This is a genomic window from Enterobacter cloacae complex sp. P40C2, assembly GCF_014930695.1.
Classification (GTDB): Bacteria; Pseudomonadota; Gammaproteobacteria; order Enterobacterales; family Enterobacteriaceae; genus Enterobacter; species Enterobacter pasteurii.
This window is the reverse complement of record NZ_JADBRP010000015.1, coordinates 1-106,847: the sequence shown is the minus strand read 5'-3', so window position 1 is coordinate 106,847 and position 106,847 is coordinate 1. Positions and strand designations below refer to the sequence as shown.

Annotated in this window: 98 protein-coding genes; 65 read left to right on the top strand and 33 right to left on the bottom strand. The window is 57.8% G+C overall.

From position 1 onward, the window contains the following. Positions 1 to 157: 157 nt before the first annotated feature. The 5 genes from ugpB to ugpQ all read left to right on the top strand — a co-directional run bounded on the left by ugpB (position 158) and on the right by ugpQ (position 5,142). Positions 158 to 1,474 (top strand): sn-glycerol-3-phosphate ABC transporter substrate-binding protein UgpB, encoded by a 1,317-nt coding sequence (gene ugpB / locus IM304_RS20475; RefSeq protein WP_176609289.1) that lies wholly within the window; start codon positions 158 to 160, stop codon positions 1,472 to 1,474. Between the two features lie 129 nt (positions 1,475 to 1,603). After that, entirely contained in the window at positions 1,604 to 2,491 is an 888-nt protein-coding gene (gene ugpA, locus IM304_RS20470; RefSeq protein WP_148420556.1) for a sn-glycerol-3-phosphate ABC transporter permease UgpA, read from the top strand. Beyond that, a complete protein-coding gene (gene ugpE / locus IM304_RS20465) occupies positions 2,488 to 3,333 on the top strand; it encodes a sn-glycerol-3-phosphate ABC transporter permease UgpE (protein ID WP_176609291.1) in 846 nt (281 codons plus the stop codon). The genes ugpA and ugpE overlap by 4 nt, the downstream gene beginning before the upstream one ends. A gap of 1 nt (position 3,334) precedes the next feature. Further along, positions 3,335 to 4,405, top strand: coding sequence for a sn-glycerol-3-phosphate import ATP-binding protein UgpC (locus IM304_RS20460; RefSeq protein WP_193356552.1), 1,071 nt, complete (start codon positions 3,335 to 3,337; stop codon positions 4,403 to 4,405). Continuing rightward, entirely contained in the window at positions 4,402 to 5,142 is a 741-nt protein-coding gene (gene ugpQ, locus IM304_RS20455) for a glycerophosphodiester phosphodiesterase (RefSeq protein WP_193356551.1), read from the top strand. The genes IM304_RS20460 and ugpQ overlap by 4 nt, the downstream gene beginning before the upstream one ends. On the opposite strand, the gene IM304_RS20450 is transcribed toward ugpQ, so the two are convergent. Further along, complete coding sequence (locus IM304_RS20450; RefSeq protein WP_193356550.1) at positions 5,132 to 5,503, bottom strand: DUF2756 family protein; 372 nt, start codon at positions 5,501 to 5,503, stop codon at positions 5,132 to 5,134. The genes ugpQ and IM304_RS20450 overlap by 11 nt on opposite strands. A 122-nt stretch (positions 5,504 to 5,625) precedes the next feature. Here IM304_RS20450 and ggt point away from each other — a divergent pair, with 122 nt between their 5' ends. After that, the gene (ggt, locus tag IM304_RS20445) at positions 5,626 to 7,371 is read left to right on the top strand and encodes a gamma-glutamyltransferase (RefSeq protein WP_193356549.1); all 1,746 of its coding nucleotides are present in this window, start codon (positions 5,626 to 5,628) and stop codon (positions 7,369 to 7,371) included. Positions 7,372 to 7,471: 100 nt separating this feature from the next. Here ggt and yhhY read toward each other — a convergent pair whose 3' ends face one another. Beyond that, positions 7,472 to 7,960 carry an N-acetyltransferase gene (gene yhhY / locus IM304_RS20440; RefSeq protein ID WP_176609296.1) on the bottom strand — a complete coding sequence of 163 codons (489 nt, stop codon included), beginning with the start codon at positions 7,958 to 7,960 and terminating at the stop codon, positions 7,472 to 7,474. A 220-nt stretch (positions 7,961 to 8,180) separates the two neighbouring features. After that, positions 8,181 to 8,825, bottom strand: a complete 645-nt coding sequence (locus tag IM304_RS20435) for a polymer-forming cytoskeletal protein (protein WP_193356548.1) — start codon at positions 8,823 to 8,825, stop codon at positions 8,181 to 8,183. 157 nt (positions 8,826 to 8,982) lie between these two features. On the opposite strand from IM304_RS20435, the gene IM304_RS20430 reads away from it, so the two are divergent. From IM304_RS20430 to gntU, 5 genes are all read left to right on the top strand, one after another. After that, positions 8,983 to 10,020 (top strand): oxidoreductase, encoded by a 1,038-nt coding sequence (locus IM304_RS20430; protein WP_193356547.1) that lies wholly within the window; start codon positions 8,983 to 8,985, stop codon positions 10,018 to 10,020. A 123-nt stretch (positions 10,021 to 10,143) separates the two neighbouring features. Next, positions 10,144 to 10,839, top strand: a complete 696-nt coding sequence (locus IM304_RS20425) for a pirin family protein (RefSeq protein WP_148420563.1) — start codon at positions 10,144 to 10,146, stop codon at positions 10,837 to 10,839. Positions 10,840 to 10,930: 91 nt separating this feature from the next. After that, positions 10,931 to 11,926, top strand: coding sequence for a gluconate operon transcriptional repressor GntR (gene gntR, locus IM304_RS20420; protein ID WP_148420564.1), 996 nt, complete (start codon positions 10,931 to 10,933; stop codon positions 11,924 to 11,926). Positions 11,927 to 12,052: 126 nt separating this feature from the next. After that, positions 12,053 to 12,580, top strand: coding sequence for a gluconokinase (gene gntK / locus IM304_RS20415; protein ID WP_148420565.1), 528 nt, complete (start codon positions 12,053 to 12,055; stop codon positions 12,578 to 12,580). 3 nt (positions 12,581 to 12,583) lie between these two features. Then, entirely contained in the window at positions 12,584 to 13,924 is a 1,341-nt protein-coding gene (gene gntU / locus IM304_RS20410; RefSeq protein ID WP_193356546.1) for a gluconate transporter, read from the top strand. 188 nt (positions 13,925 to 14,112) lie between these two features. Here the strand turns inward: gntU and IM304_RS20405 are convergent, their stop codons facing one another. After that, complete coding sequence (locus tag IM304_RS20405; protein ID WP_119937578.1) at positions 14,113 to 14,706, bottom strand: YhgN family NAAT transporter; 594 nt, start codon at positions 14,704 to 14,706, stop codon at positions 14,113 to 14,115. Positions 14,707 to 14,885: 179 nt separating this feature from the next. On the opposite strand from IM304_RS20405, the gene asd reads away from it, so the two are divergent. The 6 genes from asd (at position 14,886) to glgP (ending at position 25,598) form a co-directional block, all read left to right on the top strand. Then, on the top strand, positions 14,886 to 15,989 hold the full coding sequence (asd, locus tag IM304_RS20400; RefSeq protein WP_193356545.1) for an aspartate-semialdehyde dehydrogenase: 1,104 nt from the start codon (positions 14,886 to 14,888) through the stop codon (positions 15,987 to 15,989). Positions 15,990 to 16,229: 240 nt separating this feature from the next. Beyond that, a complete protein-coding gene (gene glgB / locus IM304_RS20395) occupies positions 16,230 to 18,416 on the top strand; it encodes a 1,4-alpha-glucan branching enzyme (RefSeq protein ID WP_148420568.1) in 2,187 nt (728 codons plus the stop codon). Continuing rightward, positions 18,413 to 20,386: a glycogen debranching protein GlgX gene (glgX, locus tag IM304_RS20390; protein WP_193356544.1), complete on the top strand. Its 1,974-nt coding sequence runs from the start codon at positions 18,413 to 18,415 to the stop codon at positions 20,384 to 20,386. The genes glgB and glgX overlap by 4 nt, the downstream gene beginning before the upstream one ends. Before the next feature lie 17 nt (positions 20,387 to 20,403). Further along, complete coding sequence (gene glgC, locus IM304_RS20385; protein ID WP_148420570.1) at positions 20,404 to 21,699, top strand: glucose-1-phosphate adenylyltransferase; 1,296 nt, start codon at positions 20,404 to 20,406, stop codon at positions 21,697 to 21,699. Then, entirely contained in the window at positions 21,699 to 23,132 is a 1,434-nt protein-coding gene (glgA, locus tag IM304_RS20380; RefSeq protein ID WP_148420608.1) for a glycogen synthase GlgA, read from the top strand. Before glgC ends, glgA begins: the two co-directional genes overlap by 1 nt. A gap of 18 nt (positions 23,133 to 23,150) precedes the next feature. After that, positions 23,151 to 25,598, top strand: coding sequence for a glycogen phosphorylase (gene glgP / locus IM304_RS20375; protein WP_193356543.1), 2,448 nt, complete (start codon positions 23,151 to 23,153; stop codon positions 25,596 to 25,598). A 129-nt stretch (positions 25,599 to 25,727) separates the two neighbouring features. On the opposite strand, the gene glpD is transcribed toward glgP, so the two are convergent. Further along, complete coding sequence (gene glpD, locus IM304_RS20370) at positions 25,728 to 27,236, bottom strand: glycerol-3-phosphate dehydrogenase (protein ID WP_193356542.1); 1,509 nt, start codon at positions 27,234 to 27,236, stop codon at positions 25,728 to 25,730. A 250-nt stretch (positions 27,237 to 27,486) separates the two neighbouring features. On the opposite strand from glpD, the gene glpE reads away from it, so the two are divergent. Genes glpE through IM304_RS20355 form a run of 3 tightly spaced genes read left to right on the top strand, consistent with a single transcriptional unit; the run spans position 27,487 to position 29,472 of the window. Then, positions 27,487 to 27,819, top strand: a complete 333-nt coding sequence (gene glpE, locus IM304_RS20365) for a thiosulfate sulfurtransferase GlpE (RefSeq protein ID WP_193356541.1) — start codon at positions 27,487 to 27,489, stop codon at positions 27,817 to 27,819. Positions 27,820 to 27,866: 47 nt separating this feature from the next. Next, entirely contained in the window at positions 27,867 to 28,697 is an 831-nt protein-coding gene (gene glpG, locus IM304_RS20360) for a rhomboid family intramembrane serine protease GlpG (RefSeq protein ID WP_148420573.1), read from the top strand. Positions 28,698 to 28,713: 16 nt separating this feature from the next. Beyond that, the gene (locus IM304_RS20355) at positions 28,714 to 29,472 is read left to right on the top strand and encodes a DeoR/GlpR family transcriptional regulator (RefSeq protein ID WP_193356540.1); all 759 of its coding nucleotides are present in this window, start codon (positions 28,714 to 28,716) and stop codon (positions 29,470 to 29,472) included. Between the two features lie 46 nt (positions 29,473 to 29,518). Here IM304_RS20355 and malT read toward each other — a convergent pair whose 3' ends face one another. Next, a complete protein-coding gene (gene malT, locus IM304_RS20350) occupies positions 29,519 to 32,224 on the bottom strand; it encodes an HTH-type transcriptional regulator MalT (protein WP_148420575.1) in 2,706 nt (901 codons plus the stop codon). A 573-nt stretch (positions 32,225 to 32,797) separates the two neighbouring features. Here malT and malP point away from each other — a divergent pair. Both malP and malQ read left to right on the top strand, forming a co-directional pair. After that, positions 32,798 to 35,191 carry a maltodextrin phosphorylase gene (gene malP / locus IM304_RS20345; protein WP_193356539.1) on the top strand — a complete coding sequence of 798 codons (2,394 nt, stop codon included), beginning with the start codon at positions 32,798 to 32,800 and terminating at the stop codon, positions 35,189 to 35,191. 9 nt (positions 35,192 to 35,200) lie between these two features. Next, a complete protein-coding gene (malQ, locus tag IM304_RS20340) occupies positions 35,201 to 37,282 on the top strand; it encodes a 4-alpha-glucanotransferase (RefSeq protein ID WP_148420577.1) in 2,082 nt (693 codons plus the stop codon). Positions 37,283 to 37,348: 66 nt separating this feature from the next. On the opposite strand, the gene gntT is transcribed toward malQ, so the two are convergent. The 3 genes from gntT to gntX all read right to left on the bottom strand — a co-directional run bounded on the left by gntT (position 37,349) and on the right by gntX (position 40,290). Continuing rightward, the gene (gene gntT, locus IM304_RS20335) at positions 37,349 to 38,665 is read right to left on the bottom strand and encodes a gluconate transporter (RefSeq protein ID WP_193356538.1); all 1,317 of its coding nucleotides are present in this window, start codon (positions 38,663 to 38,665) and stop codon (positions 37,349 to 37,351) included. Positions 38,666 to 38,972: 307 nt separating this feature from the next. Further along, entirely contained in the window at positions 38,973 to 39,548 is a 576-nt protein-coding gene (nfuA, locus tag IM304_RS20330; RefSeq protein ID WP_003861601.1) for a Fe-S biogenesis protein NfuA, read from the bottom strand. A 61-nt stretch (positions 39,549 to 39,609) separates the two neighbouring features. Next, positions 39,610 to 40,290, bottom strand: coding sequence for a DNA utilization protein GntX (gntX, locus tag IM304_RS20325; RefSeq protein ID WP_176609307.1), 681 nt, complete (start codon positions 40,288 to 40,290; stop codon positions 39,610 to 39,612). A 36-nt stretch (positions 40,291 to 40,326) separates the two neighbouring features. Here gntX and bioH point away from each other — a divergent pair, with 36 nt between their 5' ends. Next, the gene (gene bioH, locus IM304_RS20320; RefSeq protein ID WP_193356537.1) at positions 40,327 to 41,109 is read left to right on the top strand and encodes a pimeloyl-ACP methyl ester esterase BioH; all 783 of its coding nucleotides are present in this window, start codon (positions 40,327 to 40,329) and stop codon (positions 41,107 to 41,109) included. On the opposite strand, the gene feoC is transcribed toward bioH, so the two are convergent. From feoC to greB, 5 genes are all read right to left on the bottom strand, one after another. Further along, the gene (gene feoC / locus IM304_RS20315) at positions 41,081 to 41,320 is read right to left on the bottom strand and encodes a [Fe-S]-dependent transcriptional repressor FeoC (protein WP_148420581.1); all 240 of its coding nucleotides are present in this window, start codon (positions 41,318 to 41,320) and stop codon (positions 41,081 to 41,083) included. The two genes, bioH and feoC, sit on opposite strands and share 29 nt — an antisense overlap. A gap of 11 nt (positions 41,321 to 41,331) precedes the next feature. Beyond that, complete coding sequence (feoB, locus tag IM304_RS20310; protein ID WP_193356536.1) at positions 41,332 to 43,650, bottom strand: Fe(2+) transporter permease subunit FeoB; 2,319 nt, start codon at positions 43,648 to 43,650, stop codon at positions 41,332 to 41,334. A 30-nt stretch (positions 43,651 to 43,680) separates the two neighbouring features. Beyond that, positions 43,681 to 43,908: a ferrous iron transporter A gene (gene feoA / locus IM304_RS20305; RefSeq protein ID WP_003861611.1), complete on the bottom strand. Its 228-nt coding sequence runs from the start codon at positions 43,906 to 43,908 to the stop codon at positions 43,681 to 43,683. A gap of 331 nt (positions 43,909 to 44,239) precedes the next feature. After that, positions 44,240 to 46,570: a Tex family protein gene (locus IM304_RS20300; RefSeq protein WP_176611162.1), complete on the bottom strand. Its 2,331-nt coding sequence runs from the start codon at positions 46,568 to 46,570 to the stop codon at positions 44,240 to 44,242. Between the two features lie 87 nt (positions 46,571 to 46,657). After that, the gene (gene greB / locus IM304_RS20295; RefSeq protein WP_148420583.1) at positions 46,658 to 47,131 is read right to left on the bottom strand and encodes a transcription elongation factor GreB; all 474 of its coding nucleotides are present in this window, start codon (positions 47,129 to 47,131) and stop codon (positions 46,658 to 46,660) included. A 227-nt stretch (positions 47,132 to 47,358) separates the two neighbouring features. Between greB and ompR the strand changes: the two genes are divergently transcribed. Then, the gene (gene ompR / locus IM304_RS20290; protein ID WP_001157751.1) at positions 47,359 to 48,078 is read left to right on the top strand and encodes a two-component system response regulator OmpR; all 720 of its coding nucleotides are present in this window, start codon (positions 47,359 to 47,361) and stop codon (positions 48,076 to 48,078) included. Continuing rightward, positions 48,075 to 49,421: a two-component system sensor histidine kinase EnvZ gene (envZ, locus tag IM304_RS20285; RefSeq protein WP_148420584.1), complete on the top strand. Its 1,347-nt coding sequence runs from the start codon at positions 48,075 to 48,077 to the stop codon at positions 49,419 to 49,421. Before ompR ends, envZ begins: the two co-directional genes overlap by 4 nt. Positions 49,422 to 49,546: 125 nt before the next feature. On the opposite strand, the gene pckA is transcribed toward envZ, so the two are convergent. Further along, entirely contained in the window at positions 49,547 to 51,166 is a 1,620-nt protein-coding gene (gene pckA / locus IM304_RS20280; RefSeq protein WP_148420585.1) for a phosphoenolpyruvate carboxykinase (ATP), read from the bottom strand. A gap of 375 nt (positions 51,167 to 51,541) precedes the next feature. Between pckA and IM304_RS20275 the strand changes: the two genes are divergently transcribed. After that, positions 51,542 to 53,299 carry a DUF4153 domain-containing protein gene (locus tag IM304_RS20275; RefSeq protein ID WP_193356535.1) on the top strand — a complete coding sequence of 586 codons (1,758 nt, stop codon included), beginning with the start codon at positions 51,542 to 51,544 and terminating at the stop codon, positions 53,297 to 53,299. Positions 53,300 to 53,335: 36 nt separating this feature from the next. Here IM304_RS20275 and hslO read toward each other — a convergent pair whose 3' ends face one another. The 4 genes from hslO to IM304_RS20255 all read right to left on the bottom strand — a co-directional run bounded on the left by hslO (position 53,336) and on the right by IM304_RS20255 (position 57,523). Continuing rightward, positions 53,336 to 54,220, bottom strand: a complete 885-nt coding sequence (hslO, locus tag IM304_RS20270; RefSeq protein ID WP_193356534.1) for an Hsp33 family molecular chaperone HslO — start codon at positions 54,218 to 54,220, stop codon at positions 53,336 to 53,338. An 18-nt stretch (positions 54,221 to 54,238) separates the two neighbouring features. Next, positions 54,239 to 54,640, bottom strand: a complete 402-nt coding sequence (hslR, locus tag IM304_RS20265) for a ribosome-associated heat shock protein Hsp15 (protein WP_148420588.1) — start codon at positions 54,638 to 54,640, stop codon at positions 54,239 to 54,241. Next, on the bottom strand, positions 54,637 to 55,320 hold the full coding sequence (gene yrfG / locus IM304_RS20260; RefSeq protein WP_006812237.1) for a GMP/IMP nucleotidase: 684 nt from the start codon (positions 55,318 to 55,320) through the stop codon (positions 54,637 to 54,639). Before yrfG ends, hslR begins: the two co-directional genes overlap by 4 nt. Positions 55,321 to 55,399: 79 nt before the next feature. Continuing rightward, on the bottom strand, positions 55,400 to 57,523 hold the full coding sequence (locus IM304_RS20255; protein WP_193356533.1) for an intracellular growth attenuator family protein: 2,124 nt from the start codon (positions 57,521 to 57,523) through the stop codon (positions 55,400 to 55,402). A 326-nt stretch (positions 57,524 to 57,849) separates the two neighbouring features. On the opposite strand from IM304_RS20255, the gene nudE reads away from it, so the two are divergent. After that, positions 57,850 to 58,410 (top strand): ADP compounds hydrolase NudE, encoded by a 561-nt coding sequence (gene nudE / locus IM304_RS20250; RefSeq protein ID WP_148420589.1) that lies wholly within the window; start codon positions 57,850 to 57,852, stop codon positions 58,408 to 58,410. A gap of 71 nt (positions 58,411 to 58,481) precedes the next feature. On the opposite strand, the gene mrcA is transcribed toward nudE, so the two are convergent. Continuing rightward, positions 58,482 to 61,034: a peptidoglycan glycosyltransferase/peptidoglycan DD-transpeptidase MrcA gene (mrcA, locus tag IM304_RS20245; protein WP_148420590.1), complete on the bottom strand. Its 2,553-nt coding sequence runs from the start codon at positions 61,032 to 61,034 to the stop codon at positions 58,482 to 58,484. Between the two features lie 120 nt (positions 61,035 to 61,154). Between mrcA and pilM the strand changes: the two genes are divergently transcribed. From pilM to trpS, 12 genes are all read left to right on the top strand, one after another. Beyond that, positions 61,155 to 61,928, top strand: coding sequence for a pilus assembly protein PilM (gene pilM / locus IM304_RS20240; RefSeq protein ID WP_193356532.1), 774 nt, complete (start codon positions 61,155 to 61,157; stop codon positions 61,926 to 61,928). Next, the gene (locus IM304_RS20235; RefSeq protein ID WP_193356531.1) at positions 61,928 to 62,422 is read left to right on the top strand and encodes a PilN domain-containing protein; all 495 of its coding nucleotides are present in this window, start codon (positions 61,928 to 61,930) and stop codon (positions 62,420 to 62,422) included. Before pilM ends, IM304_RS20235 begins: the two co-directional genes overlap by 1 nt. Before the next feature lie 3 nt (positions 62,423 to 62,425). Beyond that, positions 62,426 to 62,887 carry a DNA utilization protein HofO gene (locus IM304_RS20230; protein ID WP_193356530.1) on the top strand — a complete coding sequence of 154 codons (462 nt, stop codon included), beginning with the start codon at positions 62,426 to 62,428 and terminating at the stop codon, positions 62,885 to 62,887. Next, positions 62,877 to 63,281: a HofP DNA utilization family protein gene (locus IM304_RS20225; RefSeq protein ID WP_193356529.1), complete on the top strand. Its 405-nt coding sequence runs from the start codon at positions 62,877 to 62,879 to the stop codon at positions 63,279 to 63,281. The genes IM304_RS20230 and IM304_RS20225 overlap by 11 nt, the downstream gene beginning before the upstream one ends. Then, on the top strand, positions 63,220 to 64,431 hold the full coding sequence (hofQ, locus tag IM304_RS20220; protein ID WP_255517790.1) for a DNA uptake porin HofQ: 1,212 nt from the start codon (positions 63,220 to 63,222) through the stop codon (positions 64,429 to 64,431). Before IM304_RS20225 ends, hofQ begins: the two co-directional genes overlap by 62 nt. A gap of 286 nt (positions 64,432 to 64,717) precedes the next feature. Continuing rightward, positions 64,718 to 65,239, top strand: a complete 522-nt coding sequence (gene aroK / locus IM304_RS20215; protein WP_003861630.1) for a shikimate kinase AroK — start codon at positions 64,718 to 64,720, stop codon at positions 65,237 to 65,239. Positions 65,240 to 65,297: 58 nt separating this feature from the next. After that, positions 65,298 to 66,386 (top strand): 3-dehydroquinate synthase, encoded by a 1,089-nt coding sequence (gene aroB / locus IM304_RS20210; protein WP_148420596.1) that lies wholly within the window; start codon positions 65,298 to 65,300, stop codon positions 66,384 to 66,386. 91 nt (positions 66,387 to 66,477) lie between these two features. Next, the gene (damX, locus tag IM304_RS20205) at positions 66,478 to 67,776 is read left to right on the top strand and encodes a cell division protein DamX (RefSeq protein ID WP_193356527.1); all 1,299 of its coding nucleotides are present in this window, start codon (positions 66,478 to 66,480) and stop codon (positions 67,774 to 67,776) included. 67 nt (positions 67,777 to 67,843) lie between these two features. Beyond that, a complete protein-coding gene (gene dam / locus IM304_RS20200; protein WP_148420598.1) occupies positions 67,844 to 68,656 on the top strand; it encodes an adenine-specific DNA-methyltransferase in 813 nt (270 codons plus the stop codon). A 39-nt stretch (positions 68,657 to 68,695) separates the two neighbouring features. Next, a complete protein-coding gene (rpe, locus tag IM304_RS20195) occupies positions 68,696 to 69,373 on the top strand; it encodes a ribulose-phosphate 3-epimerase (protein ID WP_148420599.1) in 678 nt (225 codons plus the stop codon). Continuing rightward, positions 69,366 to 70,127 (top strand): phosphoglycolate phosphatase, encoded by a 762-nt coding sequence (gene gph, locus IM304_RS20190; RefSeq protein ID WP_148420600.1) that lies wholly within the window; start codon positions 69,366 to 69,368, stop codon positions 70,125 to 70,127. Before rpe ends, gph begins: the two co-directional genes overlap by 8 nt. Next, complete coding sequence (gene trpS / locus IM304_RS20185; protein WP_176609323.1) at positions 70,120 to 71,124, top strand: tryptophan--tRNA ligase; 1,005 nt, start codon at positions 70,120 to 70,122, stop codon at positions 71,122 to 71,124. Before gph ends, trpS begins: the two co-directional genes overlap by 8 nt. Before the next feature lie 144 nt (positions 71,125 to 71,268). On the opposite strand, the gene IM304_RS20180 is transcribed toward trpS, so the two are convergent. The 5 genes from IM304_RS20180 to tsgA form a co-directional block, all read right to left on the bottom strand. Then, entirely contained in the window at positions 71,269 to 71,439 is a 171-nt protein-coding gene (locus IM304_RS20180; RefSeq protein ID WP_008503029.1) for a YhfL family protein, read from the bottom strand. Positions 71,440 to 71,583: 144 nt separating this feature from the next. Beyond that, the gene (gene cysG, locus IM304_RS20175) at positions 71,584 to 72,957 is read right to left on the bottom strand and encodes a siroheme synthase CysG (RefSeq protein ID WP_193356526.1); all 1,374 of its coding nucleotides are present in this window, start codon (positions 72,955 to 72,957) and stop codon (positions 71,584 to 71,586) included. 134 nt (positions 72,958 to 73,091) lie between these two features. Continuing rightward, positions 73,092 to 73,418 (bottom strand): nitrite reductase small subunit NirD, encoded by a 327-nt coding sequence (gene nirD / locus IM304_RS20170; RefSeq protein ID WP_193356525.1) that lies wholly within the window; start codon positions 73,416 to 73,418, stop codon positions 73,092 to 73,094. Continuing rightward, entirely contained in the window at positions 73,415 to 75,958 is a 2,544-nt protein-coding gene (gene nirB, locus IM304_RS20165) for a nitrite reductase large subunit NirB (RefSeq protein ID WP_148422586.1), read from the bottom strand. Before nirB ends, nirD begins: the two co-directional genes overlap by 4 nt. A gap of 259 nt (positions 75,959 to 76,217) precedes the next feature. Next, positions 76,218 to 77,402: an MFS transporter TsgA gene (gene tsgA / locus IM304_RS20160; RefSeq protein ID WP_193356524.1), complete on the bottom strand. Its 1,185-nt coding sequence runs from the start codon at positions 77,400 to 77,402 to the stop codon at positions 76,218 to 76,220. 278 nt (positions 77,403 to 77,680) lie between these two features. Here tsgA and ppiA point away from each other — a divergent pair, with 278 nt between their 5' ends. From ppiA to IM304_RS20140, 4 genes are all read left to right on the top strand, one after another. Then, positions 77,681 to 78,253 (top strand): peptidylprolyl isomerase A, encoded by a 573-nt coding sequence (ppiA, locus tag IM304_RS20155; RefSeq protein ID WP_000920483.1) that lies wholly within the window; start codon positions 77,681 to 77,683, stop codon positions 78,251 to 78,253. Between the two features lie 105 nt (positions 78,254 to 78,358). After that, complete coding sequence (locus tag IM304_RS20150) at positions 78,359 to 78,943, top strand: putative adenosine monophosphate-protein transferase Fic (RefSeq protein WP_193356523.1); 585 nt, start codon at positions 78,359 to 78,361, stop codon at positions 78,941 to 78,943. Positions 78,944 to 78,973: 30 nt separating this feature from the next. Then, positions 78,974 to 79,537, top strand: a complete 564-nt coding sequence (gene pabA, locus IM304_RS20145) for an aminodeoxychorismate synthase component 2 (protein ID WP_176609328.1) — start codon at positions 78,974 to 78,976, stop codon at positions 79,535 to 79,537. An 87-nt stretch (positions 79,538 to 79,624) separates the two neighbouring features. After that, on the top strand, positions 79,625 to 80,845 hold the full coding sequence (locus IM304_RS20140; protein WP_193356522.1) for an aspartate aminotransferase family protein: 1,221 nt from the start codon (positions 79,625 to 79,627) through the stop codon (positions 80,843 to 80,845). On the opposite strand, the gene IM304_RS20135 is transcribed toward IM304_RS20140, so the two are convergent. Continuing rightward, a complete protein-coding gene (locus tag IM304_RS20135) occupies positions 80,842 to 82,929 on the bottom strand; it encodes a YccS/YhfK family putative transporter (RefSeq protein ID WP_193356554.1) in 2,088 nt (695 codons plus the stop codon). The two genes, IM304_RS20140 and IM304_RS20135, sit on opposite strands and share 4 nt — an antisense overlap. A 57-nt stretch (positions 82,930 to 82,986) precedes the next feature. Continuing rightward, on the bottom strand, positions 82,987 to 83,619 hold the full coding sequence (gene crp / locus IM304_RS20130) for a cAMP-activated global transcriptional regulator CRP (RefSeq protein WP_000242758.1): 633 nt from the start codon (positions 83,617 to 83,619) through the stop codon (positions 82,987 to 82,989). 310 nt (positions 83,620 to 83,929) lie between these two features. Between crp and IM304_RS20125 the strand changes: the two genes are divergently transcribed. Next, positions 83,930 to 84,334 carry an OsmC family protein gene (locus IM304_RS20125; protein WP_032644551.1) on the top strand — a complete coding sequence of 135 codons (405 nt, stop codon included), beginning with the start codon at positions 83,930 to 83,932 and terminating at the stop codon, positions 84,332 to 84,334. A gap of 64 nt (positions 84,335 to 84,398) precedes the next feature. Here the strand turns inward: IM304_RS20125 and IM304_RS20120 are convergent, their stop codons facing one another. From IM304_RS20120 to IM304_RS20110, 3 genes are read right to left on the bottom strand one after another with little or no spacing between them, the layout of a single operon-like run. Continuing rightward, positions 84,399 to 85,268: a phosphoribulokinase gene (locus IM304_RS20120; RefSeq protein WP_063449489.1), complete on the bottom strand. Its 870-nt coding sequence runs from the start codon at positions 85,266 to 85,268 to the stop codon at positions 84,399 to 84,401. 30 nt (positions 85,269 to 85,298) lie between these two features. Further along, complete coding sequence (locus IM304_RS20115; protein WP_003861664.1) at positions 85,299 to 85,517, bottom strand: YheU family protein; 219 nt, start codon at positions 85,515 to 85,517, stop codon at positions 85,299 to 85,301. After that, on the bottom strand, positions 85,514 to 86,536 hold the full coding sequence (locus tag IM304_RS20110) for a hydrolase (protein WP_148422592.1): 1,023 nt from the start codon (positions 86,534 to 86,536) through the stop codon (positions 85,514 to 85,516). The genes IM304_RS20115 and IM304_RS20110 overlap by 4 nt, the downstream gene beginning before the upstream one ends. Positions 86,537 to 86,764: 228 nt before the next feature. On the opposite strand from IM304_RS20110, the gene mdcA reads away from it, so the two are divergent. The 8 genes from mdcA (at position 86,765) to mdcH (ending at position 93,811) form a co-directional block, all read left to right on the top strand. Then, complete coding sequence (gene mdcA / locus IM304_RS20105) at positions 86,765 to 88,420, top strand: malonate decarboxylase subunit alpha (RefSeq protein WP_023298766.1); 1,656 nt, start codon at positions 86,765 to 86,767, stop codon at positions 88,418 to 88,420. After that, positions 88,420 to 89,277 (top strand): triphosphoribosyl-dephospho-CoA synthase, encoded by an 858-nt coding sequence (locus IM304_RS20100; RefSeq protein WP_148422593.1) that lies wholly within the window; start codon positions 88,420 to 88,422, stop codon positions 89,275 to 89,277. The genes mdcA and IM304_RS20100 overlap by 1 nt, the downstream gene beginning before the upstream one ends. A 9-nt stretch (positions 89,278 to 89,286) precedes the next feature. Further along, the gene (gene mdcC, locus IM304_RS20095; RefSeq protein WP_042286285.1) at positions 89,287 to 89,586 is read left to right on the top strand and encodes a malonate decarboxylase acyl carrier protein; all 300 of its coding nucleotides are present in this window, start codon (positions 89,287 to 89,289) and stop codon (positions 89,584 to 89,586) included. Further along, positions 89,579 to 90,412 (top strand): biotin-independent malonate decarboxylase subunit beta, encoded by an 834-nt coding sequence (locus IM304_RS20090; protein WP_148422594.1) that lies wholly within the window; start codon positions 89,579 to 89,581, stop codon positions 90,410 to 90,412. The genes mdcC and IM304_RS20090 overlap by 8 nt, the downstream gene beginning before the upstream one ends. Then, positions 90,412 to 91,212, top strand: a complete 801-nt coding sequence (gene mdcE / locus IM304_RS20085; protein WP_193356553.1) for a biotin-independent malonate decarboxylase subunit gamma — start codon at positions 90,412 to 90,414, stop codon at positions 91,210 to 91,212. The genes IM304_RS20090 and mdcE overlap by 1 nt, the downstream gene beginning before the upstream one ends. 123 nt (positions 91,213 to 91,335) lie before the next feature. Next, positions 91,336 to 92,295 (top strand): AEC family transporter, encoded by a 960-nt coding sequence (locus IM304_RS20080; RefSeq protein ID WP_193356521.1) that lies wholly within the window; start codon positions 91,336 to 91,338, stop codon positions 92,293 to 92,295. Between the two features lie 2 nt (positions 92,296 to 92,297). Then, entirely contained in the window at positions 92,298 to 92,915 is a 618-nt protein-coding gene (locus IM304_RS20075; RefSeq protein ID WP_193356520.1) for a malonate decarboxylase holo-ACP synthase, read from the top strand. Next, entirely contained in the window at positions 92,915 to 93,811 is an 897-nt protein-coding gene (gene mdcH / locus IM304_RS20070; protein WP_193356519.1) for a malonate decarboxylase subunit epsilon, read from the top strand. The genes IM304_RS20075 and mdcH overlap by 1 nt, the downstream gene beginning before the upstream one ends. Positions 93,812 to 93,845: 34 nt before the next feature. On the opposite strand, the gene IM304_RS20065 is transcribed toward mdcH, so the two are convergent. Together IM304_RS20065 and IM304_RS20060 are read right to left on the bottom strand one after the other, a co-directional pair. Further along, positions 93,846 to 94,778 carry a LysR substrate-binding domain-containing protein gene (locus IM304_RS20065; protein WP_193356518.1) on the bottom strand — a complete coding sequence of 311 codons (933 nt, stop codon included), beginning with the start codon at positions 94,776 to 94,778 and terminating at the stop codon, positions 93,846 to 93,848. Positions 94,779 to 94,793: 15 nt separating this feature from the next. Continuing rightward, positions 94,794 to 96,698, bottom strand: coding sequence for an ABC transporter ATP-binding protein (locus IM304_RS20060; RefSeq protein WP_193356517.1), 1,905 nt, complete (start codon positions 96,696 to 96,698; stop codon positions 94,794 to 94,796). Positions 96,699 to 96,830: 132 nt separating this feature from the next. Here IM304_RS20060 and kefG point away from each other — a divergent pair, with 132 nt between their 5' ends. The 4 genes from kefG to slyD all read left to right on the top strand — a co-directional run bounded on the left by kefG (position 96,831) and on the right by slyD (position 100,080). Next, complete coding sequence (gene kefG, locus IM304_RS20055; RefSeq protein WP_176609337.1) at positions 96,831 to 97,382, top strand: glutathione-regulated potassium-efflux system ancillary protein KefG; 552 nt, start codon at positions 96,831 to 96,833, stop codon at positions 97,380 to 97,382. Beyond that, a complete protein-coding gene (kefB, locus tag IM304_RS20050) occupies positions 97,382 to 99,187 on the top strand; it encodes a glutathione-regulated potassium-efflux system protein KefB (RefSeq protein ID WP_193356516.1) in 1,806 nt (601 codons plus the stop codon). Before kefG ends, kefB begins: the two co-directional genes overlap by 1 nt. A gap of 13 nt (positions 99,188 to 99,200) precedes the next feature. Continuing rightward, entirely contained in the window at positions 99,201 to 99,401 is a 201-nt protein-coding gene (locus IM304_RS20045) for a YheV family putative zinc ribbon protein (RefSeq protein ID WP_003861689.1), read from the top strand. Between the two features lie 94 nt (positions 99,402 to 99,495). Continuing rightward, positions 99,496 to 100,080, top strand: a complete 585-nt coding sequence (slyD, locus tag IM304_RS20040; protein WP_148422602.1) for a peptidylprolyl isomerase — start codon at positions 99,496 to 99,498, stop codon at positions 100,078 to 100,080. 51 nt (positions 100,081 to 100,131) lie between these two features. On the opposite strand, the gene IM304_RS20035 is transcribed toward slyD, so the two are convergent. Next, positions 100,132 to 100,350, bottom strand: coding sequence for a protein SlyX (locus IM304_RS20035; protein ID WP_148422610.1), 219 nt, complete (start codon positions 100,348 to 100,350; stop codon positions 100,132 to 100,134). A gap of 240 nt (positions 100,351 to 100,590) precedes the next feature. Here IM304_RS20035 and fkpA point away from each other — a divergent pair, with 240 nt between their 5' ends. From fkpA to IM304_RS19990, 9 genes are all read left to right on the top strand, one after another. Further along, positions 100,591 to 101,409, top strand: a complete 819-nt coding sequence (fkpA, locus tag IM304_RS20030; protein ID WP_148422603.1) for an FKBP-type peptidyl-prolyl cis-trans isomerase — start codon at positions 100,591 to 100,593, stop codon at positions 101,407 to 101,409. 167 nt (positions 101,410 to 101,576) lie between these two features. Continuing rightward, the gene (locus IM304_RS20025) at positions 101,577 to 102,299 is read left to right on the top strand and encodes a transcriptional regulator (protein ID WP_148422604.1); all 723 of its coding nucleotides are present in this window, start codon (positions 101,577 to 101,579) and stop codon (positions 102,297 to 102,299) included. Then, the gene (gene tusD / locus IM304_RS20020) at positions 102,299 to 102,685 is read left to right on the top strand and encodes a sulfurtransferase complex subunit TusD (RefSeq protein WP_148422605.1); all 387 of its coding nucleotides are present in this window, start codon (positions 102,299 to 102,301) and stop codon (positions 102,683 to 102,685) included. Before IM304_RS20025 ends, tusD begins: the two co-directional genes overlap by 1 nt. Next, positions 102,685 to 103,044, top strand: coding sequence for a sulfurtransferase complex subunit TusC (gene tusC, locus IM304_RS20015; RefSeq protein ID WP_193356515.1), 360 nt, complete (start codon positions 102,685 to 102,687; stop codon positions 103,042 to 103,044). The genes tusD and tusC overlap by 1 nt, the downstream gene beginning before the upstream one ends. 7 nt (positions 103,045 to 103,051) lie before the next feature. Continuing rightward, positions 103,052 to 103,339: a sulfurtransferase complex subunit TusB gene (gene tusB, locus IM304_RS20010; protein ID WP_193356514.1), complete on the top strand. Its 288-nt coding sequence runs from the start codon at positions 103,052 to 103,054 to the stop codon at positions 103,337 to 103,339. Between the two features lie 124 nt (positions 103,340 to 103,463). After that, positions 103,464 to 103,838 carry a 30S ribosomal protein S12 gene (rpsL, locus tag IM304_RS20005; RefSeq protein WP_000246815.1) on the top strand — a complete coding sequence of 125 codons (375 nt, stop codon included), beginning with the start codon at positions 103,464 to 103,466 and terminating at the stop codon, positions 103,836 to 103,838. Positions 103,839 to 103,934: 96 nt separating this feature from the next. Continuing rightward, entirely contained in the window at positions 103,935 to 104,405 is a 471-nt protein-coding gene (rpsG, locus tag IM304_RS20000) for a 30S ribosomal protein S7 (protein WP_003861706.1), read from the top strand. Between the two features lie 96 nt (positions 104,406 to 104,501). Continuing rightward, positions 104,502 to 106,616, top strand: a complete 2,115-nt coding sequence (fusA, locus tag IM304_RS19995; protein ID WP_063942157.1) for an elongation factor G — start codon at positions 104,502 to 104,504, stop codon at positions 106,614 to 106,616. 69 nt (positions 106,617 to 106,685) lie between these two features. Further along, the coding region (locus tag IM304_RS19990; RefSeq protein WP_001445782.1) for a GTP-binding protein at positions 106,686 to 106,847 on the top strand (162 nt) is incomplete at its 3' end.

The following is a 106,847-nucleotide window of genomic DNA, read 5'->3' as shown; positions in this document are numbered from 1 at the left end:
CCCCCCAACCCCCTTCACACAACCATCATCCCCCTGACGCTTTGCCGTCATTTATCTGTAAGCAAACGGTTATTTTTCTGTCATTCGAGCATGTCATGTTACCTCGCGAGCACAAAACGCGTGATATCGCGCATCCGGCACAATAAGAGAGATGACAATGACATCGTTACGACACACGGCTTTGGGTCTGGCAATCGGTCTGGCTTTTGCGACGAACGCAATGGCTGTGACCACCATTCCGTTCTGGCATTCCATGGAAGGGGAGTTGGGTAAAGAGGTGGATTCTCTGGCGCAGCGTTTCAACGACACCCATCCGGATTACAAAATTGTGCCGGTCTACAAAGGCAACTACGAGCAGAGCCTGAGCGCGGGCATTGCCGCCTTCCGTACCGGTAACGCACCTGCGTTGTTACAGGTGTATGAAGTGGGTACCGCGACCATGATGGCCTCCAAAGCCATCAAGCCGGTGTACGAAGTGTTTAAAGAAGCGGGTATCAGCTTTGATGAATCCCGGTTCGTGCCGACCGTGGCGGGCTATTACACCGATTCTAAAACCGGTCACCTGCTGTCGCAGCCGTTTAACAGCTCCACCCCGGTGCTGTACTACAACAAAGACGCCTTTAAAAAAGCCGGTTTAGATCCGGAGCAGCCGCCAAAAACCTGGCAGGATCTGGCGGAGTACACCGCGAAGCTGAAAGCGGCGGGGATGAAGTGCGGCTACGCCAGCGGCTGGCAGGGCTGGATCCAGATTGAAAACTTCAGCGCCTGGCACGGCCTGCCGGTAGCCACCAAAAACAACGGTTTCGACGGTACCGACGCGGTACTGGAGTTCAACAAGCCGGAGCAGGTAAAGCACATCGCGCTGCTTGAAGCCCTGAACAAGAAGGGCGATTTCAGCTACTTCGGGCGGAAGGACGAATCCACCGAGAAGTTCTACAACGGCGACTGCGCGATTACTACCGCGTCTTCCGGCTCGCTGGCCGATATCCGTCACTACGCCAAATTCAACTACGGCGTGGGCATGATGCCGTACGACGCCGACGTAAAAGGCGCGCCGCAGAACGCCATCATCGGCGGGGCAAGCCTGTGGGTGATGCAGGGTAAAGACGCCGGCACCTACAAGGGCGTGGCGGAGTTCCTCGATTTCCTGGCGAAGCCGGAAAATGCCGCCGAATGGCACCAGAAAACCGGCTATCTGCCGATCACCAAAGCCGCCTATGACCTGACCCGCGAGCAGGGCTTCTACAGCAAGAACCCAGGGGCGGACATTGCGACGCGCCAGATGCTGAACAAGCCGCCGCTGCCGTTCACCAAGGGCCTGCGCCTGGGCAACATGCCGCAGATCCGCACCATCGTTGATGAAGAGCTGGAAAGCGTGTGGACCGGGAAGAAAACGCCACAGCAGGCGCTGGATTCCGCGGTAGAGCGCGGGAATCAGCTGCTGCGCCGCTTTGAGCAGTCGACGAAGTCTTAATTAAAACCTTACCCCTCACCCTAACCCTCTCCCCCTAGGGGAGAGGGGACTGCACGGAGCCGTCTTTTCTCCCTCGCCCCTATGGGGAGAGGGCCGGGGTGAGGGGCGAAAACCTACTTGAGCTAACCTATGTCATCATCCCGTCCGGTGTTCCGTTCCCGCTGGCTGCCGTACCTGCTGGTCGCGCCGCAGCTGGTCATCACCGTTATCTTCTTTATCTGGCCTGCGGGCGAAGCGCTGTGGTACTCGGTGCAAAGCGTCGATCCGTTCGGGCTTTCCAGCCAGTTTGTCGGGCTGGATAACTTCACCGCGCTTTTTCATGACAGCTACTATCTGGACTCCTTCTGGACGACGATCGAATTCAGCGCGCTGGTCACCGTGAGCGGCCTTGTCGTCTCGCTGTTTTTCGCCGCGCTGGTGGATTACGTGGTGCGCGGCAGCCGCCTGTACCAGACGCTGATGCTGCTGCCGTACGCCGTCGCTCCGGCCGTGGCGGCCGTGCTGTGGATCTTCCTGTTTAACCCCGGCCGCGGGTTGATCACCCACTTCCTGGCCGAGCTGGGCTACGACTGGAACCACGCCCAGCACAGCGGGCAGGCGATGTTCCTGGTGGTGTTCGCCTCGGTGTGGAAGCAGATTAGCTATAACTTCCTGTTCTTCTTTGCCGCGCTGCAGTCCATCCCGCGCTCGCTGGTGGAGGCCGCCGCCATTGACGGCGCAGGCCCGATCCGCCGCTTCTTCAGGCTGTCGCTGCCGCTGATTGCCCCGGTGAGTTTCTTCCTGCTGGTGGTCAACCTGGTGTACGCCTTCTTCGACACCTTCCCGGTGATCGACGCGGCGACCGCAGGCGGACCGGTGCAGGCGACGACGACGCTTATCTATAAGATCTACCGCGAAGGCTTTGCCGGTCTGGATCTTTCGGCCTCTGCCGCCCAGTCGGTGGTGCTGATGTTCCTCGTCATCATCCTGACGGTGGTGCAGTTCCGCTATGTTGAAAGTAAGGTGCGCTACCAATGATTGAGAACCGTCGCGGGCTGACGATTTTCAGCCATACCATGCTGATTCTGGGCATTCTCGTCATCCTGTTCCCGCTGTACGTGGCGTTTGTCGCCGCCACGCTGGACACCAGGGCGGTGTTCGACACGCCGATGACGCTGATCCCGGGCACGCACCTCTTCGAGAACATGAAGACCATCTGGACCCAGGGCGTGGGCGCCAACAGCGCGCCGTTCTGGCTGATGATGCTCAACAGCTTCATCATGGCGTTCGGCATTACGGTGGGCAAAATTACCGTGTCGATGCTCTCGGCCTTCGCCATCGTCTGGTTCCGCTTTCCGCTGCGTAACCTGTTCTTCTGGATGATTTTTATCACCCTGATGCTGCCGGTGGAGGTACGTATCTTTCCCACGGTAGAGGTAATCGCCAACCTGAAGATGCTCGACAGCTACGCGGGCTTAACCCTGCCGCTGATGGCCTCCGCGACCGCCACCTTCCTGTTCCGCCAGTTCTTTATGACCCTGCCGGACGAGCTGATTGAGGCCGCGCGCATTGACGGCGCCTCGCCGATGCGCTTCTTCCGCGACATCGTGCTGCCGCTGTCGAAAACCAACCTCGCGGCGCTGTTTGTGATCACCTTTATCTACGGCTGGAACCAGTACCTGTGGCCGCTGCTGATTATTCAGGACGTCAACCTCGGCACCGCCGTGGCGGGCATCAAGGGCATGATCGCCACCGGCGAAGGCACCACCCTCTGGAACCAGGTGATGGCGGCGATGCTGCTCACCCTTATCCCCCCGGTCGTTATCGTTTTAGCCATGCAGCGTGCGTTTGTGCGTGGTTTAGTGGACAGTGAGAAATAAGATGGCAGGTTTAAAACTTCAGGCAGTCACCAAAAGCTGGGATGGTAAAACCCAGGTCATTCAGCCGCTCACCCTCGACGTGGCGGACGGGGAATTTATCGTGATGGTCGGCCCGTCCGGCTGCGGCAAATCGACGCTGCTGCGCATGGTGGCGGGGCTTGAACGCGTTACCTCTGGCGATATCTGGATCGACCGCCAGCGCGTCACCGAGATGGAGCCAAAAGATCGCGGCATCGCGATGGTGTTCCAGAACTACGCTCTCTATCCGCACATGAGCGTGGAGGAGAACATGGCGTGGGGGCTGAAAATTCGCGGGATGGGCAAAGGCCATATTGAGGCTCGCGTGAAAGAGGCGGCGCGCATTCTGGAGCTGGACGGCCTGCTCAAGCGCCGCCCGCGCGAACTCTCCGGCGGCCAGCGCCAGCGCGTGGCGATGGGGCGCGCCATCGTGCGCGATCCGGCGGTGTTCCTGTTCGACGAACCGCTCTCGAACCTCGACGCCAAGCTGCGCGTGCAGATGCGCCTGGAGCTGCAGCAGCTGCACCGCCGTCTGAAAACCACCTCCCTGTACGTAACCCACGATCAGGTTGAAGCCATGACCCTCGCCCAGCGGGTGATGGTGATGAACAAAGGCGTTGCCGAACAGATTGGCACGCCGGTGGAGGTGTACGAAAAACCGGCCAGCCGCTTCGTGGCGAGCTTTATCGGCAGCCCGGCGATGAACCTGCTGGACGGGCGAATCAATAGTGCGGGAACCCACTTTGAACTGGAAAGCGGGATGGCATTGCCCATCAACTGGTACTATCGTGGCTACGCCGGGCGTAAGATGACGCTCGGTATCCGCCCGGAGCATATTGGTTTAACCTCTCAGGCGGAGGGCGGCGTGCCGCTGGTGATGGACACGCTGGAGATGCTGGGCGCGGACAACCTGGCGCACGGACGCTGGGGCGAGCAAAAGCTGGTGGTGCGTCTGCCGCATCAGGAGCGCCCGAAAGCAGGCAGCACGCTGTGGCTGCATATGCCGGAAAATCACCTGCACTTATTTGATGGTGAAACAGGACAACGAGTATGAGCAACTGGCCTTATCCCCGCATCGTCGCCCACCGTGGCGGCGGTAAGCTGGCGCCGGAAAACACCCTGGCGGCAATTGATGCTGGCGCACGCTTCGGCCACACGATGATCGAGTTTGACGCCAAGCTGTCGAAAGACGGCGAAATTTTTCTGCTGCATGACGACAACCTTGAACGTACCAGCAACGGCTGGGGCGTGGCGGGTGAACTGCCGTGGCGCGATCTGCTGAAGGTGGACGCCGGAAGCTGGTACAGCAGCGAATTTAAGGGCGAGCCGCTGCCGCTGCTGGCGGAAGTGGCGGACCGCTGTCGTCAGCACGGCATGATGGCCAATATCGAAATCAAACCGACCACCGGCACCGGGCCGCTGACGGGCAAAGTCATCGCGCTGACCGCGCGCGAGCTGTGGGAAGGGATGACCGCGCCGCTGCTGTCATCGTTTGACGTTGACGCGCTGGCAGCGGCGCAGGAAGCGGCACCGGAGCTGCCCCGCGGGCTGCTGCTGGACGAGTGGCGCGAAGACTGGCGCGAGCTGACGACCCGCTTAGGCTGCGTGTCGATCCACCTCAACCACACGCTGCTGGATGAGACGCGCGTGACGGCGCTGAAGGCGGCCGGTCTGCGCATTCTGGTGTATACCGTCAACAAACCCCAGCGCGCGGCCGAACTGCTGCGCTGGGGCGTGGACAGCATCTGCACCGATGCGATTGATCGGATCGGGCCGAACTTTACTTATTAAGCATGCTGCCGTTCTGCTGGGTCGGCAGCATATGCTGCTGACCGCCGCTTTGCGACATCCCGCCTCCTAACATCCCGCCGTTTGAATTGGGCAGCGGCTGCTCGCGCATCTGGCCCTGCTGGACGCGCTGGGTGTTGGCGTTCATCTGGCTTTGCAGGTGCTGCTGCTGCACCTGCGTCTGCGTTTTTAACTGCTGATTGAGCATCCCTTTCTGCTGCTGTTGCTGGCTCATCATCTCCGTCTGCATGCGCTGCTGGCTCGGGATCACGTAGCCCGGCTGGTTCGGGTTGTTCAGCGTGTTGAGCGGCTGTGCGAACGCGGCGAACGGGAGCAGCGCGATCAGGATCGGTAATCGTTTCATGGTTATCTCCTCCTTTGAGGCTTCTCTTAAGTGTACTCCGATTCCACCATAACGATGATTTTTTAGGAGTTGTGAACCAGGCTTAAGCGGGGAATATGGGCCCCTTCACCTGGAGAACAATAATGATGAAACCAACCTTTTTGCGCTGGGTCGCCATCGCTGCGCTGATGGCAGGGGGTACATTTACCGTGGCGGCCAATCCGCCCGCCGCGCCTCCGGTGTCGTACGGCGTGGAGGAGGACGTTTTCCACCCCGTGCGGGCAACGCACGGCATGGTGGCCTCGGTTGACGCGCTGGCGACGCAGGTGGGCGTTGATATGCTTAAGCAGGGGGGCAACGCGGTGGATGCGGCGGTCGCGGTAGGGTACGCGCTGGCCGTAACGCACCCGCAGGCGGGGAATCTGGGCGGCGGCGGGTTTATGCTGCTGCGCACCAAAGACGGCAAAACCACGGCCATCGACTTCCGCGAAATGGCGCCCGGCCAGGCCACGCGCGATATGTTCCTCGACGAACAGGGCAACCCTGACAGCAAAAAATCCCTGACCTCGCACCTTGCGTCCGGCACGCCGGGCACCGTTGCGGGCTTCTCGCTGGCGCTGGAAAAATACGGCACCATGCCGCTGAACAAGGTGGTCCAGCCTGCCATTAAGCTGGCGCGCGACGGCTTCGTGGTCAACGACGCGCTGGCGGACGATCTCAAAACCTACGGCAGCGAAGTCATTCCGAACCATGAAAACAGCAAAGCTATTTTCTGGAAAGACGGCGAGCCGCTGAAGAAGGGCGACAGGCTGGTGCAGAAGAACCTGGCAACCAGCCTGGAGCGCATTGCGGAGCACGGCCCGGACGCTTTCTATAAAGGGGCGATAGCCGACCAGATTGCCAGTGAAATGCAAAAGAACGGCGGGCTGATTACCAAAGCGGATCTGGCGGAATACAGGGCGGTGGAGCGCGAGCCGATTAGCGGCACCTATCGCGGGTATGAGGTGTTCTCCATGCCGCCGCCGTCGTCCGGCGGTATTCACATCGTGCAGATCCTCAACATTCTTGAAAACTTCGATATGCACAAGTTTGGCTTCGGCAGCGCGGACGCCATGCAGGTGATGGCCGAGGCGGAAAAACGCGCCTACGCGGACCGCTCGGAATACCTTGGTGACCCGGACTTTGTGAAGGTGCCCTGGCAGGCGCTAACCAACAAAGCCTATGCCAAATCGATTGCCGATGGGATCGACATCAACAAGGCGAAGCCGTCGAGCGAGATCCGCCCCGGCAAGCTGGCACCATATGAAAGCAACCAGACCACGCACTTCTCGGTGGTGGATAAAGACGGTAACGCGGTAGCGGTAACCTATACGCTCAACACCACGTTCGGGACCGGGATTGTGGCGGGCAACAGCGGTATTCTGCTGAATAACGAGATGGATGACTTCTCCGCCAAGCCGGGCGTGCCGAACGTGTACGGACTGGTGGGCGGAGACGCTAACGCCGTGGGGCCGAAGAAGCGTCCGCTGTCGTCCATGTCGCCCACCATCGTGGTGAAAGACGGGAAAACCTGGCTGGTGACGGGTAGCCCTGGCGGCAGCCGTATTATCACCACCGTGCTGCAAATGGTGGTAAACAGCATTGATTTTGGCATGAACGTGGCGGAAGCGACCAATGCGCCGCGCTTCCACCACCAGTGGCTGCCGGACGAGCTGCGCGTGGAGAAGGGCTTTAGCCCGGATACCCTGAAGCTGCTGGAGCAGCGCGGACAGAAGGTGGCGGTGAAGGAGGCGATGGGCAGCACCCAGAGCATTATGGTCGGGCCGGACGGGGCGCTGTTTGGCGCGTCGGACCCGCGTTCGGTGGATGATTTAACGGCGGGATATTGAGGGCTCCCCTCACCCTAACCCTCTCCCCATAGGGGAGAGGGGATTGCACGGTGTGGTCTTTTCTCCCTCGCCCCTTTGGGGAGAGGGTCGGGGTGAGGGGTTACTTCATCCGCGCCATATAGTACGCGTCCACATACTCACCGTTGCGCAGCGCAAAGCGCTTTCCGGTCCCCTCAATCTCAAAACCGTGCTTTTTGTACACCGCAATGGCCGGTTCGTTATCAACAAACACCGTCAGCTCAATGCGATCGACGCGCAGCCAGTTGTCGCACATATCGATCATGGTGCGCATCAGGGCGCTGGCGACGCCACGGTTTTGCCACTGCGCGCCCACGCTGATGCCAAAATCGGCAACGTGGCTGCGGCGCGGACGTGGTGCAACCGCAAGGCACAGGTGTCCGGCAACGGTGCCGTCGATACAGGCGACCAGCTGTTTAATGCCCGGCTGGTCGGCGAGCCGCTCCTGCCACATCTGCTCTGAGGGATGAGGAACCTGTAGCGTGTTGTGATACACCTCCGGCTGGGCGTGGATCTGACGAATGGCGTCATAATCTTTCGGTTCAGCGTGGCGTATCACTATCTCACTCATTCCTTCATCCTCGGTCAGTTAAAAGTCCCTTCCAACATCAATGACTTTAAATTTCGAGTCAATCGCTATTTTTTGCAAAAAGTGTTGGACAAGTGCGAATGAGAATGATTATTATTGCTCTGCGTTCAGGAAGACCCCTGCGGTAACCTGAAAGCACGACATTGCTCACATTGCTTCCAGTATTACTTTAGCCAGCTTCTAGCTGGCTTTTTTTTGCTTTTTATTTGGCAAGCTCGCACGCTTCAGGTGCGTTAGCAGGGATGTCCTTGATCAGGCCTACGACGTTGTTCTTTTCGATAGCGGCGGGCAGCATCTCGGCAATACCGGAAAAGATCCCCCCTTTTTTAACGGCCAGCGCGCGGTAGGAAAGCGTTCCCGTCAGCTCACCGTTTTCGCATATTTCTATGGCGTCACTGTGGCATTCACCGATGACGGTCCCGTCAATAATCAGCTCCCGGCAGGTGATGTTTCCCTCAACCCGCCCCCCGCGCATGATTTTGATCAGACTCTGTTCGGAAGCAATGTTGCCGATGAGCTCACCGTGCACGTAGACGTGACCAGTCGAAACGATATTGCCTTCAACGCGGACGTCAGTCGCAATCACCGTGGTACCGTGCTTCTCGGTGGCGGTAGGTTCTTTCTCCAGGACAGGTGGCGACGGCAGGGGATTTGGCACCTTGATATCATTCATTTTGTTCTTCTTAAACATAACGTTTCCCAGGTTGATAAGCAGGGGGAGAGTGAAGGCCAGTACAGATAATGCTGCGAAGAGCCATGCGAGTTGCCAGGCGGCATAGCACCAGGCGAGAAGCGCCAGCAGCCAGAAGAGAAGCGCACTGTTTAACGCGAGATATTTCCTTTCCATAGGAATGGGCGCGACTCCCTTCGCGAGCATAGATTTGACCTTCACCTTATCGTGTTTTTTAGCAGCACGGTCAAGGCAACTGCCGCCATTTTAGGATTCTTTAGGTCAAATTTATCGCTATAGTGAAAACAGAAACCTGATAACAAAGGACGGAACCATGACCCTGAACTGTGCATTTATTGGATTTGGTAAAAGCACTACCCGCTATCACCTTCCGTATGTTCTCAACCGTAAAGACAGCTGGCACGTTGCCCATATCTACCGCCGCAGCGCGAAGCCGGAAGAGCAGTCTCCGCAGTATTCCCATATTCATTTCACCAGCGATCTTGATGAGGTACTGGGCGACCCGCAGGTTAAACTGGTCATCGTCTGCACCCATGCCGACAGCCACTTCGACTATGCGAAACGTGCGCTCGAGGCGGGCAAAAACGTGCTGGTGGAAAAACCGTTCACCCCGACCATCGCCGAAGCGAAGGAACTGTTCGCGCTGGCGAAGAGCAAGGGGCTGACCGTCACGCCGTATCAGAACCGCCGCTTTGACGGCTGCTTCCTGACGGCGAAAAAGGCGATAGAGAGCGGCAAGCTCGGCGACATCGTGGAAATCGAAAGCCACTTCGATTACTACCGCCCGGTGGCGGAAACCAAACCCGGCCTGCCGCAGGACGGTTCCTTCTACGGTCTTGGTGTGCACACCATGGACCAGATCATTTCCCTGTTTGGCCGACCGGACCACGTGGCGTACGACATTCGCAGCCTGCGCAATAAAGCCAACCCGGATGACACCTTCGAGGCGCAGCTGTTCTACGGTGACCTGAAAGCCATCGTCAAAACCAGCCATCTGGTGAAAATCGACTACCCGAAATTTATCGTTCACGGCACCAGAGGCTCGTTTATCAGGTACGGCATCGACCAGCAGGAGACCAGCCTGAAGGCTAATATCATGCCCGGCGAACCGGGTTTTGCCGCGGACGATTCCGCAGGCGTGCTCGAGTATGTGAACGATGAGGGCGTAACGGTCAGAGAAGAGCTGAAGCCCGAAGCCGGTGACTATGGCCGCGTCTATGATGCGCTGTATGAAACCCTCACCAATGGCGCGCCGAATTACGTCAAGGAATCTGACGTTTTCACCAACCTGGAAATCCTTGAACGCGCCTTCGAACAGGCGTCTCCTGCCACGATAACCCTTGCCAGATAAGCAAAAACGGCTCCTCTGAACTTGTTCATAAATTTTGAACAGAGGAGTCAATTTTCACCCTCTATGATCCCAGACGGTTTGCGTCCACACTTACTCCATCGAAACGAACTGAGGGTGAAAACAATGATCTACTTACGCAAAGCAAACGAACGTGGTCACGCAAATCATGGCTGGCTGGACTCATGGCATTCATTCTCGTTTGCCGACTATTATGACCCGAACTTCATGGGCTTCTCCGCGCTGCGCGTCATTAACGATGACGTGATTGATGCAGGCCAGGGCTTCGGTACCCACCCGCACAAGGATATGGAAATTTTGACCTACGTACTGGAAGGGGCGGTTGAGCACCAGGACAGCATGGGCAATAAAGAGCAGGTTCCGGCGGGCGAGTTCCAGATTATGAGCGCTGGCACCGGGGTGCGTCACTCCGAGTACAACCCGAGCAAAACGGAAAAACTGCACCTGTATCAGATCTGGATCATTCCGGAAGAAACCGGCATCACGCCGCGCTACGAGCAGCGCCGCTTCGACGCGAAACAGGGCAAACAGCTGGTGCTCTCTCCGGATGCGCGTGAAGGTTCCCTGAAGGTGCATCAGGATATGGAGCTGTACCGCTGGGCGCTGGCGAAAGATGAACAGTCCGTACACCAGATTGCCGCCAACCGCCGCGTGTGGATCCAGGTGGTGAAGGGCGACGTGACCATTAACGGCACCAAAGCCACAACCGCAGATGGTCTGGCTATCTGGGACGAGCAGGCGCTCTCCGTGCATGCCGACAGCGAAAGCGAAATCCTGCTGTTTGACCTGCCGCCGGTCTAAATAATTTCTCAACCTTCCCTTTAAACGGGGAAGGTTGAGCTTTGTCCGTGATAAACTGAGCAAATCTCTCACTTCAAGATTTCTCAGGACGATGAAAAAGAAACGCCCCGTACTTCAGGATGTCGCCGATCGCGTCGGTGTGACCAAAATGACGGTCAGCCGCTTTTTACGTAACCCGGAACAGGTTTCCGTCGCGTTGCGTGGCAAGATTGCCGCAGCCCTTGATGAACTGGGTTATATCCCCAACCGCGCCCCCGATATTCTCTCCAATGCGACCAGCCGTGCGGTGGGCGTCCTGCTTCCTTCCTTAACTAACCAGGTTTTCGCCGAAGTGCTGCGCGGCATCGAAAGCGTCACCGATGCGTTTGGTTATCAGACCATGCTCGCGCACTATGGGTACAAGCCGGAACTGGAGGAAGAACGTCTTGAATCGATGCTCTCCTGGAACATCGATGGCCTGATTTTAACGGAGCGTACCCACACTGCCCGCACGCTGAAAATGATCGAAGTGGCGGGCATTCCGGTGGTGGAGCTGATGGACAGCCAGTCGCCGTGCCTCGACATTGCCGTTGGGTTCGATAACTTCGAAGCGGCGCGGCAGATGACCGCGGCCATTATCGCCCGCGGCCACCGGCACATCGCTTACCTGGGTGCACGTCTGGATGAACGTACTATCATCAAACAGAAAGGATACGAGCAGGCGATGCTCGACGCCGGTTTGATCCCGTACAGCGTGATGGTGGAGCAATCCTCATCCTACACCTCGGGTATTGAGCTGATGCGCCAGGCGCGACGCGAGTATCCGCAACTGGACGGTATTTTCTGTACCAACGATGACCTTGCGGTCGGCGCGGCGTTTGAGTGCCAGCGTCTGGGGCTGAAGATCCCTGACGATATGGCGATTGCCGGATTCCACGGCCACGACATTGGTCAGGTGATGGAGCCGCGCCTGGCGAGCGTCCTGACCCCGCGTGAACGCATGGGCCGCATCGGTGCAGAACGCCTGCTGGCGCGCATTCGTGGTGAGGCAGTTACCCCTAAAATGTTAGATTTAGGTTTCACCTTGTCACCGGGTGGATCTATTTAATCCGACAAATTTGAAGTAGCTCACACTTATTCACTTCGCGCACGTTTGGATATTGCTTCTCTTTTGCCCCGGCAGGACAATGTTACCGATAACTGTTACCCGTAACAATTGACTGAGGGACACCCTTTGAGCACGACTAATCACGATCACCACGTTTACGTCCTGATGGGCGTGTCCGGTAGCGGTAAATCTGCCGTGGCGAGCGAAGTGGCGCATCAACTCCAGGCTGCGTTTCTTGATGGCGACTTCCTCCATCCGCGCAGCAACATCACCAAAATGGCCGCCGGCGAGCCGCTGAACGACGACGACCGCAAACCGTGGCTGCAGGCGCTGAATGACGCCGCGTTCGCGATGCAGCGTACCAACAAAGTTTCCCTGATCGTCTGCTCCGCGCTGAAAAAAACCTATCGCGATCTGCTGCGCGACGGCAACCCGAACCTCTCCTTCATCTATCTGAAGGGTGATTTCGAGGTAATTGAAAGCCGTCTGAAGGCGCGTAAGGGCCACTTCTTCAAAACCCAGATGCTGGTGACGCAGTTCGAAGCGCTGCAGGAGCCGGGTGCTGACGAGCAGGATGTCCTGGTGGTTGATATCGATCAGCCGCTGGAAGGTGTTGTAGCCAGCACCATCGAGGTTATCAATAAAAGGCAATAAGTTTTGAGTACATTAACGCTTGTTTTGACAGCAGTGGGTTCCGTTTTACTGCTGCTGTTTTTAGTGATGAAGGCGCGTATGCACGCTTTCGTTGCTTTGATGGTGGTTTCTATTGGTGCAGGTCTCTTTTCCGGCATGCCGCTCGACAAGATCGCCGCGACGATGGAAAAAGGGATGGGCGGCACGCTGGGCTTCCTGGCCATTGTGGTCGCGCTGGGCGCGATGTTTGGCAAGATCCTGCACGAGACGGGCGCGGTCGACCAGATTGCCGTCAAGATGCTGAAATCCTTCGGCCACAGCCGCGCGCACTACGCGATTGGCCTCGCTGGCCTGATTTGCGCGCTGCCGCTGTTCTTTGAGGTGGCCGTGGTGCTGCTGATTAGCGTAGCGTTCTCCATGGCGCGCCATACCGGCACTAACCTTGTGAAGCTGGTCATTCCGCTGTTTGCGGGTGTGGCGGCAGCCGCGGCGTTTCTGCTGCCGGGGCCTGCGCCGATGCTGCTGGCTTCCCAGATGCACGCCGACTTTGGCTGGATGATCCTGATTGGCCTGTGCGCGGCAATCCCGGGGATGATTATCGCCGGTCCGCTGTGGGGCAACTTCATCAGCCGCTACGTCGAGCTGCACATTCCTGACGACATCACCGAGCCGCACCTGGGCGAGGGCAAAATGCCGTCCTTCGGCTTCAGCCTGTCGCTGATCCTGCTGCCGCTGGTGCTGGTGGGGCTGAAAACCATTGCCGCCCGCTTTGTGCCTGAAGGCTCTACCGCCTATGAATGGTTTGAGTTTATCGGTCATCCGTTTACCGCGATCCTGGTGGCGTGTCTGGTGGCAATTTACGGCCTGGCGATGCGTCAGGGCATGCCGAAAGACCGCGTGATGGAGATCTGCGGTGCTGCGCTGCAGCCTGCGGGCATCATTCTGCTGGTGATCGGTGCCGGTGGCGTGTTCAAGCAGGTGCTGGTTGATTCCGGCGTGGGTCCTGCTCTGGGTGAAGCGCTGACCGGAATGGGCCTGCCGATTGCGGTGACCTGCTTCGTGCTGGCCGCGGCGGTACGTATCATTCAGGGCTCCGCGACCGTTGCCTGTTTAACGGCCGTAGGCCTGGTGATGCCGGTGATTGAGCAGCTGAACTACTCCGGTGCGCAGATGGCGGCGCTGTCTATCTGCATCGCGGGCGGTTCGATTGTGGTATCGCACGTGAACGACGCAGGCTTCTGGCTGTTCGGTAAATTTACCGGCGCGACCGAAGCGCAAACCCTGAAAACCTGGACGCTGATGGAAACCATCCTCGGCACGACGGGTGCGGTTGTCGGGATGATTGCGTTTACGCTGCTGAGCTAACCCTGGTTTTCTCCTTCTCCCTGTGGGAGAGGGTTGGGGGTGAGGGCAACAGGCCGCAGAGATCTTATTTTGTCGGGTGGCGGCTTCGCCTTACCCGACCTACAAGTCACTCCGGTTTTCTCCCTCTCCCACGGGGAGAGGGAGCAACCACTAAAAACGGCAATCGAAGATTGCCGTTTTGCTTTTACCTAGCCCTTCATCCACGCCCGTATCCCGTCCAGGAACATCTGCGTCGCCATCATCACCAGAATCAGCCCCATCAGACGCTCCAGCGCGTTCACCCCTTTTTCGCCCAGCAGGCGCAGGAACAGCGACGACTGCAGCAGAATAATGAACGTTCCGCCCCAGGCGATCAGCAGGGCAATGACCAGGTGGCTCATCTGATTCGGGTACTGATGCGACAGCAGCATCAATGTGGCCAGAATCGTCGGCCCGGCAACCAGGGGAATCGCCAGCGGCACGATAAACGGCTCTTCACCCGCAGGCAGGCCGCTGCTGCTGCCTTCCGCGCTCGGGAAAATCATCTTAATGGCAATCAGGAACAGAATAATCCCGCCGGAAATCGAAACCGTTTCAGCGCGTAAGTTCAGGAACGCGAGGATTTTTTCACCGGCGAACAGGAAGATGAACATCACCACCAGGGCGATGAGCAGCTCGCGGATCATGATCGCCCGGCGGCGCTTCGGCTCGGTGTGTTTCAGCACCGACATGAAGATCGGCAGGTTTCCGAGTGGATCCATAATCAGGATCAATAAAACCGCGGCGGAAATGATTTCACTCATCTTTAAATTATCCCTGAGTCTTAGTAGTGTTATTCCGATGATTAGCACTTTTTCTGATAGCCGGGCAATCATCGATTAATTTCGCTTGCGACTTTGGCAGCATTTTGTAATGTGAAGCATATCCCAGTTCAATACTGGCTTGCACAATCAGCACACACCCCTTGCAGGAAAAAAATGCTATGAAAAACGTTGGTTTTATCGGCTGGCGCGGTATGGTCGGCTCTGTACTCATGCAACGCATGGTTGAAGAGCGCGATTTCGACGCCATCCGCCCGGTCTTCTTCTCTACTTCACAGCTCGGCCAGGCTGCACCGTCCTTTGGTGGTACCACAGGCACGTTGCAGGATGCTTACGATCTGGAAGCGCTGAAGGCACTCGACATTATTGTGACCTGCCAGGGCGGCGATTATACCAACGATATTTATCCGAAGCTGCGTGAAAGCGGCTGGCAGGGCTACTGGATTGACGCGGCCTCTTCGCTGCGTATGAAAGACGATGCCATCATCATTCTCGACCCGGTTAACCAGGACGTCATCACCGACGGCCTGAATAACGGCGTGAAAACCTTTGTCGGCGGCAACTGCACCGTCAGCCTGATGCTGATGTCCCTCGGCGGCCTGTTCGCCCAGGATCTGGTGGAGTGGGTTTCCGTGGCGACCTACCAGGCGGCATCCGGCGGCGGCGCGCGCCATATGCGCGAGCTGCTGACGCAGATGGGCCAGCTGCACCAGAGCGTTGCGACCGAGCTGGCCGACCCGGCTTCCGCGATTCTGGACATCGAGCGCAAAGTCACCCAGCTGACCCGCAGCGGCGAGCTGCCGGTCGATAACTTTGGCGTACCGCTGGCCGGCGGTCTGATCCCGTGGATCGACAAACAGCTGGATAACGGCCAGACCCGCGAAGAGTGGAAGGGCCAGGCTGAGACCAACAAAATCCTCGCTACCGCGAACACCATTCCGGTCGACGGCCTGTGCGTGCGTATCGGCGCGCTGCGCTGCCACAGCCAGGCCTTCACCATTAAACTGAAAAAAGATGTGTCTATTCCGACCGTGGAAGAGCTGCTCGCCGCACACAACCCGTGGGCGAAAGTGGTGCCAAACGATCGTGATATCACCATGCGCGAGCTGACTCCGGCAGCCGTCACCGGCACGCTGACCACGCCGGTTGGCCGTCTGCGTAAGCTGAACATGGGCCCGGAGTACCTCTCCGCGTTCACCGTTGGCGACCAGCTGCTGTGGGGTGCCGCCGAGCCGCTGCGCCGCATGCTGCGCCAGCTGGCGTAATACTTTGTTAAACACGGGGGGTGATTATCGCCCCCCTTTTTGTGCGTACTACATGGAGTAAAACGCAGATGTCTTATTTTTTATCAGGAGGAACCTCGTCGTTGGCTATGCTTTAAGGAAGATTTATTTCTCACCTGAGGGTAGGACGGAGCAGAGAGGATGAGCTGCACCGTTTAGGTCACATTAAAAGTCGTCCCGGAGCGAGTAAAAAGGGCGACATAAAAAAACAGGATGAATACCATGTCCGATCGTATTTCGAGAGACGTGATTAATGCGCTTATTGCGGGTCATTTTGCCGACCCCTTTTCTGTGCTAGGGATGCACCGTACAGAGGCCGGGCTGGAAGTTCGCGCGCTGTTACCGGATGCAACAGAAGTATGGGTTATCGAACCCAAAACCGGCCGCAAGGTGGGTAATCTGGAATGCCTCGACTCGCGTGGCTTCTTCTCGGGCGTCATGCCTCGTCGTAAAAACCCCTTTCGTTATCAGCTTGCCGTCATCTGGCACGGTCAGCAGAACCTGATTGACGACCCCTATAGCTTTGGTCCGCTCTTGAAAGAGATGGATGCCTGGCTGCTGTCCGAAGGCACCCATCTGCGGCCTTATGAAACGCTGGGTGCCCATGCGGATACCATGGATGGTATTACCGGCACGCGGTTTGCCGTATGGGCGCCAAACGCCCGGCGCGTCTCCGTCGTCGGGCAGTTCAACTACTGGGACGGCCGCCGCCACCCCATGCGCCTGCGCCGGGAAACCGGCATCTGGGAGCTGTTCATCCCCGGGGCGCATAACGGTCAGCTCTACAAGTTCGAGATGATCGATGCCAACGGCAAGCTGCGTATTAAATCTGACCCGTACGCCTTTGAAGCGGAGCTGCGCCCGAATACCGCCTCTCTTATTTGCGGCCTGCCGGAGAAGGTGGTCCAGACGGAGGAGCGCAAGCAGGCTAACCGCTTCGACGCGCCAATCTCCGTTTATGAGGTGCATCTCGGCTCCTGGCGCCGCCACACCGATGACAACTTCTGGCTGAGCTATCGCGAGCTGGCTGACCAGCTGGTACCGTACGCCAAATGGATGGGCTTTACCCATCTGGAGCTGCTGCCGATCAACGAACACCCCTTCGACGGAAGCTGGGGCTATCAGCCCACCGGAATGTACGCGCCTACCCGCCGCTTCGGCACGCGCGATGACTTCCGCTATTTCGTTGATGCCGCGCACGCCGCTGGTCTGAACGTCATTCTCGACTGGGTGCCGGGCCACTTCCCGTCGGATGATTTTGCGCTGGCCGAGTTCGACGGCACGAAGCTGTACGAGCACAGCGACCCGCGCGAAGGCTATCACCAGGACTGGAATACGCTGATCTACAACTACGGGCGGCGTGAGGTAGCGAACTACCTGGTCGGGAACGCGCTCTACTGGATCGAGCGCTTCGGCATTGATGCCCTGCGCGTGGATGCGGTGGCGTCGATGATCTATCGCGACTATAGCCGCAAAGAGGGCGAGTGGATCCCGAACGAGTATGGCGGTCGCGAGAACCTGGAAGCGATTGAGTTTCTTCGCAACACCAACCGCATTATCGGCGAGCAGGTCGACGGTGCCGTGACCATGGCGGAAGAGTCCACCGACTTCCCGGGCGTTTCGCGTCCGCCGTCAACGGGCGGCCTGGGCTTCTGGTACAAGTGGAACCTTGGCTGGATGCACGACACGCTCGACTACATGAAGCTCGATCCGGTTTATCGTCAGTATCATCACGACAAGCTCACCTTCGGGCTGCTCTACAACTACACCGAAAACTTCATGCTGCCGCTGTCGCACGATGAAGTGGTGCACGGCAAAAAATCCATTCTCGACCGCATGCCGGGCGACGCGTGGCAGAAGTTTGCCAACCTGCGCGCCTACTACGGCTGGATGTTTGCCTTCCCGGGCAAAAAGCTGCTGTTTATGGGCAACGAGTTTGCCCAGGGGCGCGAGTGGAACCACGACTCCAGCCTCGACTGGCATCTGCTGGAAGGCGCTGACAACTGGCACCACGGCGTGCAGCGTCTGGTCCGCGATCTGAACCTGACCTACCGCCATCACAAAGCGCTGCACGAGCTGGACTTCGATCCGTATGGCTTTGAGTGGCTGGTGGTGGACGACCACGCGCGCTCGGTGTTTGTCTTTGTGCGTCGTGACAAAGCGGGTAACGAGATCGTCGTTGCCAGCAACTTCACGCCGGTACCGCGTGAGCACTACCGCTTCGGCATTAACCAGCCGGGCAAATGGCGTGAAATTCTCAATACCGACTCCATGCACTACCACGGCAGCAACGCCGGTAACGGTGGCCTGGTGCAGAGCGACGCCATCGAAAGCCACGGTCGTCCGAACTCCCTCAGCCTGACGCTGCCGCCGCTTAGCACCATCTGGCTGGTGCGGGAGGGAGAATGACGCAGCTTACGGCAGGTAAACCCGAACCGCTCGGGGCGAGTTTTGACGGAAAGGGGGTGAACTTCACGCTCTTTTCTGCTCACGCGGAGCGGGTGGAACTCTGCGTGTTTGACGGGGAAGGTAACGAGCATCGTTACGATTTACCGGCGCGCACGGGAGATACCTGGCATGGCTACCTGGCCGGAGGACGGCCGGGGATGCACTACGGTTTTCGCGTTCACGGCCCCTGGGCACCTTCTCAGGGGCACTGGTTTAACCCGGCGAAGCTGCTGATTGACCCGTGTGCCCACCGCGTGGACGGCGAGTTTAAAGACGACCCGCTGTTCCACGTCGGCTACGGTGAACCCGACCACCGCGACAGCGCGTCCGTCGCGCCCAAAAGCGTGGTGGTGCACGATCTCTACGACTGGGAAGACGATGCCCCACCGCGCACGCCGTGGGGCAATACCGTCATTTATGAAGCTCACGTCAAAGGGCTGACGTATCTGCACCCGTCGATCCCGAAAGAGATGCGCGGCACCTATAAGGCGCTTGGGCATCCGACGATGGTCGCCTACCTGAAGCAGCTGGGCATTACCGCGCTGGAGCTGCTGCCGGTGGCGCATTTCGCCAGCGAGCCGCGCCTTCAGCGTCTTGGGTTAAGTAACTACTGGGGCTACAACCCGCTGGCGATGTTCGCCCTTGAACCGCGCTACGCGGTGCATCCGGAGAAGGCGCGGGATGAGTTTCGCGACGCGGTGAAAGCGCTTCACGCGGCGGGAATTGAGGTCATTCTCGACGTGGTGTTAAACCACAGCGCGGAAAGCGATCTGGACGGCCCGACGCTCTCACAGCGCGGAATCGATAACCGTAGCTATTATTGGATCAGGGAAGACGGCGACTACGAGAACTGGACCGGCTGTGGTAACACGCTCAACCTTAGCCATCCGGCAGTCACGCATTACGCGTACGAGTGCCTGAAGTACTGGGTTGAGACGTTCCACGTGGACGGCTTTCGTTTTGACCTGGCGCCGGTGATGGGGCGTACCCCGGCATTCAGCCAGCAGGCGCCGCTGTTTGAGGCGATAAAAAACTGCCCGGTACTTTCACAGGTGAAGCTCATCGCGGAGCCGTGGGATATCGGCGAGGGCGGTTATCAGGTGGGGAACTTCCCGCCGCTGTTTGCCGAGTGGAACGATCACTTCCGCGACGCCGTCCGCCGCTTCTGGCTGGCGCGCGATCTGTCGCTGGGAGAGTTCGCCAGCCGCTTTGCCGGCTCCAGCGATCTCTTTAAGCGTGACGGAAAACGTCCGTCGGCCACCGTCAATCTGGTAACGGCGCACGACGGTTTCACGCTGCGCGACTGCGTTTGTTTCAATCAGAAACACAATGAGGCAAACGGCGAGGAGAATCGCGATGGCACTAACAATAACCATAGCTTCAATCATGGTATAGAAGGGTTAGGCGGAAGTCTGGACGTGATCGAGCGGCGACGCGCCAGCGTTCATGCGCTGCTGACGACGCTTTTGCTGTCGCAGGGCACGCCGATGCTGCTGGCGGGCGATGAGCACGGCCATAGCCAGCACGGCAACAACAACGCCTATTGCCAGGACAATACCCTGACCTGGCTCGACTGGGGAGAAGCGAACAGCGGGTTGATCCATTTCACCGCGGCGCTGATCCATCTTCGCCAGCACATTCCCGCGCTTACCGCCGATCGCTGGTGGGAAGAAGGCGACGGCAACGTTCGCTGGCTGAATCAAGACGCGCAACCGTTAAGCGCGCAAGAGTGGCAACACGGCGTACCGCGCCTGCAGATCCTGCTTTCGGATCGCTGGCTGGTTACGCTCAACGCGACGGATGACGTCGCAGAGATTGTTTTACCTGACGGGGAATGGCGAGCCGTTCCTCCCTTTGCCGGAGCGGATAATCCGGTAGTTATGGCTGTCTGGCACGGGCCTGCGCACGGAGTGTGCGTATTCCAAAGATGATAAAAAAGGAGTTAGTCATGGTTAGATTAGAGAAGAACGATCCGTTAATGTTGGCACGCCAGCTACCATTAAAAACAGTTGCCCTGATACTCGCGGGCGGGCGCGGTACCCGTCTGAAAGATTTAACCATCAAGCGCGCCAAGCCAGCGGTTCACTTTGGTGGTAAGTTTCGTATTATCGATTTTGCACTCTCCAACTGCCTGAACTCAGGCATTCGCCGCATTGGCGTCATTACGCAGTACCAGTCGCACACGCTGGTGCAGCACATTCAGCGCGGCTGGTCATTCTTCAGCGAAGAGATGAACGAGTTTGTCGATCTGCTTCCCGCTCAGCAGCGCGTTCACGGGGAAAACTGGTACCGCGGTACGGCGGATGCCGTAACCCAAAACCTCGACATCATTCGCCGCTACAACGCGGAATACATCGTGATCCTCGCGGGTGACCACATCTACAAGCAGGATTACTCCCACATGCTGATCGACCATGTGGAAAAAGGGGCGCGATGCACCGTGGCGTGTTTGCCCGTGCCCGTTGCTGAAGCAACCGCCTTTGGCGTGATGCACGTGGATGCGGACGACAAGATTATCGACTTTGTCGAAAAGCCGTCGAACCCGCCAACCATGCCGGGGGACGACACCAAATCGCTCGCCAGCATGGGGATCTATGTCTTTGATGCAGATTATCTTTATGAGCTGCTGGAAGAAGACGACAAAGACGAAAACTCCAGCCACGATTTCGGCAAAGACATTATTCCGAAAATCACCAAAGCTGGCATGGCGTATGCACACCCCTTCCCGCTGTCCTGCGTGCAGTCCGATCCTAATGCGGAACCTTACTGGCGCGACGTGGGAACCCTGGAAGCGTACTGGAAAGCCAACCTCGATCTGGCATCCGTAACGCCCGAGCTGGACATGTACGACCAGAACTGGCCGATTCGCACCCATATGGAATCGCTGCCGCCCGCGAAGTTCGTGCAGGACCGTTCCGGCAGCCACGGCATGACGCTAAACTCGCTGGTTTCTGGCGGGTGCATTATCTCCGGTTCGGTGGTGGTGCAGTCCGTGCTGTTCCCGCGCGTGCGTATAAACTCATTCTGTAATATCGATTCGGCCGTTCTGCTGCCGGATGTCTGGGTAGGGCGCTCGTGTCGTCTGCGTCGTTGCGTAATCGACCGTGCCTGCGTCATTCCTGAGGGGATGGTGATTGGCGAAAACGCGGAAGAAGATGCGCGTCGTTTCTACCGTTCGGAAGAGGGGATCGTGTTAGTAACACGGGAAATGTTGCGGAAGCTGCAAATCAAACAGGAGCGATGATGCAGGTTTTACACGTATGTTCTGAGATGTTCCCGTTGTTAAAAACGGGCGGACTGGCGGATGTTCTTGGGGCACTACCGGCGGCGCAAATTGCCGGAGGGGTAGATACCCGCGTGTTGTTGCCCGCTTTTCCGGATATCCGACGCGGTATTCCTGATGCAAAGGTTGTTAGCCGCCGTGAAACCTTCGCGGGACGTATTACCCTGCTGTTTGGACACTACAATGGCGTAGGGATTTACCTGATTGACGCGCCGCATTTATACAACCGACCGGGCAGCCCGTATCACGATACCAACCTGTTCGCCTATACCGACAACGTGCTGCGCTTTGCGCTGCTCGGCTGGGTGGGCGCAGAGATGGCGGTCGGGCTGGATCCGTTCTGGCGTCCTGACGTGGTACACGCGCACGACTGGCATGCCGGGCTTGCGCCCGCGTATCTGGCGGCGAAAGGCCATCCGGCCAGGTCGGTGTTTACGGTGCACAACCTGGCGTATCAGGGCATGTATTACGCCCATCATATGAATGACATCGATCTGCCATGGTCGTTCTTTAACATGCACGGGCTGGAGTTTAACGGGCAGATTTCGTTCCTGAAGGCGGGGCTGTACTACGCCGACCACATTACGGCGGTTAGCCCCACCTATGCGCGAGAAATCACCCAGCCGGAGTTTGGCTACGGCATGGAAGGCCTGCTGCAGCAGCGCCATCGTGAAGGTCGCCTGTCGGGGATCCTGAACGGCGTGGATGAGCAGATCTGGAACCCGGAAACCGATCTTCTGCTGGCGGCGCGCTACGGGCGCGACTCGGTGGAAGATAAAGCGGAAAACAAGCGTCAGCTGCAGATTGCGATGGGGCTTAAGGTCAACGACAAGGTGCCGCTGTTTGCGGTGGTCAGCCGCCTGACCAGCCAGAAAGGGCTGGATCTGGTGCTGGAGGCGCTGCCGGGGCTACTGGAGCAGGGCGGCCAGCTGGCGCTGCTCGGCGCGGGCGACCCGGTGTTGCAGGAAGGCTTCCTGGCGGCCGCGGCGGAACATCCGGGGCAGGTGGGCGTACAGATTGGCTATCACGAAGCGTTTTCCCACCGCATCATGGGCGGTGCGGACGTGATTCTGGTACCGAGCCGATTCGAACCCTGCGGCCTGACGCAGCTCTATGGTCTGAAATACGGCACGCTGCCGCTGGTGCGGCGCACGGGCGGGCTGGCGGATACGGTGTCGGATAGTTCTCTGGAGAACCTGGCGGACGGTATCGCCAGCGGGTTCGTCTTTGAGGACAGTAATGCCTGGTCGCTGCTTCGCGCGATCCGGCGCGCTTTCGTCTTGTGGTCCCGTCCATCCCTCTGGCGTTACGTGCAGCGTCAGGCGATGTCCATGGACTTTGGCTGGCACGTTGCGGCGCAGTCCTACCGCGACCTTTATCAACGCTTGATGTAACGAGGCGAAGTTACTGATATGAATGCTCCATTTAGCTACTCTTCACCCACGCTCAGCGTTGAGGCGTTAAAGCACTCCATCGCCTATAAGCTGATGTTTACCATCGGGAAAGATCCCGTTATTGCCAACAAGCACGAATGGCTGAACGCCACGCTGTTTGCGGTGCGGGACCGTATGGTCGAACGCTGGCTGCGCTCCAACCGCGCCCAGATGTCGCAGGAGACGCGACAGGTGTACTACCTGTCGATGGAATTTCTGATTGGCCGCACCCTCTCCAACGCGCTGCTGTCGCTCGGTATTTACGACGACGTTAAAAACGCGCTGGAAGAGATGGGGCTGGACTTAGAAGAGCTGATTGACGAAGAGAACGACCCGGGGCTGGGTAACGGTGGTCTCGGGCGTCTTGCCGCCTGCTTCCTTGATTCGCTGGCGACGCTGGCGCTGCCGGGACGCGGGTACGGTATTCGCTACGACTACGGCATGTTCAAGCAGAACATCGTCGATGGACGTCAGAAAGAGTCGCCGGACTACTGGCTGGAATACGGTAACCCGTGGGAGTTCAAGCGCCACAATACGCGCTATAAGGTGCGCTTTGGCGGGCGCATTCAGCAGGAAGGGAAAAAATCCCGCTGGGTGGAAACCGAAGAGATCCTCGCCGTTGCCTATGACCAGATCATCCCCGGCTACGACACCGATGCGACCAATACGCTGCGTCTGTGGAACGCGCAGGCCAGTAGCGAGATCAACCTGGGTAAATTTAACCAGGGCGACTACTTCGCGGCGGTGGAAGATAAAAACCACTCCGAGAACGTCTCCCGCGTGCTCTACCCGGATGACTCGACCTACTCGGGCCGCGAGCTGCGCCTGCGTCAGGAGTATTTCCTCGTCTCGGCAACGATTCAGGATATCCTCAGCCGTCACTATCAGCTGCACAAAACCTACGCGAATCTGGCAGAGAAAACCGCTATTCACCTCAACGACACCCATCCGGTGCTGTCGATCCCCGAGCTGATGCGCCTGCTGATTGACGAGCATAAGTTCAGCTGGGATGACGCGTTTGAAGTGACCTGCCAGGTGTTCTCGTACACCAACCACACGCTGATGAGCGAAGCGCTGGAGACGTGGCCGGTGGACATGCTCGGCAAAATTCTGCCGCGCCACCTGCAGATCATCTTCGAGATCAACGACTACTTCCTCAAGACCCTGCAGGAGCAGTACCCGAACGATACCGGCCTGCTGAGCCGCGCCTCGATCATTGATGAATCCAACGGCCGTCGCGTACGCATGGCCTGGCTGGCGGTGGTGATCAGCCACAAGGTGAACGGGGTGTCAGAGCTGCACTCGAACCTGATGGTGCAGTCGCTGTTCGCGGACTTCGCGAAGATCTTCCCGACGCGTTTCTGCAACGTGACCAACGGCGTTACGCCGCGCCGCTGGCTGGCTCTGGCGAACCAGCCGCTCTCCGACGTGCTGGATGAGAACATTGGCCGCACCTGGCGCACCGATTTGAGCCAGCTGAGCGAGCTTGAGCAGCACATTGATTTCCCGACGGTAAACAAAGCCGTGCGGGAAGCCAAGCTGCTGAACAAAAAGCGTCTGGCAGTCTGGCTGGCGATGCACCTCAACGTGGTGGCAAACCCGAAAGCGCTGTTTGACGTGCAAATCAAGCGTATCCACGAGTACAAGCGTCAGCTGATGAACGTGCTGCACGTTATTACCCACTACAACCGCATTAAGGCCGATCCGAGGGCGGAGTGGGTGCCGCGCGTGAAAATCTTTGCCGGCAAGGCGGCGTCCGCCTACTACATGGCGAAGCACATCATTCACCTCATCAACGATGTGGCGAAGGTGGTCAACCAGGATCCGGACATTGGCGACAGGCTGAAGGTGGTGTTTATCCCGAACTACAGCGTGAGCCTGGCGCAGCTGATTATTCCGGCGGCGGATCTCTCCGAGCAGATTTCCACGGCGGGAACGGAAGCGTCCGGCACCAGCAACATGAAGTTTGCCCTGAACGGCGCGCTGACCATCGGCACGCTGGACGGCGCCAACGTCGAGATGCTGGACCACGTGGGGGCGGAGAATATCTTTATCTTCGGCAATACGGCGGAAGAGGTGGAGGCGCTTCGCAAGAAGGGCTACTCGCCGCGCGAGTATTACGAAGAGGATGAGGAGTTACGCCAGGTGCTGACGCAAATCGCTACCGGGGTATTTAATCCTGAGGAGCCCGGCCGCTACCGTGACCTGGTGGATTCGCTGATTAACTTTGGCGACCACTATCAGGTGCTGGCGGATTACCGCAGCTACGTGGATTGTCAGGATAAGGTGGACGAGCTGTACCGTCATCAGGAGAAGTGGACCAGCGCCGCGATGCATAACATCGCCAACATGGGTTACTTCTCGTCGGACAGAACCATCAAGGAGTATGCCGAGAATATCTGGCATATCGATCCGGTGCGGTTATAAAAGCAAAGCGGCAACCCTGGTTGCCGCTTTTAGCGTTAGTTACCTCTCCCTTCGGGGAGAGGATATTAAAGTCCCCTCTCACCTTCGGGGAGAGGGTTAGGGTGGGGGCACCAGCCCGCACCGATCGCATCAAGACGCCAACGACAGCTCACGCTTTCCCGCATGCTGCGCCAGCCACTGCGCCACGCGAGACTGCTGCTCGGCGTTGAGCCACATCCCTTCTTTCGTACGGCACCAGATGGCATCTTCCAGGCGACGAACCCACTCGTGTTCAACCAGGTAGCGCAGCTCCGCTTCGTACAGCTCGTGGCCGAAATGCTCGCCCAGATCGGCAAGCGCTTTCGCGTCTCCCAGGAACAGCTCGGTATTGCTGCCGTAGGTGCGGGCATAGTGGCGCGCCATACCTTCGGTGATGAACGGGTAGCGACGGCGCAGCTTCGCGGCGTAATCATCGCGGTTTCCGCCGATATCACCGCCAGGCAGCACCGCCTCTTTGGTCCACGCCGGGCCAATGCCTTTATAGTACGGCGCCAGTTTTTCCAGCGCGTGCTCGGCCAGCTTGCGGTAAGTGGTAAGCTTGCCGCCAAAGACTGACAGCAGCGGCGCCTGACCGCCTTCGTCGTGAATATCGAGCGTGTAGTCGCGGGTGATCGCCTGCGGTGAATCAGACTCGTCATCGCACAGCGGACGCACGCCGGAGTAAGTCCAGACCACGTCATCGCGCGCAAGCTGCTTTTTAAAGTGCGCGTTATACACCTTCAGCAGGTAGCTGACCTCGCTCTCGTCGATCTCCACGTTTTTCGGATCGCCCTTGTACTCCACGTCGGTGGTGCCGATGATGGAGAACTCGTCCATCCACGGGATCACAAACACGATGCGCTTGTCTTCGTTTTGCAGAATGTAGGCCTGCTTCTGGGTATGCACGCGCGGCACCACGATGTGGCTGCCCTTAATCAGGCGGATGCCGTACGGTGAAGGCAGGTGCATGCCGTCGTCGAAAAACTGTTTCACCCACGGGCCGGTGGCGTTCACCAGGCCGCGCGCTTTCCAGCTAAACTTCTCGCCGGTATCCACGTCTTCCGCTTCCACGATCCACAGGCCGTTTTCACGACGCGCGGCGGTGGCGCGGGTGCGGGTTTTCACCTCGCCGCCCTTCTTCTCAACCATCTGCGCATTCGCCAGAACCAGGCGCGCATCGTCCACCCAGCAGTCGGAATATTCGAAACCGCGCACGATTTCAGGCTTAAGGACCGATTCTGAGCCAAAACGCAAACCGTTCGAACCCGGCAGGCTGGTGCGTTTGCCGAGATGATCGTACATAAACAGGCCAATGCGGATCATCCACGCCGGACGCAGGTGCGGGCGGTGGGGCAGGCGGAAGCGCATCGGGATCGCCAGATGCGGCGCCATCTTCAGCAGCACTTCACGTTCGGCCAGCGCTTCGCTGACCAGGCGGAATTCGTAGTGTTCCAGGTAGCGCAGGCCACCGTGGATCAGCTTGGAGCTGGCGGACGACGTCGCGCAGGCGAGATCGTTAGCTTCCAGCATCAACACGGATAAACCGCGTCCTGCGGCGTCGACCGCAATACCGGCACCGTTGATGCCACCGCCTATCACAATCAGATCTTTGGTTTCCATAACACCCTCATGCACTTTCGTTAAAGCTCAAAAATGTTCGATATCGCTCATAATAGCAAAGGAACGCGCTTTTGGTAACATCAAAAAAACAATTTAGAGTGATATGGATAACATAATGGCGTTTACCCGCCGCCAGGACGTACACTACGGGGTAAAATAGTGCGACTAACTTTTCTCCCTCTCCCCGTGGGAGAGGGCTGGGGTGAGGGCATCAGAGCGCACCCAACCTGAACAACAGAAAGAGAACACCATGGATCAGTTTGAATGTATTAACGTAGAAGAAGCCCACCAGAAGATGCACCAGGGAACAGCGGTGCTGGTGGATATCCGCGATCCGCAGAGCTTTGCGATGGGCCACACCCCGGGCGCGTTCCATCTGACCAACGACACGCTGGGGACGTTTATGCGCGATAACGACTTCGAAACCCCGGTGATGGTCATGTGCTACCACGGCAACAGCAGCAAAGGCGCGGCCCAGTATCTGATCCAGCAGGGCTACGATGCGGTCTACAGCGTCGACGGCGGCTTCGACGCCTGGCATCGTCATTTCCCGGCAGAAGTTGAATACGCGTTCGAGCGCTGATCCCGCTATACTGTCCCCTTTTGTGTGGAAATAAGCGACCGCTGCCCATGTTGATGATCACCTCTTTTAGCAACCCGCGCGTCGCCCAGGCGTTTGTCGACTATATGGCGACGCAGGGCATTATCCTGACTATTCAGCAGCATACGCAAACGGACGTCTGGCTGGCGGATGAAAGCCAGGCCGATCGCGTTAACGCCGAGCTGGCGCGCTTCCTGGAAAATCCTGGTGACCCTCGCTATCTGGCGGCAAGCTGGCAGTCCGGCCATACCGGCAGCGGACTGCATTATCAGCGTTTTCCGTTCCTTGCCACGATCCGCGAGCGCGCAGGCCCGTTTACCCTGCTGCTGATGGCGGCCTGTATCCTCGTTTTCATTATTATGAACGTGGTGGGCGACCAGAGCGTGATGCTGGCCCTGGCGTGGCCGTACGATCCCTCCCTCGAGTTTGACGTCTGGCGCTACGTCTCCCATGCGCTGATGCACTTCTCGGTAATGCATATTCTCTTTAACCTGCTGTGGTGGTGGTATCTCGGCGGCGCGGTGGAGAAGCGGCTCGGCAGCGGCAAGCTGATTGTAATCACCATCATTAGCGCCCTGCTGAGCGGCTACGTGCAGCACAAATTCAGCGGCCCGTGGTTTGGCGGGTTATCCGGCGTGGTGTACGCCCTGATGGGTTACGCCTGGCTCAGAGGCGAGCGCGACCCGGATAGCGGCATCTATTTACAACGCGGCTTAATAACCTTTGCGTTAATATGGCTTATTGCCGGATGGTTCGATCTGTTTGGTATGTCTATCGCCAACGGTGCGCACGTTACCGGGCTGGCGGTCGGGCTGGCGATGGCGCTTGCCGACACGCTCCATGCGCGAAAACGAACATAATTCCCAGGGATATTTCATGAAACAAACACAACGTCATGACGCCATTATCGAACTGGTAAAAAAACAGGGATACGTCAGTACCGAAGAGCTGGTGGAGCAGTTTGCCGTCAGCCCGCAAACCATCCGTCGTGACCTGAACGACCTTGCCGATCAGAACCGTATCCTGCGACACCACGGCGGCGCCGCGCTGCCGTCCAGCTCGGTGAATACCTCGTGGCACGACCGTAAGGCCACGCAAACGGCAGAGAAAGAGCGTATCGCCCGCAAAGTGGCGAGCCAGATCCCGAACGGCGCAACGCTGTTTATTGATATTGGCACCACGCCGGAAGCGGTCGCCCACGCGCTGCTCAGTCACGAGAACCTGCGCGTGGTCACCAACAACCTGAACGTGGCCAACACCCTGATGCAGAAAGATGATTTCCGCATCATTCTCGCGGGGGGCGAACTGCGCAGCCGCGACGGTGGCATTATCGGCGAGGCGACCCTCGATTTTATTTCTCAGTTTCGTCTCGATTTTGGCATTCTGGGGATCAGCGGCATCGACACCGACGGCTCGCTGCTGGAGTTCGATTATCACGAGGTGCGCACCAAGCGCGCGATTATAGATAACTCGCGCCACGTGATGCTGGTGGTGGACCATTCCAAGTTTGGCCGTAACGCGATGGTGAACATGGGCAGCATCAGCATGGTCAACGCGGTTTACACCGACGTGATGCCGCCAGCGGGGGTACTGCAGGTGATTAAGGATAATAATGTGCAGTTAGAGTTATGTTGAGAAGCCATTCTCCCTCTCCCGAAGGGAGAGGGCCGGGGTGAGGGCATCAGACCCCGTACCCCATCATCTTCAGCAGCTGCTGCGCATGCTGCACGGCGTCCTGACGGTGCGCCACGCCCAGCTTCTGATACAGATTGCGAATGTGCGTTTTGATGGTGGTCGCCGCCACCGCCAGCTCGCCGGCAATCTGCTCGTTGCTGTAGCCGGAATAGATTAGCCCCAGCACCTGCCATTCACGCTGGGTGAGCGGGCTGGTGCGGATAAGCTCCGGCACTTCCGGATGGTTCAGCAGTCGTTCAACAAAGTTCTCATCGAAATGCGCAAACTTGTGGCGGTGGTGCTGGTTGATCTCGCGCAGAATGCGCTGGGCGCGATGCTGGTCGAGTTCCGGCAGCGTGTTGAGCTGAATCAGCTGGCGCAGCTGCTGCGCCATCACTTCACCCTCAATCACAAAGTGGCTGATAAACCCGGTGCGGTTCGCCAGCTGCAACGCTTCCAGCAGCACGCGCTGGGCGTCGCTTTTACGTCCCGCCTGCCAGTAAAGCTGGTTTAACAGCAGCAGGTTACGGTTCAAATCACTCATCAGGCGCAGGCTGCGGGCGTTTTCATTTAACTCTTCCAGCACGATCTCGGCAGGCTCGAAGTCGCCCAGCAGGATCTGCACGCGGGCGATATTGCGCCACTGGCTTTGCAGGAAGTGGTTATTGGCAAACGCCGGTTTTGGCGTCTGACGCAGCCAGTTGGCGGCGGATTTTTTATCGCCGGTCATCTGCCAGTAAATCACCCGGACCTTATCGGCGTTGGATACCCAGTCGCTATGGTACTGACCGTTGCCGAGCAGGTTTTCAAGGCGGTTAAGATGGTTACGGGCATTATCCAGATCGCCGCGCGCCAGCGAGCACTGCACCAGCAGGGCCAGGCACTGCAATTGCTGCTGCGGCTGGAAGCTGGAAAGCACGTTCACACCCTGACGGGCGCAGCTTTCTGCTTCATCCAGACGCGACCACGCCCACAGCAGCTGGGCGCGAATGCGCAGCAGGAACTCATGCATCGGCAGCTGCTCAAGATGCTGGTCGCGGATTAGCTGGAACGCTTTTTCCTGGTTTTCCCAGGCGGCCTGCAGGAACCCCTGAGCAAACAAAATCTCGCTCTGCTGGATCAGGCTCCACAGCGCGTAGTGCCAGACATCGTGGCGGCGCGCCATCTGTTCGGTTTGCTGCATCAGTGAAAGCGAACGCGTGAGGTCGCCTTTACAGTGCAGGACTTCGCCGTGCACCGAGGTGGCCACAATGCGGCTGTAGAAATTCGCCAGCGGCAGCTCATCCAGGGCGACCATGGCGAGCCGTTCAGCTTCGTCCGGATCGCCGTCATTAATCGCCACCTGCGCACGCAGGGCGTTAAATTCGCCGTGCAGGGTGGCATCCATCTCGCTTTCCATCTCCTGCTCGGCGCGCGCCAGCAGGGTGTTCACTTCGCTGTAGCGATGCTGGCTCTGCATCAGCCAGGCCTGGAGCAGCACCAGGCGCGGGTTCTCCAGCAGGCTCTCCCACGGCAGCGCTTTTAGCGACTCTTCCAGCAGCGTCAGCTCGCTGTGGTTGAACAGCCCCCACGCGTGGTTGAGCAGAATATCGCGCAGCATACCGGCATCACCGGCGGCCAGCGCGTGGTGGATAGCCTCGCTCGGAAAACCTTGCGCCATCCAGCTTTCGGCGGCGGCGCGGTGTATTTCAGGCAGCTCAGCGGCCAGCTCCCACTGGCAGCGCTGGCGCAGGAAGCTGCCAAACAGCGGGTGGTAGCTAAACCATTCGCCGGGATCGTCCATCCGCGTCAGGAACAGGCCCTGACGTTCAATCTCTTCAAGCTGAAGCTGACCGTTTTCAATGCCGGTGACGCGCACAATCAGCGCATCGTTCATGGAGCGCAGCAGGGAGCTTTTCAGGAGGAAGTGGCGGGTAGTGAGATCGACGCTGTCGAGTACCTCATCAACCAGATAATCCGACAGGTGGCTGGCGTTGATTCCCGCCAGGCGACGCGCGGACTGGTGCGTCGGGCTGTTGTTTTGCCGCGCGGACAGGGCAATCAGCTGAAGCGCCGTGGCCCAGCCAGCAACATCATCACACAGGCGGCTGCTTTCAGACGCTTCAATCGGAGAGGTCAGACGGCAGTCAAAGAACTGCTTCGCTTCCTGATGGGTAAAAGCCAGCTGCTGGCTGCCGATTTCGAGCAGCTGATCGCGCACGCGCAGGTTGGCAATGCCCAGCTGCGGCAGGTTACGCGACAGCACGACCAGCGTCAGATTTTCCGGCTGGTGGCGCAGGAAGAAACGCATCGACTCGTGAATAACCGGGTTAGTGATCAGATGGTAATCATCAATCACCACGTACAGCGGACGGTGCCATTCGGCCAGCTCGATAAACAGCTGTGAGAAAAGGGAGGACAGGCTGGCGTACTGGCGCTTTTGCACCATCACTTCGCTGGTGACGCAGTGTCCGTTGGTTGCCTGCTGAATAGCGGCAATTAAATAGCTGGCAAAACGCTCCTGCTGGTTATCCCCCTCGTCAAGGGAGTACCAGCCGAGATCGCTCTTGCCCGCCGCCCATTGTGAAATGAGCGTTGTCTTTCCATAACCTGCAGGACTCGTAACCAGCGCCAGTCGGAAATTATGCGCGCCGGAAAGTTTAGCCAGCAGGCGCTCGCGGACCACAGTATGGTCAAGACGAACCGGGCGACTTAATTTGGACGGAATCAACATAGTTTTCACTTCACTGTGGGGAACGAGAGAAATTATTTTTTTTGCGCTTCGTAATTAATGCCTATAAGTTCGGCCAATAAAGGAACTATTGCAAGTTATGTCTGGGTTTTGTACCCATGAATTTGCACTGTGTCACAAAACATTATCCGGAATGTTGGAACTTTCTCATTCAGGGCTGGATGCCGCGCCGCTGCTGGTTTGAATGCGTGGAGAAAGGCTTCGCTGAAACTGGTTTCAGAAAGAGATAATGACGGAAAAGTTAATAAAGTCAGGGTAACGTTTCAGGGACTTCATCGCGGTACTTAATTATCCTCCGCGTCCGAAAATATTATTCCAGGTAAGTAATCATTACAGGGAGGATTAATTTCCCCCGAAACCGCATTTCATTTTTTTGACACGCTTCCGGGATATCTTTTTTCCCGCAAAGCACACTCACAGAGTGGCCTCGATCACACTTTTTGCTCATCCCCGCTACTCCTCCCTGCCTAATCCCCGACAGGAGGAGGAAGAGGCGCAATGAGCCAGGCACACTAGCGCCAAATGTGTTTTCTCTCTACAGGATGCCGATTCCCTATGTCACAGCCTACTTTCAACAAAGCTCAATTTCAGGCTGCCCTGACGCGTCAGTGGCAGCGTTTTGGTCTTCAAGCTGCAAGCGAGATGACGCCGCACCAGTGGTGGCAGGCGGTGAGCGGGGCGCTCGCAGAGCAGCTGGATGCTCAGCCCGTGGCGAAGCCCGTTAAAGGCCAGCGCCACGTCAACTACATCTCGATGGAGTTCCTGATTGGTCGCCTGACGGGCAATAACCTGCTGAACCTTGGCTGGTATCAGGACGTCGGCGATGTGCTGAAAGAACACGATATTAATTTGACCGATCTGCTCGAAGAAGAGACTGATCCGGCGCTGGGCAACGGTGGTCTGGGACGTCTGGCAGCCTGTTTCCTGGACTCCATGGCTACGGTAGGCCAGTCCGCCATTGGCTATGGCCTGAACTATCAGTACGGCCTGTTCCGCCAGTCGTTTGCTGACGGTCACCAGATGGAAGCGCCGGACGACTGGCACCGCAATACCTATCCGTGGTTCCGCCACAACGCGCAGCTGGACGTGCAGGTAGGGATTGGCGGTAAAGTCACGAAGCAGGGCCTCTGGGAGCCGGCGTTCACCCTCACCGGCGAAGCCTGGGATCTGCCGGTGCTCGGCTACCGTAACGGCGTGGCGCAGCCGCTGCGCCTGTGGCAGGCGAAGCACGCGCATCCGTTCAACCTGACCAAATTCAACGACGGTGATTTCCTGCGCGCCGAGCAGCAGGGTATCGACGCCGAGAAGCTGACCAAAGTGCTCTACCCGAACGACAACCATCTGGCGGGCAAAAAGCTGCGTCTGATGCAGCAGTACTTCCAGTGCGCCTGCTCCGTGGCGGACATTCTGCGCCGCCACCACCTGGCGGGCCGCACGCTGGCGCAACTGCCTGACTTCGAGGTCATCCAGCTGAACGACACCCACCCAACCATCGCCATTCCGGAACTGCTGCGCGTGCTGATCGACGAGCATCAGCTGAGCTGGGACGACGCCTGGGCAATCACCAGCCGCACCTTCGCCTACACCAACCACACCCTGATGCCGGAAGCGCTGGAGTGCTGGGATGAGAAGCTGGTGAAAACGCTGCTGCCGCGCCATATGCAGATCATCAATAAGATTAACGATCGGTTCAAAACGCTGGTGGAGAAAACCTGGCCGGGCGATAAGGTCGTCTGGGCGAAGCTGGCCGTGGTGCACGACAAGCAGGTACGCATGGCGAACATGTGCGTGGTGAGCGGGTTTGCGGTGAACGGCGTGGCCGCTCTGCACTCGGATCTGGTGGTGAAGGATCTGTTCCCGGAATATCACCAGCTGTGGCCGACCAAATTCCACAACGTGACCAACGGCATTACGCCGCGTCGCTGGATCAAGCAGTGCAACCCGCTGCTGGCCGGCCTGCTGGATAAAACCCTCAAGAAAGAGTGGGCCAACGATCTGGACCAGCTGATTAACCTGGAAAAATACGCTGACGACGCAGCGTTCCGCGAGGAGTACCGCGCCATCAAGCGGGAGAACAAGGTTCGCCTCGCGGAGTTTGTGAAAATGCGTACCGGAATTGTCATCAACCCGAATGCGATTTTCGACATCCAGATCAAGCGCCTGCACGAGTACAAACGCCAGCACCTGAACCTGCTGCACATCCTCGCGCTGTACAAAGAGATCCGTGAGACCCCGCAGGCCGACCGCGTGCCGCGCGTGTTCCTGTTCGGTGCGAAAGCGGCGCCGGGCTATTACCTGGCGAAAAACATTATCCTCGCCATTAATAAAGTGGCGGCGGCGATCAACAACGACCCGAAGGTGGGCGACAAGCTGAAGGTGGTGTTCCTGCCGGACTACTGCGTCTCTGCGGCTGAGATGCTGATCCCGGCGGCGGATATCTCTGAGCAGATCTCTACCGCCGGTAAAGAAGCGTCCGGTACCGGCAACATGAAGCTGGCGCTGAACGGCGCCCTGACCGTCGGCACGCTGGACGGCGCGAACGTTGAAATCGCGGAGAAGGTCGGTGAAGAGAACATCTTTATCTTCGGCCATACTGTTGAAGAAGTGAAAGCCATCAAAGCCAAAGGTTACGACCCGGTGAAATGGCGTAAAAAAGACAAAGTGCTGGATGCGGTGCTGAAAGAGCTTGAAAGCGGTAAGTACAGCGACGGCGACAGGCACGCGTTTGACCAGATGCTGCACAGCATGGACAAACAGGGCGGCGACCCGTACCTGGTCATGGCTGACTTCACGGCTTACCTTGAAGCGCAGAAGCAGGTCGACGTGCTCTATCGCGACCAGGACGCGTGGACCCGCGCGTGCATCCTGAACACCGCGCGCTGCGGCATGTTCAGCTCTGACCGCTCAATCCGTGATTATCAGGCCCGTATCTGGCAGGCAAAACGCTAAGGAAGCGCGATGGAGAGTAAACGTCTGGACAGTGCCGCGCAGGCGGCGGGAATTAGCCTCAGTTACATCAACGCGCACGGCAAACCGCAGTCAATTGGTGCGGATACCAAACGACGTTTGCTGGATGCCATGCACAAAACCGACGCGAAAGCGTCGGCTGCGCCTGTGCCGAACGTGAAGGTCTTTACCGCAGGCAAAAAGATGCCGCTGGCGGTGGAAGGGCGCGGCGAGTTCAGCTGGCTGCTCACTACCGAAGAGGGGCATCAGCACAAAGGCCAGGCCACCGGCGGCAAAACGCTTAACCTTCCGGCGAAGCTGCCGGAGGGCTACCACACCTTAACGCTCACCCGGGACGACCAGCGTTTTCACTGCCGGGTGATCGTGGCGCCAAAGCGCTGCTATGAGCCGCAGGCGCTGCTCGAAGGCAAAAAGCTGTGGGGGGCCTGCGTGCAGCTCTACACCCTGCGCTCGGACAGCAACTGGGGCATCGGCGATTTCGGCGATCTGAAAAAGATGCTGGTGGACGTTGGCGAGCGCGGCGGGGCATTTATCGGCCTTAACCCGATCCACGCGCTCTATCCGGCCAACCCGGAAAGCGCCAGCCCGTACAGCCCCTCTTCCCGTCGCTGGCTGAACGTCATTTATATCGACGTTAACGCGTTAGAGGATTTTAAAAACAGCAAAGAGGCCCAGGCCTGGTGGAAGCTTGAGACCACGCAGCACATGCTGAAACAGGCTCGCGACGCGGACTGGGTTGATTACGCCACCGTTACCGCCCTGAAAATGGCGGCCCTGCGTCTGGCGTGGAAGGGCTTTGCGAAGCGTGACGACGAGCAGATGGCAGCCTTCCGCCAGTTTGTGATGCAGGAAGGCGAGAGCCTTTACTGGCAGGCGGCGTTTGATGCGCTGCACGCTTATCAGGTGCAGGAGGACGAGATGCGCTGGGGCTGGCCGGTATGGCCGAAAGCGTATCAGTCCGTTGATACCCCGGAAGTGAAGGCGTTCTGTGAAACGCACGCCGACGAGGTGGATTTCTATCTCTGGCTGCAGTGGCTGGCGTACAGCCAGTTTGCCGCCTGCTGGCAGGTGAGCCAGGGCTATAAGATGCCGATCGGGCTGTATCGCGATCTGGCCGTGGGCGTGGCGGAAGGCGGCGCGGAAACCTGGTGCGATCGTGAGCTTTACTGCCTGAAGGCCTCCGTCGGTGCGCCGCCGGATATCCTTGGCCCGCTCGGTCAGAACTGGGGCTTGCCGCCGATGGATCCGCACGTCATGGCGGCACGCGCCTACGAGCCGTTTATCGACCTGCTGCGCGCTAACATGCAGAACTGCGGCGCGCTGCGTATCGACCACGTGATGTCCGTGCTGCGTCTGTGGTGGATCCCGTACGGTGAAACGGCAGACCACGGGGCGTACGTGCAGTATCCGGTTGACGATCTCCTGTCGATCCTCGCGCTGGAGAGCAAACGTCACCAGTGCATGGTGATCGGTGAAGATCTCGGTACCGTGCCGGTGGAGATTGTCAGCAAGCTCCGCGACAGCGGCGTCTACTCCTACAAAGTGCTCTATTTTGAAAACGACCATGAGAAAACCTTCCGCGCGCCGAAAGCGTACCCTGAGCAGTCAATGGCAGTCGCGACGACGCATGACCTTCCTACGCTTCGTGGCTATTGGGAAAGCGGTGACCTGACCCTTGGCAAAACGCTGGGCCTTTATCCTGATGAGGAGGTCCTTCGCGGCCTGTATCAGGATCGCGAGCTGGCGAAGCAGGGGCTGCTGGACGCGCTGCACAAGCATGGCTGTCTGCCGAAGCGCGCCGGGCATAAGGCGTCGCTGATGTCGATGACCCCAACGCTTAACCGTGGCTTACAGCGCTACATTGCCGACAGCAACAGCGCCTTACTCGGCCTGCAGCCGGAAGACTGGATTGATATGGCGGAGCCGGTGAACATTCCGGGAACCAGCTATCAGTACAAGAACTGGCGCCGCAAGCTGTCCACAACGCTTGAGAAGATGTTTGCCGATGACGGGGTGAACAGGCTGATTAAGGATCTGGATAAGCGCAGAAGGGCGGTGGGCAAGAAGCGGTAATTTTCCCCTCACCCTAACCCTCTCCCCAACGGGGAGAGGGAACCGATCGAGTCTCTGTGAGGGAAGTCAGACCACCATATTCAGCAGCAGCACCCCGACCAGACCACACACCGAAATAATGGTTTCCAGCATTGACCAGGACTTGATGGTTTCACCGATAGTCAGGTTGAAGTACTCCTTGAACAGCCAGAAGCCCGGATCGTTCACATGGGAGAAAATCACGCTACCGGAACCTACCGCGATAACCATCAGCTCAGGGCTGACGCCCGTTGTAGCGATCAGCGGCGCAACGATACCGCCTGCGGTGATTGCCGCAACGGTTGCAGAGCCCAGCGCGATACGCAGAACCGCGGCGATAGACCAGGCCATCAGGAGCGGCGACACGTTGGTTTCATGCATCATTGCCGCGATATATTTATCCACGCCGCTGTCGACCAGCACCTGCTTGAACGCACCGCCACCGCCGATAATCAGCAGCATCATGGCAATGATTTTGATGGAAGAGGTCAGCGTGTCGTTGATCTGATCCATGGAGCGACCGCGGTTAAGCCCGAAGGTGAACATGGCGATCAGCACCGCAATCAGCGTTGCCATCACCGGGTCGCCCAGGAACTCGGCAACGGCCAGGAACGCGTGGCCTTTTGGCAGAACCATCTCCGCTACGGCACGCATCGCCATCAGGATCACCGGCACCAGCGAGGTCCAGACGCTGACGCCAAAGCCAGGCATCTCTTCTTCGGTGAAGGTTTTGGCGCTGTACAGCCCTTCCGGGATTGGCTTATCAATGCCTTTCAGGAAGCGGGCATAAACGGGGCCTGCCAGGATAACCGTTGGGATCGCCAGAATCGTACCGAACAGCAGGGTTTTACCCATATCGGCATGGAAAATGGTGGCGATAGCGGTTGGGCCCGGGTGCGGCGGCAGGAAGCCGTGGGTCACGGACAGCGCTGCTGCCATTGGTACACCCACGAACAGCAGCGGGATGTTGGCGGCGGCGGCGATGGTAAACACCAGCGGCAGCATCAGCACGAAGCCCACCTCATAGAACAGCGCGAAGCCGACGGTAAAGCCGGTTAACACCACCGCCCACTGAATGTGCTGCTTACCAAATTTCTCAATCAGCGTGGTGGCGATACGCTGCGCGCCCCCGCAGTCCGCCAGCATTTTACCGAGCATGGCGCCGAAGCCCATGATCAGCGCCAGGCTGCCGAGCGTACCGCCGACGCCGGCTTTGATGGAGCTGATAACCTTAACCAGCGGCATTCCCTGCATCAGACCGACTGCAAGTGCCACCAGAACCAGAGCGATAAATCCGTTCATTTTGAAGCGGATCATCAAGAGCAGTAATAACACAACACCGATAGCGACGATGACTAATGGCATGATTGACCTGGCCTTTGAATTGTTATGGGTAACGTCATTGTTTCAACGACAAATTCCGGTTGTCCCAACTGGGAACAGAGCGATAACGGCACTCATACTGATGCCTGCGAAACCGTTAAGTTTAGTCGGCTGTTATAAGGGTGTTGAGTGCCCATGGGAATGATACGGGTAACATGGAGCGGTTGAGAATCACCCAGGATGGCAAAATTTAAATTATGCGACGCAGGTCAACATATAGAGGCAGGAGGCAGGAGGAGGGTCGGCCCGGTAAGCGTAGCGCTACCGGGCAATACGGACGGGCACGGAATCAGTAGTAAGAGTGCTCGCCGCGCTGGTGTTCGGTCAGATCGCGTACGCCCTTCAGCTCAGGGAATTCGTTCAGCAGCTGCTTCTCGATCCCTTCTTTCAGGGTGACATCGACCATGGAGCAGCCGTTACAGCCGCCGCCGAACTGCAGGATAGCCAGACCGTCTTCGGTGATTTCCATCAGGGAAACGCGACCGCCGTGGCCCGCCAGCTGCGGGTTGATCTGGGACTGCAGCAGATACTCCACGCGCTCCATCAGCGGCGCATCGTCAGACACTTTACGCATTTTCGCGTTCGGTGCCTTCAGGGTCAGCTGAGAACCCAGCTGGTCGGTGACAAAGTCGATTTCCGCATCTTCAAGATACGGCGCGCTCAGTTCATCGACGTAAGCGGTGAGCTGCTCAAATTTAAGGGCAGTGTCGGTTGCTTCCACAGCGTCCGGAGGACAATACGAGACACCACATTCTGCATTCGGAGTGCCTGGATTGATCACAAACACGCGGATCTGCGTCCCTTCTTCCTGATTTGCCAGCAGTTTGGCAAAGTGCGCTTGTGCAGAATCGGAAATACGGATCATAGCTTTGGCCTAATAGTTGACTAAATTACCTGGGTATAATCATACGCCCATTGAAGAAGAGCTACAAGGTACGGCACAGACACCATACCTGAACTGACGCGGCGCCGCTTTGCAAAAGCAGTCGGGAAAGTTCAGCAACGGTACTGCCCGTCGTGACGACATCATCCACAATCGCGATATGGAGGCCGCTGACCGGCAATTCAAGGCGAAAGGCGTTTTTCAGGTTCCTTTTGCGCGACCGGGCGTTGAGCCGGTGCTGAAGGGCGGTGGCGTGGACGCGCGTCAGCGCAGAGGCTGGGTAGCGGCATCCCAGCCAGCGGGCGAGCGGACGGCACAGCAGGTCGCTCTGATTGTAGCCGCGCCGCCAGTGGCGACGCTGAAAGAGCGGCACGTTCACGATCGCGTCGACCTGCGGCAGTCCGCGCGTTCGCCGCGCCTGAAGTACCGCCAGTAACAGCAGGCGTGCCAGCGGCTGCGCCAGCGCGCTCTGGCTGGAAAACTTGAACTGATGAATCAGACGGCTCAGCGGTAAAACGTAATCATCCACTGCCACCAGCGCGCTCCACGGCGGCGCTTTTTTAAGGCATCGTCCACAGGGGAGCGTCTGGCTGACGGCAGGCAAGCCGCACTGCGGGCAGCCCTTCAGGCAGCCCACCGCTCGCGTGCAGACGGAACAGACGCCCCACGCGCTTAGCGCAAGCGGCATTCGGCATAGCCAGCACAAGCCGGGCACTGTTAGCATACGTAACCTCCATGTGAAAAAAGAGAACGTTAACTGATGAAGACGCTGTGGTGGCAGACCGTAGGGACGGGAAATTGTCATCTTGTGCTGCTGCACGGATGGGGACTGAACGCCGAAGTGTGGCGTTGCATAAGTGAGGAACTGGCCTCGCAGTATACGGTACATCTGGTCGATCTGCCGGGGTATGGCCGTAGCCACGGCTACGGCGCGATGACGCTCGACGAGATGGCGGAGCAGGTTCTGGATGCCGCGCCGCAAAAAGCCGTCTGGCTCGGCTGGAGCCTGGGCGGGCTGGTGGCAAGCCAGATTGCGCTGAACCATCCTGAGCGGGTTCAGGCGCTGGTGACGGTGGCGTCATCACCGTGCTTCAGCGCCCGCGAGGCGTGGCCGGGCATCAAGCCTGAGGTGCTGGCCGGATTCCAGCACCAGCTGAGCGAAGACTTCCAGCGGACGGTGGAGCGTTTTCTGGCGCTACAAACTATGGGGACGGAGACCGCCCGGCAGGACGCGCGGACGCTGAAACAGACGGTGCTTTCCCTGCCGATGCCGGAAGTTGACGTGCTGAACGGTGGGCTGGAGATCCTGAAGACGGCCGATCTGCGCGAGCCGCTGGCGTCGCTGGCGGTACCGCATTTGCGTATTTATGGCTATCTGGATGGGCTGGTGCCGCGCAAGGTGGTTCCGCTGCTGGACGCGCTGTGGCCGGAGAGCCAGTCGCTGGTGGTTGCCAAAGCGGCACACGCGCCGTTCATCTCTCATCCTGCTGAGTTTTGTTCGGCGCTGTCCGCCTTTACTGGCGAAGCGTCCACCACTCCCTGAGGCAGGCTTTACCTTCCGGACAACTTTTACAACTGCCGGACAGGCAACCGTCCGGCTCTTCCTGAATGCGCACGGCTTTTCCCATCGCCTCCAGCCTTTCCAGCATGGCATCGATCATCGGCTGCGGCGTATGCAGGCTGAGGCTGAGCTGCTTCGCCTCCATTCGTCCCTGTAACGCCAGCAGGTCACGTACCTGAATCAACGTTGCCATCCGTTTGCCCCTTAGTGACAGTCGCCCGCAGGGCTGCTGCAGCAGGTGGTTGGGGTTTTGCGCGTCGCCAGCAGGTTGACGTCAACGCGGCTGCGCGCCCGGCGCAGCAGGCCAATCACCATCACGTTAAACAGGATCACCGCCAGGATACAGACCAGGCTGTAGCGCGGATGCTGCCCGTAGTTAACGGCCTGGTAAAACACGGTCGCCAGCGAGTAGGCAATGTTCAGCCCCCACAGAATGGAGAAGCCCATCCAGCCGCGGCTGGACTCGCGGGCGATGGCCCCCATCACCGAGATGCACGGAATATAGAGCAGGACGAAGATCAGGTAGCTGTAGGCCGCCGACGCGCTGCCGAATTTCTGGCCCATCACGCCCATTGCTCCGGTCGCCATTTCGCCGTCGCCCTTGCTGGCTTCAATCGGGTTCGCCAGCACGCTCAGGCTGAAGGTGTCTTTCAGGCTCTGCCAGGTCTCTTCCGCCGCGCCGAGCAGTTCATCACCGAGGTGGAACGCTGCCGGATTAAACTCCTCGTCCTGAATATTCTCAGCGGTGTAGAGCGTGTTCAGGGTGCCGACCACCACTTCTTTTGCCATCGCGCCGGTGAACAGGCCCACGGTTGCCTGCCAGTTGTCCTCCTGAACGCCAATCGGTTTGAAGACTGGGGTGATAATCCGGCTGACGGAGGCAAGCGCAGAATCATTAATGTTATCTGCCGCCTGGCCGCTCAGGGTGAAGCTGTTAAGGGCGCTCAGGAAAATGCTGACCACCACAATCACCTTACCGGCGCGCAGCACAAAGCCTTTCAGGCGCTGCCATGTCTGAATTACCAGGCTCTTCAGATGCGGAACGTGGTAAACCGGCAGCTCCATCACGAACGGCGACGCTTCGCCGCGCATGATGGTGTGCTTCAGCATCAGGCCGGTGAGGATAGCCATCACGATACCCAGCACATACAGGGAGAAGACGGCCAGCGCCCCTTCCTGACCAAAGAACGCCGCAGCAAACACCGCAAAGATCGCCAGACGCGCGCCGCAGGACATGAACGGTGCCATCATGATGGTCATCAGGCGTTCACGCGGTGCATCCAGCGTACGGGCGCCCATTACCGACGGCACGTTACAGCCAAAGCCGACAATCAGCGGCACGAAGGATTTGCCCGGCAGCCCCAGCGCCTGCATCAGGCGATCCATTACGAAGGCCGCGCGCGCCATGTAGCCGGAATCCTCAAGGAAGGAGAGGAACAGGTACATCATGCCGATTTGCGGCACCAGCGGCAGGACGGTGTTGATACCGCCGCCGATCCCCTGGGCAAGGAAAATGGTCAGCCACTCCGGGAAGTGGAGGGTGTAGCCCAGCCACTGAATGCCGTGCACGAAAATAGCGACAGAGCCGCCATCAAAGATCGGCTGCAGTGCACCGCCGATGTTAATGGCGAGCAGGAACATCACGTACATCACCAGTAAAAAGACCGGCAAACCGAGGAACCGGTTGAGCACGATTTTATCCACTGCGGCGGTAAAGCGGCTGGGCTCCGCGGTTAACGCGTTGCTGACCACGTCGCAGATCGCGGCGATGGCCTGATAGCGGGCATCCGCAATATGCAGAGCGGGATCGTCCAGCTCGTCGCTCAGGCGAGCCAGCGCAACGTCCAGCTTGTCCGCCGCATCGCCTGCGTAGGCGCGGCTGTAGATATCCCCTTCCAGCATTTGCAGGCCAAGCCACAGGCGCTGTCTGGCAGGCATGGCGTTATCCATCGCCTGCGCCAGCTGGCCGGCTTCGCGCAGCAGCGGCTGCGCGTAGTGCACCAGCTCAACGTCGGCGTTGCCCGTGTGGCGGTCAATTGCCAGCTTCAGGGCGTCAATGCCGCGCGCGCGGGTAGAAACCAGCGGAACCACCGGGCAGCCCAGACGGGCGGAGAGGGCATCGACGTCGATGCGCAGCTTTTGCTTCTCTGCGATGTCGAGCATGTTAAGCGCCACGATGCAGGGAATGCCCAGCTCCAGCAGCTGTAGCGTGAGATAGAGATTTCGCTCGAGATTGGAGGCATCTACCACGTTGATTAGCAGATCCGCGTCGCCGCTCAGAATATAGTGGCAGGCGATCTGCTCATCGAGAGAGGTCTGGGAAGAAATGGTGGTGAGTGAATAGGTTCCCGGCAAATCAACCAGCGTGACCTGATTGTCTGTCGTCGTGAACTGGCCTTCTTTACGTTCAACCGTTACGCCTGCCCAGTTTCCCACTCGCTGGCGCGCGCCGGTTAATTGATTGAATAATGTTGTCTTGCCGGAATTAGGATTGCCAATTAAGCCAATAGTTAATTTTTTCATTGTATTAGACCCACCAAAACCGCTGGCTTGTTAACGGGATAGAGATTCAACTTCAATTAATGCGAGGTCTTTTTTACGCAGAACCAGATTTACGCGTCGGGTTTCGATATGAACAGGATCGCCCAACGGCGCTACGCGCACCACCTGGAACGATGACCCGGGCAGCATGCCCAGTGACAGCAGCTTCTGCCGGTAGGCCGGGCTTATCTCACGGGTAAAACCGATAATTTTCCACGCACTGTCTGGAGTGAATTGCATAGCGCCTGATTCCACGAGAGGTTAAATAATCTACACTGCGATGATAATGAGAATAGTTTTTATCAGCAATAATAAAAATGTGACGGGATGTTGTTAAACGTATTAATTTGCGGTCAGATTGACCTTGCTCAATATTTACGGAATTACGGGGAAGGAGATAATAAATTTATTTGTTAACGGAGTGATAACTAGTGGTTTAAATATGGATATGCAATCGGTTTCATATATTTCGAGATGATTTATTCCCCTCATCCTAACCCTCTCCCCAGAGGGGAGAGGGGACTTTAACACCCGCTCCCCTCTGGGGAGAGGGCCGGGGTGAGGGGAGAGGTCAGCGTTTCTTACCCATTGCCGCCGCCAGCGCATCCATCATGGCGCTGTTACCGGCCGGCTGAGCGTCACGTCCACGCGGCTTCGCGGCCTTCGCTGCCGGACGCTGCTGTTCGCGGCCACCGCCGTTACCGCCTCGGCGCGCGTTGGTTTCACCCGGCTGCTCGTCCAGACGCATGGTCAGGGCGATACGCTTGCGCTGGAGATCCACTTCCAGCACCTTCACCTTCACGATGTCGCCCGCTTTGACCACGGTGTGGGGATCTTCCACGAACCTGTCGGCGAGGGATGAGATATGCACCAGGCCATCCTGATGCACCCCGATATCCACAAACGCGCCAAAGTTGGTGACGTTCGTAACTGCGCCTTCCAGCACCATGCCCGGCAGCAGGTCGTTCATGGTTTCCACGCCGTCAGCAAAGGTCGCGGTTTTAAACTCGGGACGCGGATCGCGGCCCGGCTTTTCCAGCTCTTTGATGATGTCGGTGACCGTCGGCACGCCGAACTGTTCGTCGGTGAAATCCACGGCTTTCAGGTTACGCAGCGCGCTGCTGTCACCCATCAGATCTTTCAGCGCCTGCTGGGTGGCGGCCAGAATACGCTCTACAACCGGGTACGCTTCCGGGTGAACGGTAGAGGCATCCAGCGGGTTATCGCCGTGGTTAATGCGCAGGAAGCCCGCGCACTGCTCAAACGCTTTTGGCCCCAGGCGGCTAACCTTCAGTAACTGCTGGCGGTTCTGGAACTGACCGTTCTCATCACGCCAGGCGACGATGTTCTGCGCCATCATGCGGGTCAGGCCTGCCACGCGGGTCAGCAGGGGTACGGAGGCGGTGTTCAGGTCCACGCCGACGGCGTTTACGCAGTCTTCCACCACCGCGTCCAGCTTACGCGCAAGCTGCGTCTGGCTCACGTCGTGCTGATACTGGCCCACGCCGATGGATTTCGGGTCGATCTTCACCAGCTCCGCCAGCGGATCCTGCAAACGACGGGCGATAGAGACCGCACCGCGCAGGGAAACGTCCAGATCCGGGAACTCCTGTGCCGCCAGCTCGGAGGCGGAATAGACCGACGCTCCCGCTTCGCTGACGATCACTTTCTGCGCCGTTACCTTCGGGAACTGCTTCTGCACGTCGAGGTAGAAACGTTCGGTTTCGCGGGAGGCCGTACCGTTACCGATGGCGACCAGCTCAACGTTATATTTTTCACACAGCGCAGCCACGACCGTCGCCGCCTTCGCTGCCTGGCCGGTGTGCGGGTAAATGGTGTCGGTGGCAACCAGCTTGCCGGTACCGTCAACCACGGCCACCTTCACGCCGGTACGCAGACCCGGATCGAGACCCATGGTGGCGCGCAGGCCAGCGGGGGCGGCCATCAGCAGGTCGTGCAGGTTACGGGCGAAGACGTTGATTGCTTCGTCTTCGGCGCGCTCGCGCACGGTGCCCATCAGCTCGGTTTCGAGATGCATCAGCACCTTGATGCGCCAGGTCCAGCTCACCACGCCTTTGCGCCAGCTGTCCGCCGGAGCGTTGTTCAGGCGCAGGCCGAGGTGATCGATAATGATCTGCTCGCAGTGGCTCTCTTTTGGCGGCTCGTCAAACTGCGGATCGGCATTCAGGGAGAGTTGCAGTACGCCCTCGTTACGGCCGCGGAACATCGCCAGCGCGCGGTGAGACGGTACGGTTGAAATGGGTTCGTGGTGATCGAAGTAGTCGCGGAATTTCGCGCCTTCTTCCTCTTTGCCGGCCACCACGGTGGCGACGATATGCGCGTTCTTCCACAGATAGTCACGCACTTTGGCCAGCAGCGCGGCGTCTTCGGCGAAGCGCTCCATCAGGATGTAACGTGCACCGTCCAGCGCGGCTTTGGTGTCCGCCACGCCTTTGTCGGCATCGATAAATCTGGCGGCTTCGGTTTCCGGGTCGTGAGACGGATCGTTCCACAGCAGGTCGGCCAGCGGCTCAAGGCCTGCTTCAATCGCAATCTGCCCGCGCGTGCGGCGCTTCGGTTTGTACGGCAGATAGAGATCTTCGAGTTCGGTTTTGCTCAGGGTACCGTTAATGGCTTGTTCCAGTTCACTGGTCAGCTTGCCCTGCTCGCCGATAGATTTGAGGATCGCCTGACGCCGGTCTTCCAGTTCGCGGAGATAGCCCAGACGCGTCTCCAGGTTACGCAGCTGCGTGTCATCCAGACCGCCGGTGACTTCCTTACGATAACGTGCAATAAACGGCACGGTGTTCCCTTCATCAAGCAGGCGAACGGCAGCTTCTACCTGTTCGGCTCTGGCCTGAATATCACCCGCAATAATGCGGCAGAGCGACTCTTTCATCATGGTCAGTTCATCTTGTGGATCGAAAATCAGGGGGATAGTTATACGGGCTGACACCGAAAAATGCCAGCCGGGGAGGGCGCTCTCGGACTATTTAACATACTCGATTTCGTTGACGTACCAGCTTGCTTCACCCGCGGGCGTCTGGACGATGGCTAAATCACCCACCTCTTTTTTCAGCAGGGCGCGGGCCATCGGCGAATCGATAGAAATGTAATCCTTACGACCGAAAATTTCATCGTAACCGACGATGCGAAAACGCAGGGTATTGCCGTCATCATTTTCGATCTCCACCCAGGCACCGAAGAACACTTTGCCTTCCTGCTGCGGGGAGTAATCGACGATTTTGAGATTTTCGAGGCATTTCGTCAGGTAGCGCACCCGGCGATCGATTTCGCGCAGGCGCTTTTTATTGTACTGGTAGTCCGCGTTCTCGCTGCGATCGCCCAGGCTTGCCGCCCAGGTGACTTTTTTGGTCACTTCAGGACGCTCTTCGCGCCACAGGTAATCCATCTCTTTTTTGAGTTTCTCATACCCTTCACGGGTGATCAGGGGCGTTTTCATGGTGCAGCCTTAATGCCGGTTAACTGTCTTTGCGCACAATACGTAGCGCACAGTGTAACAGACAAGATTAATAATGATTTATGTGATGAAATGAACAGATAAGCTGCTGTTAAATATGCTTTGTAACAATTTCGTCTAGAATTTATACCAGAATTTGCTGGTCGAACACGTGCACTTTTTTAGAATACGCTGTTCCAGGCCTATCCGAACCTTTGGGAGTACACACAATGCAAGAGAACTACAAAATTCTGGTCGTAGATGACGACATGCGCCTGCGTGCGCTGCTGGAACGTTATCTGACAGAGCAGGGCTTCCAGGTTCGTAGCGTCGCGAACGCGGAACAGATGGATCGTCTGCTGACGCGTGAATCCTTCCACCTGATGGTGTTAGATCTCATGCTGCCGGGCGAAGACGGGCTCTCTATCTGCCGCCGCCTGCGCAGCCAGAGTAACCCGATGCCGATCATCATGGTGACGGCGAAGGGTGAAGAAGTTGACCGCATTGTCGGCCTTGAAATCGGCGCTGACGATTACATTCCAAAACCGTTTAACCCGCGTGAGCTGCTGGCGCGTATTCGCGCCGTGCTGCGTCGTCAGGCGAACGAGCTGCCTGGCGCGCCGTCTCAGGAAGAGGCGGTGATTGCATTCGGTAAGTTCAAGCTGAACCTCGGTACCCGTGAGATGTTCCGTGAAGATGAGCCAATGCCGCTCACCAGCGGCGAGTTCGCGGTACTGAAAGCGCTGGTCAGCCACCCGCGCGAACCGCTCTCCCGTGACAAGCTGATGAACCTCGCGCGCGGTCGTGAATATTCCGCGATGGAGCGCTCTATCGACGTACAGATTTCCCGTCTGCGCCGCATGGTGGAAGAAGATCCGGCGCACCCTCGCTATATTCAGACCGTATGGGGTCTGGGCTACGTATTCGTCCCGGACGGCTCTAAAGCATGAGGCGAATGCGCTTCTCGCCGCGAAGCTCGTTTGCCCGCACGCTGTTACTGATCGTCACCCTGCTGTTCGTCAGCCTGGTGACGACCTACCTGGTGGTGCTGAACTTTGCGATCCTGCCGAGCCTTCAGCAGTTTAATAAGGTGCTGGCATACGAAGTGCGTATGCTGATGACCGATAAGCTGCAGCTGGAGGACGGCACGCAGCTGGTCGTTCCCCCGGCGTTCCGTCGGGAAATCTACCGCGAGCTGGGCATTTCACTGTATTCGAACGAAGCGGCGGAAGACGCGGGCCTGCGCTGGGCGCAGCACTATGAATTTCTCAGCCAGCAGATGGCTCAGCAGCTTGGTGGTCCGACGGAAGTACGCGTTGAGGTCAACAAAAGCTCGCCGGTTGTCTGGCTGAAAACCTGGCTGTCACCCAACATCTGGGTGCGCGTTCCGCTGACCGAAATCCATCAGGGCGACTTCTCGCCGCTGTTCCGCTACACCCTGGCGATCATGCTGCTGGCCATCGGCGGCGCGTGGCTGTTTATCCGTATCCAGAACCGACCGCTGGTCGACCTGGAGCATGCGGCCCTACAGGTCGGTAAAGGCATTATTCCTCCGCCGCTGCGTGAATACGGCGCGTCGGAAGTGCGCTCGGTAACGCGTGCGTTTAACCATATGGCCGCAGGCGTCAAACAGCTGGCGGACGATCGTACGCTGCTGATGGCGGGCGTCAGCCATGATTTACGCACGCCGCTGACGCGTATCCGCCTGGCGACGGAGATGATGGGCGAGCAGGATGGCTATCTTGCCGAGTCCATCAACAAGGATATCGAAGAGTGTAATGCCATCATCGAGCAGTTTATCGACTACCTGCGCACCGGGCAGGAGATGCCAATGGAGATGGCGGATCTGAACGCGGTGCTGGGGGAAGTGGTCGCCGCCGAAAGCGGCTACGAACGTGAAATTGCCACCGACCTCCAGGCGGGCGAGATTCAGGTACGTATGCACCCGCTCTCCATCAAACGCGCGGTCGCGAATATGGTGGTCAACGCGGCGCGCTACGGCAACGGCTGGATTAAAGTCAGCAGCGGTACGGAACTCAACCGCGCCTGGTTCCAGGTGGAAGACGATGGCCCGGGCATCAAGCCCGAACAGCGTAAGCACCTGTTCCAGCCGTTCGTGCGCGGCGACAGCGCGCGCAGCACCAGCGGCACCGGCTTAGGCCTGGCGATTGTGCAGCGTATTGTTGATAACCATAACGGACTGCTGGAAATTGGCACCAGCGAGCGGGGTGGTTTGAGTATTCGCGCGTGGTTACCGGTGCCGGTGATGCGGGGGCAGGTTAAAGAGGGTTAAAAAAGGGAGGCTTTAGCCACCCTTTTTCGTAGGTCGGGTAAGGCGAAGCCGCCACCCGACAAGGTACGTTCTCTGCGGCCTGATGCCCTCACCCCAACCCTCTCCCACAGGGAGAGGGCGAAGGGCTACAGCTTCGGTCCCGCACTTACCAGCGCAGCACCCGCCGGGGTGTCGGTATACTTCTCAAAGTTCTCAATAAACAGCTTCGCCAGCGATTCCGCCTTTTCACGCCACTGCTCCGGTGAACCGTAGGTATTGCGCGGGTCAAGGATACGGGTATCCACGCCCGGCAGCGCCGTTGGGATCGCCAGGTCGAACATCGGCAGCGTAAAGGTCTCGGCGTTATCCAGCGAACCGTCCAGAATGGCGTCAATGATGGCGCGCGTATCTTTGATGGAGATACGTTTGCCCGTACCGTTCCAGCCGGTGTTCACCAGGTAGGCCTGCGCGCCGGATGCCTGCATGCGCTTCACCAGCACTTCCGCGTACTGCGTCGGGTGCAGCGACAGGAATGCCGCGCCGAAGCAGGCGGAGAAGGTTGGCGTTGGCTCCGTCACGCCGCGCTCGGTGCCCGCCAGCTTGGCGGTAAAGCCGGAGAGGAAATGGTACTGCGTCTGGCTGGCCGTCAGGCGAGAAACCGGTGGCAGGACGCCGAAAGCATCCGCGGTCAGGAAGATCACCTTCGTGGCGTGGCCCGCCTTCGACACCGGCTTCACGATGTTGTCGATGTGGTAGATCGGGTAAGAGACGCGGGTGTTTTCCGTTTTGGACGCATCGTCGAAGTCGACAGAACCATCGGCGCGCACGGTGACGTTTTCCAGCAGCGCATCGCGGCGAATGGCGTGGAAGATATCCGGCTCTGCCTCTTCAGACAGGCGAATGGTCTTCGCGTAGCAGCCACCTTCGAAGTTAAACACGCCGTCATCATCCCAGCCGTGCTCGTCGTCGCCAATCAGACGGCGTTTTGGATCGGTGGACAGCGTCGTTTTACCGGTGCCGGAAAGGCCGAAGAATACCGCCACGTCGCCTTTTTCACCGACGTTGGCCGAGCAGTGCATGGAAGCGATACCGCGCAGCGGCAGCAGGTAGTTCATGACGGAGAACATCCCTTTCTTCATCTCGCCGCCGTACCAGGTTCCGCCAATCAGCTGGATGCGCTCGGTCAGGTTGAAGGCGATGAAGTTTTCGGAGTTCAGACCCTGCTCTTTCCACTGCGGGTTAGTGCATTTCGCCCCGTTCATGACGATGAAATCCGGGGTAAAGTCCTGCAGCTCTTCGTCAGTCGGACGAATGAACATGTTCTTCACGAAATGCGCCTGCCAGGCTACTTCGGTGATAAAGCGTACGGAGAGGCGGGTGTCGGCGTTAGCGCCGCAGAAAGCATCGACGATAAACAGTCGCTTTCCGGAAAGTTGATGGGTGACGAGCCCTTTCAGATGCTGCCAGGTTTCGGGAGAGAGCGGTTTGTTATCGTTCTTCCCTTTGCCTTTATCAGCCCACCACAGCGTATCGCGGGTGGTATCGTCTCGGACAATATACTTATCTTTCGGCGAACGGCCGGTAAAGATACCGGTATCGACGGCGATAGCTCCAAGGTTCGTCAACACACCTCGCTCGTATCCTTCCAGCGCTGGATTGAGCTCTTCCTGATACAGCGTATCGTAATCGGGGTTGTAGACCACTTCCTGGACGTCGTGAATACCATAAGCCTTGAGATCTTGCGGGGTTAAACCATTAACACGCATATCACTGCTCCTTAGCCAATATGTACTGCCTGAAATTGTAGGGTTTTTCTGGGGATGTTAACCGCGACGGGGCTCATAGATTTACGTATCTGGTCAAAACCCTTACTAACGGAAAACCCTGCGACTCCAGCCACAGGGCGGGCAGATTATCGCAGGAATCGCTTTTTGGTTGGGGAAAATGTTCTTAAAAGGTTAATTGATGGTGAATTTAACCGGAAGAATGTGAATGTAATCGCATACATGTAGGAAAATTACGTAAGGGTTACATTGAGAAAACGATTCATGTCTCCCGCAGCTATGATTTCAGATATTGCCGTTGACGCCCTGTTATCGCTTTAATGGGGCACTATGCTTTTCGTAAACAAGGGATGAAAGATGGACAACAGTGAAACGTTATCCCCTTCAACGCGCCTGGCCGTCGTGCTGGCGGGCGCCTTACAGGGAGTGCTCTGCTATGCCATTACCTGGTACATCGGGTATGCGAAATTGCCGACCGATACGCTGTGGTTGATGTGCGTTATTCCTGCCACCGTGGTAATGACGACCACGATGTCGCTTGCAGTGACATCGTTCCGAAAGCCTTTTTTGTGGCTGGCGCTCGGGATGACCGGCGCGGCCGTTGCGGGCATGGGCGGCTGGCTTAAGTGGAGCGTAGCGGGGCTCGAAAGCTGGAGCATCAGGGATGAAATGCTCGTTTTCGGCTTTCACCTGCTGCTGATGACGCTGTTCATACTGCCATGGCTTCAGCGGCGTCTGGATCCCGTCCCGACCACTTCGTTTTACAGCGACTTTTATCAGCGAAACTGGCATAACGCGCTGACGCTGCTCGTTATTTTTGTTTCAAATGGCCTCTTCTGGCTGGTGCTTTTCCTCTGGGCCGAGCTTTTCGAACTTATCGGCATACGCTTTTTTGATCGGCTTTTCTTCCATTCTGACGGGTTTATTTCAGTGGCGACTGGCGTAGTTTCAGCCAGTGCGGCCGTGCTCACGCGCGTGCAGGTACGGTTACTTCTTGCCCTGCAAAACCTGCTCACCCTGATCGCCACCGGTCTGCTACCCCTGATGGCGGCGCTGGCCCTGCTCTTTATTGGCGCGCTGCCTTTCGTGGGCTTCGAAACCATTTCGGCCAGGATCTCCGCCGCGGGCTTGCTCACCACCCTGGCGCTGCTGCTGCTATTCCTGGTGACGATAGTGTGGCATCCACAGCGTCAGACGCTGCCTTACTATGCCCCGCTGCGAGGGATGATTCGCCTTGCCGTGGCTATCGTACCCGCATATCCGGTTCTGGCGGGGTGGGCGCTGTGGCTTCGCATTTCGCAATACGGCTGGTCACCCGAGCGTCTTTACGGCGTGTTGATAACCATCGTGGCGCTGGTCTGGGCGGTCGGATTTTGTGCCAGCGTCCTGATACAGCGTCGTGAGCCGCAGCAGATCCATACGTACGTCATCCCGGCGACCGGGCTGCTTTCCCTCGTCTTCCTGATGTTGATCCATACCCCCGTGCTGGATCCGTGGCGAATAAGCGTCGCAAGCCACATGGCCCGCTATCAGACCGGAAAAATTACCGCGGATCGGGTAAGCCTCCACATGCTCAGCCACGCCGGGCGCAAGGGGCGTGAGGCGTTGCTGACGCTGCAAAACGATCCGCAGTTTATGTCCGACCCGAAACGCGCGCGTGAAGTGAAAGGGTTGCTCGCCGGCAGCCCCCGGGGAGCGGGACAAATGACGGCCACCATGCTGGAGAAAGCGATCCAGCTTGCGCCCGGCATGCCGCGTCCCGATAGCGCGCTATGGCAAGCGATGCTCAGGGAGCAGTATCGGTTTGAATCCTGCAGCAGCGCGCAGAGAAACTGTTTGCTCATGCCGCTGGATCTGAATGCTGACGGTAATCCTGAGGCCGTGCTGTACCAGTTTACCGATCGCGCCATCATGGCCTATACGCATACCGGTACGGGCTGGCAGCACGTGGGGGATGGATGGACAATGCCGGAAGGACTGACGCGCGAGGAGCTGGACCGTGCCTTACAGCAGGGAAAGGTTAAGCCGGTCGTGAAGCCCTGGGCAGATATTGAAATTTTCGGGGAACGCGTAGATATGCTTTACGGCAGTGGCGCTAGCTTACGGCGCCCATAACGAATAACGGCTCCGTAAGGAGCCGTTTTGCCATGCTTAGTGAACCTGCGGGTCCGCCGGAGAGGCGTTATTGCGGATCTCCGCGATATCCATCGAATTGAACACGTAGTGCGTACCGCAGTAGTCACAGTGCATATCGATTTCACCGTCTTCCGCCATGATGCTGTCGATCTCTTCGTCCGGCAGCGTTTTCAGGGCGCCAGCACAACGCTCGCGGGAGCAGGTGCACTTAAATTCCACCGCCTGCGGATCGTAGACCGTCACCTCTTCTTCGTGGTACAGACGCCACAGCACGTCGGTCGCCGACAGGGTGAACAGCTCTTCCGCTTTGATGGTTTCCGTCAGGGTTGCCAGGTGCTCGAAATCATTGGTCTGCGCATCCTGCGCTGGCAGAACCTGCAACAGCATGCCGCCGGCTGCCGGCTGGCCATCCACTTCACCGGTACGGATGAACAGGCGGGTTGGCAGCTGTTCGGAACGCATGAAGTAATCTTCCAGGCAGGCGGCAAGCGTATCGCCTTCCAGCCCGACAACGCCCTGATAGCGCTCGCCCTCTTCAGGGGAGATGGTGATCACCAGGTAGCCGTTGCCGACCAGCGTTTTCAGATCGGCATTTTCAGGCACATCGCCCTGAACGCGCGCCACGCCGCGCATATGCTGCTGGTTGTTGCCGTTGATCACCGCCAGCGACATCGGGCCATCGCCCTGAAGCTGAACGGTAATATCGCCCGCGAACTTCAGCGTGGCGGTCAGCAGGCTGGTGGCAACCAGCAGTTCGCCCAACAGGGTTTTCACCGGCAGCGGGTAGTTGTGGTTTTCCAGAATCTGTTTCCAGGTTTCGGATACGGTGACCAGCTCGCCGCGCACGGCGAATTGTTCAAACAGATAGCGGTGTAATTGGTCGTGTTGGGCCATTTTCATCTCTCGTGCAGGTGAGGGTTACTCGTTCTCACCGTGTTTAAATTTCATCAGATCGCGGCGCTCCTTTTTATCCGGTCGCCGGTCCGGGTGAGGCATGGTCAGCGCATTCATTTTGCGCGCCAGCGCGGTTTTCTCGCGCTTCGCTATGCTTTCCGCCGTCTCTTCATAAAGCAAAACGGCTTCCGGGGCGGGCCGCCGCTGTTCGGTAATGGCTTTCACCACTACCGTTTTCTCATCGTTGCCCTGGCGAAGCGTCAGCGTGGCATTCAGTTCAACCAGCTTGCTCGGTTTGCTGCGCTGGCCGTTGTAATGCACCTTACCGCCGTCAACCATTTCACGGGCAAGGGCGCGCGTTTTGTAAAAACGGGCGGCCCACAGCCATTTATCCAGTCTTACCCCATCAGAGGGTTTTTCTTTCATGGCGTCTCCTTCACGGTGAGTGAGGGGATCATCCGGCGATAGTCGTTCAGCCCCGGATGTCGCAGATAGCTTTTTTCAGCCAGGCCGGAATCAGGATTGGTCACGCCAAGGCAATAGCGAATGCCAAACGCTGCCGCAGAATCCAGAATCGGCTCGCTGTCGTCAATGAACAGCGTCCTTTCCGGCTGTAAACCGGTCTCTTCCACCACCGCATGCCACAGCCGCTGATCCTCTTTCGGATAACCAAATGTGTGGGTGGAAAGTAATAAATCAAGGTGTGAAGCAAGACCGGTATGTTCCAGCTTCACGGCCAGGTTATGGGGATGCGCGTTCGTCAGCAGAATACGGCGCTTGCCGCAGGCTTTCAGCGCGTCCAGGAACGGGACCGTATCGTCGCGCAACACGGCGCGCGCGCCCTGGGCGGTGGTCATGGCGCAAATATCCAGACCGAGTCGCTCGCTCCAGTAGTCAAGACAGTACCAGTTTAGCGTATGCTGCACCGCACTATACTGCGAACGAATGAATTCCTGCGCTTCTGCCGGGGAGATCCCCTGCTGTTCACCGTACGTTTCCGGGACCAGCTTTTGCCAGAAATAGTTATCAAAGGCGAGATCGAGCAGCGTGCCGTCCATATCAAGCAGGACGGTATCGACCGCCTGCCAGTCGATGTCAAGATGCATAAGGGGGAACTCCAGCCAGAAGAAACGTGCGCGACAGGTTATCACAACTTGTCGCGCGGGGACGTTATCCGATCAGGCGCTAAGGGGTGGAGATCAGATTCGGATTGAGGCAGTTTTCGTAGTAGGCCTGGATTTCAGCCAGTCGCGTACGGGACCGCTGGTAGCGGCGTACGGCCTGATAACCGTTCCAGACGATGCAGGCCAGCATCGCCATCAAAAGCAGGGACGTTCCCACGTAGCGCCACAGGCCAGCGCTATCCGGCATCCGGTGCAGCCCAATATGGCGCGTGCCGTTGGCGTCGGTAACGATGCTGGTGACGATCCCTTCCGCGCTGAACGGCGTCTGCATCAGCATCTGCGCCAGGCGCTGAAACTCGCTCCACTGTTCCTGAGCCGGATAGTCGTAAAGCGAAACCTGCGGGTAGGGTTGATCCACCAGGTCGCTGCCTTCATCGCTGGCAATCACAAAACCGCCCGGCGCCGGGCTGTTAAGCGCCTGGGCCGCGCGGGTGGTTTCACGCATCACGAAGGGGGCGGTAGAGGTCGCCACCAGGTTATCCAGCGACTCGGCGCTGACCGGACGCAGAAGCACGTTCACCCCGTCCAGGCGTCCCGCTTCGGCGCGCTTCACCAGCGCGTCCCAGTCTTTACTGTTGCCGAGGTTCACCAGCGCGTTCTTAAGGCGAACGCAGTCGTCCTGCGCTGAACAGAGGTCTTCTGTTTTCAGAACGATTTCGCCAAAGTCATCCAGCAGCACCATGCCCGATTTCTGAATAGCCGAGCGCAGGGCAGGGCTTACGCGAGAATCATCGTCCGGTTTCGGATGGAGCTGGCGGTTTATCGTCTGGGTAAGCGCGGTAGCTTTATTGACCACATCCGATTCCGGCAGCGGCAGCGGCGAGGCGTCGTTCCAGATGATCTGTGAGCAATCGAACGGCGAGAACGGCGAGTTCTGGCGCGTGTTCCAGGCTCCCGGCGCGTGGATATTACACATGCCGGTGCCTTTCAGACGCAGCGTATCCCCCACGCGGACGCCCGCTTCTTCAAGCTGCTTCACGCTGGTGGCTTCTACGGTTTGCGCCCCTTTTATCCACGACAGGGTAAATTTGATCGGCATATCCAGCGGCACGAAAAGCAGCAGCATGATGAAGACCAACGCGGCGCCACCGGCAATTACCGCGCTGCGCAGCCAGTGCTGAAGCGGGAAGTTTTTCACCTCATCGTGCAGGGATAAATAACGCCCCTGGCGGACGACGTGGCGATCGAGGTAAATATCAATATCCGTTTTATGGCCCAAATCCTGGGCGATCCACGGCTGCCAGTGGCGCGGATAAATGAGGTCGATGATCCCGAGGGAGATATTGTTGATATGCTCCTGATCGTTCTCCCCGAACAGGCCCCAGCGCTTTGGCGTGCCGCGCAGGCAGTGAATTTCACGTAGTGAGGTTTTTGCCGGCGGGGCAAATATGCCCCACAGCCCGGCGGCCAGCAGCAGCACCGCGCCGCCCGCAAGCCACGGTACAAACACGTCCGGCGTAAGCAGGCAGATGAAAAAGAGCAGGAACGAGGCGACAATCAGCACCGCTTCGCGAATACCATCGGGGCGGCTCAGGACATACTCTTCATGCGTCTCCTGACGGATGTTAAGCAGTTCGATTTGCTCCGTTTCTTCACCGCGAATAGAGGCCTGCGTTCCGCTCGCGCGTTCCAGCGCAAAGCGTGGCGCTTCCTGAACATATTCGCTCAGGGTATGACCATTAAGGGAAATAACCAGCGGCAGCGTGTCGGTATGGATCAGCTCAACGCTGTTCTCATCGTTAATGTACTGCTCCCAGAAGGGAGGCAGGTGGACTTCAACCGAATCGAGATAGTAGCGCCATTTGTTGGGATCGTCGGTTGTGATGCCGTAGCGGGTAATCGAGCGCGTCACGCACAGAACGGTGTCGCTTTGTGCATTCAGGTTGAGCGACACGGGGGCGGTGCTGGCACCGGTAGGTCCAGGCGAGAGCCGGGATCGGTTCAGCGTGTCGAGATACTGCTCAACGGTGCTGCGTTCTTCAGGCGACAGCTTGCGCGTGCTTGCCCCGGCGAACGCGTTTAAAAAGGGCAACCGGTAACGGCGATGTACGCGGCGCCTGAATACCCACACCGCAATCGACGCGCAGGCCAGCACAGCAGCGAGAAAAATCAAAATGGTGCTCATGCTTTCCCCATCTTACTTATCTTCTTACAGGTGTTGTCGGTCGCACCTTTTGTACAATGAATGAGATCTGTGGTCGGCTATCGGCAAGTATGGAGTCTAACTTGAGCATGTTGACGCGTATCCCAGTGACCGATAATGATATCAAAGCCTGTACCGGCGCGATATCAGCAAATTCCTGGAAACATTTCAACCTCTTGACATTTGATTTGAAATGCGAATCAACCTCAGTTACGTTGCATAAATGTAAATAAAGAGCAATTGACATTGCCGAAACCGTGCGGCGTATCGCACAATAAAGCCAGTTCCCCCAGCATAGACCCGTCAAGATGACCAAACCCTTACAAAAGCCCACCATTCTGAATGTTGAAACCGTCGCAAAATCGCGTCTGTTTAATGTTGAAAGTGTGGATCTGGAGTTCAGCAACGGCGTGCGTCGTGTTTATGAACGTATGCGTCCCTCCTCGCGCGAAGCGGTGATGATTGTGCCCGTCGTCGACGAGCATCTGATCCTCATACGTGAATACGCCGTGGGGACCGAATCTTACGAGCTGGGCTTCTCAAAAGGGCTAATCGATCCGGGCGAAACGGTTTTTGAAGCGGCAAACCGCGAGCTGAAAGAAGAGGTCGGTTTTGGCGCGAAGGAGCTTACGTTCCTGAAAAAGCTGAGCATGGCGCCGTCCTACTTCTCCAGCAAAATGAATATCGTGGTGGCGGAAGATCTCTATCCTGAGTCGCTGGAAGGAGACGAGCCGGAACCGCTGCCGCAGGTTCGCTGGCCGCTGGCCCACCTGATGGATTTGCTGGAAGATCCCGACTTTAACGAGGCGCGCAACGTGAGCGCACTGTTCCTGGTGCGGGAGTGGCTGAAGGGGCAGGGGCGCCTGTAGCAGCCTGAACCCCTCTCCTGTGAGAGAGGGTGCAAACGTAAAAACGGCAACCCGAGGTTGCCGTTTCGATTTTAGAACAGCTCGTGCGTCTCGCCGTTATCAATTATCTCTGTACCCACCTCATGCACCGCCTGCGTGGTTGGCTGCGTGCCCTCGATGAAATACTCTGCGCGGCTGTTGCCGCCGTTAGCGAGCTGCCCGGTGCTGCGGTCAATATTGACCGTAACAATGCCCGGAGGAGGCGTTAACGGCTCCTCCGGCACGCCTTCGAGAGCGGCTTTCATGAAAGCATCCCAGGCCGGTTGCGCACTCTTCGCCCCGCCTTCATAGCCGGAGATCTGATCTTTAATCGCGCCAGAAGCGGTTGTGCGCCCCAGCGTGCGGCGGTGATCGTCAAAGCCAATCCAGACGGAGGTGACTACGCCCGGGCCGTAGCCTGAGAACCACGCATCTTTTGAGCTGTTGGTCGTGCCGGTTTTGCCGCCGATGTCGCGGCGCTGCAAATCGCGGCCCGCGCGCCAGCCGGTACCCTGCCAGCCCGGTTCGCCAAAGATATTGGTGTTCAGGGCGCTCTTGATCAGGAACGACAGCGGGGTGCCGATCACGTGCGGGGCATACTCCTGAGCGCCGCTCTGGGCGACCAGCGCCTGATTGGCCTGCTCCAGCTGAGGCTGAGGTACCGCCAGGTTCCGACGCTCCTGTGAGATGGCAACGTCTTCCATATCCTTGTTTTCAAGAACGTTTGATTTTGGCGTATCGCCGTAAATCACCGGAAGATCGCACTCAGGGCAGGCAATTTTCGGTTTCGCTTCAAACAGCACGCCGCCCTGATCGTTCTCGATTTTGCTGATGAAGTACGGGTCGACCAGGAAGCCGCCGTTCGCCATCACCGAGTATCCACGGGCCACCTGGAGCGGCGTAAAGGACGCGGAGCCCAGCGCCAGCGATTCGGTATGAACGATATTCTGCGCCGGGAAGCCGAAGCGTTGCAGATATTCTGCCGCATAATCTACGCCCATCGCCCGCATCGCACGCACCATAACCACGTTTTTCGACTGGCCAAGACCCTGACGTAGACGAATAGGGCCGGCATATTGCGCCGGAGAGTTCTTCGGCTGCCAGTCGGAACCGGCACCGGCATCCCAGCGGGAGATTGGCACGTCGTTGAGAATGCTGGCGAGCGTCAATCCTTTATCCATCGCTGCGGTGTAGAGGAACGGCTTGATGTTGGAACCCACCTGCCGCAGCGCCTGGGTTGCGCGGTTAAATTTGCTCTGGTTGAAATCGAACCCGCCGACCAGCGCCATGACGGCACCGTTTTGCGGATTGATGGAAACCAGCGCGGAGTTCACGTCCGGCACCTGGGCCAGCCACCAGGCATCATCTACCTGACGCACCCAGATTTGCTGTCCGGTTTGTACAACGTCGGTCACTTTACGCGGCGTAGGCCCCTGAAGGGTGTCGGAACGGTACGGACGCGCCCAGCGCATGCCGTCCATGCGCAGCGATACGGATGTGCCATCGGCCATCATCGCCACCGCTTCCTGCGGATCGGCCTGGGTTACCACCGCCGGTCGCAGCGGGCCGTAGGTCGGGAGCGCCTTCAGGGAATCAACGATTTTTTTGCTGTCCCATGCGCCTTCGCCCACTCTCCACAGCACGTTGGACGGGCCGCGATAGCCGTGACGCATATCGTAATTCATGACGTTGTTACGCACCGCCTGCTGGGCAGCCTGCTGCACCTTGCGGGTCACGGTGGTATAGACGCGATAGCCATCTTCATACGCTTTATCACCGTAGCGACTCACCATCTCCTGGCGAACCATTTCAGTAAGATACGGCGACGAGAAGGCGATTTCAGGCGCGTGGTAATTGGCGTCGATAGCCTCGCTGCGCGCCCGATCGTAGTCAGCCTGGCTGATGTAGCCTTCGCTCAACATGCGCGACAGCACCACGTTACGACGCGCGGTGGCGCGGTCCAGCGAATAGAGCGGGTTAAAGGTGGATGGCGCTTTTGGCAGGCCGGCAATGGTCGCCATTTCGCTCAGCGTGAGCTGTTCGACCGGCTTGCCAAAATAGACCTGTGCCGCTGCCCCGACGCCATAGGCGCGGTAGCCGAGATAGATCTTGTTGAGGTAAAGCTCAAGGATCTCGTCTTTGCTCAGCAGCTGCTCAATGCGGATCGCGAGGAATACCTCTTTGATCTTACGTATCAGCGTCTTTTCCGGGCTGAGGAAGAAGTTACGCGCCAGCTGCTGGGTAATGGTACTTGCCCCCTGAGAGGCATGACCGGAGAACAGCGCCACGCTTGCCGCACGGAAAATACCGACCGGATCCACACCGTGGTGCTCGTAAAAACGGCTGTCCTCGGTGGCGATAAAGGCCTTCACCATTACGGGTGGAATTTGGTTTAAGGTCAGAGGGATACGACGTTTTTCGCCGTATTGCGCCATCAGTTCACCATCGGCGCTATAGACCTGCATAGGGATCTGGAGCCGCACATCACGAAGCGTGGCGACATCAGGTAGCTGTGGCTCGACATATTTGTACAAACCAATAATCGAGCCTGCTCCCAGCAGAATGAAACAGACTGCAAGGATCAATAAATACTTTACGAACTTCACCGGAGATTTCCCATTTGGTTTAGCCTGGGCAGTTTCTAAACAATCGCGCGGTAGTATAAAGGCAAGCCTGATTCATTGATATAGCCGTCACTCCGACGGGCGATAAGGAGATCGTGAAGCATGGCTTTTAAAACATGGCAAACGGGCGTTCATATTCAACAGGATAAGGTGGTTGCGGTTGCGCTAACCAGAGAGCGGGCGGGCTGGCGTTTACGGCGCTGGTGGGCCGTGCCGGTTGCGGACGGTATTATCCGGGACGGGAAGATTCTTCAGCCAGAACAGCTGGTTAATGCGCTGCGCGCCTGGCGTAAGACGCTGCCGCACTCGCATCGGGTATTTCTCTCATTTCCGGCGGCGCGCGTTCTGCAACGCGCTTTGCCCCGACCCTCCGTTGCCCTGCGTGACAGCGAACAGCTCACCTGGCTAGGGTCCGCATTATCACGCGAGCTGGAGATGCCTGCCGATACGCTGTGTTTTGACTACGCGCAGGACACGTTCAGCAACACATTTCACGTCACCGCGGCGCAGAACAGGGAGGTCGATACCCTGCTGTTGCTGGCGAAATCGCTGCGTTTGCGCCTGGCAGCAATCGCCCCGGATGCCGGCGCGCTGGCAAACCTTCTCTCCGCGGTAGCGCCCGCCCGGTGCGTAGCCTGGAGGGATAAAGAGCAGTGGCTGTGGGCGATGCGGCACCAGTGGGGGCGACGCTACGTCACGGAAGCGGCAGATGCGAATGCGCTGGCGGCGCTGCTTGCGCTTTCTCCTTCCGATATTGCCGTTTTTGATGCTGAACACGATCCCTGGGAAACGGTGTCGCTATGCCAGCCGCCGCTGCCAGAATGCGGCGCCGATTTCACCGTCGCCCTGGCGCTGGCCATGAGCGAGGCGCCTTAATGAGCATGCCGAATCTCTTACCGTGGCGTCGGGAGCGGCGCATTCAGCAGCTGCGGTTCTGGGGCCTGCTGTACGCCGCCTCGCTGCTGTTGATGCTGGCGGGAGGCGTCAGCCTGCGTGTGGCGCAGAGCCTCGCGTCACAGGCGTTGCAGAGCGATCTTGCGGGAACGCGTGCGGTTCAGAAGGTATTGAAAGCGCGGCAGCCGCAGCCTGCGAAAGCGAGCTCCCCTTCGCAGCCGCCGGAGCCGGTAGCATGGCAACCCGCCCTGGAATCCCTTGCCAGCGCGATGCCGCACCAGGCCTGGCTGACGACGTTACGTTATCAGCCCCCCTCACTGATCCTGAGCGGCTACGCCACCTCTTTCACGGCACTTACCGCCATGACCGATGCGCTGAAGCGGGTAACCGGGTTTATCCCCGGTCCGGCAGGCGCATTGCAGCAGGATAGCCGGGGGCGGTGGATGTTTACGTTTCAGCTTCATAGCCGGAGGTAGGCGATGAATATGTGGTATCAACGCTGGGCCGACGCGCCTCCTTCCCGGCGCGTGCTTTGCTGGTCGATCGCCTCGGCTATTGTTGCGCTTGCGATCTGGGGGCTGCTGCTGAGACCCGCTTATATCCACTTCGCCCGCATTCAGGCGCAGGTCCTTGGTGCCGGGCGCATCAACGCGTCGCTGTGGCCACGGGCTCTGCGGCAGCCGGTAGTAGCGCAGGTGAGAGGCGCGCATTCGGCTGAGCCCTTTTCCCCGCTGGCGCTTCAGGGAGAGGGCGCCAGGCTGGTGCACTGGAAACCGCGGCAGAGCGGGGGAGAGCTGGCGCTTGACGTTTCATGGCAGGCGGTCCCGGCGCTTTTTTCCCGTCTGGCGCGTGAGGACGTGCGGGTAAGCGCGTTTGACATCGCCCCTCAGGGCACGCAGCTTCGCCTCAGCCTCCAGCTGGAGACCGACCATGCCCGGTAAAGCACGCGTACTGATCCTGCTTTCTTTGCTTTTCCTGACGGGGATGCGGGACCCCTTCTCCGCGCCGGAAGACCTTTGTGCCGCAGGTCAGCTCGGCCAGTGGCGGTATCGGGGAGTTATCAGCGGCAGCAGCGATATCGGCCTTATGCAGGACGGGCAGAAACGCTGGCACCGGGTTAAGCGGCAGATGCGGTTAACGCCAGGGTGGCGGGTAAGCGCGATAGATAAACAACAACTGACCGTTGGCGTCGGCGAGAGGTGCGAGCCGCAGCAATGGACATGGCAACGAGAAGGAACGAAAAAAAGTGAAGATAAGGATATTGCTGCTGCTGATGGCGCTCAACCAGCCCCTGTTGGCCGCCGCGCCAAAGCCGGTCACCCTGCTGGTGGATGAGGTGCCGGTGGTTCAGGTGCTACAGGCGCTGGTCGCGCAGGAGGACCGCAACCTGGTGGTATCGCCGGACGTTAGCGGCTCGCTTTCGCTGAATTTAGCGCGGGTGCCCTGGCGGCAGGCGCTTCAGACGGTAGTCAATAGCGCCGGGCTGGTACTGCGGGAAGAGGCTGGCATTTTTTATGTGCATACGGCGGCCTGGCAGCGGGAGCAACAGGCGCGTAAGGAGCAGGAGCGGGCCCAGCGTCAGCTCAACGCCCCGTTAATCGCTCACAGCATTCCATTTTCCTACGCAGACGCCGGCGAATTGCAAAAAGCGGCGGAAAAGCTCTTAAGCCCGAAGGGCAGCTTATCCGTCGACAGGCGCACCAACCGTCTTCTGGTAAGGGATAACAAGACGGTAGTGGACGTGCTGCAGCGCTGGGCGGCGCAGATGGATCTGCCCGTCGAGCAGGTGGAGCTGGCGGCGCAAATCGTAACAATCAGTGAAAAAAGCCTGCGCGAGCTGGGCGTGAAGTGGAGCCTTGCCGGGGCAACTGGGACCGAAAAAATCGGACAGGTCACGACGCTTGGCGCAGACCTGGCGGCGGCGGGCGCAACCGCCCACGTTGGGTTTAACATCGGGCGCATCAACGGCAGGATGCTGGATCTGGAACTGTCGGCGCTTGAGCAAAAGCAGCAGGTGGATATCATCGCCAGCCCGCGGCTGCTGGCGTCCCACATGCAGCCAGCAAGCATCAAACAGGGCAGCGAAATTCCGTATCAGGTCTCGAGCGGCGAGAGCGGGGCAACCTCGGTTGAGTTTAAAGAGGCGGTATTGGGGATGGAGGTCACGCCGGTGGTGCTGCCGGGAGGCCGCGTTCGCCTTAAGCTGCATATCAGTGAAAATATGCCCGGCCAGGTGCTGCAACAGGCAGACGGCGAAACGCTGGCAATTGATAAGCAGGAGATTGAAACGCAGGTTGAGGTAAAAAGTGGAGAAACGCTCGCGCTGGGCGGCATTTTTTCGCAAAAGAATAAAACCGGACGCGATAGCGTGCCCGTGCTGGGAAACATCCCGCTGCTGGGCCAGCTGTTTCGCCATGACGGAAAAGATAATGAACGACGCGAGCTGGTGGTGTTTATCACGCCACGTCTGGTCAGTATTGATTAATGGGTAACGATCCCCGCAATGATTTTGCATTCAGTTTGTTGCAGATGTTTGACGTGGGGCATGAATTAGCATACAAGGAGTACCGATTTGAGTTGGACATACGTCTTATTTCCCAGTGCACCGGGTACGGTGATTTAATCAGTTGCCAAACAAGCCGGAGTATTGAGATAATTTTTCGTCTGACTCTCGCTCTATTGCATATGAGGTTTCAGTTCATGTCCTGCTACGCCAGGTGTCTGCGCAGCGGGGATTACCATTAACGAATAGTCTTAGTAGTACCGAAAAAATGGCAGAGAAACGCAATATCTTTCTGGTTGGGCCTATGGGTGCCGGCAAAAGCACTATTGGGCGTCAGTTAGCTCAACAACTCAATATGGAATTTTACGATTCTGATCAAGAGATTGAGAAACGAACCGGAGCGGATGTGGGCTGGGTCTTCGATGTAGAAGGCGAAGAAGGTTTCCGTGACCGAGAAGAAAAAGTGATCAACGAACTCACGGAAAAACAGGGCATTGTGCTGGCAACAGGCGGCGGCTCTGTAAAATCTCGCGAAACCCGCAACCGTCTCTCCGCCCGTGGTGTAGTGGTCTATCTTGAGACGACCATCGAAAAACAGCTGGCACGCACGCAGCGTGATAAAAAGCGCCCGTTGCTGCAGGTTGAAACGCCGCCACGTGAAGTTCTGGAAGCGTTGGCCGATGAACGCAATCCTCTGTACGAAGAGATTGCTGATGTGACCATTCGTACTGACGATCAGAGCGCTAAAGTGGTTGCAAACCAGATTATTCATATGCTGGAAAGCAACTGATTCTGGCTTTATATACACTCGCCTGCGGGTAATAAGCATTTAAGGTGGATGTCGCGTCATGGAGAGGATTACAGTTACTCTCGGGGAACGTAGTTACCCTATCACCATCGCGGCTGGTTTGTTTAACGACCCAGCTTCCTTCTTACCACTGAAAGCGGGTGATCAGGCGATGCTGGTCACCAACGAGACGCTGGCTCCGCTTTATCTCGACCGCGTACGTCACCTGCTTGAGCAGGCGGGCGTAAAGGTCGACAGTGTGATTCTGCCCGACGGCGAGCAGTATAAAAGCCTGACGGTGCTTGATACCGTCTTTACCGCACTTCTGCAAAAACCGCACGGTCGTGATACAACGCTGCTTGCCCTGGGCGGCGGTGTTGTAGGCGATCTGACCGGTTTTGCAGCCGCCAGCTACCAGCGCGGCGTGCGCTTTATTCAAATTCCAACCACGTTGCTGTCACAGGTCGATTCGTCTGTAGGCGGTAAAACGGCGGTGAACCATCCGCTTGGCAAAAACATGATTGGCGCGTTCTACCAGCCTGCATCGGTGGTGGTGGATCTCGACTGTCTGAAAACCTTGCCAGCGCGCGAGCTGGCTTCTGGCCTTGCAGAAGTGATCAAATACGGCATTATTCTTGACGGCGAGTTTTTTAACTGGCTCGAAGAGAATATGGATGCGCTGCTGCGCCTCGATGGGCAGGCAATGGCCTACTGTATTCGCCGTTGCTGTGAGCTGAAAGCAGAAGTCGTTGCCGCAGATGAGCGTGAAACCGGCTTACGTGCTTTACTGAATCTGGGGCATACGTTTGGCCATGCGATCGAAGCCGAAATGGGCTACGGTAACTGGCTTCACGGTGAAGCCGTCGCTGCCGGGATGGTCATGGCAGCGCGTGCCTCTGAACGTCTGGGTCAGTTCAGGCCGGAAGAGACCGCGCGTATCATCGCGTTGCTTAAACGTGCGGGGTTGCCGGTGAGCGGACCGCAGGAAATGGCTGCGCAGGCGTACCTTCCCCACATGATGCGCGATAAAAAAGTATTGGCAGGCGAGATGCGTCTGGTGCTCCCGCTTGCAATAGGGAAAAGTGAAGTGCGCGGCGGAGTGCCGCACGACGTCGTACTTGGCGCTATTGCTGATTGTCAGCAGGCGTAACAACTAGAAAGGTCAGACCGCTCTAACGGGTGGTCGTTTAGCTTCAGGTAAATGCAGAGTCGTTGGCATAAGCCTTTGAGTGGGGTGTTAAATGGATGAATTCAAACCAGAAGACGAGCTGAAACCCGATCCCAGCGATCGTCGTACTGGTCGTTCTCGTCAATCTTCAGAACGTGATAACGAGCCGCAGATCAATTTTGACGATGTCGATCTGGATGCAGACGATCGTCGTCCTTCGCGCAGCCGCAATGCGCGAAATGAGCGTGAAGATGAGGAGTACGAATCCGAAGAAGCGTTAATGGATGAACAGCCCGTCGAACGCCGACCGCGCAAGCGTAAAAAAGCGGTAGCGGCAAAACCGGCTTCCCGACAGTACATCATGATGGGTCTTGGCGTTCTGGTACTGATATTGCTGATTGTCGGCATCGGTTCCGCGCTGAAAGCACCTTCTACAAATTCTGGCGAGCAGACCGCGTCTGCTGAAAAGAGCATCGACCTGTCTGGTAACGATGCGAGCAATCAGGCGAACGGCGCGCAGCCTGCGCCGGGCATGACTTCTGCAGAGCAGACTGCCGGCAACACCAGCGCCGGTCAGGATATCTCTCTGCCGCCTGTTTCTGCTACCCCGACTCAGGGCCAGACCCCTGCTGCGCCTGAAGGCCAGCAGCGTGTCGAAGTCCAGGGCGATCTGAACAACGCGCTGATGCAGCCGCAAAATCAGGAGCAGGTTAACAATGCCGTGGTGAACTCCACGCTGCCAACTGAACCTGCCACCGTTGCGCCAGTTCATGGCAGTACTGCCCAACAGCAGGCTGCGGCAACGGAAACCAAACCGCGCCAGACGCAGACTGCACCGCGTCAGGAACGTAAGCAGGCCGTGATTGAGCCGAAGCGTGAGGCTAAACCGCAGGCCGTAGCAAAAGCGCCTGAAGCGAAAGCGCCAGCGCAGTCAAAACCTGCGGTGAGCCAGCCGGTTAAAGCGCCAGCGCCAGCAGCAACCGCTGCTCCGAAAGCGACGGCGACCACAGCGGCGCCTGCTGCGACAGCGGCACCGGCTGCAACGCCAACCGCTAGCGCATCCAGCACCGCGGCAGGTAAAACGACGGGCAACGTAGGTTCTCTGAAGTCGGCGTCATCCAGCAACTACACGTTGCAGCTGAGCAGTTCGTCTAACTACGACAACCTCAACGCCTGGGCGAAGAAATCGAATCTGAAAAACTATGTGGTTTATCAGACTACCCGTAACGGACAGCCGTGGTACGTGCTGGTAAGCGGCGTTTATGCTTCTAAAGATGAAGCAAAACGCGCCGTGGCGTCACTGCCAGCGGACGTACAGGCGAAGAACCCGTGGGCGAAGCCGATCCATCAGGTGCAGGCCGATCTGAAGTAATGTTTAAAGCGCAGGATGCTGTCGGAGCTTTCTCCACAGCCGGAGAAGGTGTAATCAGTTAGTCAGCATGAAAAAAAATCGCGCTTTTCTGAAATGGGCAGGGGGGAAATACCCCCTGCTCGACGATATTAAAAAGCACCTGCCGAAAGGCGAGTGTCTTATTGAGCCCTTCGTGGGCGCGGGATCGGTGTTTCTGAATACCGATTTTTCTCGTTATATCCTGGCGGATATCAACAGCGACCTCATCAGCCTCTATAACATTGTTAAGCTGCGTACCGACGAGTATGTGGAAGAGGCGCGCAAGCTGTTTACGCCAGAGAACAACAGCCCGGACGTTTACTATCAGTTCCGCGCTGAGTTTAACCAGAGCCAGGATCCGTTCCGCCGCGCGCTGTTGTTCCTCTATCTCAACCGTCATGGCTATAACGGCCTGTGCCGGTATAACCTGCGTGGCGAATTTAACGTGCCGTTTGGCCGCTATAAGCGCCCCTATTTCCCGCAGGCCGAGCTGTATCACTTTGCTGAAAAAGCGCAGAATGCCGAGTTCTACTGCCTTTCGTATGAAGCGTGCATGGAGCTGGCTGGCGTAAACTCGGTGGTCTACTGCGATCCGCCTTACGCGCCGCTCTCGGCCACGGCAAATTTTACCGCCTACCACACCAACAGCTTTAGCCCGGCCGAGCAGGCCCGTCTGGCAGAGATGGCGGAAAAGCTGGTCAGCAAAAGAATTCCGGTGTTAATTTCGAATCACGACACGCCTGATACGCGCGAATGGTACAAAGCCGCGAAGCATTTTCAGGTAAAAGTGCGGCGTAGCATTAGCAGCAACGGCGGCACACGTAAAAAGGTGGACGAACTTCTGGCGCTTTATCGACCCTGAGCCTTTGCCCGCCGGTAAACACATTTCAAGGAGATGCGGATGAAACAGTTTTTGATTGCTCCCTCAATTCTGTCGGCCGATTTTGCCCGCCTGGGTGAAGACACTGCCAAAGCTCTCGCGGCTGGCGCGGACGTCGTCCATTTCGACGTTATGGATAACCACTACGTTCCCAACCTGACCATCGGCCCGATGGTGCTTAAAGCGCTGCGTAACTACGGCATCACCGCGCCCATTGACGTGCACCTGATGGTGAAGCCGGTTGACCGCATCGTGCCTGATTTTGCCGCGGCGGGTGCCAGCATCATCACGTTCCATCCGGAAGCCTCCGAGCACGTCGACCGCACCCTGCAGCTTATCAAAGAGAACGGCTGTAAGGCGGGGCTGGTGTTTAACCCGGCGACGCCGCTGAGCTATCTCGATTACGTGATGGACAAGCTGGACGTGATCCTGCTGATGTCCGTCAACCCGGGCTTTGGCGGCCAGTCGTTTATCCCTCAGACCCTCGACAAGCTGCGTGAAGTGCGCCGCCGTATTGACGAGTCTGGCTATGATATTCGCCTGGAAGTGGACGGCGGCGTGAAGGTCAATAACATCGGTGAGATTGCGGCTGCGGGGGCAGATATGTTCGTTGCAGGCTCTGCCATCTTCGACCAACCGGATTACAAAACCGTCATTGATGAAATGCGCCGTGAACTGGCGAAGGTGAGTCATGGATAAATTGCAGGCTATTCGGGGTGTAGCATTTGACCTCGACGGCACGCTGGTCGACAGCGCGCCAGGATTAACCAGCGCCGTCGATCGTGCGCTGTATGCGCTTGAACTACCCGTTGCGGGCGAAGAGCGCGTCGTGACGTGGATTGGTAACGGTGCGGACGTGCTGATGGAGCGCGCGCTGGCCTGGGCTCGTCAGGAGCGCGCCTCTCAGCGTTCCGCGCAGGGAAAGCCGGGCGTTGACCACGCGGATATTCCCCAGGACGAGCAGCAGCGTATTCTGCGCAAGCTGTTCGACCGCTTCTACGAAGAGACCGTTGAAGAGGGCAGTTTCCTGTTCCCGGACGTGGCTGAAACCCTGAGTGCGCTGCACGCGAAAGGTATTCCGCTGGGGCTGGTTACCAACAAGCCGACGCCGTTTGTTGCGCCCCTGCTGGACGCGCTGGATATCGCGAAATACTTTTCCGTGATTGTGGGCGGCGATGACGTGCAGAACAAAAAGCCTCATCCCGAGCCGCTGCTGCTGGTGGCAGGAAAATTATCCTTATCGCCTGCGGAGCTGCTCTTTGTCGGCGATTCACGCAATGATATTCTGGCCGCCAGAGCGGCAGGTTGCCTCTCTGTTGGGTTGACCTATGGCTACAACTACGGTGAGGCCATCACGCTGAGTGAGCCGGACGTCGTGTTCGACCACTTCAAAGATTTGTTGCCCGCACTCGGGCTCTCGCACAGTGAACATCAGGAATTGAATAATGACTAAGCCCATCGTTTTTAGTGGCGCACAGCCTTCAGGTGAACTGACCATTGGTAACTACATGGGTGCGTTACGTCAGTGGGTGAGCATGCAGGATGACTACCACTGCATCTATTGCATCGTGGATTTGCATGCCATCACCGCCCGTCAGGATCCCGAGAAGCTGCGTAAAGCGACGCTGGATACGCTGGCGCTGTACCTGGCGTGCGGCATCGATCCTGAGAAAAGCACCATCTTCGTTCAGTCTCACGTGCCGGAGCACGCGCAGCTGGGCTGGGCGCTGAACTGCTACACCTACTTTGGCGAGCTGAGCCGCATGACCCAGTTCAAGGATAAGTCTGCCCGCTACTCTGAAAACATCAACGCCGGCCTGTTTGACTATCCGGTGCTGATGGCGGCAGATATTCTGCTGTACCAGACCAACCAGGTGCCGGTGGGTGAAGACCAGAAGCAGCATCTGGAGCTGAGCCGCGATATCGCCCAGCGCTTTAACGCCCTGTACGGTGACGTATTCAAAGTGCCTGAGCCGTTTATTCCGAAATCCGGCGCGCGCGTGATGTCGCTGCTGGAGCCGACCAAGAAAATGTCCAAGTCTGACGATAACCGCAACAACGTTATCGGCCTGCTGGAAGATCCGAAATCGGTGGTGAAAAAGCTGAAGCGTGCGGTGACCGACTCCGACGAGCCGCCTGTTGTGCGCTACGACGTGCAGAACAAAGCGGGCGTTTCCAACCTGCTGGATATCCTCTCCGGCGTAACCGGACAGAGCATCCCTGAGCTGGAAAAACACTTCGAGGGCAAGATGTACGGCCACCTGAAAGGCGAAGTGGCAGAAGCGGTTTCCGGTATGCTGACCGAGCTGCAGGAGCGCTATAACCGCTTCCGCAACGACGAAGCCTTCCTGCAAAAAGTGATGAAAGACGGTGCGGAAAAAGCCAGCGCGCGCGCGTCCGAAACCCTGAAAGCGGTATACGAAGCAATCGGGTTTGTCGCTAAGCCATAGGTAAAAGCAAAACGGTAACCACGTTACCGTTATTAGAGTTTATTCCCTCTCCCTGTGGGAGAGGGCCAGGGTGAGGGCATCAGGCCGCACCACCCAAACTAAAAAACCGGGAAACCCCCGGTTTTTTTTACGCCTGAAAAACGCTTACTGCTGTGCTGCCGGGCCGCAGCCACCAATGATCTTCGAAATGGAGATCGCCGGGTGCAGCAGGTAATCATAGCTGCAATTATTTTTGGTGTTTTGAACGTGACCGGTGCAGGCAGTCAGAGTCGATAACAGGCCAACCAGAACGGCGGCTTTTGCCAGTTTGAACATACGCATTCCTTGTCTAAATATCGAAAAATGGATGTAACACGAGGGAATAAATGGAAAAGTTCCACTATGCGGACGGTATGTTATCGACTGAGGTAAGAAGGGAGTAGTCCGCTTAAAGACTACTCCCGGACAAGAGAATATGCGTTAGTGGTTTGAGAACCAGTTCAGCTTTTCGCGAAGCTCAACCACGCGGCCAACGACGATCAGCGCCGGGCTTTCAACCTGCTGCGCCAGCTCGCCCAGCTGCGTCAGCACGCCATCGACCACGCGCTGGGTGATAGCGGTACCGTTTTCCACCAGCGCGACCGGCATATCTGCCTCCATGCCGTGCTCCAGCAGCCTGGCCTGAATGGTCGCAGCCTGATTAAGCCCCATGTAGAACACCAGCGTCTGCTTTTCAGCGGCCAGATTATGCCAGTCCAGCTCGCTGCCGGTTTTCAGGTGGCCCGTCACCAGGCGCACGCTCTGGGCATAGTCGCGATGGGTTAACGGTATGCCGGAATAGGCAGAGCAGCCGGATGCCGCCGTAATGCCCGGCACCACGGAGAACGGAATGCCCGCGTTGCACAGGGTTTCCAGCTCCTCGCCGCCGCGGCCAAAGATAAACGGATCGCCGCCCTTCAGGCGCACCACGCGCTTACCTTTCTGCGCTTCCCGCAGCAGGATCTGGTTAATCTCCTCCTGCGGCACGCAGTGGTAACCCGCCCGTTTGCCGACGAAAACCCGGTCAGCGTCGCGGCGCACCAGGTTCATGATGTCATCGGAGACCAGGCGGTCATATACCACGATGTCGGCCTGCTGGATCTGCTGCAGGCCTTTCAGCGTCAGCAGACCCGCATCGCCGGGGCCTGCGCCTACCAGCACCACTTCGCCACGATGATCCAGCGGCTCAGAGAGCAGCTGCTCGGTCGTCTCTTCAACGGCCTTCACATCCTGGTTCGCCAGCGACTGCGCCAGCCTGTCGTTGACGAAGAATTTCTCCCAGAAGCGACGGCGCTCGCCAACGGTGGCGAAGGTTTGCTTCACGCGTGAACGCAGTTGACCTGCATAGTGGGCGATCTGGCCGAGATGCTGCGGCAACACGGCTTCCAGCTTTTCCCGCAGCAGGCGGGCAAGAACGGGCGAGCGGCCGCCGGACGACACCGCAATCATCAGCGGTGAGCGGTCGATAATCGACGGCATGATAAAGCTGGCCTCTTTCGGCGCATCCACCACGTTACAGAAGATCCGGCGCGCTTCGCAGGCGTCGCTGACGCGCTGGTTCACCCCGTCGTCGTCCGTGGCGGCAATCGTCAGCCAGCAGGTTTCCAGCAGGGATTCATCAAACTCACCCTGTACCAGCGCGAGCATCCCTTCCTGCGCCCAGACGTGAAACTGCGGGGCAAAGGTGAGGGCGTTGACGGTCAGTCGGGCGCCAGCCTCAAGCAGCAGGCGCGCCTTGCGTTCAGCCACATCGCCGCCGCCCACGAGCAGGCAGTCGCGGTTGCGTAATTGACAGAAAATCGGCAGGTGATCCACGACGTTACCTCACAGCATGGGTGGCGGGGGAAGAATTGACGTCAGGATAACAGCAGGAATCGTACAGAACATACGGTTTTTCCTGCCGTTACCCATAAGGGGTCATAAGCCTTTCCTATTGAAAAGGCGGGGCGTTACGCTTTCAGCTGCACCTCGCCGTCCTTCACGCGGACGTCGTAGTGCTTGACCGAGAAGCGTTCATCTTCCATGCAGTAGCCGTCGGTTAAGCGGAAACGCTGCTTTTTCAGCGGGCTGGCGACCCACAGCTCGCCCTGGTGCTCCGCAATCAGTCCGCGGGAGAGCACGCTGGCCTCGAAGAACGGGTCGATATTGCTGATGGCAAAGACCTGTTCGTCGTGGCGAGGACGGAAAATCGCCACCTGCTCGTTACCCAGCAGCGCGCAAACGCCGGTCGCTGGCAGAATGTCGTTAATGTTGCAGATGTTTACCCACTGGCTCATGCGTTTTCCTCCACCAGCATCACCGGAATGCGTTCATACGGTGTTGCAGGACGATGCTGTTCGCGCTCTGGCACCACCTGCACGTTCGGGTCGCGCTGGGTGCTGTTGATAAAGTGTTTGAAGCGAGTCTGCGCCGCTGGCGTGTTTACGGTTTCGGTCCACTCGCAGATCACCGCCTCGCGCAGGCGAGCCATCTCGGACTCCAGCTGTTCATTCAGGCCCAGCTTGTCGTCGATGATGACCGATTTCAGGTAGTCGATGCCGCCTTCCAGGTTATCCAGCCAGGACGCGGTACGGGTCAGCTTATCGGCGGTGCGAATGTAGAACATCATGAAGCGGTCGAGATACTTGATCAGCGTATCGCGATCGAGATCCGCAGCCAGCAGGTCGGCGTGGCGTGGCTTCATCCCGCCGTTACCGCATACGTACAGGTTCCAGCCTTTCTCGGTGGCGATAATACCCACGTCTTTACCCTGCGCTTCCGCACATTCACGGGTACAGCCGGAGACGCCGAACTTCATCTTGTGCGGCGTACGGATGCCCTTGTAGCGGTTTTCCAGCTCTACGCCGAAGCCCACGCTGTCGCCCACGCCGTAGCGGCACCAGGTGCTGCCCACGCAGGTTTTCGCCATGCGCAGCGCCTTGGCGTACGCGTGGCCCGTTTCGAACCCTGCTTCAATCAGCTGACGCCAGATTTCCGGCAGGTCATCTTTTTGCGCGCCGAACAGGCCGATACGCTGGGAGCCGGTAATTTTGGTGTACAGGTTAAACTCGCGGGCGATTCGACCCACGGCGACCAGGCCTTCCGGGGTAATTTCCCCACCGGCAGAACGCGGGATCACCGAGTAAGTACCGTCTTTCTGGATATTGGCCAGGAAGTTATCGTTGGTGTCCTGCAGCGGCGTGTGCTCCGGTTTAAGCACGTATTCGTTCCAGCAGGACGCCAGCAGGGAACCGACGGTCGGCTTACACACTTCACAGCCGTAGCCCTGGCCGTGTTTCTCCAGCAGTTCGTCGAAGGACTTAATGCCTTCCACGCGGATCAGGTGGTACAGCTCCTGGCGAGAGTAGGCAAAGTGCTCGCACAGGTTGTTGTTTACTTCGATGCCCTGTTTTGCCAGCTCAGCGTTCAGCACCTGCGTTACCAGCGGAATACAGCCGCCGCAGCCGGTACCGGCTTTGGTTTCGGCCTTCAGCGCCGCAACGGTGTGGCAGCCTTTGTTGATGGCGGAGATCAGCATGCCTTTGGTCACGTCGAAGCAGGAGCAAATCTGCGCGCTGTCCGGCAGTTTATCTACGCCGATAGACGGTTTGCCGCTGGACGCGTGGGCCGGAAGGATCAGCGCGTCCGGGTTTTCCGGCAGCTCAATGGCGTTCAGCACCAGCTGGAGCAGGTTGCCGAAGTCGCTGGTATCGCCCACCAGCACCGCACCGAGCAGGGTTTTGTTGTCCTGGCTGACGATGAGACGTTTATAGACTTCTTTGCTTTCGTCCAGATAGACGTAGCTGCGGGAGTTCGGGGTGCGGCCGTGCGCATCGCCAATACCGCCCACGTCCACGCCCAGCAGCTTCAGCTTGGCGCTCATGTCTGCGCCGGTGAAGGCGTTTTCGCTGCCGAGGATATGGTCAACGGCGACCTGCGCCATTTTGTACCCTGGCGCTACCAGACCATACACGCGGTTATTCCAGCTGGCGCACTCGCCGATGGCGTAAATATCCGGATCGGAGGTCTGGCAGGTATCGTTGATCATGATCCCGCCGCGCTGCGCAACGGCCAGGCCGCACTGAGTGGCCAGCTTATCGCGCGGGCGAATACCGGTAGAGAAGACGATAAAGTCCACTTCCAGCTCGCTGCCGTCGGCAAAGCGCATGGTTTTACGCGCTTCGGTGCCTTCCTGAACGATCTCTTTGGTGTTTTTGCTGGTGTGAACCTTCACGCCCATGCTTTCAATCTTACGGCGTAGCTGATCGCCACCCATGTGGTCCAGCTGTTCGGCCATCAGCATCGGGGCAAATTCGATGACGTGGGTTTCAATGCCGAGGTTTTTCAGCGCGCCCGCTGCTTCCAGGCCCAGCAGACCACCGCCGACAACCGCACCGCGTTTGCTGCGGCGCGCGCAGGATTCAATGGCGTTGAGATCTTCAATGGTGCGGTAAACGAAGCAATCCTGGGTGTCCGAACCTTTAATTGGCGGGATCCACGGATACGAGCCAGTCGCCATAATTAGCTTATCGTAAAAAACCGTACGCCCGGCGCTGGAGTGGATCACTTTCTCCTGACGGTTGATGGTGATAGCGCGTTCGCCCACCAGCACTTTTACGCCATGCTTCTCGTAGAACCCTTCGCGCACCAGGGATAGCTCTTCGGCGGTATGGTGGGAGAAGTAGGAAGACAGGTGCACACGGTCGTACGCCTTGCGGGGTTCTTCACAGAACACGGTAATATCGAACTGGTCAGCATCGGCTTTATCAAGAAGATCCTCAATAAAGCGGTGGCCGACCATGCCGTTACCGATGATAGCGAGTCTGACTTTGCTCATTTTTGCCTCGATTTCTTTTCTATTACTGCCTACCTTAACGATTCAGCAGGGGCACTTATTGATGCAAATCAAATACGCCTTCACCTACCCCTTAGGGGGTATATGTATGATTTGTCAGGATTTTTATAAGTGGCGGATATTGTTCGATTTTTGTGCTTGCTGGTTTTTTGCACAAATTTATGTGGATTTTGAGAACGCGGCGGGCAGGGCGGGCGAGGCGGGGAATCACCCCTTTGCAGGCGCAAAGGGGTGATGGCGATTAATGGGTAGCGGTTGCCGTATTGTGCTGGCGATGGCGGGTCACGAAGCCGAGCACGAAGCACATGATAAATACCACCGCGTACAGACCGTTAGCGGTATGCAGCGCCGCCAGCGGGCCGCTGTGCGCTACGATTGGGCCAGTGACCACGAAGGTCAGCATGGTGCCGATGGTGCCGCAGGTCAGCACGAAGTTCACCAGCTTCGGTGAGGCCACTTTGGTCTGGAGCGAGCCAAGGGTGATGATCGAGGTATAAATCGCGCTGGAGAAGAAGCCCAGGGTCAGGATGAACCATGGCATATGCTCCGGAGAGCCGTTGATGAACAGATACATCAGCACGGTCGCCAGGCCCGCCAGCACGGTCAGAATACGTTGCAGGTCGAAGAAGCGCAGGATGAAGCTAAACGCCCACATGCCGAACATGTAAGACATCCAGAAATCGCTCACCAGTTTGCCCGCGTCGTTCAGGCTCATGCCCAGACCTTTCGCGTATTCCGGTACCCACGAGATAAAGCCCAGCTGGCCCAGGATGTAGCACAGGGCGGCGATGGAGAGGAACAGCACGCCGATACCCCATTTTTCCTTCGCAACCGGCTCTGAGGTGGTCTGCGCTTTTTTGCCCAGCACCGGGAAGTCACAGCCGAAGGTCAGAATGAAGATTGCAACATAGACCAGACCAATGCAGGCGTACACCCAGTACCATTCGATGCTGCGCGCGAGAAGATACGCGGCGACCATCGGGAAAATCATCCCGGCCATGCTGAAGAAGGAGTCGGTAAACAGCAGACGCGCGCCGCGCTGGCGGCCTTCATACATATGGGTGATCAGGAACGTACCGATCGACATGGTGATACCGCTCACGAGGCCCAGCACGAACATGGCGGCAGAGAACAGGGCGATGCTGTGGCTCAGCATCAGGCCCGCCACGGCGGCCACCATCAGCACAAAGCCGAAACGCAGCTGCGTTTTCAGCGGCACGATTTCCATCAGCCAGGCATTAAGGAAAATAGAGATCAGGATCCCCGCGTTCAGGAAGGTAAAGGTGTTACTCATGCTGGAAACGGGCAGCTGGAAGTAGTCTGCGATATTTCCCATCACCATCCCGGTGACGATCACCAGCGCGCCGGTCAGGGCGTAAGAGAAGAAGCTGATCCATGTGAGCTTGATGCGGTTGCTGTTAGTCATGTCTGGCCTGTTAAAAGTAAAGAAAAACGCAGTGAGTGCGTTTGAGCGGGCAGATTTTAGTCTCGAAAGTGATCTAATTAAATCTTTTCAGAAAATTTTGAGCACAATTGCAGGCTTTATCGTGATAAAGATCACATTAAATCGCGTGATGGACAATCGTTTGCGCGGTAATAATTGTTTCAATTTCGTAAAATTAGGTAAAAGACTGGTCTGGGTTCATACTGCTCTTTAGAATCAAGCCATTCGCTTTTTATACTGCGCTTTGTTAAGGAATTCTCATGCTCAAATCAACACTGGCGGCTGTCGCAGCTGTGTTTGCTCTTTCTGCCGTTTCCCCTGCTGCGCTGGCAGCAAAAGGAGACCCCCACGTCCTGCTGACAACCTCTGCGGGGAATATTGAGCTGGAGCTGGATAGCCAGAAAGCCCCTGTTTCTGTGAAAAACTTTCTCGACTATGTGAACAGTGGTTTCTATAACAACACCACGTTCCACCGCGTCATCCCGGGCTTTATGATTCAGGGCGGCGGTTTTAACGAGCAGATGCAGCAGAAACAGCCTAACCCGCCAATTAAAAATGAAGCAGACAACGGCCTGCTGAACAAGCGCGGCACCATCTCCATGGCGCGTACGGCGGACAAAGACAGCGCCACCAGCCAGTTCTTCCTCAACGTGGCGGACAACGCCTTCCTGGACCACGGCCAGCGCGACTTCGGCTACGCGGTGTTCGGCAAGGTGGTGAAAGGCATGGACGTTGCGGACAAGATCTCTCAGGTGCAGACCCACGATGTTGGTCCTTATCAGAATGTGCCGTCAAAACCGGTGGTGATCCTCTCCGCGAAAGTGCTGCCGTAACCCTTCACACGCGGGCAGATCCTGCCCGTGTGAAACTGCCCTCCCTGCGAAAGCGCGTTTTGCTGCTTATACTTGTGGCAAACGGACTATTCAGGGAGGCGTTTAGTGAAAAAACTCACCGACAAGCAAAAATCCCGTCTCTGGGAGCGACAGCGCAATACCAATCTACAGGCGAGCAGCCTCCTTGAAAAAGGTCATGGTCCTGCTGAACCCCACATTGATACGCTGGAGCTTGGGCCTTCAGCACCCGGTTTGCCCCAGCTGTGCCACATTCACCGCCATCTGTATCGCAGCGAGATGAAGCGGGCAGGCGAGTTCCGTACCGACGATATTTTTAAAGGTGAGATCCCTTTCTGCCATTTCGAATACATCGAGACGATGGGAAATGAACTGATGGCGGCGCTGGAAAGCGACAGGTATCTGGTTGGCCTTCAGAAAGAGGCGTTTATCGAACGCATAAGTCATTACTATTGTGAAATCAATATGCTACATCCGTTCGCGAGCGGGAACGGCATTGCGCAGCGCGTATTCTTTGAACAGCTGGCAATCCATGCCGGCTACATCCTGGACTGGCGCGATATCGATCCTGAGCAGTGGGTGGCGGCAAACCAGAGCGGCGCAACCGGGGATTTGACCGACCTGAACGCCATCTTTGCCAAAGTAGTGAGTGAAGCGCGGGAATCTGAGTAGAATAGGGCGGCATTTTTTTCGGGAGCCGCCATGATTTTGCTGATTGATAACTACGATTCCTTCACCTGGAACCTTTACCAGTATTTTTGTGAGCTGGGTGCAGAGGTGGTTGTCCGCCGCAATGACGACATCGCGCTGGCCGACATTGAAACGCTGGCTCCGCGAAAAATTGTGATATCGCCGGGGCCGTGCACCCCGTCCGAGTCCGGTATCTCCTTGGACGCTATCCGCCACTACGCGGGCAGGCTGCCGATTCTGGGCGTCTGCCTGGGGCATCAGGCCATTGCGCAGGCGTTTGGCGCAACCATTGTCCGCGCCGCGAAGGTGATGCACGGCAAAACCTCACCGGTCTCCCACACCGGCGCGGGCGTATTCGCGGGGTTAAATAACCCGTTAACCGTCACGCGCTACCACTCTCTGGTCATCGACCCGCCAACGCTACCCGCCTGTTTTGAGGTTACCGCCTGGAGCGAGACGCAGGAGATCATGGGCATCCGCCACCGGGAATGGGATCTCGAAGGCGTGCAGTTCCACCCGGAAAGTATTCTTAGCGAGCAGGGGCACGCGCTGCTGGCTAATTTTCTCAATCGCTGAATATCAGTTGCCTTGCTGTGATTTTTTATGCATATTTTGTGATTATATTTTCACAATAACTGTGACATAAAAATGGATGGTCATGACATGGCAACTGAACAACCAGCAATTACACGCGCGACATTCGATGAAGTGATCCTGCCGATTTATGCACCGGCTGAGTTTATCCCGGTGAAAGGGAAAGGCAGCCGCGTCTGGGATCAGCAGGGTAACGAGTACGTTGATTTCGCGGGCGGCATTGCGGTGACGGCGCTGGGCCATTGCCATCCTGCGCTGGTGGAGGCGCTGAAAACCCAGGGCGAAACCCTGTGGCACACCAGCAACGTTTTCACCAACGAACCGGCGCTGCGTCTGGGGCGTAAAATCATCGATGCGACCTTTGCCGAGCGCGTGCTGTTTATGAACTCCGGCACCGAAGCCAACGAAACGGCCTTCAAGCTGGCGCGCTATTACGCCACCACGCGCTACAGCCCGTACAAAACCAAAATCATCGCGTTTCATAACGCCTTCCACGGCCGTTCCTTCTTCACCGTTTCCGTGGGCGGCCAGCCGAAGTATTCCGACGGCTTTGGTCCGAAACCTGCGGATATCATCCACGTGCCGTTTAACGATCTGCACGCGGTGAAAGCGGTGATGGACGACCACACCTGCGCGGTGGTGGTTGAGCCAATCCAGGGCGAAGGCGGCGTGACGGCGGCCACGCCGGAATTCCTGAAAGGGCTGCGCGAGCTGTGCGATGCGCACCAGGCGCTGCTGGTGTTTGATGAAGTCCAGTGCGGGATGGGGCGTACCGGGGATCTGTTCGCCTATATGCACTACGGCGTGACGCCGGATATTCTGACCAGCGCCAAAGCGCTCGGCGGCGGTTTCCCGGTCAGCGCGGTGCTCACCACCCAGGATATCGCTTCCGCGTTCCACGTCGGCTCACACGGCTCTACCTACGGCGGTAATCCGCTGGCGTGCGCCGTGGCGGGCGCGGCATTCGACATCATTAATACGCCGGACGTTCTGAACGGCGTGAACGCGAAGCGCGAACGGTTTGTGAAGCACCTTCAGCAGATTGACGACCAGTTTGACGTCTTCAGCGAGATCCGCGGGATGGGGTTGCTGATTGGCGCGGAGCTAAAGCCGCAGTACAAAGGCCGCGCGCGCGATTTCCTGCACGCTGCCGCGCATGAAGGCGTTATGGTGCTCAACGCGGGGCCGGACGTCATGCGCTTTGCGCCGTCGCTGGTGGTGGAAGAGAAAGATATTGAAGACGGGTTAAGCCGTTTTGCAGCGGCGGTCGCGAAGATTGTAAAAGGTTAATACGCCGTCCGCTTCAGCCTGCGGGTTAACCAAATCCCGTGATGCGGACGCTGGCGCCATGCCACCGACGAAATGGTGTGCATGGTGTTCAGATGCCCCAGCACGCGCTGCAAATGCTGCTCCAGGGTGCTCATCGGCCCGTGGGTCAGCGTCTCCGGCGCTTCCAGTATATTCGTTTCTCCCGACTCGCCCGGCGCGTCATACTCCAGACGCTGCTGGCAGCGCTGCAGCGCAATTTCACACGACTGCAAATAGCGCTGCGCCAGATCCGGCGTCAGCATCGTGTGCTCGCGCGCCAGCGTGGTCATGGCGTTAATATGCTCGACGATGAACTGGCTGTGCGTTACCCACAGCTTCATGTCCGCAAGATAGTGCGCGTTAAAGCCCGGCTCCTGCATGGCCTGGTTGAGGGAGTTAAACAGGGCGTTATGCGCCTGGTTGACCTTCATCCGCTCGTAGGCCAGCGGGGAAGGCTGCGGATCGTCGCTCAGGATCAGGCGAATCGCCCGCTGGTCGGCCTCCAGCGCGTCGTGGGCGTTCTGCCTCAGCAGCCCGCTCTGCCACTGCGGCCACAGCCAGACCATGCCGCCAAAGGCGATCAGGCAGCCAATCAGCGTATCGACCAGCCGGGCGATAATAAACTGTTCCCCGTTTAGCGTGAGCAGCTGCAGGGTATATACCGCCGTCACCGTAAAGCCCACCATCGCCCAGCCGTAGTTTTTGCGGATAATCAGGTAGCTCACCAGGGTAATGGCCAGCATGCCGGCCAGCGTGTAGCCCTCCGGCACGTGGAAGTGCAGCGTCACGCCCGCGATAATAAGCCCTGCCATGGTGCCTCCCGCCCGGTGCAGAATACGTACCCGCGTGGCGCCGTAGCCGTTCTGGGTGACAAACAGCACGGTCATTAAGATCCAGTAGGGTTTCGGCAGGTGCAGTGCCATGCCCATCAGGCTGGCGACGCTCAGCATCACGCTTATCCGGGCGGCGTTACGCAGGGCGGCTGACTTCAGCGACAGATAGCTTTTCAGGGCGGGCAGCAGCGGGAGCCGCTTTTGCTTATCCGCCATCAGGTCACGGGCGTACAGCGGGCGCTGGGTGCGCAGCACCCGGGCGATACGGCTGAAATGCCAGGCGGCAAACTGGCCGACCGGGTTATCCGGGTGCTGACGCGCAATCTTCTCCAGCGCGCCGAGCTGTTTGTCCATGGTAAAGCGCGTCGGGTAGCGGTGATAGAGAATATCGTCCGCCAGCACCCGCAGGCGCGCCGCAACGGTCTGCGCGTTCCAGCGGATCACCGCCTCCGCGTGGCTGCGCTCCACCAGCTTTTGCACCTCTTCCGGGTGGTGAAGGCTGACGGAGATATGCTCCTGCAAATCCAGCCCGACCTGGAAGATACGCAGCAGCCGCTTGTATTCCTGGTTTTGGCTGGCGGCGAGCATGTGCAGCTGCTGGTAGCACTGGCTTATCAGATCCACCACCTTTTGCTGGCGCTCCAGCAGCGGCGGCAGCGATTTTTCCGGATCGGTGTGCTGCGTCAGCAGGGTATATTTCGCTTCGCAATACTCCGCCAGCTGACGGTAGAGCAGGCTGAGGGATTCGCGCATCGGCTGTTCCCGCCACAGCCAGAACCAGAACCAGTTAAACAGCCCGTACCATAGCGTGCCGAGGGCGTAGATCAGCAACGGCTCCCACACCGGCATATTGCCCGCCAGGCTTAAGGTGAAGATGGCGGCGATCAGCGACGCGGGAAGGAGGCGGGCGTGCAGCGAGCTGATTTCGGCGGTCACGCCGAGTGTCATCGCCAGCACGGTCAGGATCAGCGGCAGGGGAATGTCCCGGGCCAGCAGGAGCTGGACGGCAAGGCTACAGCCGGCAAACAGGCAGCCGCCGACGATCAGGCGTTTGAAAAAGCGTTTATGCGGCGTGTCCAGACCGGCAATGTTGCAGCAGGCGGGAACGAGGGAAAACAGCAGGCCTTGCTGCAGGTATCCGAGGATCAGGCCCACGGCCACGGGAAGACACAGCACCAGCGTTTGTCGCAGTGCGTAGTTAACTTCCGGGTGATAGATCAGCCTGCGCCACATGAGGAGTAGAGACAAAAACGGCGTGCCACCCTGCGGCGGCACGCCGTTTGGCCGGAATTAACGGGTTCCGTAGACCACGATAGTTTTACCGTGGGCAGAGATCAGGTTCTGATCTTCCAGCATCTTCAGGATACGGCCCACTGTTTCACGGGAACAACCGACGATCTGACCAATTTCCTGACGGGTAATTTTAATTTGCATGCCGTCAGGGTGGGTCATGGCGTCTGGCTGTTTCGCCAGGTTCAGCAGGGTCTGCGCGATACGGCCGGTCACGTCCAGGAAGGCCAGGTTGCCTACCTTCTCAGAGGTCACCTGCAGACGGCGCGCCATCTGGGAAGAAAGACGCATCAGGATGTCAGGGTTAACCTGAATCAGCTGACGGAATTTCTTGTAAGAAATTTCAGCCACTTCACATGCTGTTTTTGCACGAACCCAGGCGCTACGTTCCTGGCCTTCTTCAAACAGGCCCAGTTCACCGATAAAATCGCCCTGGTTCAGATAAGAAAGGATCATCTCTTTCCCTTCTTCATCTTTGATCAGCACGGCCACCGAGCCTTTAACGATGTAATACAACGTTTCCGCTTTTTCACCCTGGTGAATCAGCGTGCTCTTTGATGGGTACTTATGAATGTGGCAATGAGACAAGAACCATTCGAGAGTCGGGTCTGTTTGCGGTTTGCCAAGCACCATGCGCTGTTATCCTCTGTTATAAGCTGTCACCAGAGTCATAAGATGCATCCGGACTCTGGGGTTGCAATCGAATTCTTACCCATACCTGGGAAGTCGGCTGTCGTAACGTTTCGCAGCCAGTAAAGTTTGATGTCCTCTGCATACATGTGTAACGTCAATGTATTACTGTAGCATCCAGAGTGTTTTAGCATAGCTTTCGCCGCGTGTCTCCTGGTGTCTCGCTTCAGCATGACGCAGGTCGCCTTCCGTTGCGAGAAATGTAACGTACACGTAATCTGTCATAAAAAATGCAACGTTGGAGTGAGTGAATATGCAAGCGCGCGTGAAATGGGTTGAAGGGTTAACGTTCCTGGGCGAGTCCGCTTCCGGGCATCAGATTTTGATGGATGGCAATTCCGGCGATAAAGCCCCAAGCCCTATGGAAATGGTGCTGATGGCCGCGGGTGGATGCAGCGCTATCGACGTGGTGTCGATCCTGCAAAAAGGCCGTCATGACGTGACCGATTGTGAAGTGAAGCTGACGTCAGAACGTCGTGAAGAGGCGCCACGCCTGTTTACGCACATCAATCTGCACTTTGTGGTCACCGGTAAAGCGCTGAAGGACGCGGCGGTGTCCCGCGCGGTGGACCTCTCCGCGGAGAAGTACTGCTCGGTGGCGTTAATGCTCGAGAAAGCGGTAAACATCACGCATTCGTATGAGGTGATCGAGGCGTGAGTGAGGGGGCATCTGCGTGTTGATGCCCTCACCCTAACCCTCTCCCGCAGGAGAGGGGATATGATTATGCGATCTGCTTCCCTTCCATCAACCGCTGTACCAGCGGCGTCATGATCAGCTCCATCGCCAGCCCCATTTTTCCGCCCGGCACCACTAACGTATTCATATGCGAAATAAATGAACCCTGCAGCATCGCCAGCAGCCACGGGTAGTCGATGCCTTCCAGATTGCGGAAGTGGATCACCACGAAGCTCTCGTCCAGCGACGGAATGCTTTTTGCGGCGAACGGGTTTGAGGTGTCTACGGTAGGGACGCGCTGGAAGTTAATATGGGTTCGGGAAAACTGTGGCGTCAGGAAGTTGATGTAATCTTCCATGGAACGTACCACCGAGTCCATCACCGCCTCGCGAGAGTGCCCGCGCTCGCTGATGTCACGCGTCAGCTTCTGGATCCATTCAAGGTTAACAATCGGCACCACGCCCACCAGCAAATCCACATGGCGCGCCACGTCGTGCTGTGGCGTGACCACGCCGCCGTGCAATCCTTCATAAAACAGCACGTCAGTCGGTTCCGGGAGGGGCTGCCAGGGCGTGAACGTGCCCGGCACCTGATTCCAGGGCACGGCTTCATCGTAGGTGTGCAGATACTTGCGGGACTGTCCGGTACCGCTCTGCCCGTATTCACGAAAGGTTTGCTCCAGCAGGCCGAAGTCGTTGGCCTCCGGTCCGAAGTAGCTAATGTGTTTACCCAGATCGCGCGCCTTGCGGATGGCCATGTCCATCTCCGGGCGCGTGTAGCGGTGAAAGCTGTCGCCTTCCACCTCTGCCGCCCGTAAATTCAGCTGTGCGAAGATCTTGCGAAAGGCGAGGCTGGTGGTGGTGGTTCCCGCCCCGCTCGAACCCGTAACGGCAATAACCGGATGTCTGGCAGACATAGCAACTCCCTGACTGGAAAGGTTTAAAGATCAGCCATGAAACGCGTTGCGGGGCATAATATTGACCGTCTCATGCAGTTCGGACCATACCAGCACCACGTCGCCGCTCTTAAGCTGGCGCTTAACATCGTTGACCTTTTGTTCAAGCGAACGTTCATGTTCACCATAATCGGTGCCTTCGCGCAAGACAAAGCTTTCAATCAGGTTATCGAGCGTTTCGGGAGAGAGATCCTGCCAGGGAATAATCATTTTTTACCGTCCAGATAGGCCGTTAACCAGTCGGGTATACGCGTCTCAAGCCACATTTTTGGCCGACGCAGCGTGCCGCCAACAAAGCCCACGTGGCCGCCAAACTCGGTGAGCTGATACTCCACGTTATCCGGCAGATAGTCAGGGGCGGGGATCGAGTGATGATCCATAAACGGGTCATCTTTGGCGTGGATAATCAGCGTGGGTTTCGTGATTTGATTCAGCAAAGGCATGGCGCTGCACTGACGGTAATAGTCAATTGCATCGGCAAACCCGTGGATCTTTGAGGTGATCAAATCATCAAACTCGCGCAGGCGCTTCACGCGTTTGAGCTGTTGCAGCGTGACGGGCAGCGTGTCCGGATAGGCCTTCAGCTTGCGCGCGGCGTTAGCCTTCAGCAGGTTGAGCAGATACCGCTGATAGACCCGCGAAAACCCCTTTTCCATATGATAGCTGCACTGCTCCAGCATAAACGGCGCGGAGACAATAACCGCCGCGTCCAGCGGCACCGCGTCGCTCTCCTTCGCCAGCAGGCAGGCCAGCATATTACCCCCCAGCGAATACCCCACCGCCGCCGTAGGCGCCGCGCCAAAATTGTCTCTCAGCCAGTGCAGGAACCAGGTGCCGTCCTCGGTTTCACCCGAGTGATAAATGCGTTTTTGCCGATTTGGCTCGCCGCTGCATCCGCGAAAGTGCATCACCACCCCAAGCCAGCCGCGGGCCTTTGCCGCCTCGATGAGGCCGTGCGCGTAAGGGCTGTGCAGGCTGCCCTCCAGACCGTGAAACACCACGAGACGGGGTTTATGCCTGGCCTGCTCTGGCGCTTCGCTCCAGGCGAGATCCAAAAAGTCACCGTCCGGCAGGTCAATGCGCTGCCAGTGGGGGTTGAACTGCACCTTGCGGCGGATCAGGCGCGGGAGCATGGTTTGCAGGTGGGGGTTAGCCACACCGCGCATGGGCACGAACTCGGCGCTCTCTTCGGCTGCAATGTCGAAGTCTGAGGGAATGATTTGGGTCATAAGGGCGATGCTGATTCTTGTCAGAAATTAACTATACCTTCCGAATTGTACCCCGTTTAGCCCGTTTTTCCGAAACATGAACTGATCCCGATCACATTTCCTTACCTTGTTTATTACTCTCAAGCTAATGATTCACTCCTACGCTTAATTGATGCCTTTATCACCAGAGCGCACACTTTACTCAACGTTAAGCAAATCAGAATGATGTGCTGAATCAGGAGGTTAATAATGTTATCTGGGCAAACACCCACCCGGCAATGGAACACCCGACGCAGCGAGAAAGCGCGTCGTCTGGCATCCGTACCGGTGCAGGGCAAGGTACTGCCAACCGGCGATCTTGTCGCCATGCTGGAAAAACTGATCGCACCAGGCGACAAAGTCGTTCTGGAAGGCAATAACCAGAAGCAGGCGGATTTTCTTTCCCGTTCACTGGCTGAAGTGAACCCGCAAATTGTTCACGACCTGCATATGATCATGCCGAGCGTCGGGCGCAGCGAACATCTGGATATCTTTGAGAAAGGCATCGCCCGCAAGCTGGACTTTTCCTTCTCCGGTACGCAAAGCCTGCGCATTTCGCAGCTGCTGGAAGATGGCCAGCTCGAAATCGGTGCGATTCACACCTACATCGAACTTTACTCACGCCTCTACGTCGACCTTTCGCCAAACGTGGCGCTGATTGCCGGGTTTAAAGCGGACCGTAAAGGTAACCTCTACACCGGGGCGAGTACCGAAGATACCCCGGCGCTGGTGGAAGCCGCCGCGTTCCACGACGGCATCGTTATCGCACAGGTAAACGAGCTGGTGGACGACGAGTGCGACCTGCCGCGCGTCGATATTCCGGGCTCGTGGATCGATTACGTGGTGGTGGCGGACAAGCCGTTCTTCATTGAGCCGCTCTTCACCCGCGACCCGCGCCTGATTAAACAGGAACACATCCTGATGGCGATGATGGCGATCAAAGGCATCTACGCTGAACACCAGGTGCAGTCCCTCAACCACGGGATTGGCTTTAACACCGCGGCGATTGAGCTGCTGCTGCCCACCTACGGCGAACAGCTCGGCCTGAAGGGCAAAATCTGTAAACACTGGACCCTGAACCCGCATCCGACGCTGATCCCGGCAATCGAAAGCGGCTGGGTGGAGAGCGTGCACTGCTTCGGCGGCGAGCTGGGGATGGAAGAGTACATCCGCGCCCGTCCGGACGTGTTCTTTACCGGTGCCGACGGCTCCATGCGGTCTAACCGCGCCTTCTGCCAGCTGGCAGGCCAGTACGCGGTAGATATGTTTATCGGCTCTACGCTGCAGGTTGATGGCTACGCTAACTCCTCAACCGTCACCCGCGGTCGCCTCTCCGGCTTCGGCGGCGCGCCAAACATGGGCCACGATCCGCACGGTCGCCGCCACGCCACGCCGGCCTGGCTGAACATGATCACCGAGCCTGACCCAATGCAGCGCGGTAAAAAACTGGTCGTGCAGATGGTGGAAACCTTCCAGGCAGGCGTGAAGCCAACCTTCGTGGAAAAACTCGACGCCGTTGACGTCGCGAAAGCCTCCGGCATGCCGCTGGCGCCGGTCATGATTTACGGCGATGACGTTACCCACGTGCTGACGGAAGAGGGGATTGCTTACCTCTACCGGGCGAAAGATCTGGAAGAGCGTCGCGCCATGGTCGCCGCCGTGGCGGGCATCACCGATATCGGTCTGGGCGTGGATGCCAAACGCGTGGCGGAACTGCGCCAGAGCGGCAAAGTGGTCTATCCGGAAGATATGGGTATTCGCCGCACCGATGCCACCCGCTCTCTGCTGGCGGCGGGCAGCGTGGCCGACCTCGTTGAGTGGTCCGGCGGCCTGTACAACCCACCTGCGAAATTCCGGAGCTGGTAATGAAACTTCTGCCCCGGATCCAGGTTGAAGGCGGTGCCGAATGGCTGGCGCGAACCGCCACGCAGTGTCTGATTGACGAAGCACGTTTAAGCCCGAAACCCGGTCTGGTGGACAGTCGGGGGAACGGCGCGCACCACGATTTATCGCTTGCGCTGATGGAGCGCTCCGCGCACAGCCTGACTCCCACGTTTCAGGCGCTGGCGCAGCAAAGCTGGCAGCGTCCGGCGGATATTGCCCTCCGGCAAACCGTTGGGCGCCTGGGGCGCGACGGCGAGCGGCAGATGATGGCCGCTACCGACGGCGTAAACACCCACCGTGGCGCGATCTGGGCGCTGGGGCTGCTGGTGAGCGCGGTGGCGATGCTGGGCGGTGATGCCAGCGCGCAGGCCGTCGCTAACACCGCCGCCCGGCTGGCAAAACTCCCGGACGATGCGGCACCGAAGGTGTTCAGCAAGGGGTTACGCGCCACGCACCGCTACCGCGTACCCGGCGCGCGTGAAGAGGCGCAGCAGGCGTTTCCGCACATCATGCAGCGCGCGCTGCCGCAGCTTCGCCTGAGCCGCCTTAACGGCAGTAGCGAAACAAACGCCAGGCTCGACGCGCTGATGGCAATCATGACCTCGCTCACCGATACCTGCGTGCTGTCGCGCGCCGGAATGGAGGGGCTGGACGCCATGCAGAACGGCGCCCGGGCGGTGCTGAACGCCGGAGGATGCGCAACGCTCGCGGGGCAGCAGGCGCTGGCGCAGTTAGACCGCCAGATGCTGACGCTTAACGCCTCACCGGGCGGCGCCGCAGACCTGCTTGCGGCCACGCTGTTTCTCGATCGCGTCGAAACGCCATATTCAAAGCATTAAGAGGATGTTATGGAAAAAATTACATTGACCGTGCCCGCCCGCCGCGAAGTAAGCGGCAGGGCGCTGGCAGGCGTCGTCGGCTCCGGGGATATGGAGGTGCTCTTCACCGCCGAACCGGGCCAGACCTTGACCGTTGATATCACCACCTCCGTCGACAACAGCCGCGGACGCTGGGAGGCGTTGTTCAGCCGCCTGGAAACCGTCAGCAGCCTGCCCGCAGGCAAACTGACCATCCACGACTTCGGCGCGACGCCGGGCGTGGCGCGCATTCGTATTGAACAGGTGTTTGAAGGGGTGAGCCATGCGTGATGACAGCAGCTTTATCGAATTAAAAGCGCGCCAGCGTGCGCAGGCGCTGCTCGACGAGGGCAGCTACCGCGAACTGCTGGATCCGTTTGAAGGCATTATCTCTCCGTGGCTTGGGCCACAGGGGATTGTTCCGCAGGCCGATGACGGCATGGTGGTCGCGAAAGGGACCATCAACGGCCAGCCAGCGGTAGTCGTGGCGATTGAAGGTACCTTCCAGGGCGGCAGCATGGGCGAAGTTTCCGGCGCCAAAATGGCGGCGGCGCTGGAGCTGGCGGCGGAAGATAACCGCAACGGCATTCCAACGCAGGCGGTACTGTGCCTCGAAACCGGCGGCGTGCGCCTGCAGGAAGCGAACCTTGGCCTGGCGGCGATTGCCGATATCCACGCCGCGATCGTTGACCTGCGTCGTTATACCCCGGTCGTCGGGATTGTGGCCGGAACCGTGGGCTGCTTCGGCGGGATGTCTATCGCCGCGGCGCTGTGCAGCTACCTGATTGTGACCCGCGAAGCGCGTCTCGGCCTCAACGGCCCGCAGGTTATCGAGCAGGAAGCGGGCATTGAAGAGTACGACTCCCGCGACCGGCCGTTTATCTGGAGCATGACCGGCGGCGAAGTGCGCTATGAAAGCGGGCTGGTGGACGCGCTGGTAGGCGACGGCGTGAACGCGGTGAAAGCCGCGATGAACGAGGCCATCGCGAAAGGCGTACCGGCGAAGCATCGCACCGATAACTATGACGATTACCTGAACCGTCTGACGAATTTCGACACCCGCAAACAGGCCGATGCCGAACAGATTAAAGCGCTTTTTGCCCGGGAGGTGAAATGATGAATAACGCAATAAGCCGTGGCGAACGCTGGCTGGAAACCCTCGCTCCGAACGCCAAACGTATTGAGGGGCTGTGCCCGTCCGTGCAGGCGGCAGACGGCGAGCTGAACGGTGAAACGGTGCGTTTTGTCGCCGTGGTGCCGGATGCCAACAACCACTTCCCGCGCGCGGCGAAAGGGGAAGTAGGTCTGCTGGAAGGCTGGACGCTGGCAAAAGCGGTTAGCGAAACCGTAGCCGCTGACGCTGATAAAGCCGTTAAGCGCCCGATTGTGGCGGTGATCGACGTCCCAAGCCAGGCCTATGGCCGTCGCGAAGAGGCGTTTGGTATCCACCAGGCGCTCGCGGGAGCCGCGGCCGCCTACGCCAACGCGCGTCTGGCGGGTCATCCGGTGATTGGTCTTATCGTCGGTAAGGCAATGTCCGGCGCGTTTCTGGCGCACGGCTACCAGGCTAACCGTCTGATTGCCTTTAACGATAAAGGCGTGCTGATCCACGCGATGGGCAAAGAGTCTGCGGCGCGCATTACGCTGCGTACCGTCGACGCGCTGGAAAAACTGGCGGCAACCATTCCGCCAATGGCGTACGACATCAGCAACTACGCCACGCTGGGGCTGCTTTCCGACCTGCTGGATATCAGCAACCCGGATGCCCCATCCGATAACGATCTGACGCTGGTGAAAACCACCCTGCAACAGGCCATCAGTGACGCTCGTCAGGACACCACGCTGAAAAGCCGTCTGGGTGCTGACAACCGCCGCAGCTCGGCGCTCGTACGCGAACGTATGCGAGCCAGCTGGTAAGTAAAAAGAGACCTGCCAGATGCACCACCCCGTGGGCGCGCCCGCTGCGCCCGCGTGGGTGCCTGCATCCTGAAAATAATAAACATCGCGTCAGTGCTTAAACTTTTTTACTACAGGTGATTTATGACTTACGTAATTGTTCATGCTCTTGCACCGATTTTCGTCATCATGCTGCTGGGATTCTGGGCCGGTAAGGCAAAGATGGTCGATAACAAAAATGTTTCCCTGCTGAATATTTTCGTCATGGATTTTGCGCTTCCGGCCGCGCTGTTTAGCGCCACCGTGCAAACCCCGTGGACCGGCATCGTGGCGCAGTCGCCGCTGATCCTGGTGCTGACGCTGGCGATGTGGATCACCTATGCGGCTATCTACTTCCTCGCGACGAAAGTATTTAAAAAATCCCCGCAGGATGCGGCCGTGCTGACGCTCACCGTCGCGCTGCCAAACTATGCGGCGCTTGGCCTGCCGATTCTGGGCAGCGTGCTGGGCGAAAGTTCTTCCACCTCACTGTCCGTGGCGGTCTCTATCGCCTGCGGTTCCGTGCTGATGACCCCGTTCTGCCTGCTTATTCTGGAGCGTGAAAAAGCGCGCGCCGAGGGCAATAGCTCCGGTTCAACGCTCTCCATGCTGCCGGTGCTGATGTGGCGCTCCATTAAAAAACCGATCGTGATGGGCCCGCTGCTGGGTGTGATCCTGTCCGCTATCGGCATCAAAATGCCGGAACTGGTGCTGGCGGCAATTAAACCGCTGGGGCTGTCCGCGACCGCGGCGGCGCTGTTCCTGACCGGCGTGATCCTCTCTGCCCGTAAGCTCCAGATCAACACCATGGTGATCACCTCCACCTTCGCCAAGCTGCTGATCCAGCCGGCGATTGCCTGGGGTATCGTTTTAATCTTCGGTCTGCACGGCTCCGTGGCGATCACCGCTATCCTGATGATTGCGCTGTCCGCGGGCTTCTTCGGCGTGGTGTTCGGTAACCGCTTTGGCGTGCAGTCGCCGGATGCAGAAGCCGTGCTGCTGTTAAGCTCCGTACTGTGTATCCTGTCGCTGCCGCTGTTTATCTCGCTGACTTCAGGAATGTAATTATGACCACAACATTACGCCCCCACGACCTCATCTGGCTTACCTCGCGCGACGCGCTGGAAGGTATTACCGAATCCTGGGTTGAATCTGCCTGGCATGCAGGCCTGCCGGTGGTGGTGCGGCGTGATGTTGATAACGACGGCCGTATTCCCGTTGGCGTGCGCGGACTGCGCCGCGACCAGCGGGCGGCCGGATGGGTGAAGCCCGGGAACGTGCTGCGCGTGGTTTCACCTGAAGACCTGTGCACCACCGCCGATCTGCTGCGTTCGCCGTTTGTAACCCAGCCGCCGGTACAGGTGGCGCTTCAGCTTGCTCAGCAGTCGTGGCCGTGGACGTGGGGCATTACCGGCAGCACCGGCTACGCGCTGGCGACCGGTATTCCGGTGATCCATGCCGACAGCGATCTCGACCTGCTGATCCGCGCTCCGCATGCCGTTTCCCCTGACGCTTTTGCTGGCTGGCAGCTTCAGCTCGGCCGCGCGCTGTGCCGGGCGGATACGCAGGTGGATACGCCGGAAGGCGGATTCGCGCTGGCGGAGTGGCTGCGCGACGGTAAAACGCTGCTGAAAACCCGCCGTGGGCCACGCCTGGTGGCAGATCCATGGCGCAGGGAGGAGTGATGAAAATACTGTTTACCTTTCCGGGCCAGGGCACGCAGCATGAAGGTATGCTGCAAAACCTGCCGGGAACGGAGCTGGAACAGGCTCGTGACGTGCTGGGTGCGGAAGTCGATACGCTGGACAGCGCAGCCTCGTTAACCCACACCCGCGCGGTGCAGCTTTCGCTGTTAATTGCCGGCGTGTCGTGGGCGCGCGAGCTGGAGCGACGCGGCGTGTCGCCTGACATCGTTAGCGGTTTATCGATTGGCGCTTATCCCGCGGCGGTGGTGGCGGGCGCGCTGGAATTTACGGACGCGCTGAAGCTGGTGGCGCTGCGCGGCGATCTGATGGAACAGGCCTGGCCGCACGGCTACGGCCTGACGGCAATCATGGGCTTAACCCTGCCGCAGGTGGAACAGCTTATCGAGGGTAGCGGAACGTACATTGCCAACCTGAATGCCGAAACGCAGATCGTCATTGCCGGATCCGATGAAGGGATGGCGCAGGTGGCAAAACGCGCCCTGGAAAAGGGCGCGAGCAAAGCGAAGCGGCTGGCCGTTAGCGTGCCGTCGCACTGCGAGCTTCTGGCGGAGCCGGCGCAGAAGCTGGTGGCGGCGTTTAGCTCGGTCACGCTTTCACGCCCGCGCTGCGCGTACCTGAGCGGCAGCACGGGGCGCGTGCTCTGGCAGCCGGAAAGCATTGCCGACGATCTGGCGATGAACATGGCGCGCACCGTGCGCTGGCAGGAAGCGGTGATTTCGGCTAACGAGCGTGACGCAAGGCTGGCGATTGAAATGCCTCCCGGCGGCGTGCTGACCTGCCTGACGCGACAGGCTTCGTGGGAAGGGGAGTCAATTTCGCTGGAGCGCAGCGGCGTGGACGTGGCGGTGCATCTGGCGGGACGGCTTCAGCGGTAAGTTTTTGCCCGGCAAAGCGCGGCCGGGCAATACGTCACGCATCCTCCTGCAGGCTGCGCGCATACATCCGCCCCTCGGCGGCTAATGCCCGCAGGCTCGGATCCTGCTCGCGGTTGCGGGCAAAGACGATCGCGATCAGCTGCTGCATCTGGTACGGCTGCGCCAGCTTCAGCAGCTGCACCGAATTTTCGTACACCTTCTTCATCCTGCCCGGCATCAGCGTAAAGCCAACCCCCGCCTGCACCAGGCTCAGCATCGAAAAGATGTCGTTCACGCGCGTCACAATCTCCGGTTCGAATCCGGCGATATGAAACGCCTCCTGAAACCCCGCATACGTGGCAAACCCTTCCGCGAGGGCAACAAACTTGCGGTCTTTATAGTCGCGCAGATCGGCGGGGCCGCTGGTATCGAGCGTGACAGAGGCAGGCGCGGCAAGGAAAATATCGTCGTGGAACAGGGGCAGCACTTCGAGGCTGTTGCGGTCGATATCGCTCTCGGAGATGGAGATTAAAATGGCGTCCAGCGTGCCGTCGTCCAGCATGTGCAGCAACGTTTCGTTGGAGCCCATGGTCAGATCCATTTCCAGATCCGGACGGCGCAGCTTCATGCCCATTATCAGGCGCGGTACGGTTTCCAGCGTCAGCGAGTAGAGCGTGCCGACGCGTAACCGGCCCTGACCGATGCCGGCGACCTTGCGCGACTCTTCCAGCCCGCGCTCCATCACCTGCATTACTTCCTGGCAATACTCCAGCAGCGTCCACGCCGAGGGAAGGGCAATCAGGTTACGCCCTTTGTGGGTAAAGAGCGGGCAGCGGACATTCTCTTCCAGGGTATGCAGCGCCCGGTGTACGCTGACGCCGCTCAGGCCCAGCGTTTCGGCGGTACGCGCGATATTGCCCTTCTCCATAAACGTCATGAAGATGCTGAGCTTGCGGAATGTAATCTCGCTCGTGGTATCGAAACGCATAACCCTCCCGGCGTGTTAGTCGGCCTGCAGCATGGCTTCCAGCTGTTCCTGCGCGTCCAGCCAGGCCATCTCACACGCTTCGAGGCTGGATTTGGCTTTCGCCTGGGTTTGCAGACAGTCGGTCAGCTCGGCTTTACGGCTCTGGTCATACAGTTCGCTGTCGCCCAGCTTCTCTTCAACGGTAGCGAGCGTGGCGTTGAGCTTTTCCATCTCTTTTTCGAGACGGGCAATCTCTTTACGCAGCGGCTGAGTCTGGGTGCGCAGCTCGGCCTCGCGGCGCTTCTGGTCTTTACGCGCCTGGGCGCTGTTGGCGTTGTCTTTCGCCGCTTCTTCCGGCTGGTTTTCCTGCTTCTGCACGTCCGTCAGCCACTGCTGGTAATCCTCCAGATCGCCGTCAAACGGCTCCACCTTGCCGCCGTGTACCAGATAGAGATCGTCGGTGGTGGAGCGGATCAGGTGGCGATCGTGCGAAACGACAACCAGCGCGCCTTCGAACTCAATCAGCGCTTCGGTTAGCGCCTGACGCATGTCGAGATCCAGGTGGTTTGTAGGTTCATCGAGCAGCAGCAGGTTCGGGCGCTGCCAGACGATCAGCGCCAGCACCAGGCGGGCTTTTTCACCGCCGGAGAAACGCGCGGTATTTTCGGTGACCTTATCCCCCTGGAAGCCGAAGCCGCCAAGGTAGTCGCGCAGCTTTTGCTCCATCTCCTGCGGCGCCAGGCGCGCCAGGTGCTGAATGGGAGATTCATCGGCGCGTAAAAATTCCAGCTGATGCTGGGCGAAGTAGCCAAGCTTGATGCCCTTCGCCAGCCCGATTTCGCCGCTGACCGGGTTAAGCTCGCCCGCCAGCAGTTTGATGAGCGTTGATTTACCGGCGCCGTTGCGCCCCAGCAGGCCGATACGCGAGCCCGGTACCAGGTTGAGCTTGATGGAGTCGAGAATAATGCGATCGCCATAGCCCGCGCTCACTTTTTCCATCTTCAGCAGCGGGTTCGGCAGGCTCTCCGGCTCGCGGAAGCTGAAGTGGAACGGGTTATCCACGTGCGCCGGTGCGATCATCTCCATGCGTTCCAGCATCTTGATGCGGCTCTGGGCCTGCTTGGCTTTAGAGGCTTTGGCCTTGAAGCGATCCACAAAGCTCTGCAGGTGCGCCACGCGCTGCTGCTGGCTTTCATACATCGCCTGCTGCTGGGCGAGGCGCGTCGCGCGCTGGCGCTCGAACGAGCTGTAGTTACCGGTGTACTCGAACATGCTTTGCTGTTCGATATGAATGATTTTATCCACCACCGGGTCGAGGAAGTCGCGGTCGTGGGAGATCAGAATCAGAGTGCCCTGATAGCTCTTAAGCCACTTCTCCAGCCAAATAACCGCATCGAGATCGAGGTGGTTGGTCGGTTCATCGAGCAGCAGCAGGTCAGAGCGGCAGATCAGCGCCTGCGCCAGGTTAAGGCGCATACGCCAGCCCCCCGAGAAGTCGCTGACCGGGCGCTCAAGCTGTTCGTTGCTGAAGCCCAGACCGTGCAGCAGGCTGGAGGCACGGGAGCGAATGGTCCAGGCGTCGATGGCGTCGAGCTTGCCGTGGACGGTCGCGATGGCGTGACCGTCGTTGCGCTCGTTGGCGGCGTTGAGCTCCGCCTCCAGCCTGCGGTATTCGCGGTCGCCGTCGATAACATAGTCGAGCGCGGGCTCGCTCAGCGCGGGCGTCTCCTGGTTCACCCAGGCGAGCTGCCAGTTGCCCGGGAAGGTAAAGTTCCCGCCATCCGCGCTTATCTCGTTTTTCAGCAGCGCCAGCAGGGTGGATTTACCGCAGCCGTTTTTGCCGACCAGCCCAACTTTCTGGCCCGGGTTGATGGTAGCAGTCGCGTTATCCAGCAGGACGCGCACGCCGCGACGAATTTGTAACGAGGAGAAAACAATCATAGAAGCGCCGTATGTTCCGACTATGTTAATTTGTCATTATGATAATGTAAGGTGTGGGCCATTTTCCCCACCGGGCCGCCATGGTAGCCCAAAACGACAACAATACACAAAAACAGAACCGGGAGGGGAGTGATGTCTCAGACAGCGAAAGTGCTGCTGCTGTATGCCCATCCGGAATCACAGGACTCGGTGGCGAACCGGGTACTGCTTAAGCCGGCCACACAGCTCAGCAACGTAACGGTGCACGATCTCTACGCGCACTATCCAGATTTCTTTATCGACATTCCTTACGAGCAGGAGCTGCTGCGTCAGCATGACGTCATCGTGTTCCAGCATCCGCTTTATACCTATAGCTGTCCGGCGCTGATGAAAGAGTGGCTGGACCGCGTGCTGAGCCGGGGCTTTTCCAGCGGGGTGGGAGGCAACCAGCTGGCGGGAAAGTACTGGCGGAGCGTCATTACCACCGGTGAGCCGGAGAGCGCTTACCGCCATGACGGGCTGAACCGTTATCCCATGAGCGATATCCTGCGGCCGTTCGAGCTGACGGCAGCGATGTGCCGCATGCACTGGATGAGCCCGATTATCGTCTACTGGGCGCGGCGGCAGGATCCGAAGGCGCTGGCGAGCCACGCCAGAGCCTATGGCGAATGGCTGGCATCACCGATTCCGGCGGGAGGACGTTAATGGACGGTTCGAATTTACTCCTTGCCGGCGTGCTGTTTTTATTTGCCGCGGTTGTCGCGGTACCGCTTGCCGCAAGGCTTGGCATTGGCGCGGTGCTGGGCTACCTGCTGGCGGGGATTGCGATAGGCCCCTGGGGGCTTGGCTTTATCAGCGATGTGGATGAAATTCTCCACTTCTCCGAACTGGGCGTGGTATTCCTGATGTTCATCATCGGGCTTGAGCTGAACCCCGCTAAGCTGTGGCAGCTGCGGCAATCCATTTTCGGCGTCGGGGCGGCGCAGGTATTGCTCAGCGCCGCCATTCTTGCGGGCCTGCTGATGCTGACGCAGTTTTCCTGGCAGGCCGCGGCGATTGGCGGGATAGGGCTTGCGATGTCGTCCACGGCGATGGCGCTACAGCTGATGCGCGATAAGGGAATGAACCGCAACGAGGCGGGGCAGCTGGGCTTTTCGGTGCTGCTGTTTCAGGATTTAGCGGTGATCCCGGCGCTGGCGCTGGTGCCGCTGCTGGCAGGCTCCGGGGACGATCATTTCGACTGGATGAAAATCTCCATGAAGGTGCTGGCCTTCGCGGGCATGCTGATCGGCGGACGGTTTTTACTGCGTCCGGTGTTCCGCTTTATTGCCGCATCCGGCGTGCGCGAGGTATTTACCGCCGCAACGCTGCTGCTGGTGCTCGGCTCGGCGCTGTTTATGGATGCGCTGGGCCTGTCGATGGCGCTCGGTACGTTTATCGCCGGGGTGTTGCTTGCGGAAAGCGAGTACCGGCACGAGCTGGAGACGGCCATCGATCCGTTCAAGGGGCTGCTGCTAGGGCTGTTCTTTATTTCGGTGGGCATGGCGCTCAACCTTGGCGTGCTCTATACCCATCTTCTGTGGGTAGTGATGAGCGTGGCGGTGCTGGTGGCGGTGAAAGCGCTGGTGCTGTATGTCCTGGCGAGGATTTATGGCCTGCGCAGTTCGGAAAGAATGCAGTTTGCCAGCGTGTTAAGCCAGGGCGGAGAGTTTGCGTATGTGCTCTTTTCTACCGCGTCGTCACAAAAGCTGTTCAAGGATGACCAGATGGCGCTGCTGCTTGTGACGGTGACCCTGTCGATGATGACCACGCCGCTGCTGATGAAGCTGGTGGACAAACTGCTGTCGCGCCGCCTGAACCCGGCAGACGATGAAGGCGAAGCGCCGTGGGTAGAAGACGATAAGCCGCAGGTGATCGTCGTGGGTTTTGGCCGCTTCGGGCAGGTGATCGGGCGACTGCTGATGGCGAACAAAATGCGCATCACGGTGCTGGAGCGCGATATCAGCGCGGTCAACCTGATGCGCAAATATGGCTATAAGGTGTACTACGGCGACGCGACGCAGCTTGAACTGCTGCGCTCGGCGGGCGCGGAGGCCGCGGAGTCTATCGTCATCACCTGTAACGACCCGGAAGACACGATGAAGCTGGTGGAGCTGTGCCAGCAGCATTTCCCGCATCTGCATATTCTGGCGCGGGCCCGCGGACGTGTTGAAGCTCACGAACTTTTACAGGCAGGTGTGAAACACTTCTCCCGTGAAACCTTCTCCAGCGCGCTGGAGCTGGGTCGTAAGGCGCTTATCTCGCTAGGGATGCATCCTCACCAGGCGCAACGCGCCCAGATGCATTTCCGCCGGCTGGATATGCGAATGCTGCGTGAACTGATGCCTGTGCACAGCGATACGGCGCAGATCTCCCGCGTGCGGGAAGCGCGCCGCGAACTGGAGGAGATCTTCCAGCGCGAGATGCAGCAGGAACGACGCCAGCTCGACGGCTGGGATGAATTTGAATAAAGGGTAACGAAAGATGGCTGTACGTAAACGCTTTATCGCGGGCGCAAAATGTCCGTCCTGCCAGGCACAGGATACGCTGGCCATGTGGCGCGAAAATAATATCGATATAGTTGAATGCGTTAAGTGCGGACACCAGATGCGTGAGGCCGACAAAGAAGCCCGCGATCACGTTCGCAAAGAAGAGCAAGTGATCGGCATTTTTCATCCAGACTAGCGATATGCTCTGAGTTTTTTTAAGCTTAAGGGTACACGGGTGCAGATTTCCGCTACAATCTGCGCCAGCAATTTTCCCACGCTCAGGAGATATCATGAAAGTAGCAAAAGACCTGGTGGTCAGCCTGGCCTATCAGGTACGTACAGAAGACGGTGTGTTGGTTGATGAGTCTCCGGTGAGTGCGCCGCTGGACTACCTGCATGGTCACGGTTCCCTGATTTCCGGCCTGGAAACTGCGCTGGAAGGTCATGAAGTTGGCGACAAATTTGACGTAGCTGTGGGCGCGAACGACGCTTACGGCCAGTATGATGACAACCTGGTTCAGCGCGTTCCTAAAGACGTGTTCATGGGCGTTGACGAGCTGCAGGTTGGCATGCGCTTCCTGGCTGAAACCGACCAGGGTCCGGTTCCGGTTGAAATCACTGAAGTTGAAGACGACCACGTTGTGGTTGACGGCAACCACATGCTGGCTGGCCAGAACCTGAAGTTCAACGTAGAAGTTGTTGCCATCCGCGAAGCAACCGAAGAAGAGCTGGCTCACGGCCACGTTCACGGTGCGCACGGTCACGACCACGATCACGAACACGGCCACGATGGCTGCTGCGGTGGTCACGGCCACGACCATGGTCACGACCACGGTAAAGGTGGTTGCGGTAACGGCGGCTGCGGTTGCCACTAATTCCGTAAGACGGAAAATAAAAAAGCGGGATAATCCCGCTTTTTTTACGCCTCAATAGTGAGGTGGTGGCGTCTCTTCAGACTGTGAGGCAATGTTCGACGGCTGCGTCGCCTTCAGCTTTTCCGTCAGCAGGCGCATATGATCCCGCAGTTTTGCCATTTCAAGCTCATGTGCCGTCACGGTCTGGTTCAGCTCTTCGATGGTGATGTCCTGAAAAGCCAGGCGGCTTTCCAGCTCAGCCAGTCTCGCTTCCATCATTGTATCCTTCATCATTCACCTCGTTCATCTCTCAGGGGCCATCAAGGGGGCCTGCGGCGGCGAAGTTTAGCTGACTTTTCCCTTAAGTACAGTATCCATCTCCCTGACAAGAAACTTATTTAAACAAAAATAGTCTGAAAAGAAGAGACATTCGGGGGAGTCTGTCTGTAGATTTCTTCCACAACGTTTTATAGTACGTCACTCATTTACGTTTAACACTGGGGTGAGAGACCTCAGGTCCTGGAGATATGGATGAAATCACTGTTTAAAGTTACGCTGCTGGCGACCACCATGGCTGTAGCGCTCAACGCGCCGCTGTCTTTCGCTGCTGATACTGCTGCGAAGCCTGCTGCGACTACAGACAGCAAAGCGGCATTCAAAAATGACGACCAGAAATCCGCCTACGCACTGGGCGCGTCTCTGGGTCGCTACATGGAAAACTCTCTGAAAGAACAAGAGAAGCTGGGCATCAAACTGGACAAAAACCAGCTGATCGCAGGTGTTCAGGATGCGTTCGCAGACAAGAGCAAACTGTCTGACCAGGAAATCGAGCAGACTCTGCAGGCGTTTGAAGCGCGCGTGAAAGGCGCCGCTCAGACCAAGATGGAAGCTGACGCTAAAGAAAATGAAGCGAAAGGCAAAGCCTACCGCGATACGTTTGCTAAAGAGAAAGGCGTTAAAACCTCCTCTACTGGCCTGATCTATAAAGTTGAGAAAGAAGGTACCGGTAGCGCGCCTAAAGACAGCGACACCGTTGTCGTTAACTACAAAGGTACGCTGATCGACGGTAAGGAGTTCGACAACTCCTACACGCGCGGTGAGCCTCTCTCCTTCCGTCTGGACGGTGTGATCCCGGGCTGGACTGAAGGCCTGAAGAACATCAAGAAAGGCGGTAAAATCAAGCTGGTTATCCCACCGGATCTGGCTTACGGCAAAACGGGCGTTCCGGGGATCCCGGCTAACTCCACGCTGGTATTTGATGTAGAACTGCTGGACATCAAACCGGCACCGAAAGCGGATGCGAAAACAGACGCACCGGCTGACGACAAAGCCGCAGCAGCGAAGAAGTAATGCTGAAAAAAACCGCCGCCTTTCAGGCGGCGGTTTTTTTTATTGTGGGGCAGATATAATTAACACTGGAAAGCGTTATACACGCTGTATTAATTTAGTTGTCCGTGTAGATAATGAGCCTGCCCTGAAAACCTAACGACAGGCTCCTGAAAAGGAGTGTTTTTTTCATGTCCAGGTCGCTTTTAACCAACGAAACCAGTGAACTTGATTTGCTGGATCAACGTCCATTTGACCAGACCGACTTCGATATTCTGAAATCCTACGAAGCGGTAGTGGACGGGTTAGCGATGCTCATTGGTTCCCACTGCGAAATCGTATTGCATTCCCTGCAAGATCTTAAGTGTTCCGCTATCCGCATTGCGAATGGTGAGCACACTGGCCGTAAAATTGGTTCGCCAATCACCGACCTTGCATTGCGTATGTTGCATGACATGACCGGCGCGGACAGCAGCGTCTCAAAATGCTATTTCACCCGCGCCAAAAGCGGCGTGCTGATGAAGTCTGAAACTATCGCAATCCGTAACCGCGATCAGCGGGTTATCGGCCTGCTGTGCATCAACATGAACCTTGATGTGCCATTCTCCCAAATCATGAGTACCTTCGTTCCGCCAGAAACGCCGGACGTAGGCTCGTCGGTGAACTTTGCTTCTTCTGTTGAAGACCTTGTGACCCAGACGCTGGAGTTCACCATCGAAGAGGTGAATGCCGATCGCAACGTATCCAACAACGCCAAGAATCGTCAGATCGTGCTGAATCTCTATGAGAAAGGGATTTTTGATATCAAAGATGCCATCAACCAGGTGGCCGATCGTCTTAACATCTCTAAGCACACGGTTTACCTCTATATTCGCCAGTTCAAAAGCGGCGACTTCCTGGGGCAAGAGAAGTAATGCGTTTTGCGTTAATGGTGACGGGCCCGGCGTACGGCACCCAGCAGGCCAGCAGCGCGCTCCAGTTTGCCCATGCCCTGCTTGAGGCCGGTCATGAACTGGCAAGCGTCTTTTTCTATCGTGAAGGGGTCTATAACGCGAACCAGTTTACGTCTCCGGCGAGCGATGAGTTTGACCTTGTGCGCGCCTGGCAAAAATTAAACGAGACGCAGGGTGTTGAGCTGCACATCTGCGTGGCGGCGGCACTGCGGCGCGGCGTAGCGGATGCGGCCGAAGCCGAACGCCTCGGTCTGTCGGGGGCTAACCTGCAGCCGGGCTTTTCGCTCAGCGGCTTAGGCGCCTTAGCACAGGCTGCGCTGACCTGCGACAGGGTGGTACAATTCTGATGAAGCGCGTAGCGTTTGTTTTTACTTCTGCGCCGCATGGCAGCGCGTCAGGTCGGGAAGGGCTGGATGCATTGCTCGCGACGTCGGCATTGACGGAAGATATCGGCGTGTTCTTTTTGGGCGATGGCGTATTCCAGCTTCTGGCGGGTCAACAACCGCAGGCTATTCTTGCGCGCGATTACATCGCGACGTTTAAAGTGCTGCCGCTCTATGACATTGAAACCTTCTACGTGTGCGCCGACTCGCTGGCGGCGCGGGGGTTAAACGAGAAAACGGCATTCGTGCTGGACGTGACGATCCTTGCATCTGCCACGCTGCGCGAACATCTCTCTCACTACGATACCGTTCTGACTTTCTGAGGCTGTCATGCTCCATACCCTGAGCCGTTCACCGTGGCAATGCGATATCGACACCTTACTAAGCATGCTGTGCGAAGGCGACGATCTGCTGCTGATTCAGGACGGCGTGCTGGCGGCGCTTGAGGGCAGCCGTTTTGTTGAAATCCTCAGTAATGCCCCCATAACAGTCTCTGCGCTGAAGGACGATCTGGCTGCGCGGGGTCTTTCTGGTCAAATTTCAGCCAAAATTGACGTGGTTGGCTATACTGATTTCGTCAATCTTACTGTGACGCACGCCAGTCAAATGAACTGGTGATTTGAGATCGCTGTATATTTCTTGACACCTTTTCGACGTAGCCCTAAAATTTCGCGTCCTCATATTGTATGAGGTCGTTTTATTACGTGTTTACGAAGCAAAAGCTAAAACCAGGAGCTATTTAATGGCAACAGTTAACCAGCTGGTACGCAAACCACGTGCACGCAAAGTTGCAAAAAGCAACGTGCCTGCGCTGGAAGCCTGCCCGCAGAAACGTGGTGTATGTACTCGTGTATATACCACCACTCCTAAAAAACCAAACTCCGCACTGCGTAAAGTATGCCGTGTGCGTTTGACTAACGGTTTCGAAGTGACTTCCTACATCGGTGGTGAAGGTCACAACCTGCAGGAGCACTCCGTGATCCTGATCCGTGGCGGTCGTGTTAAAGACCTTCCGGGTGTTCGTTACCACACTGTTCGTGGTGCGCTGGACTGCTCAGGTGTTAAAGACCGTAAGCAGGCTCGCTCCAAGTACGGCGTGAAGCGTCCTAAGGCTTAATGGTTCTCCGTTAAGTAAGGCCAAACTGATTTATCTTAATGTCAAACTAAACTCGTAGAGTTTTGGACAATCCTGAATTAACAACGGAGTAATCCCATGCCACGTCGTCGCGTCATTGGTCAGCGTAAAATTCTTCCAGATCCGAAATTCGGATCAGAACTGCTGGCAAAATTTGTAAATATCCTGATGGTAGATGGTAAAAAATCTACTGCAGAAGCAATCGTATACAGCGCGCTGGAGACCCTGGCTCAGCGTTCTGGTAAAAATGAACTGGAAGCTTTCGAAGTCGCTCTCGACAACGTGCGCCCGACTGTAGAAGTTAAGTCTCGCCGCGTTGGTGGTTCTACTTATCAGGTTCCAGTTGAAGTTCGTCCGGTTCGTCGTAATGCTCTGGCAATGCGTTGGATCGTTGAAGCTGCTCGTAAACGCGGTGATAAATCCATGGCTCTGCGTCTGGCGAACGAACTTTCTGATGCTGCAGAAAACAAAGGTACTGCAGTTAAGAAACGTGAAGACGTTCACCGTATGGCAGAAGCCAACAAGGCGTTCGCACACTACCGTTGGTAATCCCTTCGGAGTCGTAGTCACCAGGCGGGCGCTTCAGAGAAGCCGCCCGCTCTGGGTAACTTAACTGAACGCCTAAAGATATAAACGAGGAATCAAATGGCTCGTACAACACCCATCGCACGCTACCGTAACATCGGTATCAGTGCGCACATCGACGCCGGTAAAACCACTACTACCGAACGTATTCTGTTCTACACCGGTGTAAACCATAAAATCGGTGAAGTTCATGACGGCGCAGCCACCATGGACTGGATGGAACAGGAGCAGGAGCGTGGTATTACTATCACCTCCGCAGCGACTACTGCATTCTGGTCAGGTATGGCTAAGCAGTACGAACCGCATCGCGTAAACATCATCGACACCCCAGGGCACGTTGACTTCACCATCGAAGTAGAACGTTCCATGCGTGTTCTTGACGGCGCGGTAATGGTTTATTGCGCAGTTGGTGGTGTTCAGCCACAGTCTGAAACCGTATGGCGTCAGGCAAACAAATATAAAGTTCCACGCATCGCGTTCGTTAACAAAATGGACCGTATGGGTGCTAACTTCCTGAAAGTTGTTGGTCAGATCAAAACCCGTCTGGGCGCGAACCCTGTTCCGCTGCAGCTGGCAATTGGTGCTGAAGAAGGCTTCACCGGCGTTATCGACCTGGTGAAAATGAAAGCCATCAACTGGAACGAAGCAGATGCAGGCGTTACCTTCGAATACGAAGATATCCCGGCTGAGATGCAGGACCTGGCTGACGAATGGCACCAGAACCTGATCGAATCCGCGGCTGAAGCATCTGAAGAGCTGATGGAAAAATACCTGGGTGGTGAAGAACTGTCTGAGCAAGAGATCAAATCTGCTCTGCGTCAGCGCGTTCTGAACAACGAAATCATCCTGGTAACCTGTGGTTCTGCGTTCAAGAACAAAGGTGTTCAGGCGATGCTGGATGCGGTAGTTGACTACCTGCCATCCCCGGTTGACGTTCCTGCGATCAACGGCATCCTGGACGACGGTAAAGATACTCCGGCTGAGCGTCACGCAAGCGACGACGAGCCATTCTCTGCACTGGCGTTCAAAATTGCTACCGACCCATTCGTGGGTAACCTGACCTTCTTCCGCGTTTACTCTGGTGTGGTTAACTCCGGTGACACCATCCTGAACTCCGTGAAAGCGGCGCGTGAACGTTTTGGCCGTATCGTACAGATGCACGCTAACAAACGTGAAGAGATCAAAGAAGTTCGTGCTGGCGACATCGCTGCAGCTATCGGTCTGAAAGACGTGACCACTGGTGACACCCTGTGTGACCCGGATCACCCGATCATTCTGGAGCGTATGGAATTCCCTGAGCCGGTAATCTCCATCGCGGTTGAACCAAAAACCAAAGCTGACCAGGAAAAAATGGGTCTGGCTCTGGGCCGTCTGGCGAAAGAAGACCCATCATTCCGCGTATGGACTGATGAAGAATCTAACCAGACCATCATCGCCGGTATGGGTGAACTGCACCTGGACATCATCGTTGACCGTATGAAGCGTGAATTCAACGTTGAAGCGAACGTGGGTAAACCTCAGGTTGCTTACCGCGAAGCGATTCGCGCGAAAGTTACCGATGTTGAAGGTAAACACGCTAAGCAGTCTGGTGGTCGCGGTCAGTACGGTCACGTTGTGATCGACATGTACCCACTGGAGCCGGGCTCTAACCCTAAAGGTTACGAGTTCATCAACGACATCAAAGGTGGTGTAATTCCTGGCGAATACATCCCTGCCGTTGATAAAGGTATCCAGGAGCAGCTGAAAGCTGGTCCTCTGGCTGGTTACCCGGTTGTAGACATGGGTATTCGTCTGCACTTCGGTTCTTACCACGACGTTGACTCCTCTGAACTGGCGTTTAAACTGGCTGCGTCTATTGCCTTTAAAGAAGGCTTTAAGAAAGCAAAACCAGTTCTGCTTGAGCCAATCATGAAGGTTGAAGTAGAAACTCCTGAAGAGAACACCGGTGACGTTATCGGTGACTTGAGCCGTCGTCGCGGTATGCTGCGTGGTCAGGAATCCGAAGTAACTGGCGTTAAGATCCACGCTGAAGTTCCGCTGTCTGAAATGTTCGGATATGCAACTCAGCTGCGTTCTCTGACCAAAGGTCGTGCATCATACACTATGGAATTCCTGAAGTATGATGATGCGCCGAACAACGTTGCTCAGGCCGTTATCGAAGCCCGTGGTAAGTAATCCACAGGATTAAAACCTAAGTCCCGTGCTCTCTCCGAAGGGGAGAGCACTATAGTAAGGAATATAGCCGTGTCTAAAGAAAAATTTGAACGTACAAAACCGCACGTCAACGTTGGTACTATCGGCCACGTTGACCATGGTAAAACCACCCTGACTGCTGCAATCACTACCGTACTGGCTAAAACCTACGGCGGTGCTGCTCGTGCTTTCGACCAGATCGATAACGCACCA

Excerpts from the sequence above, each read along its gene's own strand:
- tusD (WP_148422605.1), top strand. The coding sequence starts at position 102,299 with ATGCGTTTTGCGTTAATGGTGACGGGCCCGGCGTACGGCACCCAGCAG.
- rpe (WP_148420599.1), top strand. The coding sequence starts at position 68,696 with ATGAAACAGTTTTTGATTGCTCCCTCAATTCTGTCGGCCGATTTTGCC.
- IM304_RS20235 (WP_193356531.1), top strand. The coding sequence starts at position 61,928 with ATGAGCATGCCGAATCTCTTACCGTGGCGTCGGGAGCGGCGCATTCAG.
- IM304_RS20075 (WP_193356520.1), top strand. The coding sequence starts at position 92,298 with ATGACCACAACATTACGCCCCCACGACCTCATCTGGCTTACCTCGCGC.
- IM304_RS20125 (WP_032644551.1), top strand. The coding sequence starts at position 83,930 with ATGCAAGCGCGCGTGAAATGGGTTGAAGGGTTAACGTTCCTGGGCGAG.
- ugpE (WP_176609291.1), top strand. The coding sequence starts at position 2,488 with ATGATTGAGAACCGTCGCGGGCTGACGATTTTCAGCCATACCATGCTG.
- IM304_RS20225 (WP_193356529.1), top strand. The coding sequence starts at position 62,877 with ATGCCCGGTAAAGCACGCGTACTGATCCTGCTTTCTTTGCTTTTCCTG.
- mdcE (WP_193356553.1), top strand. The coding sequence starts at position 90,412 with ATGAATAACGCAATAAGCCGTGGCGAACGCTGGCTGGAAACCCTCGCT.
- ugpB (WP_176609289.1), top strand. The coding sequence starts at position 158 with ATGACATCGTTACGACACACGGCTTTGGGTCTGGCAATCGGTCTGGCT.
- gph (WP_148420600.1), top strand. The coding sequence starts at position 69,366 with ATGGATAAATTGCAGGCTATTCGGGGTGTAGCATTTGACCTCGACGGC.
- hslO (WP_193356534.1), bottom strand. The coding sequence starts at position 54,220 with ATGAAAATGGCCCAACACGACCAATTACACCGCTATCTGTTTGAACAA.
- IM304_RS20255 (WP_193356533.1), bottom strand. The coding sequence starts at position 57,523 with ATGAGCACCATTTTGATTTTTCTCGCTGCTGTGCTGGCCTGCGCGTCG.
- malT (WP_148420575.1), bottom strand. The coding sequence starts at position 32,224 with ATGTTGATTCCGTCCAAATTAAGTCGCCCGGTTCGTCTTGACCATACT.
- IM304_RS20035 (WP_148422610.1), bottom strand. The coding sequence starts at position 100,350 with ATGAAGGATACAATGATGGAAGCGAGACTGGCTGAGCTGGAAAGCCGC.
- IM304_RS20120 (WP_063449489.1), bottom strand. The coding sequence starts at position 85,268 with ATGTCTGCCAGACATCCGGTTATTGCCGTTACGGGTTCGAGCGGGGCG.
- glgP (WP_193356543.1), top strand. The coding sequence starts at position 23,151 with ATGAATGCTCCATTTAGCTACTCTTCACCCACGCTCAGCGTTGAGGCG.
- malQ (WP_148420577.1), top strand. The coding sequence starts at position 35,201 with ATGGAGAGTAAACGTCTGGACAGTGCCGCGCAGGCGGCGGGAATTAGC.
- IM304_RS20100 (WP_148422593.1), top strand. The coding sequence starts at position 88,420 with ATGAAACTTCTGCCCCGGATCCAGGTTGAAGGCGGTGCCGAATGGCTG.
- IM304_RS20425 (WP_148420563.1), top strand. The coding sequence starts at position 10,144 with ATGATCTACTTACGCAAAGCAAACGAACGTGGTCACGCAAATCATGGC.
- IM304_RS20080 (WP_193356521.1), top strand. The coding sequence starts at position 91,336 with ATGACTTACGTAATTGTTCATGCTCTTGCACCGATTTTCGTCATCATG.
- crp (WP_000242758.1), bottom strand. The coding sequence starts at position 83,619 with ATGGTGCTTGGCAAACCGCAAACAGACCCGACTCTCGAATGGTTCTTG.
- rpsL (WP_000246815.1), top strand. The coding sequence starts at position 103,464 with ATGGCAACAGTTAACCAGCTGGTACGCAAACCACGTGCACGCAAAGTT.
- yhhY (WP_176609296.1), bottom strand. The coding sequence starts at position 7,960 with ATGAGTGAGATAGTGATACGCCACGCTGAACCGAAAGATTATGACGCC.
- asd (WP_193356545.1), top strand. The coding sequence starts at position 14,886 with ATGAAAAACGTTGGTTTTATCGGCTGGCGCGGTATGGTCGGCTCTGTA.
- IM304_RS20460 (WP_193356552.1), top strand. The coding sequence starts at position 3,335 with ATGGCAGGTTTAAAACTTCAGGCAGTCACCAAAAGCTGGGATGGTAAA.
- IM304_RS20140 (WP_193356522.1), top strand. The coding sequence starts at position 79,625 with ATGGCAACTGAACAACCAGCAATTACACGCGCGACATTCGATGAAGTG.
- IM304_RS20355 (WP_193356540.1), top strand. The coding sequence starts at position 28,714 with ATGAAACAAACACAACGTCATGACGCCATTATCGAACTGGTAAAAAAA.
- bioH (WP_193356537.1), top strand. The coding sequence starts at position 40,327 with ATGAAGACGCTGTGGTGGCAGACCGTAGGGACGGGAAATTGTCATCTT.
- IM304_RS20045 (WP_003861689.1), top strand. The coding sequence starts at position 99,201 with ATGGCTGTACGTAAACGCTTTATCGCGGGCGCAAAATGTCCGTCCTGC.
- hofQ (WP_255517790.1), top strand. The coding sequence starts at position 63,220 with ATGGCGCTCAACCAGCCCCTGTTGGCCGCCGCGCCAAAGCCGGTCACC.
- IM304_RS20115 (WP_003861664.1), bottom strand. The coding sequence starts at position 85,517 with ATGATTATTCCCTGGCAGGATCTCTCTCCCGAAACGCTCGATAACCTG.
- mdcH (WP_193356519.1), top strand. The coding sequence starts at position 92,915 with ATGAAAATACTGTTTACCTTTCCGGGCCAGGGCACGCAGCATGAAGGT.
- glgC (WP_148420570.1), top strand. The coding sequence starts at position 20,404 with ATGGTTAGATTAGAGAAGAACGATCCGTTAATGTTGGCACGCCAGCTA.
- glgX (WP_193356544.1), top strand. The coding sequence starts at position 18,413 with ATGACGCAGCTTACGGCAGGTAAACCCGAACCGCTCGGGGCGAGTTTT.
- malP (WP_193356539.1), top strand. The coding sequence starts at position 32,798 with ATGTCACAGCCTACTTTCAACAAAGCTCAATTTCAGGCTGCCCTGACG.
- IM304_RS20065 (WP_193356518.1), bottom strand. The coding sequence starts at position 94,778 with ATGCGTTTCGATACCACGAGCGAGATTACATTCCGCAAGCTCAGCATC.
- rpsG (WP_003861706.1), top strand. The coding sequence starts at position 103,935 with ATGCCACGTCGTCGCGTCATTGGTCAGCGTAAAATTCTTCCAGATCCG.
- nirD (WP_193356525.1), bottom strand. The coding sequence starts at position 73,418 with ATGAGCCAGTGGGTAAACATCTGCAACATTAACGACATTCTGCCAGCG.
- envZ (WP_148420584.1), top strand. The coding sequence starts at position 48,075 with ATGAGGCGAATGCGCTTCTCGCCGCGAAGCTCGTTTGCCCGCACGCTG.
- IM304_RS20450 (WP_193356550.1), bottom strand. The coding sequence starts at position 5,503 with ATGAAACGATTACCGATCCTGATCGCGCTGCTCCCGTTCGCCGCGTTC.
- fkpA (WP_148422603.1), top strand. The coding sequence starts at position 100,591 with ATGAAATCACTGTTTAAAGTTACGCTGCTGGCGACCACCATGGCTGTA.
- mdcA (WP_023298766.1), top strand. The coding sequence starts at position 86,765 with ATGTTATCTGGGCAAACACCCACCCGGCAATGGAACACCCGACGCAGC.
- IM304_RS20135 (WP_193356554.1), bottom strand. The coding sequence starts at position 82,929 with ATGTGGCGCAGGCTGATCTATCACCCGGAAGTTAACTACGCACTGCGA.
- IM304_RS20430 (WP_193356547.1), top strand. The coding sequence starts at position 8,983 with ATGACCCTGAACTGTGCATTTATTGGATTTGGTAAAAGCACTACCCGC.
- mdcC (WP_042286285.1), top strand. The coding sequence starts at position 89,287 with ATGGAAAAAATTACATTGACCGTGCCCGCCCGCCGCGAAGTAAGCGGC.
- yrfG (WP_006812237.1), bottom strand. The coding sequence starts at position 55,320 with ATGCATCTTGACATCGACTGGCAGGCGGTCGATACCGTCCTGCTTGAT.
- IM304_RS20405 (WP_119937578.1), bottom strand. The coding sequence starts at position 14,706 with ATGAGTGAAATCATTTCCGCCGCGGTTTTATTGATCCTGATTATGGAT.
- feoC (WP_148420581.1), bottom strand. The coding sequence starts at position 41,320 with ATGGCAACGTTGATTCAGGTACGTGACCTGCTGGCGTTACAGGGACGA.
- ugpA (WP_148420556.1), top strand. The coding sequence starts at position 1,604 with ATGTCATCATCCCGTCCGGTGTTCCGTTCCCGCTGGCTGCCGTACCTG.
- IM304_RS20090 (WP_148422594.1), top strand. The coding sequence starts at position 89,579 with ATGCGTGATGACAGCAGCTTTATCGAATTAAAAGCGCGCCAGCGTGCG.
- glpD (WP_193356542.1), bottom strand. The coding sequence starts at position 27,236 with ATGGAAACCAAAGATCTGATTGTGATAGGCGGTGGCATCAACGGTGCC.
- kefG (WP_176609337.1), top strand. The coding sequence starts at position 96,831 with ATGTCTCAGACAGCGAAAGTGCTGCTGCTGTATGCCCATCCGGAATCA.
- nudE (WP_148420589.1), top strand. The coding sequence starts at position 57,850 with ATGACCAAACCCTTACAAAAGCCCACCATTCTGAATGTTGAAACCGTC.
- feoA (WP_003861611.1), bottom strand. The coding sequence starts at position 43,908 with ATGCAATTCACTCCAGACAGTGCGTGGAAAATTATCGGTTTTACCCGT.
- gntR (WP_148420564.1), top strand. The coding sequence starts at position 10,931 with ATGAAAAAGAAACGCCCCGTACTTCAGGATGTCGCCGATCGCGTCGGT.
- IM304_RS20025 (WP_148422604.1), top strand. The coding sequence starts at position 101,577 with ATGTCCAGGTCGCTTTTAACCAACGAAACCAGTGAACTTGATTTGCTG.
- IM304_RS20230 (WP_193356530.1), top strand. The coding sequence starts at position 62,426 with ATGAATATGTGGTATCAACGCTGGGCCGACGCGCCTCCTTCCCGGCGC.
- nirB (WP_148422586.1), bottom strand. The coding sequence starts at position 75,958 with ATGAGCAAAGTCAGACTCGCTATCATCGGTAACGGCATGGTCGGCCAC.
- glgB (WP_148420568.1), top strand. The coding sequence starts at position 16,230 with ATGTCCGATCGTATTTCGAGAGACGTGATTAATGCGCTTATTGCGGGT.
- IM304_RS20180 (WP_008503029.1), bottom strand. The coding sequence starts at position 71,439 with ATGTTCAAACTGGCAAAAGCCGCCGTTCTGGTTGGCCTGTTATCGACT.
- ppiA (WP_000920483.1), top strand. The coding sequence starts at position 77,681 with ATGCTCAAATCAACACTGGCGGCTGTCGCAGCTGTGTTTGCTCTTTCT.
- glgA (WP_148420608.1), top strand. The coding sequence starts at position 21,699 with ATGCAGGTTTTACACGTATGTTCTGAGATGTTCCCGTTGTTAAAAACG.
- IM304_RS20060 (WP_193356517.1), bottom strand. The coding sequence starts at position 96,698 with ATGATTGTTTTCTCCTCGTTACAAATTCGTCGCGGCGTGCGCGTCCTG.
- aroK (WP_003861630.1), top strand. The coding sequence starts at position 64,718 with ATGGCAGAGAAACGCAATATCTTTCTGGTTGGGCCTATGGGTGCCGGC.
- pabA (WP_176609328.1), top strand. The coding sequence starts at position 78,974 with ATGATTTTGCTGATTGATAACTACGATTCCTTCACCTGGAACCTTTAC.
- slyD (WP_148422602.1), top strand. The coding sequence starts at position 99,496 with ATGAAAGTAGCAAAAGACCTGGTGGTCAGCCTGGCCTATCAGGTACGT.
- IM304_RS20110 (WP_148422592.1), bottom strand. The coding sequence starts at position 86,536 with ATGACCCAAATCATTCCCTCAGACTTCGACATTGCAGCCGAAGAGAGC.
- dam (WP_148420598.1), top strand. The coding sequence starts at position 67,844 with ATGAAAAAAAATCGCGCTTTTCTGAAATGGGCAGGGGGGAAATACCCC.
- tusB (WP_193356514.1), top strand. The coding sequence starts at position 103,052 with ATGCTCCATACCCTGAGCCGTTCACCGTGGCAATGCGATATCGACACC.
- gntX (WP_176609307.1), bottom strand. The coding sequence starts at position 40,290 with ATGCTAACAGTGCCCGGCTTGTGCTGGCTATGCCGAATGCCGCTTGCG.
- tsgA (WP_193356524.1), bottom strand. The coding sequence starts at position 77,402 with ATGACTAACAGCAACCGCATCAAGCTCACATGGATCAGCTTCTTCTCT.
- nfuA (WP_003861601.1), bottom strand. The coding sequence starts at position 39,548 with ATGATCCGTATTTCCGATTCTGCACAAGCGCACTTTGCCAAACTGCTG.
- greB (WP_148420583.1), bottom strand. The coding sequence starts at position 47,131 with ATGAAAACGCCCCTGATCACCCGTGAAGGGTATGAGAAACTCAAAAAA.
- aroB (WP_148420596.1), top strand. The coding sequence starts at position 65,298 with ATGGAGAGGATTACAGTTACTCTCGGGGAACGTAGTTACCCTATCACC.
- IM304_RS20275 (WP_193356535.1), top strand. The coding sequence starts at position 51,542 with ATGGACAACAGTGAAACGTTATCCCCTTCAACGCGCCTGGCCGTCGTG.
- pilM (WP_193356532.1), top strand. The coding sequence starts at position 61,155 with ATGGCTTTTAAAACATGGCAAACGGGCGTTCATATTCAACAGGATAAG.
- fusA (WP_063942157.1), top strand. The coding sequence starts at position 104,502 with ATGGCTCGTACAACACCCATCGCACGCTACCGTAACATCGGTATCAGT.
- damX (WP_193356527.1), top strand. The coding sequence starts at position 66,478 with ATGGATGAATTCAAACCAGAAGACGAGCTGAAACCCGATCCCAGCGAT.
- trpS (WP_176609323.1), top strand. The coding sequence starts at position 70,120 with ATGACTAAGCCCATCGTTTTTAGTGGCGCACAGCCTTCAGGTGAACTG.
- glpG (WP_148420573.1), top strand. The coding sequence starts at position 27,867 with ATGTTGATGATCACCTCTTTTAGCAACCCGCGCGTCGCCCAGGCGTTT.
- pckA (WP_148420585.1), bottom strand. The coding sequence starts at position 51,166 with ATGCGTGTTAATGGTTTAACCCCGCAAGATCTCAAGGCTTATGGTATT.
- ggt (WP_193356549.1), top strand. The coding sequence starts at position 5,626 with ATGATGAAACCAACCTTTTTGCGCTGGGTCGCCATCGCTGCGCTGATG.
- gntT (WP_193356538.1), bottom strand. The coding sequence starts at position 38,665 with ATGCCATTAGTCATCGTCGCTATCGGTGTTGTGTTATTACTGCTCTTG.
- hslR (WP_148420588.1), bottom strand. The coding sequence starts at position 54,640 with ATGAAAGAAAAACCCTCTGATGGGGTAAGACTGGATAAATGGCTGTGG.
- ugpQ (WP_193356551.1), top strand. The coding sequence starts at position 4,402 with ATGAGCAACTGGCCTTATCCCCGCATCGTCGCCCACCGTGGCGGCGGT.
- tusC (WP_193356515.1), top strand. The coding sequence starts at position 102,685 with ATGAAGCGCGTAGCGTTTGTTTTTACTTCTGCGCCGCATGGCAGCGCG.
- IM304_RS20300 (WP_176611162.1), bottom strand. The coding sequence starts at position 46,570 with ATGATGAAAGAGTCGCTCTGCCGCATTATTGCGGGTGATATTCAGGCC.
- ompR (WP_001157751.1), top strand. The coding sequence starts at position 47,359 with ATGCAAGAGAACTACAAAATTCTGGTCGTAGATGACGACATGCGCCTG.
- feoB (WP_193356536.1), bottom strand. The coding sequence starts at position 43,650 with ATGAAAAAATTAACTATTGGCTTAATTGGCAATCCTAATTCCGGCAAG.
- IM304_RS20435 (WP_193356548.1), bottom strand. The coding sequence starts at position 8,825 with ATGGAAAGGAAATATCTCGCGTTAAACAGTGCGCTTCTCTTCTGGCTG.
- kefB (WP_193356516.1), top strand. The coding sequence starts at position 97,382 with ATGGACGGTTCGAATTTACTCCTTGCCGGCGTGCTGTTTTTATTTGCC.
- glpE (WP_193356541.1), top strand. The coding sequence starts at position 27,487 with ATGGATCAGTTTGAATGTATTAACGTAGAAGAAGCCCACCAGAAGATG.